The following is a 115343-nucleotide window of genomic DNA, read 5'->3' on the forward strand; positions in this document are numbered from 1 at the left end:
TCCGATGCCAGAGGTCTGGCATCGGATTTTCTAGGAAGCCCGGCTTTGACTCAAATGCTTAAGTGAACAGCATTACGAATCAGTCGGGGCTTTTTGTTAGCTGCTACGCAAGGCTGTTACTGAAACAGCGACTCGCTAGACAGGCCGTTTTTCTCCAGGATCTCCCGAAGACGCTTCAAGCCTTCAACCTGAATTTGTCTGACCCGTTCCCGGGTCAGGCCAATTTCCAGGCCTACGTCTTCGAGGGTGCTGCTCTCATGGCCTCGCAGGCCGAAGCGACGGACTACCACTTCGCGTTGCTTGTCGGTCAACTCAGAGAGCCATTGATCGATGCTCTGGGACAGGTCGTCATCCTGCAACAATTCGCATGGATCGGTGGGACGATCGTCGGTAAGGGTATCCAGCAGGGTTTTATCCGAATCCGGCCCCAGCGAGACGTCGACTGAGGAAACTCGCTCGTTCAGGCCGAGCATGCGCTTGACCTCGCCTACCGGTTTTTCCAGCAGGTTGGCGATTTCTTCAGGTGAGGGTTCATGGTCGAGTTTTTGCGTCAGCTCCCGTGCGGCCCGCAGGTACACGTTGAGCTCTTTGACCACATGGATCGGCAACCGGATGGTCCGGGTCTGATTCATGATCGCGCGCTCGATGGTTTGACGAATCCACCAGGTCGCGTAGGTCGAAAAGCGGAAACCACGTTCAGGATCAAACTTCTCCACCGCCCGGATCAACCCCAGGTTGCCCTCTTCGATCAGATCAAGCAGCGACAGACCACGATTGACGTAACGTCGGGCGATTTTCACCACCAGTCGCAAGTTACTTTCAATCATGCGCTTGCGCCCGGCCGGATCGCCACTTTGCGACAGGCGCGCAAAATGAACTTCTTCTTCGGGGGACAACAGCGGGGAAAAACCGATTTCATTGAGGTACAGCTGCGTGGCATCGAGCGCCCGCGTGTAGTCAATGTACTTGTGTTGCTTTAGCGAAGCGGAGTGTTTGGATTTGGCACGAACGGAAGGTGGAGCCGCCCCTTCATCATTCGACATCGAATCCGCACCGATGCCGGTCTCCATCAGGAGAACCTCATCGTCGATGTCAAACTCCGGCACTTCTTTACTGAGAGCCATTGTTATAGTCCTTTGGTGAGTTCGACCTCAAGCTCAAGCGGCGCCTTTATCCTTGGCAACGCTGGAGCCTGTCCCCTCTACGATGGAACAGGCTGGTAAGCGATCAACGACGTGGCAGGAATTGCAGCGGATCTACAGGTTTACCTTGACGGCGAATCTCAAAATGCAGTTTCACCCGGTCCGTACCCGTTGACCCCATTTCGGCAATTGTCTGTCCGACCTTGACCTGCTGCCCCTCCCGAACCAACAGCCTGCGGTTATGTCCGTAGGCACTGACGTAGGTTTCGCTGTGTTTGATGATCACTAATTCGCCGTAGCCCCTTAAGCCACTCCCGGCGTATACCACCGTCCCATCAGACGCAGCTAAAACAGGCTGTCCCAAATCCCCGGCGATATCAATTCCTTTATTCAAACTACCGTTTGAAGAGAATTTTCCAATTAAAATGCCATTAGATGGCCATCCCCAGCCGGTCGGGGCCGGACCGGCAGGAGGCATCGGAGCGGGTGCTGGCTTGTTGGCGACGGACGGTACGACCGCTGGCGCAGTGCTGGTCGAACCGTTTACCGGACGACGGATGACCGTGGTTTTACTCGAGGACGAAGGCGTTGAATTCGACGAACTGACCGTCGTCGTCGACGTTGAATCGCTGCGCCCGTCAAAGCGAATCGTCTGACCCGGATGGATCGTATAGGGCTCAGGAATGTTGTTGCGTGCCGCCAGGGCCTTGTAGTCCCAGCCGTAACGAAAGGCAATGGAAAACAGGGTGTCCTTGGGGCGGACAACATACTGCCCCGTCGTTACCGCCGGACGCTGGGCGACGGCATTGTTGCGATCGACCACGCGTACATTGCTGGATTTGTTGCTGGAACAACCGACCAGCAAGGTGCTCAAGACAAGGCCAGTCACCAGGCGCTGAAAGCTCGTTGTACCCATACGCTGCGCAATGACTGTGAGACTCACCCGCCGCTCCCTTTGTGGTGGCTGAAAATATGATTTGCCGTGGTCCGGCATGAAATGTCGCAAGTATAACGGGCCGTGCACGCTTTACCTTTAATGAAGCGAAATGGCTTCGCGCACACGTTTGCTGCTAGACAAAACAACCCGTTTAACCGATCGACGCCGCTGTAAGACAGAAGCAATCGAAGAGAATTCAGAGCGCTGAAACAAATGATCAGGCCAGTGGTCCGTTGAGCAACGGAACGAAGCGAACCGCTCCCAGAACACGCCTGGAAAAGCCCTGTTCTTCCCTGATGATCAGCATCAATTGTTGAACCTCGCCCGACCCGACCGGAATCACCAGACGCCCTCCCGGTGCCAATTGATCGAGCAGAGCCTGAGGCACATCGGTCGCCACGGCGGTCACGATAATACCGTTGTAGGGCGCCAGCGCCGGCCAGCCCTCCCAGCCATCGCCCCAGCGAAACACCACGTTGCGCAGGTTCAATTCGACCAGGCGCTCCTTGGCCCGGTCCTGCAGCACCTTGATGCGCTCGACGGAAAACACTCGCTCGACCAGTTGCGACAAAACGGCCGTCTGATAACCCGACCCCGTGCCGATTTCCAGCACCTTGTCCAGCGGACCTGCTTCCAGCAGCAGCTCGCTCATGCGCGCCACCATATAAGGCTGGGAAATGGTCTGGTTATGTCCAATCGGCAGCGCCGTGTCTTCATAAGCACGGTGCGCCAGCGCTTCGTCGACGAACAGGTGACGCGGTGTACGTCGAATGACTTCCAGCACCCTGGCGTTCGACAACCCCTCCTCATACAAACGCTGGATAAGGCGCTCACGGGTCCGTTGCGAGGTCATCCCGATGCCGCGACGCAGCATATCGTCGTGCTCACGAGACATCAGCGCAGCCCCTCCAGCCAGCCATCGAGACTTCTGAAGGCGTCATTGAAGGTGCGATCCAGTTGCAGCGGAGTGATGGACACATAGCCCTGCATGACCGCATGGAAATCAGTGCCCGGGCCACCGTCCTCGGCATCCCCGGCAGCCGCGATCCAGTATCCGGCCTTGCCTCGCGGATCGACCACTTGCATCGGTGCCGCCGCGCGAGCGCGATGGCCCAGACGGGTCAACTGGATGCCGCGTATGTGATCCAGCGGCAAATTCGGAATATTCACGTTCAATACCGTGCGCGGAGGAAGATCGAGTTCAGCATGGGCTTCGACCAGCTTGCGCGCAAAGTACGCCGCCGCAGGAAGGTTCTCAACTTGTCGTGAGACCAACGAAAAGGCGAATGAAGGACGTGCCAGGAAACGCCCTTCGAGCGCCGCCGCCACGGTTCCGGAATACAGGACATCGTCCCCCAGGTTGGCGCCCAGGTTGATCCCGGAAACCACCATGTCCGCTTCACGCTCCAGCAAGCCGTTCAGGCCCAAGTGCACACAATCGGTCGGTGTGCCGTTAACGCTGATAAAACCATTGGCCAGCGTCTGCGGGTGCAACGGACGATCGAGCGTCAGCGAGCTACTGGCGCCGCTTTTGTCCTGGTCCGGGGCGATAACCACGCATTCGGTGTAATCCGCCAGCGCAGCATAAAGCGCGGCGAGACCGGGTGCGGCTACCCCATCGTCGTTAGAAATCAGAATACGCATGGGTTGTCCGTCTGCCCCACCGGCACCAAATCAACGAGTTCGCGCACCAATACAGTGGCGAAGCATCCGGCCGGCAGGACGAATTCCAGTTGCAGAATGTCAGGCTCGGGATAATGCCACGTCAACCCGGCTATGGGCAGTCGCAGGACGCGACGTTCGTGGCTCATTCCGGCGTTAATCAACCAATCGCGAAGGTCGGCTTCGCGGGCGGCGATTGCCTGCTCCAATTCATGGACAGCGCCCGTGGTCGGCGAGTCACCTTCGCCCCACTGCGGACCGGTCGGATGCAGATCGAGAATCGCCAGACGCGGGTCGCTGCACTCGGCCTCACCGGCCGGAAAGAAGCTGCGGCTATCGGTGAATGCCAGCAAGTCACCCACTTGGGCACGCTGCCAGGTGCCATCGGCGACACGGGCGGCCAACACCTGGTTGAACAGAAAGCTACGGGCTGTGGAGAGCAGGCGCGACCTGACGTTGCGCTGCTCCGGCAAGGCCTTGCGCGCGGCCCAGGCGCGGGCATCGACCACATTGCCGCCGTCGTGCCCGAAGCGCTGGGCGCCGAAATAGTTGGGGATGCCTTGTTTGGCGATCAACTGTAGACGCTCTTCAACGGCCGCCTTGTCGCCGGCGAACTGCGTCAGGCGCAAAGTAAAGCCATTGGCCGAGTGGGCACCGCGTTGCAGCTTGCGCTTGTGCCGACTGGTCTTGAGGATTTTCAGCGTATCGTTTTCTGCCGCCGACAGATCCGGATCGGCCTTGCCCGGCAACTGCACGCTGAACCACTGTCGGGTCAGCGCCTGGCGATCCTTGAGCCCGGCGTAGCTGACGGTGCGCAACGGCACGCCAGCGGCCTTGGCAATGCGCCGCGCCGCTTCTTCAGTGTTCAGACCGCGCTTTTCCACCCAGATCCACAGGTGTTCACCGTCACCGCTCAGGGGAATATCAAGAACTTCGTCGACCTGAAAATCTTCCGCGATGGCTTTCAGGACTGCGGTGCCGAGGGCTTCACCATAGGCCCGCGGGCCGAGCAATTGCAGTTCGTTCATGCGCGCAGCAACAAGGCAACGGAGTGCACCGCAATGCCTTCTTCGCGACCGACAAAGCCAAGCTTTTCGGTAGTGGTAGCTTTAACGTTCACTTGATCCAACTCAACTTGAAGATCCGCGGCAATCAGTGCGCGCATCGATTCTATATGCGGGGCCATTTTTGGCGCTTGGGCGACGATGGTGTTATCGACGTTGCCGACTTTCCAGCCCTTGGCGTGGATCAATGCGACGACATGACGCAACAGCCCACGGCTGTCGGCGCCCTTGAATTGCGGGTCGGTGTCCGGGAAGTGCTTGCCGATGTCGCCCAGCGCAGCCGCGCCGAGCAAGGCATCGCTCAAGGCGTGCAGCAGGACATCACCGTCGGAGTGAGCAAGCAGCCCGAAGCCATGTGCAATACGCACGCCGCCCAGAGTGATGAAATCGCCTTCAGCGAAACGGTGCACATCATAGCCGTGGCCAATACGCATAAAAAAACGCCCCGAATTTTGTCAGGGCGTGATTCTACCTGCATTAGGCACCTAGAGCATGCGCGTGATGCCGCAAGTGATCATCGATGAAACTGGCGATGAAGAAATAGCTGTGGTCATAGCCGGGTTGCAGACGCAAGGTCAGCGGATGACCCGCCAGTTTGGTCGCCTGCTGCAAGGCTTCCGGCTTGAGCTGGGTGGCCAGAAAATCATCGCGATCTCCCTGGTCGACCAGCAGCGGCAGCTTCTCGTCGGCCCCGGCAATCAATGCACAGGCATCCCATTCGCGCCATTTCGAACGGTCTTCGCCGAGGTATCGGGAAAGTGCTTTCTGGCCCCAAGGGCAGTCCATCGGATTGTTGATCGGCGAAAACGCCGACACCGAGAGATAACGCCCCGGGTTGCGCAAGGCACAAACCAACGCACCGTGCCCGCCCATGGAGTGACCGCTGATGCCGCGTTTGTCGGACGCCGGGAAATGGGCTTCGACCAAAGCCGGCAATTCCTGCACGACGTAGTCATGCATCCGATAGTGACGCGACCAGGGTTCCTGCGTGGCATTCAGATAAAACCCGGCACCGAGACCGAAGTCCCAGGCGCCATCCGGATCACCCGGCACGTCCGGACCACGGGGACTGGTGTCCGGCGCGACGATGATCAACCCCAGCTCGGCCGCCATGCGCATGGCGCCGGCCTTCTGCATGAAGTTTTCGTCGGTGCAGGTCAGGCCGGATAACCAATAAAGCACGGGCAGCTTGCCGCCCAGCTCCGCTTGTGGTGGCAGGTATACGGCGAACACCATGTCGCAGCCGAGCACCTCGGAACGATGCCGGTAGCGTTTGTGCCAACCGCCGAAGCTTTTCTGGCAGGAAATATTTTCCAGGCTCATGACTGACCTCAGAAATGAATGACGGTGCGGATGCTTTTTCCTTCATGCATCAGATCGAAAGCCTTGTTGATATCTTCCAGACCCATGGTGTGGGTGATGAAGGTATCCAGCGGAATTTCGCCGGTTTCGGCCATTTCCACGTAGCTTGGCAACTCGGTACGGCCGCGCACGCCACCGAACGCCGAACCGCGCCAGACGCGACCGGTGACCAGCTGGAACGGACGGGTGGAAATTTCCTGACCGGCACCGGCCACACCGATGATGACCGACTCGCCCCAACCCTTGTGGCAGCACTCCAGTGCGGCACGCATCAATTGGACGTTGCCGATGCATTCGAACGAGAAGTCGACGCCACCATCGGTCATGTCGACGATGACTTCCTGGATCGGACGGTCGAAGTCTTTCGGGTTCACGCAGTCGGTTGCACCCAGCTGTTTGGCGATCTCGAATTTGGCCGGGTTGATGTCGATGGCGATGATACGAGCAGCCTTGGCTTTGACCGCGCCAATGACGGCAGAAAGACCGATACCGCCGAGGCCGAAAATGGCCACGGTGTCACCGGGTTTCACCTTGGCAGTGTTGAGGACTGCGCCGATGCCGGTGGTGACACCGCAACCCAGCAGGCAGACCTTTTCCAGTGGCGCTTCTTTAGCAATTTTGGCGACGGAGATTTCCGGCAGCACGGTGTACTCGGAGAAGGTCGAAGTGCCCATGTAGTGGAAAATCGTTTCGCCCTTGTAGGAAAAACGCGAAGTGCCATCTGGCATCAGGCCTTTGCCTTGGGTCGCGCGAATCGCCTGGCAGAGATTGGTTTTGCCCGACAGACAGAATTTGCACTGACGGCATTCAGGGGTGTACAGCGGGATCACATGGTCACCGACGGCAACGGAGGTCACGCCTTCGCCAATCGCCTCGACAATCGCACCACCTTCATGACCGAGGATCGACGGAAAGATACCTTCCGGGTCGGCACCGGACAGGGTGTAGGCATCGGTATGGCAAACACCGGACGCCACCACACGCAGCAGCACTTCACCGGCCTTGGGCATGGCGACATCGACTTCAACGATCTCCAGAGGTTTCTTGGCCTCGAAGGCAACGGCGGCGCGCGACTTGATCATGGTGATACTCCAGTGAATAAAAACGAGACAGGGAGTGTATTACAGCGCCTTACGGTGAATAATCCGGACAAAAGCAAAACATTATTGCTACACAGGGATAATCCAGGATGTCTGAGAATCGCTGGGAAGGTATCGACGAATTTGTCGCAGTCGCCGAATGCAGTCAGTTCACTGCCGCCGCCGAACGCTTGGGGGTTTCTTCCTCCCACGTCAGTCGACAAATCGTACGCCTGGAGGAGCGCCTGCAAACCCGCTTGCTCTACCGCAGCACTCGCCGGGTGACTCTGACTGAAGCCGGGCAGACCTTTTTGCAACACTGCCAGCGATTACAGGATGGTCGCGAAGAGGCGTTGCGCGCGGTTGGCGACTTGACCAGCGAACCCAAGGGCATGCTGCGCATGACCTGCGCCGTGGCCTACGGGGAACGCTTTATCGTGCCGCTGGTGACACGATTCATGGGGCTTTATCCGCAACTGCGGATCGACATCGAACTGAGCAACCGGCAACTCGATCTTGTGCATGAAGGCCTGGACCTGGCGATCCGGCTGGGTCGCTTGCAGGACTCGCGACTCGTCGCCACCCGCCTCGCGCCACGGCGCATGTTTCTTTGCGCGTCGCCTTCCTACCTTGAACGGTATGGTCGCCCCCACAGTTTGTCGGAATTGAGCCGTCATAACTGCCTGATCGGCAGCTCTGATCTCTGGCAACTGGAACAGAACGGTCGGGAATTTTCCCAGCGAGTCCAGGGAAACTGGCGTTGCAACAGTGGGCAAGCGGTGCTGGATGCGGCGCTACAGGGCGTAGGGTTATGCCAGCTGCCGGATTATTACGTGCTGGAGCACTTGAAAAGCGGTGCGTTGATTTCGCTATTGGAGGCGCATCAGCCGCCGAACACTGCCGTGTGGGCGCTTTATCCACAGCAACGGCATCTGTCGCCCAAGGTGCGCAAACTGGTCGATTATCTGAAGATAGGATTGGCCGAAAGACCCGAATATCGGGGTTAGGGTTGTCTAGCCTCGGTGAGCCCACCGTTGACGCAACCACTCCAAATCTTCGGGGCGCGTGACCTTGAGATTATCGGCGCGCCCTTCGATCAGGCGCGGCGCCATCCCCGCCCACTCCATGGCCGAAGCTTCGTCGGTAATGACCGCGTCGGCCACCAGACTGTCCGCCAGCGCGCGATGCAATGCGCCAAGTCGGAACATCTGCGGCGTATAGGCTTGCCAGATCACGCTGCGATCCACGGTTTCAATCACGCGCCCCTCCTTGTCGACCCGCTTCAAGGTATCCCGTGCCGGCACCGCCAGCAGTCCACCCACTGGATCATCCGCCAGGTCGCCCAGCAACTTGTCCAGATCATCGCGACTCAGATTGGGCCGTGCAGCATCGTGCACCAACACCCAATCCTCGTCATCCGCACCCAACGCATGCAAGTGCAGCAGCGCATTGAGTACCGATCCGGAACGTTCGGCGCCGCCATCAACGCGTTGAATGCGCCGATCGGAAGCACACGCCAGGTTCGGCCAATAAGGATCGTCAACCGCAAGACTGACCACCAATCCCTTAAGGGAAGGATGATCAAGGAAACAGCCAAGGCTGTGTTCGAGAATAGTGCGCCCGCCCAATTGCAAGTATTGCTTGGGACGGTCTGCGGCCATACGGGCACCGACGCCCGCGGCAGGAATCACGGCCCAGAAGGCCGGTAGAGACAAATTCATTGTGCTAACTGGTAAAGGGTTTCACCGTCCTTGACCATGCCCAGCTCATGGCGAGCCCGCTCTTCAACGGTCTCCATGCCCTTTTTCAACTCGCTGACTTCAGCGTCCATCACCCGATTGCGCTCCAGCAACGACTCGTTCTCAGCGTGCTGATCCGCGATCTGCTGAGTCAGTTCGGCCACTTGCGCCAGGCTGCCATTACCCACCCACAGGCGGTACTGCAGGCCAGCCAGCAGCAGGAGCAAGACGAGGAACAACCAATTGGGACTGCGCATCGAATATCAGGTATCCAGTGAAAAAAGACAGCCATACCAAAACATGAAGCTACTGATAGCACGAAGCCTGGATGAACCAGGCTTGTGCTTATAAGGCATCAGATTAGTGGTAAAAACGTCGCCGCAGCGATTTTTCCGACACAATCCGGTGTCTTTTTTACCATGTACTTACTCAGCCGCGGAATTCGCTGCGGCCGTTGTACTTGGCTTTGCCGTTCAACTGCTCTTCGATACGCAGCAGTTGGTTGTACTTGGAAACGCGATCGGAACGGCACAGGGAGCCGGTCTTGATCTGGCCAGCCGAGGTGCCCACAGCCAGGTCGGCAATGGTCGAATCTTCAGTTTCGCCGGAACGGTGCGAGATCACCGCGGTGTAACCAGCAGCCTTGGCCATCTGGATGGCTTCCAGGGTTTCGGTCAGGGTACCGATCTGGTTGAACTTGATCAGGATCGAGTTGGCGATCTTCTTGTCGATGCCTTCTTTCAGGATCTTGGTGTTGGTCACGAACAGGTCGTCGCCTACCAGCTGGGTCTTCTCGCCGATCTTGTCGGTGAGGATTTTCCAGCCAGCCCAGTCGGACTCGTCCAGACCGTCTTCGATGGAGATGATTGGGTAACGCTCGGTCAGACCCTTGAGGTAATCAGCGAAACCTTCAGCGGTGAAGACCTGGCCTTCGCCGGACAGGTTGTATTTACCGTCTTCGTAGAATTCGCTGGCCGCGCAGTCCAGGGCCAGGGTCACGTCGGTGCCCAGCTTGTAACCGGCATTGGCCACGGCTTCGGAGATCACTTTCAAAGCGTCTTCGTTGGAAGCCAGGTTAGGCGCGAAACCACCTTCGTCACCGACGGCAGTGCTCAGGCCACGGGCTTTCAGCACGGCTTTGAGGTGATGGAAAATCTCGGTGCCCATGCGCAGACCTTCCGAGAAAGTCTTGGCGCCAACTGGCTGAACCATGAATTCCTGGATGTCGACGTTGTTGTCGGCGTGTTCGCCACCGTTGATGATGTTCATCATCGGGACCGGCATCGAGTAAACACCCGGGGTACCGTTCAGGTTGGCGATGTGAGCGTACAGCGGCAGATCCTGATCCTGTGCGGCTGCCTTGGCCGCAGCCAGGGAAACGGCGAGGATCGCGTTGGCGCCCAGGGTTGCCTTGTTTTCAGTACCGTCGAGCTTGATCATCGCCAGATCCAGCGCTTTCTGGTCGCTTGGGTCAGTGCCTTTCAACAGGTCACGGATCGGACCGTTGATGTTGGCAACGGCCTTGAGTACGCCCTTGCCCAGGTAACGGCTCTTGTCGCCATCACGCAGCTCGAGCGCTTCACGCGAGCCAGTGGAAGCACCGGACGGCGCGCAGGCGCTGCCGATGATGCCGTTGTCGAGAAGCACATCCGCTTCCACGGTGGGATTGCCACGGGAGTCGAGAACTTCACGACCTTTGATGTCGACGATTTTAGCCATTGTTGTAAACACTCCAAAGTTGACGAAAACGACGCAGCTGTAGGAAATCTTTGATCGTCGGCAAGCGATGTGCAGCGGGCAGACTTGCAGACGATAAAGCTCAGACCCGAGGGCCTGAGCGTTAAATCGTGCGGTACTTTACCGGAGAATTGAGGATTACGCGGTTTCTACCGTCGGAAAACTCTTCACCAATTCGTCCAGCGCCTTGAGCTGGGCCAGGAATGGCTCCAGTTTATCCAGACGCAGGGCGCAAGGGCCGTCGCACTTGGCGTTGTCCGGGTCCGGGTGGGCTTCCAGGAACAGGCCCGCCAGGGACTGACTCATGCCGGCCTTGGCCAGATCGGTGACCTGGGCGCGACGACCGCCGGCGGAATCGGAGCGACCGCCCGGCATTTGCAGCGCGTGGGTCACGTCGAAGAACACCGGGTACTCGAACTGCTTCATGATGCCGAAGCCGAGCATGTCGACGACCAGGTTGTTGTAGCCGAAACTCGAACCACGCTCGCAGAGGATCAACTGATCGTTACCCGCTTCCACGCATTTGTTCAGGATGTGTTTCATTTCCTGAGGCGCAAGGAATTGGGCTTTCTTGATGTTGATCACGGCACCGGTCCTGGCCATCGCGACCACCAGGTCGGTCTGGCGCGACAGGAAGGCCGGCAGCTGAATGATGTCACAGACTTCAGCAACGACCGCAGCCTGATCCGGCTCGTGGACGTCGGTGATGACCGGCACGCCAAAGGCCTGCTTGATGTCCTGGAAAATCCGCATGCCCTCTTCCAGGCCGGGGCCTCGGTAAGAGGTCACGGAGGAGCGGTTGGCCTTGTCGAAACTGGCCTTGAACACGTAAGGGATACCGAGTTTCTCGGTAACCTTCACGTATTCTTCGCAGACCTGCATCGCCATGTCGCGGCTTTCCAGCACGTTCATGCCACCGAACAGCACCATTGGCTTGTCGTTGGCAATCTCGATGTCACCTACACGGATGATCTTCTGCGCCATAAGGTTCAAGCCTTCTTCTGGTGTTGAGCCAAAGCGGCCTTGACGAAACCACTGAACAACGGGTGACCGTCGCGAGGTGTCGAGGTGAACTCAGGGTGGAACTGGCAAGCGACGAACCATGGATGATCCGGTGCTTCAACCACCTCGACCAGCGCGCCATCACCGGAACGACCGGAGATTTTCAGGCCGGCTTCGATGATCTGCGGCAGCAGGTTGTTGTTCACTTCGTAGCGGTGACGGTGACGCTCGACGATCACGTCCTTGCCGTAGCAATCGTGAACCAGGGAACCCGGCTCCAGCAGGCAGTCTTGCGCACCGAGGCGCATGGTGCCACCCAGATCGGACGCTTCGGTACGGGTTTCGACGGCACCGGTGGCATCTTCCCACTCGGTGATCAGGCCCACGACCGGGTGACCACTGGCGCGATCGAATTCGGTGGAGTTGGCGTCTTTCCAGCCCATGACGTTACGAGCGAACTCGATCACGGCCACCTGCATGCCCAGGCAGATACCCAGGTATGGCACTTTGTTTTCGCGAGCGTATTGAACGGCAGTGATCTTGCCTTCCACGCCACGCAGGCCGAAACCACCAGGAACCAGGATGGCGTCGACACCTTCGAGCAGCGCGGTGCCCTGGTTTTCGATGTCTTCGGAATCGATGTAGCGCAGGTTGACCTTGGTACGGTTGCTGATGCCGGCATGACTCATCGCTTCGATCAGCGACTTGTAGGCGTCCAGCAGCTCCATGTACTTGCCGACCATGGCGATGGTGACTTCGTGCTCCGGGTTGAGCTTGGCGTCGACCACGGCGTCCCATTCGGACAGATCGGCGCCGCCGCATTGCAGGCCGAAACGCTCGACGACGAAATCGTCCAGACCCTGGGAGTGCAGAATGCCCGGGATCTTGTAGATGGTGTCGGCGTCTTCCAGCGCGATCACCGCACGTTCTTCAACGTTGGTGAATTGCGCGATCTTGCGACGGGAAGACACATCGATCGGATGATCGGAACGGCAAACCAGCACGTCAGGTTGCAGGCCGATGGAGCGCAGCTCCTTGACCGAGTGCTGGGTTGGCTTGGTTTTGGTTTCGCCGGCAGTGGCGATGTACGGCACCAGCGTCAGGTGCATCAGCATCGCGCGCTTGGCGCCGACTTCGAAACGCAACTGGCGGATGGCTTCGAGGAACGGTTGGGATTCGATGTCACCCACGGTGCCGCCAATCTCGACCATCGCCACGTCGGCATCGCCGGCGCCCTTGATGATGCGGCGCTTGATTTCGTCGGTGATGTGCGGGATGACCTGGATGGTCGCCCCCAGGTAGTCACCACGGCGCTCTTTGCGCAGCACGTGCTCGTAGACACGGCCGGTGGTGAAGTTGTTGTTCTGGGTCATGGTCGTGCGGATGAACCGCTCGTAGTGGCCCAGGTCCAGGTCGGTCTCGGCGCCGTCGTGGGTGACGAACACCTCACCGTGCTGGAACGGGCTCATGGTGCCCGGGTCGACGTTGATGTACGGGTCCAGCTTCAGCATGGTGACCTTAAGTCCCCGCGCCTCCAGGATGGCCGCCAATGATGCCGATGCAATGCCTTTCCCCAATGAAGAAACAACACCGCCCGTGACGAATATGTAGCGCGTCATGAAAAACCCTAGAAGTCTGCGTTAAAGCGGTCCGAGCCGCCGGGGAAAGCGAAGGAAGGCCGAAGCCCCCGATCACCTGCATTAATCACAGTGCACCTTTCAAAAAAACCGCCGCGTTGGGACAGACCGGAAGATGAAACACCGGTACGTTGCTCGCTACACATTTTTTGGAATCGCCCAGCAAAGACTGCTTGGTAATCGGCAACTCCTGCAATTCAGGCGAATCCACAGAAGTTGTATCAAGAAGGGAGCGTAGTCTACCGGAAAGCCCCTTTCATCTCAAACCTTGATCCTCGTCAGGCGGCTGCCAATGTAATTTCCAGCTTCCCGCCGCATCGCCATCGAGCCCCGGCAGGTTCGCCACCGCCAGCAATTGCTGACCTTTGAACAGCAGCGGCAATCTGCCGCGCACGAACAACGGTAAAGCGCTTTCGTTGAGCAAACGCTTCAGGTCGCGATGCCCTCGACCTGGCAATTCCATCACTTCTCCTCCTTCACGATAGCGGATATGCAGCGGACCCTCCGGGATTGTCCCGGTGATTTTCAGCACTCCATTTTCGGGCAAGGCCAAGGGAGACGCTGGCTCCAGCCATGCTCCGACAGCGGGACAAGCGCGCAACCAGTGGCCGCTCAGCCACCAGATGCGGCCGCCAGCCCGATGCAATTCGCCATCGGCCAAGCGCCAGACCGGACGGGCATCAGCCGCCGCATCGCGTAAATCTTGCCAACCCGACCAATGGTCGGTGTCCGGTAGTCCTGTGAGCGACTCGAGCCAATGGCCAAGCGCATTGCGTTGACGCGCCGCGGAGAGTTTCTGCAGTGATGCCAGCTCCAGCGATGGCAACTTGAGCCACTCGAAAGGACTGTCCGTGCTGGCGTCGAGCAGATCCATTTGTGCCAGGTCGTCGAGCAATCCCTGCGCTTCGCTCAGGTGCGCAGCGCTGCGGACCATGGTCGCGGTTGCCTGCGGCCACCGCGCGGTCAATGCGGGGAACACTTGATGACGCAGGTAGTTGCGCGAGAAATGTCGATCCTGGTTGGAAGGATCTTCGATCCAGCTCAATTGATGCTCGGCCGCATAGGCTTCCAGATCGGCGCGAGTCGCCTCCAGCAGGGGCCGTAACAGATAGCCGTTACCCAGCCGACGCTGGCGAGGCATTCCCGACAGACCTCGCACCCCGGCCCCACGCAACAAACGGAAAAGCAGGGTTTCGGCCTGATCATCACGATGCTGGCCGGTCAACAGAACGTCGTTGACCCCGGTAACCTCGACGAACGCGCCATAACGGGCATCCCGGGCCGCTCGCTCAAGACTGGCGCCGGGCTGCACTTGCACACGGACAACCTGCAACGGTACGTCCAGCGCCGCGCACATTGACCGACAATGGTCCGGCCAGGCTTCAGCGACAGCCTGAAGACCATGATGAACATGAATGGCACTTAATGGCGGCAGGGATTCGGTTTTCGCGAGTGTTGCGAGAAGGTGTAGCAGGACAGTGGAGTCAAGACCGCCGGAGAAAGCGATGCGCCAGGTTTTGGCGTTGCGCCAGGGGGCGAGATTCAGGAGAAGTCTGGTTGGCAGATCACTATTGGACTGGCTCATATCCTTCATTCACACAAATCAAATGTGGGAGCGAGCTTGCTCGCGATAGCGGTATAACAGACAACGGATTGGTTGAATGTTAAGCCTCATCGCGAGCTGGCTCGCTCCCACAGGTTAGAGCGAACAGCGCGGTCAGATCAGAGACCGTAGCTCATCAGACGCTCGTAACGACGGGCCAGCAGCGCCTTGTTGTCGAGCTTCTTCAGCATCGCCAGTTGCGAGCTCAGCTCGGCACGGATATTGGCAGCTGCCGCCGCTGGATCACGGTGCGCACCGCCCAAAGGCTCGCTGATCACTTTGTCCACGATGCCCAGGCCTTTCAGGCGCTCGGCAGTGATACCCATGGCTTCAGCAGCGTCCGGTGCTTTCTCGGCGGTTTTCCACAGAATCGAAGCGCAACCTTCCGGCGAGATCACCGCATAGGTCGAGTACTGCAGCATGTTCAACTGATCGCAAACGCCGATCGCCAAAGCACCACCGGAACCACCTTCGCCGATCACGGTGGCGATGATTGGGGTTTTCAGGCGGGCCATGACACGCAGGTTCCAGGCAATGGCTTCGCTCTGGTTGCGCTCTTCGGCGTCGATGCCAGGGTAAGCGCCCGGCGTGTCGATGAAGGTCAGGATCGGCATCTTGAAGCGTTCGGCCATTTCCATCAGGCGGCAGGCCTTGCGGTAGCCTTCCGGACGCGGCATGCCGAAGTTGCGGCGAACCTTCTCGCGCACTTCACGGCCTTTCTGGTGACCGATCACCATCACTGGCTGGTCATCCAGACGGGCGATACCGCCTACGATGGCGGCGTCGTCGGAGAAGTGGCGGTCGCCGTGCAACTCATCGAACTCGGTGAAGATGTGTTCGATGTAGTCCAGGGTGTAAGGGCGACGCGGGTGACGCGCCAGACGCGCGATCTGCCAGCTGGTCAGCTTGCCGAAGATGTCTTCGGTCAGGGTGCTGCTTTTATCCTGCAGGCGGGAGATCTCATCGCCGATATTCAGCGAATTGTCATTACCGACCAAGCGCAACTCTTCGATCTTGGCTTGCAGGTCGGCGATCGGCTGTTCGAAATCTAGAAAATTCGGGTTCATAGGCGTCCGTCTTGGGTCGACGTCCAAGAGAGCTTGGGCCGGCCGGTTGTCTATTCGCGCCCTACCTTAAGGGACAGGCGCGTTCAGGTCGAGATTAAAAATTCAGGTCAAGGCCAGGGCCATCCAACAGCCCTGACCGTCAACGGTATTGGAGGAAGACGTTGTCTCGCCCGAACTGGTCACGCAGGGCTTGAATCAACGCATCCGCCGGATCGATTCGCCAGCCTTCGCCGAACTGCAGCAAGGCTTTCGCATCGGGACTGGTGTAGTCCATGGTGATCGGGCACGCACCACGGTGACGCTTGAGCAGCTCACCCAGCCAGCGTAGCTGATCACCTTTCAAATCTTTCGCGTGCAACTTCAGGCGCAGGCTCTCAGCCAGGTTGGTACGCGCATCTTCCATGCTCATCACCCGCTTGACCCGCAACCGCAGGCCGCCGGAGAAATCATCGTTGCTGACTTCGCCTTCGACTACCACCATTGCATCAGTCTGCAACAGCGATTGCGCGGAATGGAACGCATCGGCAAACAACGACGCCTCGATCCGCCCGGAACGGTCGTCTAGGGTGATGAACCCCATCTTGTCGCCCTTTTTGTTCTTCATCACCCGCAGGGCGATGATCATGCCGGCGACCGTCTGGGTATCGCGCGCAGGCTTGAGATCGATGATGCGCTGACGGGCAAAACGGCGTATTTCCCCTTCGTACTCGTCGATCGGGTGACCGGTCAGGTACAGGCCCAGGGTATCTTTTTCCCCCTTCAGCCGCTCCTTGAGGGTCAGTTCCTTGGCTCTGCGATGGTTGGCGTAAACATCGGCATCTTCTTCGACGAACAGACCGCCAAACAGATCGGCATGGCCACTGTCGTGGGTACGGGCAGTCTGCTCGGCAGCCTTGATCGCCTCTTCCATCGCGGTCAGCAGGACGGCACGATTACGGTCGATATTGGCTTGATAAGCCTTCGGCTCATCGTGGAAGTACGGGCCAAGACGATCCAGCGCTCCGCTGCGGATCAAGCCGTCGAGGGTGCGTTTGTTGATGCGCTTGAGGTCGACCCGGGCGCAGAAATCGAACAGATCCTTGAACGGGCCGTCCTGACGCGCTTCGGTGATCGCTTCGACCGGCCCCTCGCCCACGCCCTTGATCGCGCCCAATCCGTAAATGATCCGGCCTTCGTCGTTCACCGTGAACTTGAACTCTGAGGTGTTCACATCCGGTGCGTCGAGGCGCAGCTTCATCGTGCGCACTTCCTCGATCAAGGTCACGACCTTGTCGGTGTTGTGCATATCCGCCGAAAGCACCGCCGCCATGAACGGCGCCGGGTAGTGCGCCTTGAGCCATGCCGTCTGGTACGAGACCAGCCCATAAGCCGCAGAATGGGATTTGTTGAAGCCGTAACCGGCGAACTTTTCCACCAGGTCGAAGATGTTACCGGCCAGGTCGGCATCGATATTGTTGGTGGCGCAACCTTCGATGAAGCCGCCACGCTGCTTGGCCATTTCTTCCGGCTTTTTCTTACCCATCGCCCGACGCAGCATGTCTGCACCGCCGAGGGTGTAGCCGGCCATGACCTGGGCAATCTGCATCACCTGTTCCTGATACAGGATGATGCCGTAAGTCGGCGCCAATACGGGCTTGAGGCCTTCGTACTGGTAATCCGAGTGCGGGTACGCCAGTTCGGCACGACCGTGTTTACGGTTGATGAAGTCGTCCACCATGCCCGATTGCAGCGGGCCGGGACGGAACAGGGCCACCAGTGCGATCAAGTCTTCCAGGCAGTCGGGCTTGAGCTTCTTGATCAGCTCTTTCATGCCGCGGGATTCGAGTTGGAACACCGCCGTGGTTTCGGCTTTTTGCAGCAGCGTGTACGTCGGCTTGTCGTCCAGCGGGATGAACGCAATGTCCAGCGGCGGCTCGTTGACCTTGGCGCGGTCGCGGTTGATGGTTTTCAGGGCCCAGTCGATGATCGTCAAGGTCCGCAGGCCGAGGAAGTCGAACTTCACCAGACCAGCGGCTTCAACGTCGTCCTTGTCGAACTGGGTCACCAGGCCATCGCCCGCTTCGTCGCAATAGATCGGCGAGAAATCGGTCAATTTGGTCGGAGCGATCACCACACCACCGGCGTGCTTGCCGACGTTACGCACCACACCTTCGAGCTTGCGGGCCATCTCCCAGATTTCGGCGGCTTCTTCATCGACCTTGATGAAGTCACGCAGGATTTCTTCCTGTTCGTAGGCCTTTTCCAGGGTCATGCCGACTTCGAACGGAATCATCTTCGACAGACGATCCGCCAGGCCGTAAGACTTGCCCTGCACCCGCGCCACGTCGCGCACCACGGCTTTTGCCGCCATGGAACCGAAGGTGATGATCTGGCTTACCGCGTTGCGGCCGTATTTTTCGGCCACATAGTCGATCACCCGATCGCGACCGTCCATGCAGAAGTCGACGTCGAAGTCGGGCATGGAGACCCGTTCCGGGTTAAGGAAACGTTCGAACAGAAGGTCATATTCCAGCGGGTCGAGATCGGTGATCTTCTGCACATAGGCCACCAGCGATCCGGCACCCGATCCACGGCCCGGCCCCACCGGCACACCGTTATTCTTGGCCCACTGGATAAAGTCCATCACGATCAGGAAGTAACCGGGGAATCCCATCTGGATGATGATATCCAGCTCGAAATTCAACCGGTCGACATAGACCTGACGCTTGGCCTCGTAGTCTTCAGTGGTGTCCTTGGGCAGCAGGACCGCGAGACGCTCCTCCAGGCCATCGAACGAGACTTTGCGGAAATACTCGTCGATGGTCATGCCATCGGGAATCGGGAAGTTGGGCAGGAAGTGCGTGCCCAGCTTGACTTCGATGTTGCAGCGTTTGGCGATCTCGACCGTGTTTTCCAGCGCTTCGGGAATATCGCTGAACAGCTCGGCCATTTCCTCGGCGCTTTTGAGGTACTGCTGATCGCTGTAATTCTTCGAACGCCGCGGATCGTCGAGGGCGCGGCCCTCACCGATGCAAACGCGGGTTTCGTGGGCGGCGAAATCTTCCTGCTTGATGAAGCGCACATCGTTGGTCGCCACCAGCGGCGCACCGATTTTCTCGGCCAGCGCCACGGCACCGTGCAGTTGCTCTTCGTCGTTGGGGCGATTGGTACGCTGGATTTCCAGATAGAAGCGGTCCGGAAACACCTCCATCCATTCACGCGCCAGGGTTTCGGCTTCGTCAGGGTTGCCACTGAGCATCGCCTGGCCGATCTCGCCTTCTTTCGCCGCCGACAGCATGATCAAGCCTGCGCTGGCTTCAGCGACCCACTCGCGCTCGATGATGATCGAACCGTTGCGCTGGCCGTCGATAAAGCCGCGGGAAATCAGCTCGGTGAGGTTGCGATAACCTTCGGCGTTCATCACCAGCAGGCTGATCCGGCTCAGCGGATTGTCCGGATCCTTGTTCGACAACCACAGGTCGGCGCCACAGATCGGCTTGATCCCGGCACCCATGGCGGCTTTATAGAACTTGACCAGGGAACACATGTTGTTCTGATCGGTGACCGCAACGGCAGGCATGTTCATGCCGACCAGGGTCTTGACCAGCGGCTTGATCCGCACCAGACCGTCGACCAGGGAATATTCAGTGTGCAGGCGTAGATGAACGAATGAAGCCGGCATAGTGATCCTGTCTAGAAACTAGAAACGTGAAGACAACAAGGCCCGGATTGTACCGGGCCTTGGCAAAAAAAATCAGCCTTGCCGCTAACTCTCGATCAGGCGTTCCCGTGCCTCATACGCCAGGCGCACCGGGGCAAACGAACGCCGATGGATCGGGGTCGGTCCCAGACGAGCGAGCGCTTCAAGATGGACTGGCGTCGGGTAACCTTTGTGCCCGCCAATGCCGTAGCCGGGATAAATCAACTCGAACGCAGCCATTTCACGGTCACGACTGACCTTGGCCAGAATCGATGCAGCCGCGATGGCTGGCACCTTGCCATCGCCCTGCACCACCGCTTCGGCGCGCATCGGCAATTTCGGGCAACGATTCCCGTCGATCATCGCCAGTTTCGGCTGGATGTGCAGCCCCGCTACCGCGCGCTGCATGGCCAGCATGGTGGCATGGAGGATGTTCAGTTCGTCGATCTCTTCGACTTCCGCGCGGGCGATGCACCAGCTCAGGGCTTTCTCGCAGATTTCATCGTAGAGTTTTTCGCGGCGAGCTTCGGTGAGCTTCTTGGAGTCATTCAAGCCGAGAATCGGACGGTTCGGATCGAGGATCACAGCCGCAGTCACCACGGCGCCACAGAGCGGGCCGCGACCGACCTCGTCGACACCGGCAACCAACTCTTCCACTTCAGCGACCAAGGTGAAATCCAGCCCCATCTGCATGCTTGTTTTACTCATTGTACTTGGCCGATCAGGTTCAGCACCGCATCCGCCGCCTGATTAGAGGCATCCAGACGCAAGGTACGGTGGATTTCGTCAAAACCGCGAGTTTGCTCTTCCCCACCCTCGATCAGCGGCGACAGGGTCTGGGCCAGCGCTTCGACCGTCGCATCGTCTTGCAGCAACTCGGGCACCAGCAGTCGCTGGGCCAGCAGGTTCGGCAAGGAGACGTAGGGGCTTTTCACCATCCGCTTGAGAATCCAGAACGTCAGCGGCGCCAAGCGATAAGCGACCACCATTGGGCGTTTGTACAACAGGGCTTCAAGCGTTGCCGTTCCGGACGCGATCAGCACTGCGTTACACGCGGCCAGGGCCAGGTGGGATTTGCCATCGAGCAAGGTCAGCGGCAGATCGCGGCCGACCAACAGCTCTTCAAGCTGCGCGCGACGCTGCGGGTTGGCACACGGCAAGACAAACCGCACGCCCGGACGCAGTGCCCGCAGGCGTTGGGCCGTGTCGAGAAACAATGCACCGAGACGGCCCACTTCGCCGCCGCGACTGCCGGGCATCAGCGCGACCAAGGGCCCGTCAGGCAATCCAAGCTCGGCCCGCGCTGCGGCACGGTCGGCCTCGAGCGGAATGGCATCGGCCAGGGTGTGCCCGACAAACCGCACTGGCACGCCCTTCTCTTCATAAAACTTTGCTTCGAACGGAAACAGCGTCAGCATCAGGTCGCAACCTTCACGAATCTTCAGCACACGCTTCTGTCGCCAAGCCCAGACCGACGGACTGACGTAATGCACGGTCTTGATCCCGGCCTGACGCAGCTTGAGTTCGATATTGAGATTGAAGTCCGGGGCATCGATTCCGATGAACACATCCGGCTTCGCGGCGATCAGGTCCGCGACCAGTTTCTTGCGTCGTGCCAGCAGTTCGCGCAATCGGCCAAGCACCTCCACCAGGCCCATGACCGACAGGCGCTCCATCGGGAAGTATGAGGTCAAGCCTTCAGCCTGCATCAGCGGACCACCGACACCGATGAACTCGATTGCCGGGTGTTGAGCCTTGAGCGCACGCATCAGGCCCGCGCCCAGAATGTCACCGGAAGCCTCACCCGCCACCAGCGCAATACGCAGATTGACCATGATTAGCGGGTGATGCCGCGAGTCGAAGACTGGATGGAGTCACGGAACACCGCAACTTCCGGGAATTGCTCCGAAGATTCGGCCAGTTCGGCGAGTGCTTGTTCAACCGTCAGGCCCTGGCGATAGACCACCTTGTAGGCACGACGCAGGGCGTGGATCGCTTCTTCGCTGAAACCGCGACGGCGCATGCCTTCGAAGTTCATGCTACGGGCTTCGGCCGGATTGCCGAACACCGTAACGAACGCGGGAACGTCCTTGCCGATGGCGGTACCCATGCCGGAAAAGCTGTGGGCACCAATGTGGCAATACTGGTGAACCAGGGTAAATCCGGACAGTATCGCCCAGTCTTCAACATGCACATGACCGGCAAGTGCGGTGTTGTTGACCAGAATGCAGTGGTTTCCGATGACGCTGTCGTGACCGATGTGGGCATATGCCATGATCAGGTTGTGATCGCCCAGGGTGGTTTCCGAACGATCCTGAATGGTTCCACGGTGAATGGTCACGCCTTCGCGAATGACATTGTGGTCACCGATCACCAGGCGAGTTTCTTCGCCCTTGTACTTCAGATCAGGCGTGTCTTCACCTACCGAGGAGAACTGATAGATGCGGTTGTGCTTACCGATTCGGGTTGGGCCCTTAAGAATCACGTGCGGCCCGATGACCGTCCCCTCGCCGATTTCCACACCTGCGCCGATGATCGACCACGGCCCGACCTCGACACCGTCAGCCAGGACGGCCGTCGGATCGATGATTGCGCGAGGGTCAATCAAACTCATAGTTTACGTTCCGCGCAGATGATTTCAGCTGAGCAGACTGGCTTGCCGTCGACCGAAGCCTGGCACTCGAACTTCCAGATCTGACGCTTGCAGCTGATGAACTTGGCTTCAAGAATCAACTGATCACCCGGCAACACCGGCTGGCGGAAGCGTAGCTTGTCGGAACCGACGAAGTAATAAAGGGTGCCATCGGCCGGTTTCACGTCGAGCATCTTGAAACCAAGGATCCCGGCAGCCTGAGCCATCGCTTCGATGATCAGCACGCCCGGCATGATCGGATGCGCCGGAAAGTGACCATTGAAGAAAGGTTCGTTGATGCTGACATTCTTGTAGGCGCGAATGCGCTTGCCTTCCACATCCAGATCCACGACCCGGTCCACCAGCAGGAACGGGTAACGGTGAGGCAGGTATTCGCGAATCTCGTTGATGTCCATCATTTCGGGGGGAAGCCTATGTAAAGATTGGGAGCGCGCGACTTACGCGCACTCCTCTAGCAAATCAAGGACACAGTCTAGCGGCTGCGCACATTTGATATGGAAATGGTATCAGCCATCTGAAGAAGCATTACCGTCAGGGGTCACTTCCCCTACTTGCTTTTCCAGCTGTCGCAGACGCCGTGCGATGTCATCGAGCTGACGGATACGGGCCGCGCTTTTGCGCCACTCGGCCGCAGGCTGCATTGCCGTACCGGAAGAATAGGAACCTGACTCGGTGATCGAGTGAGTCACCATGGTCATTCCGGTAATGAAAACGTTGTCGCAAATATCGATATGTCCCACCAGCCCTACGCCACCGGCGAGCATGCAATGCTTGCCGATTTTGGTGCTGCCGGAAATTCCCACGCACGCGGCCATGGCCGTGTGATCACCAATCTGGACGTTGTGGGCGATCTGAATCTGGTTGTCGAGCTTAACGCCGTTACCGATGATGGTATCGGCGAGCGCGCCGCGGTCGATGGCAGTATTCACACCAATTTCCACGTCGTCACCGACCAGAACGCCCCCGATCTGGGCAATTTTCTGCCAGATACCCTTTTCGTTGGCAAAACCAAAGCCTTCGCCACCGAGTACGGCACCCGACTGAATGACCACTCGTTTGCCGATGCGCACGTCGTGATACAGCGTGACGCGCGGAGCGAGCCAGCCACCTTCGCCAATGACGCTACGAGCACCGATGAAACAGTGCGCGCCAATGGTTGTCCCCGCGGCAACTTGCGCTCCGCTCTCGATGACTACGAAGGCTCCGATACTCGCCGCCGGATCGACCACCGCGTCCGCCGCAATGACTGCGGTCGGATGAATACCGGCGGCCGCCTTGGGCTTGGGATCGAACAGGTGCGAAATGCGCGCGTAGGCGGCGTATGGATCAGGCACCACCAGCACATTACCGGCAAACCCCTCAGCATCAGCGGCTTTCAGCAACAAGGCTGCAGCCTGGCTGCCTGCCAGGTATTTACGGTATTGGGGATTTGCGAGAAAGCTCAACTGAGTTGGGCCAGCCTCCTGCAAGGTGGCTAGCCCAGTAATTGCCTTCTCCGCGTCGCCACGTAACGTGGCACCGAGGAACTCGGCCAGTTGGCCGAGTTTGATAGTCGCAGTCATGGATTACTTCAGCTGATTCATGCGCTCGATAACCTGGCGCGTGATGTCGTACTGAGGTTTGACATCAATCACTGCGCCACGCTCGAAGACCAGGTCAAAAGCACCTTTCTTGATGACTTCTTCCACAGCGCTGTCCAGTTTCGGCTTGAGCTGCTTCAGCATTTCACGATCGGCAACGGCTTTGGCTTCGTTCAGTTCCTTGGACTGGAACTGGAAGTCACGAGCCTTTTGCTTGAATTCAAGCTCCAGACGCTCACGCTCGCCCTGCTGCATTTTGTCGCCACCGGCCATCAGACGATCCTGAATACCCTTGGCACTGCTTTCCAGTGTCTTGAGCTTGGTCAGTTGAGGACCGAATTTTTTCTCGGCATCCACGGCGTACTTCTTGGCCGCATCGGATTCCAGCAGGGCCATCTGATAGTTCAGAACGGCGATTTTCATGTCGGCGAATGCCGGGCCTGCTACCAGTACGGAAGCCAGGAGAACCAATTGAGTCAACTTACGCACGATGCACTCCTACAAAATCCATTGTCGTTATCTTGGGTCAGACGCTTAGAACGTCTGGCCGAGGGAGAATTGGAACACTTGAGTCTCGGCATTGCTGTCCGGCTTTTTAACTGGCATCGCTAACGCGAAGCTCAACGGACCAAGGGCGGTAACCCAAGTCACACCAACACCCACAGAACTGGCCATATTGCTCAGGCTGACGTCGTTACATTGAGTGTTGGACTTCGAGCCATCGGCATTGGTGCTCTGCTTGCAGGTCGAATCGAACACGTTACCCACATCCCAGAATACCGAGGTGCGCAACGAACGCTGGTCTTTCACGAACGGCAACGGGAACAGAACTTCTACACCACCCTGAATCAGGACGTTACCACCAAACGGCAATGGATCCTGGTCTGGATCGACTGCGGTTCCCGGGTTCACGCCCCGGCTCGGGGTACTGCGAGGCCCCAAAGTGCTGTCCTTGAAGCCACGAACCGAGTTGAAACCACCAGCATAGTAGTTTTCATAGAACGGCAAGCCATCAGTGGAACCGTAACCATCGCCATAACCCAGTTCGGTGTGCAGGCGCATGGTGTAGTTTTCAGACAACGGCTGGAACAATTGACCGCGGTAATCCAGTTTAAAGAACGACAAATCGCTGCCCGGTGTTGTCGCTTCCGCAGTCAGGCTTTGGGAATGACCACGGGTCGCCAGTACGCCTTTGTTCAATGTGGACTCGGACCAACCGGCCGAGGCCTTGAAGTTCAGGTACTGATCACCTTGCTGGTTAACGAAGTCGAAAATTTCGTCGACGGTGTAAAGACCCGTCTTGATCTTGTCTTGTTGCGCAGTCAATCCGAAGGTCAGACGCGACGTCTCGCTGATTGGATAACCGACGCTGACGCCCGCTCCCAGGCTGTCAACGGCGTAGCTGGCTACGTTGACATCAAGGTCTTTGTAGTCGGTGGTGCGATAGAAGGCGTTGTAACCCAGGCTCACACCATCAGCGGTCCAGTACGGGTCGACATAACCGAAGTTATAGCGACTTTGATATTGGCTGCGAGTCAAGCCGATGCTGACCTTGTTACCCGTACCCAGGAAGTTGTTCTGGGTGATCGAACCACCGAGGATCAGACCGGCACTCTGGGCAAAACCGACGCTGGCGGTAATCGAACCGGACGCTTGTTCTTCAACGCTGTAGTTCACATCCACCTGGTCATCGACGCCAGGTACGGCCGGCGTCTCAACGTTGACTTCCTTGAAGAAGCCCAGTCGCTCCAGACGTGTCTTGGATTGATCGATCAGGTAAGTCGACGCCCAACCGCCTTCCATCTGACGCATTTCACGGCGCAGCACTTCGTCCTCGGACTTGGTGTTGCCGCGGAAGTTGATGCGGTTGACGTAGGCACGCTTGCCCGGATCCACAGCGAAGGTGATGTCTACGGTGTGGTCTTCATCATGAGGCTGCGGCACGCCGTTGACGTTGGCGAAGGTGTAACCCTCGTTACCCAGACGACGGGTGATCAGCTCGGACGTAGTGGTCATCAGCTTGCGCGAGAACACCTGGCCTTTCTGCACCAGGAGCAGGGACTTGACCTGATCCTCTGGAACCTTCAGGTCGCCGCTCAACTTGACATCACGAACGGTGTACTTGTCGCCTTCGTTGATGTTGACGGTGATATAGACGTGCTTTTTGTCCGGAGTGATGGACACCTGGGTCGAAGCGATATCCATGTTGATATAGCCACGGTCCAGGTAGTAGGAACGCAGACGCTCCAGGTCACCGGACAGTTTTTCACGAGCATACTTGTCGTCGTTCTTGAAGAACGACAACCAGTTGGTTGTCTTGAGTTCGAACAGGTCGATCAGGTCTTCATCCGGGAAGACCGTGTTGCCCACCACGTTGATGTGCTGGATAGCGGCAACGGTGCCTTCGTTGATGTTGACCTTCAAACCGACGCGGTTGCGCGGTTGCGGTACCACTTCGGTGTCGACGGTGGCGGAGTAGCGACCCTGAGCGACGTACTGGCGCTGCAGCTCGTTACGTACACCTTCAAGGGTCGCGCGCTGGAAGATCTCGCCTTCGGCCAGACCGGACTGCTTGAGGCCCTTCATCAGGTCCTCAGTGGAAATCGCCTTGTTACCTTCGATCTCGATACTGGCGACCGACGGACGCTCGACTACAGTAATAACCAGGACGTTGCCATCGCGGCCCAGCTGGATATCTTGAAAGAAACCGGTTTTGAACAACGCACGAGTGGATTCCACCAGGCGATGATCATCCGCCTGTTCACCGACGTTCAACGGCAAAGCACCAAAGACGCTACCCGCGGAGACCCGCTGGAGGCCATTGACGCGAATATCAGAGATAGTGAAGGACTCGGCGTGAACTTCGGCGATCATCAATACGGTGAGAACCGCAGTTAGCAGCAGACGTTTCATGAAGTCCTTTCTTATTCCAACTGGCAATAAACAAACTGCCGCAAAATGCGGCAGATTCGCAATTCAGCGACGTTACAGACGACCCAGATCATTGACCAGAGCAAGCAACATCACTCCGATCACCAAACTGATACCGATCTGTATCCCCCAACCTTGCACCCGATCCGACAAGGGACGACCACGCGCCCACTCAATCAGATAAAACAACAAATGCCCCCCATCCAGCACAGGAATGGGCAGCAAATTCAGAACCCCCAAGCTAATACTCAGATAAGCAAGGAAATTCAGGAAATCAGCAACACCCGACTGGGCCGAAGCGCCCGCCACTTTAGCAATGGTTATCGGTCCACTCAAGTTTTTTACCGAGAGCTCGCCGAACAACATTTTCTTCAGCGAATCCAGGGTCAGCAGGCTCATGGTCCAAGTACGCCGTGCCCCCTCCCCAATCGCGGCCACCGGGCCGTAACTGACCTCCCGAATCATCTCCGGCGGCCAGTCGACAGGCTTGACCCCTGCCCCCAGGTAACCACTCGGAGCCTTCCTGTCGCCACGCGCAGCCAGTGTCACAGGGACGTCGATTCGAGTACCATCGCGCTCGACCCGCAGCATTATTTTGGTATCAGGACGCATACGGACGGTGTCGACCACTTGCTGCCAGTCATCCAGCGCCTTGCTGTCCAGCGCCAGCAGTCGGTCGCCGGTTTTCAGGCCAGCAGCCTGCGCCGGGCCCTTTGGATCAAGCTCAGCCAGGACCGGCGGCAACGCCGGACGCCAAGGACGGATACCCAGCGATCGAATCGGATCCGGCTCATCAGCCCCCTTGAGCCATTTATCAAGGGCCAGCTCACGCGGAGAATCGACTGTGGAGCCTTGTTCACGAACCAACACTTGCAGGGAACCGCTTTCCCCAAGTCGACGGACCAACTGCAAATTCACCGCAGCCCAACCGGAAGTCGGCTCACCGTCGATGGAAACAATTTCCTGACCCGGGCTCAAACCGGCCTTGGCGGCGATACTGCCAGACTCTACGGCCCCGATGACCGGGCGCACCTGCTCGCTGCCGAGCATGGCCAGCACCCAGAAAAACACCAGGGCCAACAGGAAGTTGGCAATCGGCCCAGCCGCTACGATGGCAATACGCTGACGGACGGATTTTCGATTGAAGGATTGGTCGAGTTGATCGACAGGCACTTCGCCTTCACGCTCGTCAAGCATCTTGACGTAGCCACCCAGCGGGATGGCAGCCAATACGAACTCAGTGCCTTTCTTGTCGTGCCAGCGTAGCAGTGGCATTCCGAAGCCTACGGAGAAGCGCAGCACTTTGACCCCACAGCGACGAGCGACCCAGAAATGGCCGAACTCGTGGAAGGTAACCAGCACGCCCAAAGCTACCAGGGTGCCGACAATCATATAGAGCGCGCTCATCTATTTTCTCCGCATTCCTATCCGGTGCCGCATGGGCCAACGCATTGCACACTTATCGCCCGTGACGACTCAACCATCGTTCAGCCAGCACACGCGCCTTCGCGTCTGCCGTGAACACTGCCGCGAGATCATCCACTGCTACCACAGGCTCGAGATTCAAGGTTTCCTCGATGATACTCGCGATTTCCGGGTAGCGAACCCGTCCGTCGAGAAAGGCCGCAACCGCGACCTCATTGGCCGCATTCAACATGGCCGGCGCACTGTTGCCTGCCTCGGCCGCCAGACGGGCCAGGCGCAGGCAAGGAAAACGCTCCTCATCGGGCGCCTGGAAGTCCAGACGCGCGATGGCAAACAGATCCAGCGGCGCCACACCCGAATCGATCCGTTCCGGCCAGGCGAGCGCATGGGCGATTGGCGTGCGCATGTCGGGATTACCCAATTGAGCCAACACTGAGCCATCGGTATAGTCGACCAGCGAATGAATGACGCTCTGTGGGTGAATCACCACTTCGACCTGGGAAGGCTTGGCATCGAACAGCCAGCAGGCCTCGATCAGTTCGAGCCCTTTATTCATCATGCTGGCCGAGTCGACCGAAATCTTGCGCCCCATGGACCAGTTCGGATGAGCACAGGCCTGCTCGGGGGTAACATGCGCCAGCTCAGCCATCGGCGTCTGCCGGAACGGGCCACCCGACGCCGTCAGCAGAATCCGCCGCACACCGACTGCCCCCAGGCCTCGAGCGAAATCCTGCGGCATGCACTGGAAAATCGCGTTGTGCTCACTATCGATCGGCAGTAACACCGAGCCACTTTTGCGCACAGCCTGCATGAACAACGCACCGGACATCACCAGTGCTTCCTTGTTGGCCAGGAGGATTTTTTTGCCGGCCTCGACTGCAGCCAAGGTCGGACGCAAACCCGCCGCGCCGACAATGGCCGCCATGACTGCATCGACTTCAGGGTCGGCGGCGACCTGACACAGACCTTCCTCACCCACCAAAACCCGGGTCGAAAGACCTGCCGCACGCAGATCATCCTGCAACACTCGAGCAGCCGCCGCTTCAGGCACTACAGCGAATCGCGGGGTATGACGCACGCACAGCGCCAGCAGCTCACTCAATCGTGTGAAGCCGCTCAGGGCGTAAGCTTGATAGCGCGCAGGATGACGAGCGATGACATCGAGGGTGCTCAGACCGATCGAACCCGTCGCCCCCAACACGGTAATCTGCTGTGGGCGGCTCACGGTGCAGCCATCCACAACAATACGGCAAATACAGGAATCGCGGCGGTCAGACTGTCGATCCGATCCAGTACACCGCCGTGCCCCGGCAGTAGATTACTGCTGTCCTTGATCCCCGACTGACGCTTGAACATGCTTTCGGTAAGGTCGCCCACGACTGAAATAAACACGATCAACGCCGCACCGATCAGGCCCTTGAACAGCTCGGCAACCGTCCAGTCACGGAAAAACCCAACCAGGACAGTGATGATCAGGCTCAGCGCCAAACCACCGTAAACGCCTTCCCAACTTTTGCCCGGGCTGACTAGCGGAGCCAGCTTGCGCTTGCCGAACGCCCGACCGGAAAAATACGCGCCGATATCAGCCCCCCAGACCAGCACCATCACCGCCATGATCAACCAGTTCCCCAGGGGCTCCTGCTTGATAAGGACCAGGCCTTGCCAGGCCGGCAGCAGAATCAGCAGTCCGATCACCAGCTTGCAGGCCGCACTGGCCCAGTGATCGCTGGAGCGTGGATACGTCAGCACCAGATAGGTCGCAATGCCCCACCAGAGCACCGAAGCCCCCAGTATCCAGGGCGCGAGCCCCGGCAACAGGTGCATGACAAACAGCATCAACGCGACGACTGCGGCGTAGGCAATGCGCATCGACTGCTCATTGAAACCCGCCAGGCGAGCCCACTCCCAACCACCCAGGGTCACTACCAACCCTATAAACAGCGCGAAGGCAGAGCCCTCGAGAAGGAAGAAACCGCACAGGGCAATCGGCAGCAGGATCAGCGCGGTGATGATTCGTTGTTTGAGCATTAAACCCGGGCTCCAGCCTCGACCTGCTCGCTCGTTTTACCGAAGCGACGCTGGCGAGATGCGAAATCGGCCAGCGCATTACGCATGGCGTCGTGTTTGAAGTCCGGCCAGAACAGGTCGGAGAAATACAATTCGGCATAGGCCAGCTGCCACAGCAAAAAATTGCTGATGCGGTGCTCGCCACCGGTACGGATGCACAAGTCCGGTAACGGCAGATCACCGGTAGCCAAACAGGTTTGCAACAATTCCGGGGTGATGTCTTCGGGCCTCAGGTGCCCCGCCTGAACTTCCCGAGCCAGGCGCTGCGCCGCCTGCGCGATATCCCACTGACCGCCGTAATTGGCGGCGATCTGCAGAACGAAGCGATTGGCGCCTGCGGTCATGGTCTCGGCTTCACGCATCGCAGCCTGAAGCTCCGGGTGGAAACGCGAACGGTCGCCAATGATGCGCAAGCTGATGTTGTTGTCGTTGAGGCGCTTGGCCTCACGACGCAATGCCTTGAAGAACAGATCCATCAAGGCACTGACCTCATCGGCCGGGCGCTGCCAGTTCTCACTGGAGAACGCGAACAAGGTCAATACCTCGACCCCCGCCTCGGCGCACACCTCGATGACCGCACGAACCGCATCCACGCCCGCTTTATGCCCGGCGATACCCGGCATAAAGCGTTTTTTCGCCCAGCGATTATTACCATCCATGATGATCGCGACATGGCGCGGCACCGCAGGCGGTGCAATCTGCTTGGTCTTTTCCATGAAAACGTGACCCTTATACGGCCATCAGGTCTTTTTCTTTCTGCGCCAAATCCGCATCGATTTTAGCCACGAACTTTTTGGTCAGATCGTCGATTTCGCCAGTGGCGCGACGCTCTTCGTCTTCACTGATTTCCTTTTCCTTGACCAGATCCTTGAGCTGGCTGTTCGCGTCACGACGGATATTGCGCACCGCAACACGGGCGTCTTCAGCAACATCACGAGCCTGCTTGGTGAAGCCCTTACGGGTTTCCTCAGTCAGGGCAGGCATGGAAATCAGCAGCAACTCACCGAGGTTGGTCGGATTGAGGTTCAGACCAGCGCTGCCGATCGCCTTGTCCACAGCACCCAGCATATTGCGCTCGAAGGCAACAACTTGCAGGGTGCGAGCGTCTTTGACAGTGATGTTCGCAACTTGCTTGATCGGCGTGTCGGAGCCGTAATACGGCACCATGACACCTTCCAGAATGCTTGGATGCGCCTGGCCGGTACGAATACGACCGAAGTTGTGCGCCAGCGATTCCACGGATTTCTGCATGCGCTCTTGAGCGTCTTTCTTGATTTCGTTGATCATTGTTGGCCTTCCTCGATCAGGGTCCCTTCAGCGCCACCGTGCACGATGTTCAGCAGGGCGCCGGGCTTGTTCATGTTAAATACGCGCAATGGCATCTTGTGGTCGCGGCACAGGCAAATGGCCGTCAGATCCATCACGCCCAGCTTGCGATCCAGTACTTCATCGTAGGTCAGATGATCGAACTTCTCGGCATGCGGGTCTTTGAATGGGTCAGCGGTGTAGACGCCATCGACCTTGGTCGCCTTGAGCACGACATCGGCATCGATTTCGATTGCACGCAGGCAGGCTGCCGAATCCGTGGTAAAGAACGGGTTGCCGGTGCCGGCTGCGAAAATCACGACGTCCTTGGAGTTCAGGTGGCGCATGGCTTTGCGGCGATCATAGTGATCGGTCACGCCAACCATGGAAATGGCCGACATCACAATGGCCGAGATATTGGCACGTTCGAGCGCATCGCGCATCGCCAAGGCGTTCATCACAGTGGCCAGCATGCCCATGTGGTCGCCCGTGACCCGATCCATGCCAGCCTTGCTCAGCGCCTCGCCGCGGAACAGGTTACCGCCGCCGATCACCAGACCGACCTGAACACCGATGCCGACCAGTTGGCCAACTTCCAGCGCCATGCGATCCAGAACTTTCGGATCGATCCCGAACTCTTCCGAGCCCATCAGGGCCTCGCCGCTAAGCTTGAGTAGAATGCGTTTATAGCGAGCCTGATAACCACTGCCCTGCTGAGCCATTGCGAATCTCTCCTGCGGCGTATTTTAAAAATTCTTTGCGAGCTGTTTTCAGCTGGCGTTCACTCTAGCTTGGCGCTGCTTCAGCGCCATCGGAACATGGCTTTGTAAGTCAGTTCCAAAAGGAAACCAATTAAAAATTGGTGCCCCATCTGAAAAGAGGCTGCGCGCGTGAGCGGGCAGCCTCTTCAGGGCGACAGTTAAAAAAAACCGTCTTATTGCTTGGAAGCAGCCGCAACCTGAGCAGCAACTTCTTCAGCGAAGTTGTCAACTGGCTTCTCGATGCCTTCGCCGACCTTGAAGTAGGTGAAGGAAACGATTTCTGCGCCAGCTTTCTTGGCCAGGGCACCAACGGTGACTTCCGGGTTCATGACGAAAGCTTGCTCGACCAGGCTGGCTTCGGCCAGGAACTTGGTGATACGGCCAGCGATCATCTTCTCGACGATTTCTGCTGGTTTGCCTTTCATCTTGTCTTCGTTCAGGGTCATGAAAACACCCTTCTCGCGCTCGATGGCCTCTGGCGAAACCTGCGATGGCAGCAGGAACTCAGGGTTGCTTGCCGCCACGTGCATGGCGATCTCTTTGGCCAGCTGTACATCGCCGCCCTTGAGAACAACAGCAACACCGATCTTGTTACCGTGCAGGTAGGTGCCGACAACGTCACCCTCTACGCGTACCAGACGACGGATGTTGACGTTTTCGCCAACTTTGGCAACCAGGGCTTCACGAGCCGATTCCTGAGCGGCGATCAGCGGAGCTGCGTCGGTCAGTTTTTCGTCGAAAGCTTTTTCTACGCTGGCAGCAACGAAGTTCTTGAAGTCGTCTTGCAGGGCCAGGAAGTCGGTCTGCGAGTTAACTTCCAGCAGTACGGCAGACTTGTCGTCAGCCTTGATGGCGATTGCGCCTTCAGCGGCAACGTTGCCCGCTTTCTTGGCAGCCTTGATGGCGCCCGAAGCACGCATGTCATCAATGGCTTTTTCGATGTCGCCGCCAGCCTTGGTCAAGGCCTTTTTGCAGTCCATCATGCCTTCGCCAGTACGCTCGCGCAGTTCTTTGACCAACGCTGCAGTAATCTCTGCCATTTCAAAATTCCTCTTGGATAGGTTATCAACCATTCCACCCGATCGAACGGGCGTTCAATTCTTCCCGAACCACCCTTGTTAGCTGCCGCACGTTACAGATGAAGCAGAGGGCGCCAACAAATGGTTTCCGAGGTGGCAAAAAGGGGGCCAAGCCCCCTTTTTGCTTACTGAGTCAACGCCAGGGGCGTTAATTACTCAGCTGCAGCTGCCGGAGTTTCTTCAACGAAAACTTCGGTGCCGCCAGCAACGTTGTTGCGACCACGGATAACAGCGTCAGCCATCGAACCCATGTACAGCTGGATAGCGCGGATTGCGTCATCGTTGCCTGGGATGATGTAGTCAACGCCTTCCGGGCTGCTGTTGGTATCGACTACGCCGATAACCGGGATGCCCAGCTTGTTGGCTTCGGTGATCGCGATGCGCTCGTGATCAACGTCGATAACGAACAGAGCGTCTGGCAGACCGCCCATGTCCTTGATACCACCCAGGGAACGATCCAGCTTTTCCAGGTCACGGGAGCGCATCAGCGCTTCTTTCTTGGTCAGCTTGGCGAAAGTACCGTCTTCGGCTTGTACTTCAAGGTCACGCAGACGCTTGATGGAAGCACGGATGGTTTTGAAGTTGGTCAGCATGCCGCCCAACCAGCGGTGATCGACGTACGGCGAACCGCAACGTGCTGCTTCTTCAGCAACGATCTTGCCAGCGGAACGCTTGGTGCCGACGAACAGAATCTTGTTTTTGCCCTGGGCCAGGCGCTCTACGAAAGTCAGAGCTTCGTTGAACATTGGCAGGGTTTTTTCAAGGTTGATGATGTGGATCTTGTTACGCGCGCCGAAAATGTATTTACCCATTTTCGGGTTCCAGTAACGGGTCTGGTGACCGAAGTGCACACCGGCCTTCAGCATATCGCGCATGTTGACTTGGGACATGATAGTTCCTTAATAAGTCGGGTTTGGCCTCCACGTATCCCAATGACCAACCAGCAGCATCAGCTGAAGGCACCCAGGTCATCGTGTCGACACGTGTGTGGATTTAGGCTTTTCGGGGCATCCCCGGAAAGCGGCGCATTTTATACCACAAGGGAGGAAAAAACGGAACCCGGATTCTGAAATCCTGGCAACCACACAGTTCCCGCCCTTGGAATCGGCCCACAATGCACCATTGTATGGAGAGAAGCGATTCACAGAGCGGCGGATTTGCCCCGATCGTCTGTTAGAATTGCGTTTTTCAGGGCTGCGAAGTTCGAATGCGCAACGCCCTTTTCGTTGAGAAAGCGCCATCGAGCGCAGAGAGAGCCTGTATGACCGTCACCCTCAAAACCCCCGAGGACATCGCAAAAATGCGCGTCGCCGGCAAACTGGCCGCCGATGTGCTGGAAATGATTGCCGAATACGTCAAGCCGGGTGTGACCACCGATCAACTGAACCAGATCTGCCACGACTATATTGTCAACGAGCAGAAAGCCATCCCTGCCCCGCTCAACTACAAGGGCTACCCGAAGTCGATTTGCACATCGATCAACCACGTGGTCTGCCACGGCATCCCGAACGACAAGCCGCTGAAGGATGGCGACACCCTTAACATCGACGTCACCGTCATCAAGGACGGCTACCACGGCGATACCAGCCGCATGTTCCACGTCGGCACCGTGCCAGTCTGGGCCGAGCGCCTGTCCCAAGTGACCCAGGAATGCATGTACAAGGCGATTGAAATCGTCAAACCCGGTTGCCGCCTCGGCGACATCGGTGAAATCATCCAGAAACACGCTGAAAAGAACGGTTTCTCGGTGGTTCGCGAATTCTGTGGTCACGGCATAGGTAAAGTTTTCCACGAAGAGCCACAGATCCTGCACTACGGCCGCGCGGGCACCGGCATGGAACTTCAGGCCGGCATGACCTTCACCATCGAGCCGATGATCAACCAGGGCAAGGCCGACACCAAGGTCCTGGGCGACGGCTGGACCGCGATCACCAAGGATCGCAAGCTGTCGGCACAGTGGGAACACACGCTGCTGGTAACCGAAACCGGTTACGAGATCTTCACCTTGCGCAGCGATGACACCATCCCGCGCGTTTCGGCCTGATCCGCCCCGCTCCATTCCCAGCCTTACAGAAAGGAAAGCCAATCGATGCCGCAGGTGGATCCAGAACTCTTCGATCGCGGCCAGTTCCAGGCTGAACTGGCCCTGAAGGCAAGCCCGATCGCGGCTTTCAAGAAGGCGATCCGCCAGGCCCGCGAGGTGCTCGACGGGCGCTTTCGCAGCGGCCGGGACATTCGCCGGTTAATCGAGGATCGTGCCTGGTTCGTCGATAACATCCTGCAAAAGGCCTGGGAACAGTTCGACTGGAGTGAAGACGCCGACATCGCGCTGGTTGCGGTCGGCGGCTATGGTCGGGGTGAATTGCACCCCTACTCCGACATCGATCTGCTGATCCTGCTGGACAGCGCCGATCATGAAATTTTCCGTGACTCCATCGAGCGTTTTCTGACGCTGCTGTGGGACATCGGCCTGGAAGTCGGTCAGAGCGTTCGCTCGGTCGACGAATGCGCCCAGGAGGCCCGCGCCGACCTGACGGTCATCACCAACCTGATGGAAAGCCGCACCATCGCCGGCCCCGAGCGCTTGCGCCAACGCATGCTGGACGTCACCAGCACTGCGCACATGTGGCCGAGCAAGGATTTCTTCCTGGCCAAGCGGGCCGAGCAGAAGGCCCGTCACCACAAGTACAACGACACCGAGTACAACCTGGAACCCAACGTCAAAGGCTCGCCTGGCGGCCTGCGGGATATTCAGACGATTCTGTGGGTGGCTCGTCGCGAGTACGGCACCCTGAACCTGCGCGCACTGGCCGGCGAAGGCTTCCTGGTAGAGAGCGAAAACGCCCTGCTGGCGTCTTCCCAGGAATTCCTGTGGAAAGTGCGTTACGCCCTGCACATGCTCGCCGGCCGCTCGGAAGACCGCCTGCTGTTCGATCACCAGCGCACCATTGCCAAGCTGCTGGGGTTCGAAGGCGACGATGCCAAGCAAGCCATCGAAAACTTCATGCAGCAGTATTACCGGGTGGTGATGAGCATTGCCCAGCTCAGCGACCTGATCATCCAGCACTTCGAGGAGGTCATCCTCGCACCGGACGATCAAGCGCCGCCGCAGCCGATCAACTCGCGATTCCAGCTCCACGATGGCTACATCGAGGCGCGCAACGACAACGTGTTCCGTCGCACCCCGTTTGCCATGCTGGAGATCTTCGTGCTGATGGCCCAGCAGCCGGAAATCAAGGGCGTGCGTGCCGACACCATTCGCCTGCTGCGCGAGAACCGGCACCTGATCGACGACGATTTCCGCAACGATATTCGCAACACCAGCCTGTTCATCGAATTGTTCAAGTGCAAGATCGGCATCCATCGCAACCTGCGACGGATGAACCGTTACGGCATCCTCGGGCGTTATCTGCCGGAATTCGGTTTCATCGTCGGGCAGATGCAGCACGACCTGTTTCACATCTATACGGTCGACGCACACACGCTGAACCTGATCAAGCACCTGCGTAAGTTGCAATACACACAGGTGTCGGAAAAATTCCCGCTGGCCAGCAAGCTCATGGGCAAACTGCCCAAACCCGAGCTGATCTACCTGGCTGGGCTGTACCACGACATCGGCAAGGGCCGGCATGGCGATCACTCGGATATCGGCGCCGTGGATGCCGAAGCTTTTTGCCAGCGCCACCAACTCCCCGTGTGGGACAGTCGCCTGATCGTCTGGCTGGTGCAGAACCATCTGGTGATGTCGACCACCGCCCAGCGCAAGGATTTGTCCGACCCGCAGGTGATCCACGATTTCGCACAGATCGTCGGTGACGAAACCCGCCTCGACTACCTGTACGTGCTGACCGTCGCCGACATCAACGCCACCAACCCGACGCTGTGGAACTCCTGGCGCGCCAGCCTCCTGCGCCAGCTCTACACGGAAACCAAGCGCGCCCTTCGTCGCGGCCTGGAAAACCCGGTCGATCGCGAGGAGCAGATCCGCCAGACCCAGAGCGCCGCCCTGGACATTCTGGTGCGCGGCGGCACCGATCCGGACGACGTCGAGCAGTTGTGGGCGCAATTGGGCGATGACTATTTCCTGCGCCACACCGCTGGCGACGTGGCCTGGCACAGTGATGCGATCCTCCAGCAGCCAGCCGATGGCGGGCCACTGGTGCTGATCAAGGAGACCACTCAGCGCGAGTTCGAGGGTGGCACGCAAATCTTCATCTATGCACCCGACCAGCACGACTTCTTCGCCGTGACCGTGGCCGCGATGGATCAGCTCAACCTGAACATCCACGACGCCCGGGTCATCACCTCCAGCAGCCAGTTCACCCTCGACACCTACATTGTGCTCGACGCGGATGGCGACTCGATCGGCGATAATCCGGCACGGGTCAAGGAGATCCGCGAAGGCCTGACCGAAGCCCTGCGAAACCCGGCCGACTACCCGACCATCATCCAGCGCCGGGTACCGCGCCAGCTCAAGCATTTTGCCTTCGCGCCGCAGGTCACGATCCATAACGATGCACAACGCCCGGTCACCGTGCTTGAACTGACCGCGCCCGACCGCCCCGGCCTGCTGGCGCGAATCGGTACGATCTTCCTGGAGTTCGACCTGTCGCTACAAAACGCCAAGATTGCGACCCTGGGCGAACGGGTGGAAGACGTCTTCTTCATTACCGACGCCAACAACCAGCCGTTATCCGACCCGCAACTGTGCAGCCGGTTACAGGATGCAATCGTCGAGCAGTTGAGCGTCACTCAGGAACCCGATATCAAACTGTCGCGCATCAGTATCTGACATGACAAATTTTCCCCTGTGGGAACGAGCCCGTTCTTTGTAGGAGCGGGCTTGCCAGCGATGGACTCAAGATCACCGCGTTTAGCCGGCAAGCACGCGTTATCGTTAACGACCATCGCTGACAAGCCAGTTCCCACAGGAAACAAGGGTTGTCCACACCCCGCACCGAACGAGATCTACCGATGAACAACGCTCTGACCCAGCTCCAGCCCTACCCTTTCGAAAAGCTCCGCGCCCTGCTCGGCAGCGTCACGCCAAACCCGGAAAAACGCGCCATCGCGCTGTCCATTGGCGAGCCGAAACACCGCTCGCCAAGCTTTGTCGCCGAAGCCCTGGCAAGCAATCTGGATCAGATGGCCGTGTACCCGACCACCCTCGGCATCCCGGCCCTGCGCGAAGCCATTGCGGCATGGTGCGAGCGTCGCTTCAACGTCCCGAACGGCTGGATTGACCCGGCGCGCAACGTGCTGCCGGTCAATGGCACCCGTGAAGCGCTGTTCGCCTTCACCCAGACCGTGGTCAACCGTGGCGACGATGCGCTGGTGGTCAGCCCGAACCCGTTCTATCAGATCTACGAAGGCGCGGCGTTCCTGGCCGGTGCCAAGCCGCATTACCTGCCATGCCTGGATGAAAACGGCTTCAACCCGGACTTCGATGCCGTTTCACCGGACATCTGGAAACGCTGCCAGATCCTGTTCCTGTGCTCGCCAGGCAACCCGACCGGCGCGCTGATCCCGGTCGACACCCTGAAAAAGCTGATCGCCCTGGCCGATGAATACGACTTCGTGATCGCTGCCGACGAGTGCTACAGCGAACTGTACTTCGACGAACAAACCCCGCCGCCCGGTTTGTTGAGTGCCTGCGTGAAACTGGGCCGCAAGGACTTCAAGCGTTGCGTGGTATTCCACAGCCTGTCCAAGCGCTCGAACCTGCCAGGCCTGCGTTCGGGTTTTGTCGCCGGTGATGCGGACATTCTCAAGGGCTTTCTGCTGTATCGCACCTACCACGGCTGCGCGATGCCGGTGCAAACCCAACTAGCCAGCGTCGCCGCGTGGAACGACGAAGTGCACGTGCGCGCCAACCGTGCGCTGTACCGCGAGAAGTATGATGCGGTGCTGGAAATCCTCAGCCCGGTCATGGACGTGCAGCGCCCGGATGGCGGTTTTTACTTGTGGCCGAATGTGGCCGGTGACGACGCTGCCTTCTGCCGCGACCTGTTCGAACAGGAGCACGTGACCGTGGTACCAGGTTCCTACCTGTCGCGGGATGTCGATGGCGTCAACCCGGGCGCAGGCCGTGTGCGCATGGCACTGGTCGCACCGCTGGCCGAATGCGTCGAAGCCGCGGAACGTATCCGCGACTTCATCCAGCGTCGTAAATAGCACGCGTCCCCTGTAGCGGCGAGCTTGCTCCTACAAGGGTTATTTGACCTGTCCGAGTTTCGCTTCACTCAGGTCCAGCTCACTCAACACCTCACGCAAGACGTCATCACCAATCTGGTGATGACGGCTGAGGCTATACAACTCCAGACGCTGCGCCCGCAGCGCTTTCAAGCGCAGACGCCGCTCCAGCAAATCCATCTGAAACGCCAGCGCCTGGGCTTCAGCCGAATCGTTGTATACCTCCAGTTGATGCCGATATTCGGACATGATCCGCGCCTTGAGCTCTGCCGATAAGGCGGATTCAGCGGCGTCATGAGGGTTGACCTCTTCGGCTTCGAGCGCATGAATAGCCGCCTCGGCGGTTTTGCGCCAGGCATCGCGCACTTCATTTCGACGCTTGTCGTCAGGGCTTTTTTCGATCCCGCGCAGCAGCAACGGCAAGGCAATGCAGGCCGCGATCAGCGATAACAGAATCACCCCGGCCGCGATGAAGATCAGCAGGTCACGCTCAGGAAACTCGCTGCGACCCATGAGCATCGGCACCGACAGCACACCCGCCAATGTCACCGCGCCGCGAACGCCACCGACGGTCAGCAACCAACAGGAACGCGCGCTGGGCACCCGGGTGATCTGATCCGCGCCGCGCCAGCGTCGCAGCAAAATGGACAGGCGCCAGATGCTCTGCACCCAGACAAACCGCAACACCAGCAGCACCAGGAAAATCGCGAGGACATCCAGGCAACGGTAAAGCAACGTTGGCCACAGTGATGTTTCGTGGCTGGCCACGGCTTTGATGATGTCCGGTAATTGCAGTCCCAACAGCAGGAAGATCAAGCCGTTGAAGGCAAACTCCAGCAAGGACCAGACGCTGCGATTGAGCAAGCGGGTATTGGTCTGGCGCGGAAGCAGGTCAAGCCAGCTCTGCATCATCCCCGCCGCCACCGCCGACAGAATGCCCGACACCCCCACCCGCTCGGCCAGCACGTAGGCGGCAAACGGCAGCAGCAACATGAAAACCACATGCGTGGCCGGATCATCCCAACCGCGGGCGACCATCCATGAGCGCAAGCGCCCCACCAGCCAGCTCAACGCCACGCCCGTGGCCAGGCCTCCAATTGCCACCAGCACGAAAGTGACACTGGCATTGGCCAGCGAGAACACGCCTGTCACGGCGGCCACCAAGGCAAACTTGAAGGTCACCAGACCCGACGCATCGTTCATCAGCGCCTCGCCCTGCAGCATGTGCATCAATGGCGTCGGCAAGCGGTTCTGGGAGATCGCCGACACCGCCACGGCATCGGTCGGCGACAGCACCGCCGCCAGTGCAAACGCCACGGCCAACGGAATGCTCGGCAATAACCAATGAATGAAATACCCCGCACCGACCACCGTGAACAACACCAGGCCCACCGCCAGCGTCAAAATCGGCCCGCGCAAGCGCCAGAACTCACGCTTGGGCATGCGCCAGCCATCGGAAAACAACAGCGGTGGCAGGAACAGAAACAGAAACAGCTCAGGATCAAGGGCGACGTGCAGCCCGAGTGTCGGCCAGGCGAGCAAGGCACCTGCGCCAATCTGCACCAAGGGCAACGGCAGTGGAATCATCCGTCCGATCAGGCGTGAAACGCCGACCAACATCAGCATGATCAGGACGGTGTAGGCGGTTTGCATAACGCAGGGTTCCCGGACAAACGACAGCATTGAAGTGCCATATTAGCCGCTTAGACTATGCACTGACCTTTGCACCAATGTCGCACGCGGTCCTGTAGGAACGAGCTCGCTCGCGAGGGTCGCCAACAATGACGCCACCAAACTGACACCCCGTGGTGTTCTCGAGTTCATCGCGAGCGGGCTCGCTCCTACTGGGTTTCATGCAGGTGATAAAGACAAACCCGACCACAGCCGACGCGAAACCGTCCGGTCATGGCATAATCCCGAACCTTTTATTTCCGGCACCTGTAAAGGGGGCGATTCCTTGACCGTTTCAAGTAAAACGTTGCACCTTTTCGGCATCAAAGCCTGCGACACCATGAAAAAGGCGCGCACCTGGCTTGATGAACACGCTGTCAGCTATGACTTCCATGATTACAAGGCGGTCGGTATCGACCGTGAACACCTGACCCAATGGTGCAACGAGCACGGCTGGGAAGTGGTGTTGAACCGTGCAGGCACGACCTTTCGCAAGCTCGACGACGAACGCAAAGCCGATCTCGACCAGTCGAAAGCCATCGAGCTGATGCTCGCACAACCTTCGATGATCAAGCGCCCGGTGCTCGATCTCGGTGACCGAACCCTGATTGGCTTCAAGCCAGATATCTACGCGGCAGCACTCAAGTAGGCAGCCCGTTCCAATTTGCTAGAGGTATCAACATGTCCACTACCCCGTTCAGCCTGGCCTTTGGTGTCGGCACTCAAAACCGTCAAGGCGCATGGCTGGAAGTGTTTTACGCGCAGCCATTGCTTAATCCGTCCGCCGAACTGATCGCTGCCATCGCCCCGGTTCTGGGCTACACCGAAGGTAACCAGGCCATCGCCTTCACCACCGCACAGGCTTCGCAACTGGCTGAAGCGGTCAAAGCTGTCGACGCTGCCCAGGCCGCCCTGCTGACCCGTCTGGCCGAGAGCCACAAGCCGCTGGTTGCGACCATCCTGGCCGAAGACGCTCAACTGACTTCCACGCCTGAGGCTTACCTCAAGCTGCACCTGCTGTCCCATCGCCTGGTCAAGCCGCACGGCCTGAACCTGGCCGGTGTGTTCCCGCTGCTGCCAAACGTGGCGTGGACCAGCCAGGGTGCGATCGACCTGGCCGAACTGGCCGAGCATCAACTGGAAGCCCGCCTGCGCGGCGAATTGCTCGAAGTGTTCTCGGTGGACAAGTTCCCGAAAATGACCGACTACGTCGTACCGGCCGGCGTGCGTATCGCTGACGCGGCACGTCTGCGCCTGGGCGCTTACGTTGGCGAAGGCACCACCGTGATGCACGAAGGTTTCGTCAACTTCAACGCCGGCACCGAAGGCCCGGGCATGATCGAAGGCCGTGTATCGGCTGGCGTGTTCGTTGGCAAAGGCTCTGACCTGGGCGGCGGTTGCTCGACCATGGGCACCCTGTCGGGCGGCGGTAACATTGTGATCAAGGTTGGCGAAGGCTGCCTGATCGGCGCCAACGCCGGTATCGGTATCCCGTTGGGCGACCGCAACACCGTTGAATCGGGCCTGTACGTGACCGCTGGCACCAAAGTGGCGCTGCTGGACGAGAAAAACCAGCTGGTCAAAGTGGTCAAGGCACGTGAACTGGCCGGTCAGCCTGACCTGCTGTTCCGTCGCAATTCGGAAACCGGTGCCGTGGAGTGCAAAACCCACAAATCGGCGATCGAACTGAACGAAGCGCTGCACGCTCATAACTAAGCGTCACACAAGTTCACCTGTAGGAGCGAGCCTGCTCGCGAAAAACGCAAGGGCAACGCGGTTATCCAGATAATGCGCGTTACCGTTCACGTTCATCGCGAGCAGGCTCGCTCCCACAGGTGTCTGGCGTACGCCCGCCCAAGTTCAACAGGGCTCAAAAGCATGATGATTCCCTCTCCCTGGCGCGCCGACTTTCCGGCCATCGCCGCGCTGCAACGGCAAGACCAGACCTATCTGGACAGCGCCGCCACCACGCAAAAACCTCAAGCCCTGCTCGATGCCCTCACGCATTACTACGCCAATGGCGCGGCCAACGTGCATCGGGCGCAACACCTGCCGGGCGCCCACGCCACCCAGGCCTTCGAGGACAGCCGCAGCAAAGTCGCCCAGTGGCTCAATGCCGGGAACTGCGGGCAAATTATCTTCACCCACGGCGCGACGTCTGCGCTGAATCTCCTGGCCTATGGCCTGGAACACCTATTCAACCCGGGCGATGAAATTGTCATCAGCGCCCTGGAGCATCACGCCAACCTGCTGCCGTGGCAGCAACTGGCAAAGCGTCGCGCATTGAAACTGGTGATCCTGCCGCTGAACGCCGACGGTCTGATCGACCTCGAAGCCGCGGCGCAATTGATCGGCCCGCGCACTCGCCTGTTGGCGGTCAGCCAGTTGTCCAACGTGCTCGGCGCCTGGCAACCATTGCCCGCACTGTTGGCGATGGCCAAGGCGCACAACGCCCTGACCGTGATCGACGGTGCCCAAGGCGTGGTCCATGGTCGACACGACGTCCAGGCACTGGGTTGCGACTTCTATGTGTTTTCCAGCCACAAGCTCTATGGCCCTGATGGCCTGGGCGTGCTGTTCGGGCGCAATGAAGCCCTGCAACAGCTTGCGCCATGGCAGTTCGGCGGCGAGATGGTGCTGGACGCCAACTACCACGACGCACGCTTTCGCCCTGCACCGCTGGGGTTTGAAGCAGGCACACCGCCGATTGCCAGTGTGATCGGTCTGGGCGCGACTCTGGATTACCTCGCCGGGCTCGATCAGAACGCCGTATCCGCCCATGAAGCGGCGCTGCATGACTATCTGCTCAAAGGCCTTGAGGCACGCAACGGCATCCGCCTGCTGGGCACGCCGCAAGTGGCATTGGCCAGTTTTACCGTCGAGGGTGTGCATAACTCTGATCTGGCCCACTTGCTGACCGAGCAAGGGATCGCCGTTCGCGCCGGTCATCACTGCGCCATGCCGTTGCTGAAAAGCCTTCAACTGGCCGGAGCGATTCGGGTGTCGCTGGGGTTATACAATGACTCTGAAGACCTTGAGCGCTTCTTTGAAGCCCTGGATCAGGCACTGGAGTTGCTGCGATGAGTTTGCCCGTCGATGCCGTGACCGCCCTGCACGCCTTTCAGAATGCCCCCGGTTGGGAACAACGGGCACGCCTGTTGATGCAATGGGGCGAACGCCTGCCAGCGTTGAGCGATGAGGATAAAGTCGACGCCAACCGCGTGCACGGCTGTGAAAGCCAGGTATGGCTGGTGGGCGCGCTGCACGACGGTCATTGGCAGTTCAGTGCCAACAGCGATGCGCGATTGATTCGCGGATTGGTGGCGCTGCTGCTGGCACGGGTCAACGGCTTGTCGGCGGTTGAGTTGCAACAGGTGGATTTGCCGGACTGGTTCAATCAGCTGGGGCTCGGTCGCCAGTTGTCCCAGTCCCGTAGCAATGGTTTGAACGCTGTTTTACAGCGGATGCGTGACTTGGCAGGTTAATAGCCATCGCGAGCAGGCTCGCTCCCACCAGGGATTTGTATTCGACGCCTATCCAATGTGGGTGCGAGCCTGCTCGCGATGAAGCCATCAGCAACAACCATCAAACCTCAGGTTTGACCCGATCCGCTGGCCGCCGTACCCCCGCCACAATCTTGTCCACCGCCTTGGTCGCTGCGACCATGCCGAACGTCGCCGTCACCATCATCACCGCGCCGAACCCGCCGGCGCAGTCGAGCTTCACGCCGTCGCCGACAAAACTCTTCTGCAGGCAAATGCTGCCGTCCGGTTTCGGGTAGCGCAGTTGCTCGGTGGAAAACACGCAGGGCACGCTGTAATGGCGGGTCACGGTGCGCGAGAAGCCGTAGTCGCGGCGCAGGGTCGAGCGCACTTTCGAAGCCAATGGGTCATTGAAGGTGCGGTTCAGGTCGCAGACCTGGATCAGTGTCGGATCAATCTGCCCGCCCGCGCCGCCGGTGGTGATGATCTGGATCTTGCGGCGCTTGCACCAGGCGATCAGCGCCGCCTTTGCATTGACGCTGTCGATGCAGTCGATCACGCAGTCGATGTTCGGCGTGATGTACTCGGCCATGGTCTCGCGGGTCACGAAATCCGCCACCGCGTGCACGGTGCAGTCCGGGTTGATCCCGCGCAGGCGCTCGGCCATCACTTCGACCTTGGGCTTGCCAACGGTGCTGTCCAGCGCATGCAACTGGCGATTGGCGTTGCTGACGCAGACGTCGTCCAGGTCGAACAGCGAAATCTCGCCCACGCCGCTACGCGCCATGGCTTCCGCCGCCCAGGAACCTACGCCACCGACGCCGACGATCGCCACATGGGCCGCGCGCAGGCGCTCAAGGCCTTCGATGCCATACAAACGGGCAATACCAGCAAACCGCGGATCTTCTGTACTCATGACCATTACCCCAAAAACCGGCGCGCATTATAGAGGGTGTCCGGCCTTCTAATAAGATTTAACTTTCAAGCTACAAGTGTAAGAACTTATGTGAAAGCACATTGCCCAATGTCGGGCATTTCCCTGTCCGATGTACGTTCAGCGATCTGCCGGTGTAGGATGCGCGCCCCTTGGCGGTAGCCAACCGTTCCTTCGTTCCACAGCCTTTGGAACCCGAAATAGCTATGTCATCGCGTAAATTTGGACTCAATCTGGTGGTGGTGCTCGCCATCGCTGCCTTGTTTACCGGCTTCTGGGCGCTGATCAATCGCCCGGTCACCGCTCCCAACTGGCCTGAACAGATTTCCGGCTTCTCCTATTCGCCGTTCCAGCAGGGCCAATTCCCACAGAAGGACCAGTACCCCACTGACGACCAGATGCGGCGTGATCTGGAGATCATGAGCAAGCTGACGGACAACATCCGTATTTACTCGGTCGACGGCACGCTGGAGGACATCCCCAAGCTCGCGGAAGAATTCGGCCTGCGGGTGACCCTGGGGATCTGGATCAGCCCGGACCAGGAGCGCAACGAGCGAGAAATCGCCCGGGCCATCGAACTGGCCAACACCTCGCGCAGCGTCGTGCGTGTGGTCGTAGGCAACGAGGCGATTTTCCGTAAGGAAATTACCGCACAGGAACTCAGCGTAATGCTGGACCGCGTTCGTGCCGCCGTGAAGGTGCCGGTCACCACGTCCGAGCAGTGGCATGTCTGGGAAGAACACCCCGAACTGGCCAAGCACGTCGACCTGATCGCCGCCCACGTTCTTCCTTATTGGGAATTTATCCCGGTGGACAAGGCCCAGCAGTTCGTTCTGGACCGCGCCCGCGACCTGAAAAAGCTGTTCCCGAAAAAGCCGCTGCTGCTGTCTGAAGTGGGCTGGCCGAGCAACGGCCGCATGCGTGGGGGCGCCGATGCGTCGCCGGCAGACCAGGCGATCTACTTGCGCAACCTGGTCAACAAACTCAACCGCCAGGGCTTCAACTACTTCGTGATCGAGGCCTTTGACCAGCCTTGGAAGGCCAGCGACGAAGGTTCGGTGGGTGCGTATTGGGGCGTGTTCAACGCCGCGCGCCAGCAGAAATTCAACTTCGAAGGCCCGGTCGTCGCCATTCCGCAATGGCGCGTACTGGCCATCGGCTCGGTGGTGCTGGCACTGCTGTCGCTGACCCTGCTGATGATTGACGGCTCGGCCCTGCGCCAACGCGGCCGTACCTTCCTGACGTTCATCGCGTTCCTCTGCGGTTCGGTGCTGGTGTGGATCGGTTATGACTACAGCCAGCAATACAGCACCTGGTTCAGCCTGACGGTGGGCTTCCTGCTCGCCCTCGGTGCGCTCGGGGTGTTCATCGTGCTGCTCACCGAGGCCCATGAACTGGCCGAGGCGGTGTGGATTCACAAGCGCCGCCGGGAATTCCTGCCGGTGGTCGGTGATTCGAGCTACCGCCCCAAAGTGTCGATTCACGTGCCGTGCTACAACGAGCCGCCCGAGATGGTCAAACAGACCCTCGACGCCCTGGCCAACCTCGACTATCCGGACTTCGAAGTCCTGATCATCGACAACAACACCAAGGACCCGGCGGTCTGGGAACCGGTGCGCGACTACTGCGAAACCCTCGGTCCGCGCTTCAAGTTCTTCCACGTCGCGCCTTTGGCCGGCTTCAAGGGCGGCGCGCTGAACTACCTGATTCCGCATACCGCCAAGGACGCCGAAGTCATCGCGGTCATCGACTCGGACTACTGCGTGCACCCGAACTGGCTCAAGCACATGGTGCCGCACTTCGCCGATCCGAAAATCGCCGTGGTGCAATCGCCGCAGGACTATCGCGACCAGAACGAAAGCACCTTCAAGAAGCTCTGCTACGCGGAATACAAAGGCTTCTTCCACATCGGCATGGTCACCCGCAACGACCGTGACGCGATCATCCAGCACGGCACCATGACCATGACCCGTCGCTCGGTGCTCGAAGAACTGGGCTGGGCCGACTGGTGCATCTGTGAGGACGCCGAGCTGGGTCTGCGGGTGTTCGAAAAAGGTTTGTCGGCGGCGTACTACCACGACAGTTACGGCAAGGGCCTGATGCCCGACACCTTTATCGACTTCAAGAAACAGCGGTTCCGCTGGGCCTACGGTGCCATTCAGATCATCAAGCGCCACACCGCCAGCCTGCTGCGCGGCAAGGACACCGAACTGACCCGCGGCCAGCGTTATCACTTCCTCGCGGGCTGGTTGCCGTGGGTGGCGGACGGCATGAACATCTTCTTCACCGTCGGTGCACTGCTGTGGTCGGCGGCGATGATCATCGTGCCGCAACGGGTCGATCCGCCGCTGCTGATCTTCGCCATCCCGCCTCTGGCACTGTTCGTGTTCAAGGTCGGCAAGATCATCTTCCTCTACCGCCGTGCGGTGGGCGTGAACCTGAAAGACGCGTTCTGCGCGGCCCTGGCCGGGCTGGCGTTGTCGCACACCATCGCCAAAGCGGTGCTGTACGGCTTCTTCACCAGCAGCATTCCGTTCTTCCGTACGCCGAAGAATGCCGATAACCACGGCTTCTGGGTGGCGATCTCGGAAGCGCGCGAAGAGGTGTTCATCATGCTGCTGCTATGGGGCGCGGCGCTGGGGATCTTCCTGGTCAACGGCATGCCGAGCAACGACATGCGCTTCTGGGTGACCATGTTGCTGGTGCAATCGCTGCCTTACCTCGCGGCGCTGATCATGGCGTTCCTGTCGTCGCTGCCAAAACCCGTGGCCGAGACGGCAACGGCACCTGCGGTCTAAATCTTCGCGGATGCACTAAACGGCGGCCTATGGTCGCCGTTTTGCTTTAAGATAACCGCCATTTTGCAGGGCTTGGCGCAATACGAATCCCACATTGGCCCTTGCCCATATTCAAGTTTTCCGGAGTTTTCACATGACGGCCCACGCCGACCTTTCGCCGACCCTTCAACTCGCCATCGACCTGATCCGCCGTCCATCCGTGACGCCGGTCGACGCCGATTGCCAGAAGCAGATGATGCAGCGCCTGGGCGATGCCGGTTTTGCGCTCGAGCCGATGCGCATCGAAGATGTGGATAACTTCTGGGCTACCCACGGTCAACACGACGGTCCCGTACTGTGCTTCGCCGGTCACACCGACGTCGTACCGACCGGCCCGGTGACCGCCTGGCAGATCGACCCGTTCAATGCAGTGATCGACGAACACGGCATGCTCTGTGGCCGTGGCGCGGCGGACATGAAGGGCAGCCTCGCCGCCATGACCGTGGCCGCCGAGCGTTTTGTCGCCGACTACCCGGATCACAAGGGCAAGGTCGCGTTCCTGATCACCAGTGACGAAGAAGGCCCGGCACACCATGGCACCAAAGCCGTGGTCGAGCGCCTCGCGGCGCGCAAGGAGCGTCTGGACTGGTGCATCGTCGGCGAGCCGTCGAGCACCACCCTGGTCGGTGACGTGGTCAAGAACGGCCGTCGCGGCTCCCTCGGCGCCAAGCTGACCGTACGCGGCCTGCAGGGCCACGTCGCCTATCCGCACCTGGCGAAGAACCCGATCCACCTCGCTGCCCCGGCCCTGGCCGAACTGGCCGCCGAGCACTGGGACCACGGCAACGACTTCTTCCCGCCGACCAGTTTCCAGATCTCCAACGTCAACTCCGGCACCGGTGCGACCAACGTCATCCCGGGCGATCTGGTCGCGGTGTTCAACTTCCGCTTCTCCACCGAATCCACCGTCGAAGGCCTGCAGAAGCGCGTGGCCGACATCCTCGACAAACACGGTCTGGACTGGCACATCGACTGGGCGCTGTCCGGCCTGCCATTCCTCACCGAACCGGGTGCGCTGCTCGACGCCGTTTCGTCCAGCATCAAGGACATCACCGGTCGCGAGACCAAGGCGTCCACCAGCGGCGGTACCTCCGACGGACGCTTCATCGCCACCATGGGCACGCAAGTGGTTGAGCTGGGGCCGGTCAACGCGACCATCCACCAGGTCAACGAGCGGGTGCTGGCGGCTGATCTCGACGTGCTGACCGAAATCTACTACCAGACCCTGATCAAGTTGCTCGCCTGATGCTGGCCTGCCCGATTTGCAGCGAACCGCTCAACGCGGTGGACAACGGCGTGGCCTGCCCCGCCGGGCATCGTTTCGACCGTGCACGCCAGGGTTACTTGAACCTGCTGCCGGTGCAGCACAAGAACAGCCGCGACCCTGGGGATAACCAGGCGATGGTCGAAGCCCGCCGCGACTTTCTGAACGCTGGCCATTACGCGCCGGTGGCCAGGCGCCTGGCGGAACTGGCGGCCGGGTATGCGCCGCAGCGCTGGCTGGACATCGGTTGTGGCGAGGGTTACTACACCGCGCAAATCGCCGATGCCTTGCCGGACGCCGACGGTTACGCGCTGGACATTTCCCGGGAAGCGGTCAAACGCGCCTGCAAACGCAATCCGCAGCTGACCTGGTTGATCGCCAGCATGGCCCGCGTCCCCCTGGCCTCTGGCAGTTGCCAGTTCCTGGCCAGCGTCTTCAGCCCGCTGGACTGGCAGGAAGCCAAACGCCTGCTCAGCCCTGGCGGCGGACTGATGAAAGTCGGACCGACCAGCGGCCACCTGATGGAATTGCGTGAGCGGCTGTATGACGAAGTCCGCGAATACATTGACGACAAGCATCTGGACCTGGTGCCTGAAGGCATGGCGCTGGCGCACAGTGAAACCCTGGAATTCCGGCTGACGCTAACCAGCGGCCAGGACCGCGCGAACCTGTTGGCCATGACACCCCATGGTTGGCGTGCCAGCGCTGAACGTCGGGCGGCGGTCATCGAACAGGCCGAGCCGTTCGAGGTCACCGTGTCGATGCGCTACGATTATTTCGTTCTTCAATAATTTTCAATTTTGGCCTTGGGCGATCCCCAAGGCCGGCTAAATCCGCGAATGGATTTTTCAGACCGCAGTGAGGACATCCATGCGCCAACCCGATATCGAGATTTACCTGAAAGACGCCGACGTCGACCACAAGGCCATCTCCGCCTGGCTCGGTGCCGCCTTGGGCCCGTGCACCGACTGGGTTCAGAAAGGCCAGACCTACAAGTGCAAGGCCGGCAATGTGCCGGTGACCTGGTTGCCGAAAGCCGTAGGAAAATGGAACAGCCTGTACCTGGAAAGCGACCAGACGCCGTGGGAAGACGACATCGCCTGCGCACGCGCCGCATTTGCCACGCTGAACGTCGAAGTGCGTTGCGCACCGGGGAGCTGGGTCGAGGAGGAAGGCGAGGAGACGGCCGATCGCTGGATTCGCATCAGTGCCGACGGTGAAGAAGAGATCACCTGGAAGACCGCTTAAAGCCTGAACACCGCACCTGTAGGAGCGAGCTAGCTCGCGATGGTCGTCAACGAAAACGCGCCAATTCCGGAAAGCGCGGCGTCCTTGAGATCTTCGCGAGCAGGCTCGCTCCCACGGTGTTTTTTCTGGTCCGATGAATGTGCTTACAACCCCACCACATCCTCAGCCTGCAAACCCTTCTGCCCTTCCACCACCGCATATTCAACCTGCTGGCCTTCGGTCAGCGAGCGATGCCCCTCACCACGAATGGCCCGGTAGTGCACGAACACGTCCACCCCGTCCGCGCGCTGGATAAAACCGTAGCCCTTCGCGTCGTTGAACCACTTCACGTTGCCGGTTTCACGTGTTGCCATCTGTTCATACTCCTCTTTTATTATTGATCGGGCTTTTCGCAGGAAAGCCTCGGGAACATTGCTTGCACTGATAGGTGCCACTGTATGGCCAGTGCGGGCTCGCCGAGTATATGTCAGGCGCCAAAACTCTCAAATGGAGTTTACTTATGCGCTTTTTTGCCGATTTTCAGCGAATCCGGCACACTGTCCCCCCCCGAGCAAACGCTTGGTTTTATTCACTCATGCAGAAGCCGTATGACCCGTTCCCCGCTCCGCCGTCTTGTGTTTGGCACCCTGCGCCGACTTTTGTACCTCTGGGTTCGCTCGGAGACGATCAACCAGTCGTCGTTTACCCTCGACCTCGACCGCAGTCGCCCGGTGTTCTACGTCCTGCAAAATCCTTCGCTGACCGACCTCGCGGTGGTCGACACCGAATGCACCAAGGCCGGCCTGCCGCGCCCGGTGCTGCCAGTTTCGGTGGGCAACCTGCTGGAGCCGGCCGCGTTCTTCTATTTGACGCCAGACCCCGACTGGATCGGCCGCCAGGACAAGCGCGGCGCGCCACCCACCTTGACTCGTCTGGTCAGTGCCCTGAGCCAGAACGCGGCCGAAGACGCGCAAATCATTCCGGTCAGCGTGTTCTGGGGCCAGTCGCCGGACAGCGAATCCAGTCCGTGGAAACTCTTGTTCGCCGACAGCTGGGCCGTCACCGGGCGCCTGCGTCGCTTGCTCAGCATCATCGTGCTGGGGCGCAAGACCCGCGTGCAGTTCTCCGCACCGATCCACCTGCGAGAACTGATCGACCACAACAAAGGCCACGAGCGCACCGTGCGCATGGCCCAGCGCATCCTGCGGGTGCACTTCCGCAACTTGAAAGCCGCCGTGATCGGCCCGGACATTTCCCACCGCCGCAATCTGGTCAAGGGCTTGCTCAACCAGCCACTGGTCAAACAGGCGGTCATCGAAGAGGCCGAGCGCGAAAACATTTCCCTGGAAAAAGCCAAGGCCCAGGCCCTGCGCTATGGCAACGAGATCGCCTCGGACTACACCTACACCGCGATCCGCTTCCTGGAAGTGGTACTGAGCTGGTTCTGGAACAAGATCTACGACGGCATCAAGGTCAATCACATCGAAGGTGTGCAGAAAGTCGCCCAGGGTCACGAAGTGATCTATGTGCCGTGCCACCGCAGCCACATCGACTACCTGCTGCTCTCCTATCTGCTGTTTCGCAACGGCCTGACCCCGCCGCACATCGCCGCCGGTATCAACCTCAACATGCCGGTCATCGGCGGCCTGCTGCGGCGTGGCGGCGCGTTTTTCATGCGCCGCACCTTCAAGGGCAACCCGCTCTACACCTCGGTGTTCAACGAATACCTGCACACCCTGTTCACCAAGGGTTTCCCGGTGGAGTACTTCGTCGAAGGCGGGCGCTCACGCACCGGTCGCATGCTGCAACCGAAAACCGGGATGCTCGCGATCACCTTGCGCAGCTTCCTGCGCTCGTCACGCATGCCCATCGTGTTCATACCCGTGTACATCGGATACGAACGCGTACTGGAAGGCCGGACCTACCTCGGGGAATTGCGCGGCGCGAGCAAGAAGAAAGAATCGATCTTCGATATTTTCAAAGTCATCGGCGCGCTCAAGCAGCGCTTCGGTCAGGTCGCGGTGAACTTCGGCGAGCCGATCAAACTGGCGCAATTCCTCGACAGCGAACAGCCGGGCTGGCGCAAGCAGGAACTCGGCCCTCAGTTCAAACCGGCCTGGCTCAACGAAACCACCAATCGTCTGGGCAACAAAGTCGCGCAGCACTTGAACGAAGCGGCGGCAATCAACCCGGTCAACCTGGTTGCCCTGGCCCTGCTGTCCACCAGCCGCCTGGCGCTGGATGATCGCGCCATGGCGCGGGTGCTCGACCTGTATCTGGCGCTGCTGCGTAAAGTCCCGTACTCACCGCACACCACGTTGCCGGAAGGCGACGGCCGCGCGCTGATCGAGCACGTCAAGGACATGGACTTGCTGTCCGAGCAGAGCGATGCCTTGGGCAAGATCCTGTATCTGGACGAGCAGAACGCTGTCCTGATGACCTACTACCGCAATAACGTGCTGCACATCTTCGCGCTGCCGGCCCTGCTGGCAAGCTTCTTCCAGAGCGCCTCGCGCATGAGTCGCGAACAGATCCTGCGCTACACCCGCGCGCTGTATCCGTACCTGCAAGCGGAGCTGTTCATTCGCTGGTCGCTGGACGAACTGGACGCGGTGATCGATCAATGGCTCGAGGCGTTCGTCGAGCAAGGGCTGCTGCGTTTCGAAAACGACGTGTACTTGCGCCCGGCACCGAGCTCACGGCATTTCGTGCTGCTGACACTGCTGTCCAAGAGCATCGCCCAAACCTTGCAGCGCTTCTACATGACCGTGTCCTTGCTGCTCAACAGCGGCCAGAACAGCATCAGCGCCGAAGAACTGGAAGACCTGTGCACAGTCATGGCCCAGCGCCTGTCGATCCTCCACGGCCTGAACGCCCCGGAGTTCTTCGACAAAAGCCTGTTCCGCCACTTCATCCAGACCCTGCTGGACCTCGACGTGCTCAAACGCGATGCAGCCGGCAAGCTGGGCTATCACGAACTGCTCGGCGAACTGGCTGAAGGTGCGGCCAAACGGGTGTTGCCGGCGGAAATTCGTCTGTCGATCCGTCAGGTGGCCTTGCATCGCAGTGAAGATGCAGCGGAGTTGGCAACGCCGAGCTGATCCTGATCGCAGAAGCAAGGAAGCTTCTCATCAATCCAGCTGCACTTTCGCTGTCGCGCGCAGGACTTTTCCTACATTGGATTGAGCACTGAAGGAATATGCTCTCGGTTCGTCATTTTCGACGAGTCAATGATAAGGAAATCAACATGAACAACGAAAACACCCTGAGCATCAGCGGCAACGTTCACTATCTGGAAAGGATTGCGCTTTTGCCGAACTCGACACTTTACGTCAGCCTGCAAGACGTTTCGCTGGCTGATGCTCCTGCCAAACAACTGGCCGCTCAAGTCATCCCCGATGCGCAAAGGGCAGGCTTGAACTTCAATCTTCAGTACAGCACCGCAGACGTCCTGCCTGGTCACACCTACGCAATCAGTGCACAAATCAAAACCGATGGCGAACTGGTCTTTACCACCACCGAGCATCACCCGGTAGAGCTGGGCGTCGACGGCGTGCAGCCTGTTGAAGTGCTGGTCCACAGGGTTTAACGCAGACCTACGGCAACAATTCTTCAAACCCTGAGCGTTAACGCCAGACTCCCCGTCAGGCGTCTGCAATACCTTGCCGGGCGATATCGCCGGCAATTTCCTTTAAATTGTCGTTGGCGCCGAGCTTCTTCAGGCGTCAACGACATGGATTCCAATCATGAAAAAACTTTCGCTTCTGGGACTGACAGCTCTGCTTGGAGCTTGCCAATCGATACAACCTGCCGCCAAGACCAGCCTGGACGGTGAAGTCTTCTACTTGCAACGCATCGCCCTGCCCGCTGACGCCACCTTGAGCGTGAGCCTGCAGGACGTGTCGCTGGCCGATGCGCCGGCTGCAGTCCTCGACGAACAGAAAGGCCAGATCAAAGGTCAGGTGCCGCTCCCCTTTCATCTGAGTTACGATCCGGCGCAGGTTAAACCGGGTCATCGCTATTCAGTCAGTGCGCGCATCGAAGTCGATGGCAAGTTACTGTTTATCACCACCGAAAATCACGCCGTGCAGCTCGATGGCAGCGATCCGCAACCTTTGAAAATCCGCGTCAACGCCGTCCGCTAACTCCCATTTTTGAAAGGAAGCTGCCATGCTCCGCCCCACTCTCCGCTTCGCAGGCCTGTGCGCTGGCTTGATGATCTGCGCCAACGCCATGGCACTGTCCCTCAGCGACCTGTCGCAAAAAGACGCCACCGGCGGCCTCAAGGATGCGCTGACCCAAGGCGCACAACTGGCCGTGAAACAACTGGGTACGCCGGGTGGTTTCAGTAACAACCCGGACGTGAAAATCGAACTGCCCGGCAAACTGGGCAAGGTCGCCAGCAAAATGAAGCAGTTCGGCATGGGTGATCAGGTCGATCAACTGGAAACCAGCATGAACAAAGCGGCGGAAACCGCCGTGGTCCAGGCCCAGCCGATCCTCGTGGATGCGGTGAAGAAAATGACCGTGGAAGACGCCAAGGGCATTCTCAGTGGCGGCAACGACTCAGCCACCCAGTACCTGAACAAAACCAGCCGCGAACAGATCCGCGCCAAGTTCCTGCCTATCGTCAAGCAAGCCACCGACCATGTCGGCCTGGCTCAACAGTACAACTCGTTCGCCGGCCAGGCCGCGACCATGGGCGTGATCGACACCAAGAATGCCAACATCGAAAGCTACGTCACCGAACAAGCGCTGAACGGCTTGTTCGAGATGATCGGCAAACAGGAAGAAACCATCCGCCAGAACCCGGCAGCCGCCGCGACCAGCCTGGCGAAGAAGGTGTTTGGTACGCTCTAAGCCGAAACACAAATCCTGTGGGAGCAGGAACATCCGAGGGAAATTGGTCGGCAGGCAGGCCGCCTTCGCACTATATCGAAGTGCGGAGGGCCGGGGTCTACATCGGCAACGACGATACCGGCAAGATCTACTCCATTCACCAGAGCCCCTGTAGGAGCGAGCCCGCTCGCGATGGTCGTCAACGATGACGCGGGCTGTCTGAATACCCGCGTTGCCCTGACGTTCATCGCGAGCAGGCTCGCTCCTACAGAGAGCACAGCGGCGTACACCCACCCGCTCCTCACCACTCATCAGGCCGAGCGTTAGCTCGCCTGCAGCTTTTGATCTTGATCCACCCGCCCCTTCGGGAGGCTGAGTGGAGGTGTTCATCCGGGGAGCGGCGCGCAGCGCCGTTCGACGCAGTCGAACACGCTGCATGTAGGTCGTCGCGAAGCAGACCGGAGGGCAGTGTCCCCGGATGGATACCGCAGCGAAGGAACGCCGAGCCTAAGCGAGGGGCCGGACGCCGGGCGTGAACGGAACAACCACCCCAAAGCCTGGTCGGCCCGAAGGCCGCCACGCCCAAGGATCAGACCGACTCCTTCCTGACCCGGAACCAGGCCGCATACAACGCCGGCAAAAACAGCAACGTCAGCGCCGTCGCCACGATCAACCCGCCCATGATCGCCACCGCCATTGGCCCGAAGAACACACTTCGTGACAGCGGAATCATCGCCAGCACCGCCGCCAGCGCGGTCAATACAATCGGCCGGAAGCGCCGCACCGTCGCCTCGATAATCGCCTGCCATGGCTTGAGACCGGCCGCGATGTCCTGCTCGATCTGATCCACCAGAATCACCGAGTTACGCATGATCATCCCTGACAACGCGATCGTCCCGAGCATCGCGACAAAACCGAACGGCTGACGGAACACCATCAGGAACAGCGTCACCCCGATCAACCCCAAGGGCGCTGTCAGAAACACCATCGCCGTGCGTGAGAAACTGCGCAGTTGCAGCATCAGCAACGTCAGCACGACCACGATGAACAGCGGTACGCCAGCCTTCACCGAGTTCTGCCCGCGTGCCGAGTCCTCCACCGTGCCCCCGACATCCAGCAAGTACCCGTCCGGCAACTCGGCGCGGATCGGTTCAAGGGTCGGCAAGATTTGCTGCACCAGGGTCGCCGGTTGTTCCTTGCCATAAATGTCGGCGCGAACCGTCACGTTGGGCAAGCGGTTACGGTGCCAGATCACGCCCTCCTCAAAGCCGTACTCCAACGTTGCGATCTGCGACAGGGCCACGCTACGCCCGTTATCGGTCGGCACCGCCAGGCTTGGCAGCAACGACAGTTCGCTGCGTTCACGCAAGGTGCCGCGCAGCAGGATTTCGATCAACTCGTTGTCTTCACGGTACTGGCTGACGCTGGAACCGGTCAGTGAACTTTGCAGGAACTTCGACAGGTTCGCCGTGCTCACGCCCAGTGCCCGCGCGCGGTCCTGATCAACGTTCAGGTACACGACTTTGCTCGGTTCTTCCCAGTCCAGGTGGACGTTGGCCACGTGCGGGTTTTCGCGAACCTTGGCCGCGACCTTGCGGGCCAGTGCACGGACCTCCTCGATGTGTTCGCCCGTCACCCGGAACTGCACCGGATAACCGACCGGCGGACCGTTTTCCAGGCGCGTGACCCGCGAGCGCAGGGCCGGGAATTGTTCGTTGAGGGTTTCGATCAGCCAGGTGCGCAGCGCTTCACGCTCCTCGATGGTCTTGGCCAGGACCACGAACTGGGCGAAGCTCGCTGCAGGAAGTTGCTGATCCAGCGGCAGGTAAAAACGCGGCGAGCCGGTGCCGATGTAGGCCACGTAGTTATCGATTCCGGCTTTGTCCTTGAGCAGCGCCTCGAGGCGCGTGACCTCCTTGGCCGTGTTGCTCAGGGAAGCGCCTTCGGCCAGTTTCAGGTCGACCATCAACTCCAGTCGGCCGGAAGCGGGAAAGAACTGCTGAGGCACAAAGCGGAACAGCACAATCGAGGCAATGAACAACAGCACGGTCAAGGCGATAACGGTTTTGCGCCAGCGCACACACCACTCCACCAGACGTCTGACACGCTGGTAGAACGGCGTGCCATAAGGATCGGGCTGACCCGTGCCGTGTTTGGCCGCGTGAATTTTCGCCAGGTCCGGCAGGAGTTTTTCCCCGAGATAAGGCACGAACACCACAGCGGCCACCCAGGAGGCGAGCAGTGCGATCGTCACCACCTGGAAAATCGACCGGGTGTATTCACCCGTGCCCGATTGCGCGGTGGCTATCGGCAAGAACCCGGCGGCAGTGATCAGCGTTCCGGTCAGCATCGGGAAGGCGGTACTGGTCCAGGCATAGCTGGCAGCTTTTATACGATCGAAGCCTTGCTCCATTTTGATCGCCATCATTTCCACGGCGATGATCGCGTCGTCCACCAACAAACCCAGCGCCAGCACCAGCGCGCCGAGGGAAATCTTGTGCAGGCCGATGCCCAGGTAATACATGCAAGCGAAGGTCATTGCCAACACCAGCGGGATCGCCAGGGCGACCACCATGCCCGTGCGCACGCCGAGGGAGAAAAAACTCACCAGCAGCACAATCGCCAACGCTTCCACCAGCACCTGGACGAACTCGCCGACGCCGGTTTTCACTGCCGCAGGCTGGTCGGACACCTTGCGCAGCTGCATGCCGACCGGGAGGTTTTTCTGGATGCGGGCGAACTCGACTTCCAAGGCCTTGCCCAGCACCAGAATGTCGCCGCCATCCTTCATGGCCACGGCCAGACCAAGGGCATCCTGCGCCATGAAGCGCATGCGCGGTGCGGGAGGATCGTTGAAGCCACGGCGTACGTCAGCCACATCGGAGATGCGGAAGGTGCGATCACCGACACGAATCGGAAAGTTCTTTATCTCATCGACTGTCTGAAAATTCCCCGACACCCGTAGCTGCAATCGTTCGCTGCTGGTTTCAAAGAAGCCGGCGGTGGATACCGCGTTCTGTTCTTCAAGCGCCTGTTGCACCGCCGCCAACGGCAAGCCAAGGGTGGCGAGTTTGACGTTGGAAAGCTCGATCCAGATTTTTTCGTCCTGCAACCCGAGCAGGTCGACCTTGCCCACATCCTTGACCCGCTGCAGCTGGATTTGAATACGGTCGGCGTAATCCTTGAGCACGGCGTAGTCGAAACCCTCGCCGGTCAGTGCATAGATATTGCCGAAGGTGGTACCGAACTCATCGTTGAAGAATGGCCCCTGGATGCCCGGTGGCAGAGTGTGGCGGATGTCGCTGACCTTCTTGCGTACCTGATACCAGAGGTCCGGGATTTCCACCGAGTGCATGGAATCACGCGCGATGAACGTCACCTGGGATTCACCCGGCCGGGAGAACGACACGATGCGTTCGTACTCGCCGGTTTCCATCAATTTTTTTTCGATGCGCTCGGTCACCTGGCGCGAGACTTCCTGCGCCGTAGCCCCCGGCCAGTTGGTGCGGATCACCATGGCTTTGAAGGTAAACGGCGGGTCTTCGCTTTGCCCAAGCTTGGTGTAGGACAGTGCGCCAACGATTGCCAGCAACAGCATCAGGAACAGTACGATCTGGCGGTTACGCAGCGCCCATTCGGAAAGATTGAAGCCCATCGGGGATTACTCCTTGTCCGCCAGATTGACCACGCGGTTGGAGCGATCCACCGGGCGCACGTGCTGCCCGTCGAGAAGCACATGGACACCAGCGGCCACGATCCAGTCACTGGCATTGAGCCCTTCGAGCACCGGGACGGTTTTCTCACCGAAGGCACCGACCCGCACCGGGGTCTTCTTCAACGTATTGTTGGCGCTGACCACCCAGACGTAGGTCACGCCGTTTTCCGCGGTCAACGCCGAAAGCGGCACGGACAGTGGAATCACCTCGGCGGTCTGCACGAACACCCTGGCGCTCTGGCCCAGTTCGGCGGGGACCTTGCCGCCCGTGAAAGCAATGCGAGCGGCAAAGGTGCGGGATTTTGGATCGGCGGCTGGCGACAGTTCGCGGATGTGCCCGGCGAAGCGTTGATCCGGTTGCGTCCACAGCTCCACAGAAACCGGCTGCCCGACCTTGAAGCGGCCGAAGCTCTGCTCCGGCAGGCTGATCAACACTTCACGCTCGCCATCGGTGGCCAGGGTAAACACCGTTTGCCCGGCGGCCACCACCTGCCCGACTTCGACGGCACGCTTGGCCACCACCCCGTCCTGCGGCGCACGCAGCACGGCATAGCTGGCCTGATTGGTCGAGACGTTGAACTCGGCTTTGATCTGCTTGAGGCGTGCTTCGCCGGATCGATAGAGGTTTTCGGCGTTGTCGTACTGCGAACGACTGACCAACTGACGGTCCATCAGGGTCTTGTAGCGATCGCGTTCGGAACGTACCAGGTTGAGGTTGGCTTCGGCGGCGGCGACCTGGGCGCGCGTGGCCTCCAGTTGCAGGCGAACGTCCTGGGGATCGAGCTCCGCCAGCGGTTGATCGGCCTTGACCCGCTGCCCCTCTTCGACCAGTCGTCGGCTGACTTTGCCGCCAATCCGGAACGCCAGGTCGGGCTCATAGCGGGCGCGGACTTCACCGGGATAGCTTTCCATCGCCTGGGCCGAAGGCTCTGGCTGAACCACCATGGCCGGCCTAATGCTCACTTGAGGCGCCTCTTCGTGACCGCACGCAGACAATAAAAACGCCAGACTGACTGGCAACGCGAGGGGCAAGGCATAGCGGAACATGGTGAAGGACCTTTCGCTAATGGTGCTTGGAATAATTATACTGACCGGTATGTTATTAATAGCAAACTGACCAGTCCAGTAATAAAAGCGAATATGCCGAACAATCTTTCAATACCCAACGGCCCAGGCCGCCCCAAGGATCTGGCCAAACGCCGGGCGATCCTCGATGCCGCGAAAACGCTGTTTTTGAGCAAGGGCTACGCCAGCACCAGCATGGACGCCGTGGCAACGGAGGCCGGCGTGTCGAAACTGACGGTCTACAGCCACTTCAACGACAAGGAAACACTGTTCTCCGCCGCCGTGATGGCCAAGTGCGAAGAGCAACTGCCTCCCCTGTTCTTTGAGTTGCCGGAAGGCGTGGCGGTGGAAACAGTGCTGCTGAATATCGCACGCGGGTTTCATCAGCTGATCAACAGTGACGAGTCGGTGAACCTGCACCGATTGATGATGGCCCTGGGCAGCCAGGACCCGAAGCTCTCGCAGATTTTCTTCGAGGCCGGGCCACAGCGCATGCTGCAGGGTATGGAGCGCCTGTTGATTCGGATCAACGACAGTGGCGTGCTGAGCATCGATAAACCGCACAACGCGGCCGAGCACTTTTTCTGCCTGCTCAAGGGTGCGGGGAATTTTCGTTTGCTGTATGGCTGCGGTGAACCGCCGGTTGGCGAGGCGGCGGAGAGCCATGTGCGGGAAGTGGTGGGGTTGTTTATGCGGGCTTATCGGCCTGACCCGGCCTGAAAGATTTGTCGTGTTCTGGCGGCCCCCATCGCGAGCAAGCTCGCTCCCACAGGGTTAGTGAAGAACCTGTGGGAGCGAGCCTGCTCGCGATGGGGGCAACTCGGTCTTAAGGCTTGAGCGCCTTCTTCGGATAAATGTCATACCGACTGGATTTGCCATCCAGCGCATGACTGGGCTTGGGCCCTTCAATGCACGGCGCCTTGCGCGGTCGCTTGACCACCACCCGATGGCTGGCCAGCGCCAACGCCGCCTCAAGCAGTGCCGGCGCGTCCGGGTCATCGCCCACCAGCGGCCGGAACAGGCGCATTTCCTTCTTCACCAACGCCGTTTTCTCACGATGCGGGAACATCGGGTCGAGGTAGATCACCTGCGGCGGCTCGCCCTCCCAGTTGCGCATCACATCGATGGAGTTGCCCTTGAGCAAATGCATGCGCGCCACGATCGGCGCCACATCGAAATCTTCCGCACCGCGGGCCAGGCCATCTTCAAGCAAGGCACCGATCAGCGGTTGACGCTCGATCAGGCTCATCTCGCACCCCAGGCTGGCCAGTACGAACGCATCCTTGCCCAACCCTGCCGTGGCATCCAATACGCGTGGACGCACGCCCTGAGCGATGCCAACGGCCTTGGCGATCATTTGCCCGCTGCCCCCCCCGTATAACCGACGGTGGGCCGCGCCGCCTTCGACGAAATCAACCCGCACAGGCCCCGGCGCATCCGCTCCCAGTTGTTGCAGCTGCAAACCCTGCTCGCCCACCTGCAAGGCAAACTCGCCATCGGCCACCTGCAATGGCAGGCCCAGGCGCTCGGCCCACTGCTCGGCTTGCGGCTCGAACGCCGCGTCCAGGGCCTCGACATGGATGCGGCAGGCCGCGGGTTGATCATTCATCAGAAAACACGCTCAAAAAATTAATGATCGGCAAAAACTGCCGATAACAAAACTATCGAGCATTTTGCCAGAGCTGAGCGTCGACCGAGAGAAATGTCAGACATTCAACCCACAATCACAGGTTTTATCTCGCCTTACGGCAATTACAACCTGCGAAATACCCAGGCACTGAGCGGTGTCAGTCACATCTGGCAGGATTTCTTTGCCCGTGCGCTGGCCGATCAGTCGGGTGAAGTGCTGCCGCAATCTCTCAACTTTCCACCGGTCGATCTCGAAAGCCCGGTTGAGCCCACCGTTGGCAGCGACTTGCTGGCGCACATCGTTTCCCAGCGCGAATGCGATGTGAAGGACAACGAAGTTCGTCCGCCGGAGCCGCTGTTCCTGCCGATCGCCGAATTCGAAATGGACCTGGCCGACAAGCCGTTCCCACCGTTCCCGCCGGAAGAAATCGCCGCCCAGCAGAAACAACAGGACTTCGAAAGCGGCTGGGTCCGCCCGATCGTGCTGACCGCCGGTCAACCTGAGCCAGAAGCCGGCCCGGCACCGCAGCCGCGTCCACTGCACCTGCCGATCGCCGAGTTCGAACTCGATCTGCTGGACAAGCCTTTCCCGCCCTTCTCCCCCGAAGAACTGATCGAACAGCAGAAGCAACTCGACTTCGATAACGGCTGGGCACGCCCGATCATCCTGCAGAACCTGCGTCTGGCCGCCTGACCCTCAGCTCCCTGCGCGGCTCAGTCCTTGAACAATGAATTGGCCTGCTGGAACGGCATGGAGCGCGACGTGAAGCCGAACGTGCCCGAATCGCGGATCTCCTGGGCGGCACGGAAGAACTCGCCATAAGCTGCCAATGCCAGCGCCGAACCGACGCTGATGCGTTTGACGCCCATCTCACTCAACTGCTCGACCGATAGCTTCAGGCCGCCGGACATCAACACGTTGACCGGTTTCGGCGCCACGGCGCGGACCACCGCCAATACGTCTTCAGCGCTGCGCAGGCCCGGCGCATAGAGCACGTCGGCACCGGCCTCGGCAAACGCCTGCAAGCGGCGAATGGTATCGGCCAGATCCGGATGGCCGTGCAGAAAGTTCTCGGCCCGCGCGGTCAGCGTGAACGGATAAGGCAAACTGCGGGCGGCGGCGACGGCCGCTTCGATGCGCGCCACGGCATGTTCGAAGCAGTAGATCGGGCCCTCTTCACGCCCGGTGGCGTCTTCAATCGAACCACCGACCGCCCCCACTTGCGCCGCCCGCACAATGCTCTTCGCGCATTCGGCCGGGCTGTCGGCAAAGCCGTTTTCCAGATCGACCGCCACCGGCAAATCGCTGGCCGCGACAATTGCCTGAACGTTCGACAGGGTTTCGTCGAGGGTCAGCCCGCCGTCGGGACGCGCCTTGGAAAAGGCATAACCGGCGCTGGTGGTCGCCAACGCCTCGAAACCCAGGCTGGCGAGCATTTTCGCCGAACCGGCGTCCCACGGATTGGGAATCACAAAGGCGCCTTTGCGCTCATGCAGGGCTTTGAAGGCTTGGGCTCGAAGGGTTTGCGCGTCCATTGGCAGGCTCCTGAAAAGGCGAACGAATCCGCTTCAGAGCAAGCCTAGTTGCTCGGCGGCGGGCTCTCTGTATAGCTCAGGCAGCGGCGGCAAGCCAGGCAGGCGCAGCATCAATCTGGCGTGGAAGCGCTGCGCCAGTTTCGCCGCCAGTACGTTGTCGGCGGTGTGCAGGAAGATGTAAGGCGTTCGCCCCTCCTCGATCCACAGGGCGATTTTCTCCACCCAGGGCAGCAGAAATGGATCGTTGGCCTCGAGCTGCGGATGGCCAATGAAACGCACCTGCGGACATTGCGTAAATGCCGCCGGACGGGGCGGGACCCGCGGCTTTTTCGATTGGGCGTGGAGCACCGAAGGGTCGGTCGATGTGCAGCTGAACAGCGCGCGCGGATCGAGACAAATGCGCTCGACGCCGCGATCCAGCAACAGGCGATTGAGCTCGCGTTCGCTATCACCCTTGGCGAAGAATTCGTCATGCCGCACTTCCACCGCCAACGGCCGCTCAAGGGCATCGATAAATCCCGCCAACTCGGGCAAGCGTTGCGGTGTAAAGCTCTTCGATAGCTGCAACCACAACGGCGATACTCGCGCGCCGAGCGGGCTGAGCAACTGCGTGAAGGTTTCGGCGGCGGTCAGTTGTTCACGCAGGTCACCGCCATGGCTGATGTCGCCGGGGAACTTGGCGGTGAAACGAAAATGTTCGGGCAGGGTTTCGGCCCAGCGCTGCACGGTGCTGGCAGCCGGGCTCGCGTAGAAGGTCGTATTGCCCTCCACGGCGTTGAACACTTGGGAATACAGACTCAGAAACTCGGCGGGTTTGGCGTCTGGCGGGTACAAATATTCGCGCCAGGCGTTTTCGCTCCAGGACGGGCAACCCAGGTAGTAAGGCAGCACCATCAGATGTACAGGTCGAGACCCAGCACTTCGCCATCCCAATCGACGAAACCGGCGGTGCTCAGGTAGCTGGCCAGGGCCATCGCCACACTTTTGCTCATGGCACGGTGGTAAATCATGTCCTGCTGACGGGCGGGGAGATTGCTCAACTTTTGCGCCGAGGCTTTGGCGGCTCGGGCGGCCAGCTGCTCTTCGGACGGAAACTCCAGCTCGCCGTCGATATCGACGGACTCGTCTTCCACCACAGGGCCTTTGCGAGGCTTGCGCTTGATGGGGTAGGACTGAGAAGAAAGGCCGTCTATACGCATAATTGTATGCTCGGTATCAGTAATGGCAGTTTAGTGGCGCATCGCCCACTTCGCAAACCGCCGAGTGATAACTAGAACACATAAAGAGCAAAAGGTTTAAAAGCGGGGGTTAGAAACTGACGATTGGCTGTGTTCTTGAAATCGCCATCGCGAGCAGGCTCGCTCCTACAAGGATTGATGTTGCTCACAAAGTGTATGAGCAAGACTGACGCCTGTGGGAGCGAGCCTGCTCGCGATGGGACCACCTCGATCCAGCCAGTTACCGCGCCTTCGGCGTCGCCACCTTGTCTCGCAGATAAACCGGCTGCGCCTCATCAGCCACTATCGCCTCGCCACGCGCCCAGGCAAATCGCGCCAGCGTCAGCAAGTCTTCGGCGTGGGGCAGCATGCCGGCGTCCTGACCGCTCAGGTGGACGCCGATGCGCTCGGCATAGCCCCATCCGGTGCCCGCGCCGAACCATTCGCCACTGGCGTCGGCCGGCAACGCTGCGACTTCCGGAGCCAATACCGCCTCAGCCCCGACCAGTCGCATCTCCCCCGCCGTTTCGCGGTAGCAGCCCCAATACACCTCGTCCATCCGCGCATCGATGGCCGCCGCGACCTGGCTGACGCCATGCTCGCGATACGCACGCTGGGCCAGTACGGCCAGGTTCGACACCGGCAACACCGGGCGATCCAGCGCGAACGCCAGGCCCTGCACCACACCGATGGCAATGCGCACGCCGGTAAACGCGCCCGGTCCACGCCCGAAAGCGATGGCGTCGACCGCTTGCAGCGTGGTCCCGGCATCGGCCAGCAACTGCTGGATCATGGGCAGCAGCTTCTGCGCATGCAGGCGCGGGATCACCTCGTAATGACTCGTGACTTTGCCGTCGTGCAGCAAGGCAACGGAGCAAGCTTCAGTCGCGGTGTCCAGGGCCAGCAAGGTGCTCATCGATGTATCCGTAAGAGAGGTCAGAAAAAAGTGCGTCAGTATAAACAACTACGGCCCGCAAGCGGGCCGTGGATGATGCAGCGGATCAGACTTTTCAGCTCAGGGCAGCCAGCACCTTGGCGGTGATCGCTTCAACCGAACCGACACCTTCGATATGACTGTACTTCGGCTTGCCATTGGCAGCCGAGAGCTTCTGGTAGAAGTCCACCAACGGCTTGGTCTGCGAATGGTAGACCGACAGGCGATGACGCACGGTTTCTTCGGTGTCGTCCTTGCGCTGTACCAGCTCTTCACCGGTGATGTCGTCTTTGCCGGCAGTTTTCGGCGGATTGTAGACGATGTGGTACACGCGACCGCTGGCCTCGTGAACACGGCGACCGGCGATGCGCTGAACGATTTCTTCGTCTTCAACGGCGATTTCAACCACCGCATCCAGCTCGACGCCAGCCGTCACCAGGGCTTCAGCCTGGGGAATGGTGCGCGGGAAACCGTCGAACAGGAAACCGTTGACGCAGTCGGACTGGGCAATGCGGTCCTTGACCAGTGCGATGATCAGGTCATCGGACACCAGGCCGCCAGCATCCATGATGCTCTTGGCTTTGATGCCCAGCTCGGTGCCGGCCTTGACCGCAGCGCGCAGCATGTCGCCGGTGGAGATTTGCGGAATACCGAATTTCTCGGTGATGAACTTAGCCTGAGTACCTTTACCGGCCCCGGGAGCTCCCAGCAGAATGACGCGCATCGATGTGCTCCTCAATTTTTTATATGGATAACGTCAGATTCGCCTCATGGGGCCAATCTCAAAAACAGGGTCGTGACCGCCCAAACGGCCAAAGGCTGATCAAGATACACAGCAGGCTGCGCCCACACAAGCCGCCAAAAGTCGGAGAAACCGCCGCCTCCTGCGACCTTTTGGCGCGGTTCCCCTAGTCGCAACCCCATCATTAACTGTCGCCTGGCCGCACTTACGCGCATGCCCGACTCCACGGCAAAAAACCTTAGCCTGTATTACGCAAACCGGCGGCAATCCCTGCCACGGACACCAGCAATGCCTGTTCTACCGGGCTGCCCTGCGCCACATCCTGTTGTCGCGAGCGTGCCAGCAACTCCGCCTGCAATAGATGAAGCGGGTCAAGGTAGGTATTGCGCAAGCGGATGAATTCAAGGGTGTCAGGGCTATGTGCCAGTAGCTGCGACTGTCCCGTCAGCCCCAGGACGATAGCGCATGCCTGCGACAATAGGTCGCGCAAGTGCGCACCCAATGGCAGCAATTGAGGTTCCACCAGGCGCTCATCGTAGGACCGGGCGATGTCCGCGTCGGCCTTGGCCAGGACCATTTCCAGCATATCGATGCGCGTACGGAAGAACGGCCACTGCTCGCGCATTTGCCCCAGCAGTTCACCTTCACCGCGCTCCAGGGCCTTGCTCAATGCCGCTTCCCAACCGAGCCAGGCCGGCAGCATCAGGCGCGTCTGGGTCCAGCCGAAGATCCACGGGATCGCCCGCAGGCTCTCGATACCGCCGGCCCGGCGCTTGGCTGGACGGCTGCCCAGCGGCAAGCGTCCAAGCTCCTGTTCCGGAGTGGACTGGCGGAAATACTCGACGAACTGCGGATTTTCCCGCACCACGGCGCGATAAGCGCTGACACCGTCCGCCGCCAATTCGTCCATCAAATGCCGCCACTCGGGCGTCGGTGGCGGTGGCGGCAACAAGGTCGCCTCGAGCACCGCCGCCAGGTACAGATTGAGGTTTTGTTCGGCGATGTCCGGCAGACCGAATTTGAATCGAATCATTTCCCCCTGCTCGGTGGTGCGGAAACGTCCCGCGACCGAACCCGGCGGCTGGGACAGAATCGCCGCGTGCGCCGGGCCGCCACCACGGCCCACGGTGCCGCCGCGACCGTGGAACAACAGCAACTCCACTTGCTGCTCGCGGCAGATATCCACCAACCGTTCCTGCGCCCGATATTGCGCCCAGGCCGCCGCCGTGGTGCCGGCATCCTTGGCGGAGTCGGAATAGCCGATCATCACTTCCTGCGGCCCTTGCAGGCGCGAGCGATAGCCCGGCAGCAGCAACAGTTTCTCGATCACCGGCCCGGCGTTGTCCAGGTCAGCGAGGGTTTCGAACAACGGCACCACGCGCATCGGCCGCAACACGCCAGACTCTTTGAGCAGCAGTTGCACAGCGAGCACATCGGATGCGGCACCGGCCATCGAGATCACGTACGAGCCGAGGGAGGCCCCCGGCGCCGCGGCGATCTCCCGACAGGTCGCCAGCACTTCGGCGGTGTCGGCGGACGGTTTGTAGTGAGGCGGCAACAAGGGTCGACGGTTGTTCAGTTCACGCATCAGGAAGGCAATGCGTTCTTCTTCGCTCCAGTCTTCGTAGCGACCCAGACCCAGGTAATCGGTGATTTCGGTCATGGCCGCACTGTGCCGCGACGAGTCCTGGCGCACATCGAGACGCACCAGGAACAGGCCGAAGGTGACCGCCCGGCGCAAGCAATCGAGCAACGGACCATCGGCGATCACGCCCATGCCGCATTGATGCAGCGAGTGGTAGCACAACTCCAGCGGATCAAGCAGTTCCCGATTGTTCTGCAGGACATCGGCCGGTGCCGGCACGGGTGTCGTCAACGCGGAGTGAGCCCAGTTACGCGTCGCACGCAGGCGATCGCGCAGTTGCTTGAGTACCGCGCGATAGGGTTCGGCACTGTCGCCGGCCTTGGCTTTCAACTCATCACTGGCCTGCTGCATCGAAAGCTCGGCGGCGAGCTGATCAACGTCGCGCAGGTACAAATCCGCTGCCATCCAGCGCGCCAGCAGCAACACTTCGCGAGTGACGGTGGCCGTCACGTTCGGGTTGCCGTCGCGGTCGCCGCCCATCCACGAGGCAAAGCGAATCGGCGCGGCTTCCAGGGGCAAACGCAGGCCCGTGGCGGCATGCAGGGCCTGATCGGCCTTGCGCAGGTAATTGGGGATGGCTTGCCACAGCGAATGCTCGATCACCGCGAAGCCCCATTTGGCTTCATCGACCGGTGTCGGACGTGTACGGCGGATCTCTTCGGTGTGCCACGCCTCGGCGATCAGACGCTGCAATGTCGATTTGATCTGCTCGCGCTCGGCGCCAGTCAGGTCACGATGGTCCAGGGCCGCCAGTTGCGCGGCGATGGCATCGTACTTCTGGATCAATGTGCGACGCGCGACTTCGGTCGGGTGTGCCGTAAGGACCAGCTCGATTTCCAGCCGGCCCAATTGCCGGGCCAGGGACTCGGCGCCATGACCTTCGGCGCGCAGGCGGGCAAGCAGTTCCGGCAGCACACGCGCTTCGAACGGTGCCGGCCTGGATTCTTCGCGGCGGTGAATCAGCTGATATTGCTCGGCGATGTTGGCCAGGTTGAGGAACTGATTGAACGCCCGCGCCACCGGCAGCAACTCGTCCTCGGTCAGCTGGTTGAGGCTGGCGCTCAGCTCGGCGTCCATGGAACCGCGGCGATCGGCCTTGGCCCCCTTGCGGATCTGCTCGATCTTGTCGAGGAAGCCGTCCCCGTATTGGTCACGAATGGTGTTGCCCAACAGCTCACCCAACAGGTGAACATCCTCGCGCAAGCGTGCATCAATATCGGTCATCAGCAGTTCTCCAGCGAACAATCCGGGCGGCCATGAGCGTAAAGAGTGCCGCTCCAGAGCGCTTCTTACAAGCAAGACGACGAAGGGACTTTAAACCTTGAGCGTAAAAGCTAGTCTGAATGATGAGCCGTACTGCGGCTGTCACCGGCCAAAGCCGGACACTCACCCGGCCTGCCACGAGCAGGAGCGCAATGAGGTCATTATGAAAATCCGCGAACTGGCCCAGCATTGGGAAGAAAATGCCAAGGGTCGCCTGACCCAGACGGGCTACACGATTCATCTGGACGTGGAAGCCGCCGCACGCCTGGCGGCCATTACCGAGATGTACCCCAAACGACAACCCGAGGAGCTGCTCGGTGAACTGATCGGCGCCGCTTTGGAAGAACTGGAAAAGAGCTTTCCCTATGTGAAGGGCTCGACCGTGGTGGCCACTGACGAAGAAGGTGATCCACTGTACGAGGACATCGGCCCGACCCCTCGTTTTCTCGCCTTGTCCCGTCGTCATTTGCATGACTTGTCAGCAGGCAACGACAAGCAAAAACACTGATTTTCCCTACGAATGATCCCCCTGTAGGAGCGAGCAGGCTCGCTCCTACAAATGCCAGCCCCCACGCCTGATTAATTTCTCTGAACTTTTGAAAAACGCCTCGGGTCAACCCAGTAACCACGCCTGGGACGGCCGTATCAAATCCCCTCGAAACCGTAAGTCGCGGCTCCTTTGCCCAGGATGGATTTTTTAGTTGTTCAGGAGTTAGTCCAATGGAGTTGAAGATCATGAAAACCGCTACTGGCAAATCCTCATCCACCCCTCTGCATGGCCTGAAAATGGCAGCCCTCGCCCTCGGCGGCAGTCTCGTACTGGCCGGTTGCGCCGGTAACCCGCCCACCGAACAATTCGCCGTCACCGAGTCAGCGATCAATAACGCTGTCAGCGCGGGCGGCCCTGAATTCGCGGCGGTGGAAATGAAGTCGGCGCAAGACAAGCTCAAACAAGCCGAAATCGCCATGCACGACAAGAAATACGAGCAAGCGAGAACCCTGGCCGAGCAAGCCGAATGGGACGCTCGCGTGGCGGAACGCAAAGCCCAGGCGATGAAAGCCGAACAAGCGGTGAAGGACTCTCGCCAAGGGGTTCAGGAACTGCGTCAGGAAAGCCAGCGCACCGTTCAGTAACAGCGCGGCACGACGTATTTCTTACTCGACTAAAAGGACGAAACCATGATTTCCAAATGCATGAATGCCAAACAATTGATGATCCCTGCCCTGCTGGCCGCCAGTGTTGCCCTGGCGGCGTGCTCCACACCGCCCAACGCCAACCTCGAACAGGCCCGCACCAACTATTCCGGCCTGCAAGCCAACCCGCAGGCGAGCAAAGTCGCGGCGCTGGAAACCAAGGACGCCAGCGATTATCTGGACATGGCCGACAAGGCCTATCTGGACAAGGAAGACCCGGCCAAAGTCGATCAACTGGCCTATCTGACCAACCAGCGTGTGGAAGTGGCGAAACAGACCATCGCCCTGCGCACTGCGGAAGCCAACCTTAAAAACGCTTCTGCGCAACGTGCCCAGGCCCGCCTGGATGCGCGTGACCAGCAGATCAAGCAATTGCAGGACAGCCTCAACGCCAGGCAAACCGATCGCGGCACGCTGGTGACCTTCGGTGACGTGCTGTTTGCCACCGACAAGGCCGAGCTGAAATCCAATGGCCTGATGAACATCAACAAACTGGCGCAGTACCTCCAGGAAAACCCCGACCGCAAGGTCATCGTCGAAGGCTACACCGACAGCACCGGTACGGCATCGCACAACCAGTCGCTGTCGGAACGACGCGCCAGCTCCGTGCGCATGGCGCTGGTGAAAATGGGCGTCGACCCGACCCGCATCGTCGCCCAGGGTTATGGCAAGGAATACCCGGTGGCGGATAACACCAGCGTATCGGGACGGGCACAGAATCGTCGGGTGGAAGTGACGATTTCCAACGATAACCAACCGGTGATTCCACGTTCGGCGGTGAGTGCCAACACCCAGTAAAAACCACTGTGGGAGCGAGCCTGCTCGCGATGACGCCTGGACATTCAACATCGGTGTTGACTGTCACGCCGCCATCGCGAGCAGGCCCGCTCCCACATTTATTTTCTGTTCAGGGTTGCAGCTTCTGCGGCGTTTCCTGGCCCATGCAACGCACGGCTTTTTTCTTGCTGTCGATCAGCACCCCGGTCAGGCCTTTCTGCTCGGTGTCGAACAGCACCAGCACGCCATCGATGCATTGCGCAACCTGGGCGGCCGGTTCCAGGGAGACTTTGTAGTCCTCACCCGGCACGGTCTTGAGCATGGTGAATTCGTTGAGCAGCAACGCATCCTCAGGCTTGGCGAAGTGCAGGTAGCCGTACCACCACAGGGCACCCACAGTGCCGAGGATGCTGCAAATACCGGTGATGATCAGCGGGATGGCGTTACGTTCTTCACTCATTGCGGGCTCTCTGGTGGTTCATCTTCAGAATGTTCGGGTGCCGGGTAATTGGGGATCTCACCCAGGCGGCGCAGACCATTGAAATGCTGCGGGTCGTCGAGAAAACGCAGCATGACTTTGCGCCAGACCGGATCGGCGAATGTCTGCACGTGACCGCCGCGGGTCAGTTGCAGCACGCGCGGCGGCGGCGCAGCTTGATACAGACGGATGCCGTTGGAAAGAGGCACGATCGGATCGTCGATGCTGTGGTAGATCAATTTCGGCACGCCATTGAGCTGCGCCATGGAGCTGATCGCGCTGTCACCGTCCGGCACCAGCCAGGACAGCGGCACCTGAAACGCCCAGGTCAGCCATGACTGGCTCAGGGCAAACTGACCGACACTGCGATAACTGGCGGGCACGCCGTCGAGCACAATCGCCTTGAGTTGTTTCTGCCGCTCGGGGTGTTGCACGAGATAATGAACCGCCATCGAACCGCCGAGGCTCTGACCGAGGAGGATCAGCGGCTTGCCCTTGACCTCCGGGGCCTGGTCCAGCCAGGCGAATGCCGCGTCGATATCCTGATAGATCGCCGGCAGGCTCGGCTCGCCTTCGGACAGGCCATAACCGCGATAGTCCACCAGCAACACTTGGTAACCCTTTTCCGGCAACCAATAGCTGCCACCCAGATGCATGGGCAGGTTTCCGCCATTGCCGTGCAGGTGCAACACCGTGCCCTTGACCTCGACGCCCTGCTTGGCCGGCAACCACCAGGCGTGCAGGCGCAGGCCGTCGGCAGTGGTCAGGGTGACGTCGCGGTATTCGAGCCTGGCTTTTTCCGGGGTGAACAACTGACCGGGTTCGGGGTAGAACAGCAGCGAACTGCAACCGTTCAAGGCCAGAAGAAAGCAGATAACGCCGAGGATTCTCATCCGTTGAAACCTCGCAAAAAAAGAAGAAGGCCGAACCCTGTGGGAGCGAGCCTGATCGCGATGGCGGTGCATCAGGCAACATTAATGTTGAATGTAAAACCGCTATCGCGAGCAGGCTCGCTCCCACAATGGTCCATGGCTTACCGCTACAGGATGTTGGAGTAATCCGCCTCGATCCGGTCCAGGCTCAGGTGATTGAGGAAGTTGGAGAAGCACATCCACGCCGACAAAGCATTCATGTCGCGGAACTGCTCCGGCAAGTACTTGGGCGGTACCACCAGCCCTTCATCCACCAACTGCCGCAGGGTGCGCATGTCTTCCAGCGTGGTCTTGCCGCAAAACAGCAGCGGTATCTGCTCCAGTTTGCCTTTGCGCACGGCCAACTGAATGTAGTTGTAAATCATGATGAAGCCCTTGAGGTAGGACAAGTCTTTGGTAAATGGCAGACCTGTCGGCACCGAGCCTCGGAAAACGCGACTGGTGTTGCTGTAGCTTTCCGCCATTTCAAAACCCTGCTCGCGGAAAAACTCGAACACCTGCAGGAAGTCGGCACCCTCCTCCACCATGTGAATGGCGCGGGTACGGTTGGTCAGCTTGCGCAGGCGACTCGGATAGGAGGCGAAGGTGATGATTTCCATCAGGATCGCCAGGCCTTCCTGAGTCACCGTCGAGGAGGGCGGGCCCTTGGCCAGGAAGGTGCAGATCGGCTGGTTCAGGCCATTGAGCGTGGTGCCGACGTGCACCAGCCCTTCGTGAACTTCCAGGGCGCGCACATCGCGCTGGTTGAACATCGCGTCGGCGCGGATCTTGATGTAGTCGGCACCGGCCGCCGCATCGGCGACGATCCCGTCGGACTCGAACACCCGAATGGTCTCCTCGGCCTCGCCGAACACCTTGTTCAAGCGATGCTGCAGCATTTCCACCGCATCCTTGGCCGTCAGCGTCTTCGGTTCATCCTTGAGGTCGCCACGGCCGTCGATGTTGTTCAGGTAATCGGAGAGCATCAGCCCCAGGTCGGACAGCGTCGGGTCGCCGGCGTGGAACGCGTCGGACGCGGCACCGTACAACTCCTGGGAAATCAGGCCGAAATCCTCGGTGCCGCGCGCTTCGAGCATGCGCACCACCATCCTGTATTCCTTGCACATGCGCCGCATGATCTGACCGACCGGGTTGAACTGGCCGAGCTGGCGGGTGATGTCGCGCTCGATGTTCTGGAACTCCAGCTTCACTTTGCTGGAGTCGAAGGACAGCGGCCGGTTCAGGTAATAGTCGCGGTCCACCGCTGGCAATTCCTTGCCCTTGGCCTTGAGGAAACGCTGGCGAATGTTGTCGTCCCACTTGACTGCATCGAGGACGCGGATCGGCGTCTGCGCCAGCACAATGCGATCGGACAAAATGCGTATCGACTGCTGGTATTCGTCCACCCGAAACTCCTGTTGAAAGCGTTATGTGGGTTTATTTGGCCTTGGCCTGGCGCTGATAACGCACCACCTCGACGAACACATCGGAATTGGCCGGGTCATCGAGGTAGGCGGACACCTGGCCCATGTTGCTGTTGATCAACACGCCATCGCCTTCGACCGTTTGAAAGCCATCGCCGCTCAGGACCTTTTGCTGCAATGCCTGGTTGATCTGCTCGAGATCGAGGTTGTAGACCACCAGTTCATGTTTGTCGGTCAGTTCGAAGCCGGCAATCGTGAAATGCCCGCCGAACTGCGCAGGCACTTTCGCCGACAGATACCAGCGACTGCCATGTCGCGACACCGTGAAAGGATAGGCTTCGCGCTCCTTGGGCTTGGCGCGAAAGTAGCTGACCGCCTGATACTGATTATCACCGACGCGCGTCAACTCCAGATTCAGCGGCTCACCCCAGGCGTTGGTGCTGGTCCATTTGCCGAGCAATCCTTTGGGCGCGGGCTCGTTCGTGGGCAGCGGCTCCTTGAAGGTCACCAGGCAGCCACTGAGCAGCAGGAACGACAGGGCGATCACTGCGACATGCCAGGCTTTCATTCAACACTCCCTATGAACGGACGCCTACAGGAACTAAACCGACGCCAATACCAAATGCATGTAGCGCGTCAGGATGCCGAGCATTTCCTCTTCGGCCACCGGTTCGGCGTCGTTGAGCAGGCCCTGATATTCCATCCGTCCGATTATAGCCGTCAACACTTTGGCATCCTGTTGCGGCTCACGGGAACCCAATACCTGAAACAGCTGGCAGGAGCCCTGCAGGAGAATCTGCTGGTGCGAGCGCACCAACTCGGCCAGGCGCGGGTTCAGCAGCGCTTCCTGGCGGAACGCCTGCTCGGCCATCAGATGTTCGCGACGGGTGACCAGTTGCCGGTGCACATAATCCGTCATCAGCCGTGCGATATCGTCCGCCAGCCTGGAACGGGCCTGCGGGCTGCCATCGCCGCTGTCGACCATTTCGCGCAGCAGGCCTTCGTTATTCACCCACAACTTGGCCATGTAGGCCGCGCTGCGCTCCACGTATTGGGCGAAGGTATCGGTGAGCAGGTCATCAATATCCTTGAAGTAGTAGGTGGTCGCCGACAACGGCACATTGGCCTCGGCGGCCACGGCGCGGTGGCGCACGGCCCGCACGCCATCGCGCACGACAATGCGCATCGCCGCATCAAGAATGTCCTGTCGACGCTGCTCGCTGCCCTGCCGGCTGGCCTTGCGGCCCTGGTACTGAACACTTTCAGCGACCGCAGTGGCGATACCCGCTGCACCTTCTTGAGCCATTGCACGATTCACGACAGGTCTTTCCTCTCAAATGAAAGCAACAAACTGATACGTTTGTACCAGACAGGCAATAAAAAACCGCCTGAAGAGGCGGTTTTTTAGTTAAAACACTTACGCTTGCGGCCGCATGTGCGGGAACAGGATCACGTCGCGGATCGACGGGGAGTTGGTCAGCAGCATCACCAGACGGTCGATGCCGATACCTTCACCCGCCGTTGGCGGCATGCCGTATTCCAGCGCGCGAACGAAGTCGGCGTCGAAGTGCATGGCTTCGTCGTCGCCGGCGTCCTTGTCGGCCACCTGCGCCATGAAGCGTTCGGCCTGGTCTTCCGCGTCGTTCAACTCGGAGTAGGCGTTGGCGATTTCACGGCCACCGATGAACAGCTCGAAACGGTCGGTGACGTTCGGGTTCTCGTCGTTACGACGAGCCAGCGGCGACACTTCGAACGGGTACTGGGTGATGAAGTGTGGCTGTTCCAGCTTGTGCTCGACCAGCTCTTCGAAAATCATCACCTGCAGCTTGCCCAGACCTTCGAAGCCCAGCACCTTGGCGCCGGCCTTCTTGGCAATGTCACGGGCCTTGTCGATGTCGTTCAGGTCGTCAGCGGTCAGCTCGGGGTTGTACTTGAGGATCGAGTCGAACACCGACAGGCGCACGAACGGCTCGCCGAAGTGGAACACCTTGTCGCCGTACGGCACGTCGGTGCTGCCCAGAACCAGCTGCGCCAGTTCACGGAACAGTTCTTCGGTCAGGTCCATGTTGTCTTCGTAGTCGGCGTAAGCCTGGTAGAACTCCAACATGGTGAATTCAGGGTTGTGACGAGTCGAAACGCCTTCGTTACGGAAGTTGCGGTTGATCTCGAACACTTTTTCAAAACCACCAACCACCAGACGCTTGAGATACAGCTCAGGCGCAATACGCAGGAACATTTCCATGTCCAGGGCGTTGTGGTGGGTTTCGAACGGCTTGGCTGCCGCGCCGCCCGGAATGGTTTGCAGCATCGGCGTTTCCACTTCCAGGAAGTCACGCTTCATCAGGAAGCTGCGGATGTGGGCGATGACTTGCGAACGCACGCGGAAGGTCTGGCGCACGTCTTCGTTGACGATCAGGTCAACGTAACGCTGACGGTAGCGTTGCTCGGTGTCGGTCAGGCCGTGGTGCTTGTCCGGCAGCGGGCGCAGGGATTTGGTCAGCAGGCGCACGCTGGTCATTTCGACGTACAGGTCGCCCTTGCCGGAACGGGCCAGGGTACCTTCGGCGGCAATGATGTCGCCCATGTCCCAGGTTTTCACCGAGGCCAGGGTTTCTTCGGACAGGGTCTTGCGGTTGACGTAGACCTGGATGCGCCCGGTCATGTCCTGGATCACCATGAACGAGCCACGGTTGAGCATGATACGACCGGCAACCTTGACCGGAATCGCAGCCTCTGCCAGCTCTTCCTTGGTCTTGTCCGCGTACTCTTTCTGCAAGGCATCACAGTAGTTTTCGCGGCGGAAGTCATTCGGGAAGGCATTGCCCTTGGCGCGCTCGGCAGCCAGCTTTTCCTTGCGCAGGGCGATCAGGGAGTTTTCTTCCTGTTGCAGGGCTTGCGGGTCGAGTTCTAGGTCGCTCATGTCTTTAGATATTCCATCACGGGTTCGTTGCCCCCGGCCTGCGGCCGGGGATCGCCAGCAGGCTGGCTCCTACAGGGATCGCGTTGAATCAGCCGATCCTGTGTTACGTCTTTTACAGCCCGGATTTCAGGCTGGCTTCCAGGTATTCGTCGATGTCGCCATCGAGCACCTTGTCGCAGTCGCTGCGTTCGATGTTGGTGCGCAGATCCTTGATCCGCGAGGCATCCAGCACATACGAACGAATCTGGTGACCCCAGCCGATATCGGACTTGGTGTCTTCCAGGGCCTGGGAGGCCGCGTTGCGTTTCTGCATTTCCTGCTCGTACAACTTGGCCCGCAGCATTTTCATGGCGGTGTCCTTGTTGGCGTGCTGGGAACGTTCGTTCTGGCAGCTGACCACGGTGTTGGTCGGTACGTGGGTGATCCGTACGGCCGAATCGGTGGTGTTTACGTGCTGACCACCGGCACCGGAGGAACGATAGGTATCGATCCGCAGGTCCGCCGGGTTGATCTCGATTTCCACCTTGTCATCGATCTCCGGGGAAACGAACACCGCAGAGAACGATGTGTGACGACGGTTGCCGGAGTCGAACGGGCTCTTGCGCACCAGACGGTGTACGCCGATCTCGGTACGCAGCCAGCCAAAGGCGTATTCGCCCTTGATGTGCACGGTAGCGCCCTTGATCCCGGCGACTTCACCGGCGGACAACTCCATGATGGTCGCGTCGAAACCGCGTTTGTCGGCCCAGCGCAGGTACATGCGCAGCAGAATGTTGGCCCAGTCCTGGGCTTCGGTACCGCCGGAGCCGGCCTGGATGTCCAGGTAGGCGTTGTTCGGGTCCATTTCGTGGCTGAACATGCGGCGGAATTCAAGCTTGGCGAGGTTTTCCTCGAGACGGGCCAGCTCGGCGACAACATCGCCGACCGCGCCTTCGTCGTTTTCTTCGACGGCCATGTCCAGCAGGTCGCGGCAATCGGCCAGACCAGCGTTCAGTTCGTCCAGGGTTTCGACGATCTGAGCCAGCGCAGAGCGCTCGCGGCCCAGCTCCTGGGCGTATTCAGGTTTGTTCCAGACATTCGGATCTTCAAGCTCGCGATTGACCTCGGTCAGACGCTCATGCTTTTGATCGTAGTCAAAGATACCCCCGAATGGTTTCGGAGCGCTCGGACAGGTCCTTGATGGTGTTCAGGATCGGGTTGATTTCCATGGCGGGCAGCACTCGTTGGCGAACTTTTGAAAGCCGGCGAGTATAACGTAATCAAGCCGTCACCGCAGCCCGCCTGGCGGACGGAATACCGTCCAATTCCGTTTCGACGACTTCAAAGGGAGGAAAACCCCAAACGAAAAGTCCCACACAACAAAAACACATTTCCCACGCAAGAAACCGAGCCGCCCTGCATTAATCCCGCATTTACTCATCCACAGTCCCGCCCTTCTAAACCAGCACAAGGGATGTGTGATGTTCAGCCCTGCCGACCCCGCCTCTTTTATCCAGGACAAACAGGAATTCAATCAGGATTTGCAAGTCCTTGAGTCCACCGGCAAGGAAGCCATCCGACGACCTTTGCGCCTTGATCTGAAAGGGCTCTGCGAACGTCCTCATCTGAACCTTGAACGTAGCACCCACTGCACGCAGGTTAAGTCATGAAGCGCCTGGGAAGGTTGTCCGACGGCCCTTGCTGCGAGCCCGACAGGCTGATCGTCCAGGTGATCGGCACCGGCCATTCCAAAGACCAGCGCCTGGTACTCTTCGACCGGTCCGGCGTTGAACCGCTGCAGGCCCTGACCGATGAGGTGGAGCGCGAAACGGAGCGTTTATTCAGCGTCCACTGCGAGCTGTTTGCGTGGAACTGGTACACCCGGTACGAGCATCAGTTATGGCTGGAAATCGCCACGACCCATGGGGCGCCCATTCGTCTGCCGTTGCTGGAGGACGTACGGATCACCCCGCGCCAGCTGGATGCGCAGTGGAACCAGATCGTCCCCGTCGTGCCTTTCGTCGCGCTGCCCGGTACGCGCAGCCGCCACGACCTCGGCACGCCGGTCCTGTGCCGCAGCGGCTTTGTCTATGTGTTTTACCGCGGGCGCCTGTGGCGTGAACTGGAAGTGCGGCAGGACGGCGAATGCACGACTTACCACGACATTGACGTGCCGATGTTTCGCGAAGGCCAGGATCTGTGCGACGACTACCGCCTGGCCAGGGGTGTCGCACTCAGCGACATCTGGCTGCCCGCCACCTGGAACCGGCAACCGGTCGACGCGGTGCAGCTGTGTTTCAGCGAGATCCAGCTCAGTGCTGCCCGCGTCAAGCGCCTGGAGGAGGACCCGGTGTTACGCGCCCGGCGTTGCCAGAGCCCCACGTTGCCGTGCGACAGTCAGACGTTCGAACGGCTTTTCGACCAGCAGCCCGATGGCCAGGCGATGCTCGAGGCTTTCGGTCGCTTCAATGCGTGGGATGCCCAGGCGTCCGACAGCGCGACGAAAGCCAGCGTCACCTGGCGCAACCTGGCCGAACGCGCTTTTCCGCTCAGCCTGATCGCCCCGCAACGGGCACGCCAGAGCGGGTTCGAATATGGGCTGGAGCATCCGGGACGTTACCTGTGCGACCTGTCCGGGCAATTTGCCGCGCAACGCAAATTCGAAGCCAGGCGCTGCCTGGCTCAGTGGGAGCAGGGCGCCACACCTGATGTGCCTGCCACGTTCGAAAGCAGCGCCTGGGCCGACTGCCTCGCCACGCTGTTGCAGCGCTTGCAAGGAAAGACCCCGCCAGACGATGAAGCGGATCTGTGGCAACCCCAGCCCACCGTCGTCGATGTGCTGGAGGGCGCCCGCCAACGGCGCGTGTGCGGCGTGCTGCTGGAGGACCCGCGCTACCGTTTGCGGCACCTGCTGTCGCAGATCCGCCAGCAACAGCAATTGCTGGCGCTGTATGCCGAGCGCGCCAGCCTTTATCCCCATCACGCCAGCGCGGTGATGGTCCAGCAACTGATCGTGCCGGCCAGCCTCGGCGGCCAGAAGAACCCGCTGCACGCCTGTTTCGACAAAGTGAAGGAGGCCGGGCGCCGCGACATCAACCGCTTCACCGCCAGCGCCGAGCGCGCCTTGATCTGGCAACAACTGAACATGGCGCAGGCGCTGCTGGCCGAGTGCCTGCAGCAACCGGTCACGCAGCAAACCCTGGCCGATCATTTGAGCCAGGACGGCTTTGACTACCTCGCCGCGCTGTTTGCCGTGAGCCAGACGTTCGCGGCCCTGGCCACGGTGCCCGCGCAACTCGATCCCCTGGCCAGCAACGGCGACGTCACCAACGCGCTGACCGGTGTGAGCCTCTACAGTCCACGGGCCAGCGTCGGCCAGACCCTGCTCAACGACATCGCCCACGACCCGGCGCACCCGCTGCACCTGATGCTCTGGCCCGCCGTCGATGAAGCGGCGCTGGCCGCGCCCTATGTGCCACCCACCCAGACAACCCTCAACGAGGGCGATGGTCATTTACGCGCCGATGACCTCGCCACATTCGAAAGCCACCCGGGGCCCTATTACCCGCAGGTCGACCACCTCGACGGCCACTTGCTCAAAGACCTGCTGGCCAGCGGCAGCCTGAACAGCACCCTCACCGGCCAATCGAAAGCGGCCGCCGGTAGCCTGATCGGCATCTACGAAAACCTCGCGGGCGCCCTGGAAACCGCCAGCAGCGCGGTGAACAAACGGCCCGGGCCACACACCGGCCAGGCCATGCCCGCCAGCACCTATCTGCACGGCCTCGGCGTGGGGCTGTTGCGCAGCCTGATGCCCAAGACCTTTGGTGACGCGCACTTCATCCAGCGGCGTGACGCCGACCCGCAGCATTACTACGTTTTTGGCCTGACCGATGTGCCGTCCGGCGATCAGCGGCCACACCGGGTGATGGGTCAGTACCTGGATGCCCAGGGCCGACCGCTGAAGGTGCGCGACGACGTACTCGACACCCCGTACGCCCTTCGCGAAACCCATCACACACTGCTGGCGATCCCGCTGAAGCATCCGACGGCGAACAATCTCAGCGTACTGAATCAGCGGATCAACGCGGTTTACAAAGCCGATGTGGAAGCGCGGGCGACGGGCGATGCGTACGTGAAAAGTCCGTTGCAGCGGGGCGTGGATGAGCATGTCGCGTCGGCTAACAGCCGGGTTCATCGCGTGCTGGGCTCGTTGCCGTTTGCGGCGGGGGTTTTGATGTTGGAGGTTTGGAATGTGAGGGTGGAGTGGGAGGCGGCGGAGCAGGTGAGGCGGGAAAAGGGGGTGTTTCGATCTCGCCTATCTATGATCGGGGCTGGCCTTGATCTAGCTATAGCGCTGGAGATGTTGACGGTAAAACTGACCACTACCCAGTCTGTTTTAGCGGCTAGTCGCAAGGTGATTTTCACTATTTCAGATGACACCGCGAAATTAATCTTCCGTCGTTTCGAAAAGCACTTGGTCAGAAAAATAACTGTCCGTCTCATAGCCCAAATAACGACTGGGACTGTTTTCGCCATTATCAGTTTTTATGACACCTGGTACGCCCGACGGTGGGGGGACGATGCCAGTTGGGGGTATCTGATGATGGCTACGGGCGGCTCCATCAGCGCTCTCAGTAACTTGATCGTCAGTAGCGTGACCTTTCTCGGTCTAGGGCCAGGTGGTTGGGCAGCACTGATATTGATCCTGATCGGCGCCGGACTGGCCTGGTGGCTGAGCGACAAGCCCATCGAAGAATGGCTGATCAATGGCCCGTTCGGCACGCAAGTTCATTCAGGTAATGCGCACCTGTTGGATCCGCAGCATGGTTTCTATTATCTGATCAGTTTGTTTGCCGACATTCGCATCAACATAGGCCCCAACCCTGAATTCGTCCCCAATGCCAAACTCGACTTCCGCGCCAGGACGCCTTTTCAGGTGATCTCGTCCAATACCTGCATTCGCATTGAAAGTAACTTGCCAGGCTTAATTGCAAACCTCGGCACCCTGAACATCAATGCCCACTGCCGGCTCAATACCTTCGAACTCAAAGGTGGTCGCCTCAAAAGTGAAACCATGCCGTTCACCAAATTGATCGATAGCCGCCTCGTTCCACCCAATGCCCAACGGCTGCTACCGCAGGGGCTGGAACTGTTTTTCAAAACTCCAGCGAGCTACGCCTTCGACCCGGTCACAGGCTCATCCGGCATCGCCCATCAATGGCAAGTCCGGGCTCAGTGTGTACTGGAGCAACACCATCAACGCTGGCACTTTCCTGCGCCACCACCGAAGGATGGTACGCCGTTTGTTGCCACTCATATAAAACCCGACTTCGGCAGCGAGGGTGCACTTTACTGGGCAGACGAAGTGACAAATAGATCGCGGAATACTGATTCATGAGCAATACCTCGTATTACGCCAAGACTGCCTATGGGTCGACTGAAGTGCCCCAGCAAGAGCAATCAGCTGAACGTCCTTGGATCATGCGTTTTGCCAAGGTTAGATTACCTTGGGGTAATGCTGATGAAGTAACCCCCGTCAGTTTTGTGGAGGATTACTCGCCACGAGATCTTCGAAATCAGGAGCAACTGAAGAGAGAACGTGAGGAGAAAATAGCCAAAGGCACTTATGTTCCGAGCCCATTCGAGCATATTGATTTTCATATTAGGGATAATCACGAAAGTTTTAGATATGCACTCCTTCCTGCGGGCTCACACTTCTTGCTATACATGAAAACGTTCGGAAAAGTTATTTTCTTCCTGCTTTCCATTGTCAGTGCTCCTATATTTTTTTTGGATGTTGCAACCGGGAAAATGCCTGCATGGGAATCAATAAAAAGTTGGTTTTTTGATTTTTTTTCCTTGATTCTCGGCCTACCACTTCTCTCCTGGGCCATCGGTTCATTCGTCATCAAGCGCTTCCCCAACCTCTGGATAAAACCCTCCCGAGGCCCCATTTGGGAACTTAACCGCCGCACCGGCCTGGTCACGGTCTTCGACTACAAAAACAACGGTGAATACAAAAAGAACGGCACCATCGGTGAACTCACCGCGCCGTTCTACGAGTTTGACGCCTACATCGCCACATCCCCGGACAGTCAGGGCATGCCGTTGAACGTGCTTTACCTTGCCCATCGCTACCGCAACATCATGATCAACTTCGGCGCGCTGCTGTGCCCCGGTCCCGACGTTCAACCGCCTTGCGCCCTCTGGGATTTCATCCAGAACTACATGAACGTCAGCCGCCCGTTGCCGGACTTGCCCCAGTACGAGGAATACCGCCACCTCGACCCCACCACCGCCGAATACGACCGCCTCACCGGCCGCAACCCGCGTTACTGGATCGACATGGATGATGCAACGTTCAAGCAAATCGTGAATGACATGCACCAACGCGTCGAGGATATCGATACGTTCGAGCGGCCGAACTTGATGGCGGGATACGTGACCTATGTCGATTGAGCGACAAAAAATGTGCGTGTGCTGGCGGAAGGCACCAACCCTCAATTCATCCCTGATGCCAAACATGACTTCGGCGCCAGGACGCCTTTTACGCTGGCATTTTCCTGCGCCACCACCGAAGGATGGGACGCCGTTTGTTGCCACTCATATAAAACCCGACTTCGGCAGCGAGGGTGCACTTTACTGGGCAGATGAAGTGACACATACATCACGAGACACTAACAAATGACCCCGGAATCTTATTACGCCAAGACGGCTTATGGGTCGAGCGAGGTGCCCGAGCAAGAGCCATCCAATGAACGACCATGGATCATGCGGTTTGCCAAGGTCAGACTACCTTGGGGAAACACCGATGAAGTAACGCCCGTCAGTTTTGTGGAGGATTACTCGCCACGAGATCTTCGAAATCAGGAGCAACTGAAGAGAGAGCGTGAAGAGAAAATAGCCAAAGGCACTTATGCTCCGAGCCCATTCGAGCATATTGATTTTCATATGAGGGATAATCACGAAAGCTTTAGGTATGCACTTCTTCCTGCGAGCTCCAACTTTTGGATTTATATGGTGGGAGTAGGGCGCATTTTATTTCTAATTTTTCTTACGCTTTCATTTTTTATATTGACGGCCGAGTTTATAGATACCAAAAAAACATTGAGCGATATCATTGCTGATTACAGTGTAACTCTTGTTGTTTTACTCGGGTTTCCTTTACTGTGTTGGATGGCTGGGGCTGTGGTAATTAAATTTTTCCAAAACCTCTGGATAAAACCCTCCCGAGGCCCCATCTGGGAACTCAATCGCCGCACCGGCCTGGTCACGGTCTTCGACTACAAAAACAACGGTGAATACAAAAAGAACGGCACCATCGGTGAACTCACCGCGCCGTTCTACGAGTTTGATGCCTACATCGCCACGTCCCCGGACAGTCAGGGCATGCCGTTGAACGTGCTTTACCTTGCCCATCGCTACCGCAACATCATGATCAACTTCGGCGCGCTGCTATGCCCCGGCCCCGACGTCCAACCGCCCTGCGCCCTGTGGGATTTCATCCAGAACTACATGAACGTCAGCCGCCCGTTGCCGGACCTGCCGCAATACGAAGAATACCGCCAGCTCGACCCCACCACCGCCGAATACGACCGCCTCACCGGCCGCAATCCGCGTTACTGGATCGACATGGACGATGCGACGTTCAAGCAGATCGTCAGCGAAATGCACCAACGCGTCGATGAAATCGATACGTTCGAGCGGCCGAACTTGATGGCGGGATACGTGAACTATGTCGATTGAGCGACAAAAAATATGCGTGTGCTGGGGCAAGCCTCCTCGTTAAAGTCCCCCCCTCGCCCACCGGGGGTATGTCGGACTGAAAAACGCCGGGCTCACCCGATCCCCACCTGATTGCGCCCATTATTCTTCGCCAGATACAGCCCCTTGTCCGCTGCCGAGATCAATTCGCGGCAATTGCTGCCTGCTATCGGGGTGATGGTCGACAGGCCGATGCTGATGGTCAGGCTTGAGCCTTCACTCGGGGAAATGTGCGGGATCTTCAGGGCTTGCACGGTCATGCGCAGTTTTTCCGCCACCAGCCGTGCACCGCCCGGTGAGGTGTTGGGCAGGACCAGGGCGAATTCTTCGCCGCCGTAACGGGCCGGCAGGTCCGAAGGCCGGGCACTGGCATCGCGGATCGCCGTGGCCACCTTGCGCAAGACCTCGTCGCCTTCCAGGTGGCCGAAGGTGTCATTGAAGGTCTTGAAGTAATCCACGTCGATCATCAGCAGTGACAATTGGCTCTGCTCGCGCAGGGAGCGGCGCCATTCAAGCTCGATGTATTCATCGAAATGCCGACGGTTCGACAGACCGGTCAGGCCGTCGGAGTTCATCAGGCGTTGCAGCACCAGGTTGGTGTCGAGCAACTGCTGCTGACTGACGCGCAGGGCACGATAGGCCGCGTCCCGTTGCAACAGGGTCATGTAGGAACGCGAGTGATAGCGAATGCGCGCGACCAGCTCGATGTTGTCCGGTAGCTTGACCAGATAATCGTTGGCCCCGGCCGCGAACGCAGCGCTCTTGATCAACGGGTCTTCCTTGGTCGACAGGACGATGATCGGGATGTCCTTGGTCGCCGGATGATTGCGGTATTCGCGCACCAGACTCAGGCCGTCCAGACCGGGCATGACCAGGTCCTGAAGGATCACGGTCGGCTTGATGCGAACCGCATGGGCAACGGCCTGGTGCGGGTCGGCGCAGAAATGGAAGTCGATGTTTTCTTCATTCGACAACCCGCGCCGCACCGCCTCGCCGATCATCGCCTGATCATCCACCAACAACACCATGGCGGCGTTTTCGTCAGTCTTGAAGTCGTCGAGCTGTAAATCATTCATCTGCGTTCACCTGAATACTGCTTGGGCCAGGATTGCTGCGAAAAGTCGTCATTTGGGGAAAATCTCCAGCAATCGTGGCGCTATCTTTTCCAGCGGACGGATTTCCACAGCGGCGTCGATGGCCGCGGCCGCCTTCGGCATGCCATACACCGCGCTGCTTTGTTGGTCCTGAGCGATGGTCAAGTAGCCCTGTTGGCGCATGAGTTTAAGCCCCTGTGCACCATCACGCCCCATGCCGGTGAGCAACACCCCCACCGCATCGCCGTTCCAGTAGTTGGCCACACTCTCGAAAAACACATCGATAGAAGGCCGATAGATTTCGTTGACCGGCTCGGCGGTGTAAGCCAGCGTGCCGTTTTTCAACAAACGAATATGGTGATTGGTGCCGGCCAGCAGCACCGTGCCGCTTTGCGGCGTATCGCCTTCCATGGCCAGGCGCACCTTGAGCCCACTGGCGCTGCCGAGCCATTCGGCCATGCCGGCGGCGAACACCTGGTCGACGTGTTGCACCAGCACGATGGCGGCAGGAAAATCCTTCGGCAGGCCTTTGAGCAAGACTTCCAGCGCCGCCGGACCGCCCGCTGAAGAGCCGATGGCGATCAGGCGCTTGGCCGAGGCAGAACTGCGCGCCGGACTTGGCGCCGGACGTTCCCGAGCGCGTTTATCGCCGATCAGCCAGCCGATGTTCATGATCTTGCGCAACAAGGGCGCCGCCGCTTCCTGGGCGTTGCCGGCACCAAGGGCCGGAGTATCGACCACATCCAGAGCTCCATGGCCCATGGCTTCGAACACCCGGTGCACGTTCTGCTGGCGATCCACGGTCACGATGACAATGGCACACGGCGTCTCGGCCATGATCCGGCGGGTGGCTTCCACCCCGTCCATCACCGGCATGATCAGGTCCATCAAAATCAGATCCGGCGTCTGCCCGGCAGCCTTTTGCACAGCCTCCTCGCCGTTGCCGGCCACCCAGATCACCTGGTGCGCCGGCTCGAAGGCCAGCGCCCGGCGCAGCGCTTCCACGGCCATGGGCATGTCGTTGACGATGGCGATTTTCATGCCCGCGCTCCTCCTATGAGCTCAACCACTGCATCGAGCAGGGCGTCGTCATGAAAACTGGCTTTGGCTAGATAATAGTCGGCTCCAGCGTCCAGTCCACGGCGACGATCCTCTTCACGATCCTTGTAGGACACCACCATCACCGGCAGCGATTGCAATCGATTGTCCCGGCGCAACAAAGTCACCAGCTCGATGCCGTCCATGCGCGGCATGTCAATGTCGGTAATCAGCAGATCGAAATCCTCTGAACGCAGCGCATTCCAGCCGTCCATGCCGTCGACCGCCACGGCCACGTCATAGCCCCGATTAAGCAACAGTTTGCGCTGCAGCTCACGCACGGTCAGGGAGTCGTCGACCACCAGAATCCGCTTGCGGGCCACCTCGACGGCCTGGTCGCCGTGTCGGGCAATGCGCTCCAGGCGCCCGGTATTGAGCAGTTTATCCACCGAGCGCAGCATGTCCTCGACGTCGACGATCAGCACCACCGATCCGTCGTCGAGCAAAGCCCCGGCAGAAATGTCCTGGACCTTGCCCAGACGCTCATCCAGCGGCAACACCACCAGGGTCCGCTCGCCGATAAAGCGCTCGACCGCCACGCCGTAGATCGTATCGCGCTCGCGGATCACCACCACCTTCAGGGTCGGTTGGTGGCCTTGATTGACCGGACGCTGCAACAGCTGACTGGCCGCCACCAGGCCGACATGCCGGCCCTCGTACCAAAAATGCTGACGCCCCTCGACCTGCACGATGTCCGCCGCCTCCAGATCGCACATGTGTTCGATGTGGGCCAGGGGAAAGGCATAGGCCTCGCCGCCCACTTCCACCACCAGGCTGCGCACCACCGACAGGGTCAGCGGCACCTCGAGATGGAAGCGACTGCCCTCGCCCGCCGTCTGCTCCAGCACCACTGCGCCACGCAACTGGCGGACCATATGCTGCACCGCGTCCAGACCGACACCGCGTCCGGAGACTTCAGTGACCGTGTCGCGCAGGCTGAAACCCGGCAGGAACAGGAAGGTCAGCAGTTCCTCTTCGCTGAGTTGGGCAGCGGTTTGCGCCGGGGATAACTGGCGCTCGATGATGCTGCTGCGGACCCTCTCAAGGTCGACGCCGTTGCCGTCATCGCTCAGTTCCAGCACCAGCAAGCCCGCCTGATGGGATGCGCGCAACCGGATCAGGCCCTCTGCCGGTTTGCCCGCCAACAGCCGTTGCTCAGGGGTTTCGATACCGTGATCGACCGCATTGCGCAGCAGGTGCGTCAGCGGCGCTTCGAGTTTTTCCAACACGTCGCGGTCAACCTGGGTCTTCTCACCCTCGATTTCCAGGCGCACCTGTTTTCCGAGACTGCGACCGAGGTCGCGGACCATCCGCACCTGACCGCTCAAGACATCGGCGAACGGACGCATGCGACAGGCCAGCGCGGTGTCGTACAACACCTGCGCGCGTTGACTGGCCTGCCAGACAAACTCATCCAGCTCGGCGTTTTTTTCCACCAGCAATTGCTGGGACTCCGCCAACAGTCGCCGTGCATCTTCGAGAGCTTCCTGGGCCTCGAGGCTCAGGGCGTGCTCCTTGAGGTGGACATTGAGGTTTTCCAGAGCGCGCAGGCCATTGTTCTGCATGCGCTTGAGACGCTGCATGGTGGCCAGGTGCGGTTTGAGGCGCAGGGTTTCCACCAGGGATTTGCTCGACAGGTCGAGCAGGCTGTTCAGGCGTTCGGCCGTGACCCGCAGCACCCGCTCACCGTTCTCGGTGGTGCGCCGGGTCTTTTTCGGCGCATCGGGCAGCGGCTCGACGACAGGCGCCGGCTCTTCGGGCCAGGCCAGCGGCGGTTCGAGCTGGAGTTCCGCCATCAACGGTGCGGCGGGTGCCGCGACCGGGACGGCAGCCGCAGCCGGATCTAGCAGGGCCCCCATCAAGGCAACATAGGCCTCGATATCTTCCGGCAGCGGAGCATTGTTCGGCGTCGCGATGCGCATCAGCAAATCGGTGCCTTGCAGCAACGCGTCGATGTGTTCGGGTCGCAGCAGCAGGCGGCCTTCCTGGGCGCTGACCAGGCAATCTTCCATGACGTGGGCAACGCTGACGCCTGCATCCACGCCGACAATACGTGCCGCCCCCTTGAGCGAGTGTGCCGCACGCATGCACGATTCGAGTTGATCGGCCTGGGTGGGATTGCGCTCCAGGGCCAGCAGCCCCGCACTCAGCACTTGGGTCTGGGCCTCGGCTTCCAGGCTGAACAGTTCCAGCAAAGAGGTGTCGCGCATCTGCTCGGGGGTCATGTGAGGCTCCGGGTCACGGCGGACAATAGCTGCTCTTCATCCAGCCAACGCAAGCTGCGACCTTTGAATTGCAACACGCCTCGAGTGTATTTGGCACTGGCCTGAGTGCCGGAGCGCGAGGCGGCATCGAGGATCTGCTCGTCGATGGCATGAATGCCGTCCACTTCATCCACCGGCACCACCACCGGCCCGCCATGGGCGGCGATGATCAACATGCGCGGCATGACCCGTGTGCCGGAGGCGACGTTGCTGATGCCATCGAGCCCCAACAACTCGACCAGCGAGAGGCACGCCACCAGCGCACCGCGCACGTTCGCCACGCCGAGCAAGGCGCCGGAGCGCTGGTGCGGCAACGAGTGAATCGCTTGCAACGGCGCGACTTCCACCAAACTGCGGGTGGCCAGGCCCAACCACTCTTCGCCGAGGCGGAACATCAATAGCGAGCGGGTTTTCACCTCACTCTCCACGGCGCTGGACACCTGTTCGCGGTCATCCTGCTGCAGCGCATAACGATCCAGCAGGCGCGTGGCGGCGGTCGAATACACGGCGCAATTGCGGCAATGAATGTGTTCGCTCAGCAGCGGGCAGGACTTGTCGCCATGAATACCGATGCGGTTCCAGCAATCATCGATGGCCTGGGCATCTTCATGGGTGACGCTAAAGGTGTCGGAGGCGATCATCGTTTACGCTCACGGTCAGCGGTGCGCTCGCTGCGGGCGGCGCGCTCCTGCAATCGTCTGGCCCCCACGGTGTCGCCCTGGGATTGCAGCAAGGCTGCCAGCTGCAACAACGCGGCGGGATGTTGCGGTTCGAGGTACAACGCCTTGCGATAAAAGCCCTGGGCTTCCAGGACATTGCCCGCCACATCGCTGAGCAACCCGAGCCAGTAAAACACCTGGGCCACCGGCTCATGGTTGCGCAGGTAACTTTCGCACGCGGCACGGGCTTCGGCACTCTTGCCTTCGTTGGCCAGCGAGGCGATGTTCGCCAACAGCGTGGCCACATCGACGCCGGCTTTTTTTGCCACAGGGGTGGCTGGCGCGACAGGCGCGAACGGGCGCCTGTGCATGGGGGCGGGCACCACGTTGCGCACCGGTCGCGGCACGGGCAATGGCGCAGGCAATGATGCCGGAACAAAGGCCGGTGCCGGTTCAGGTTCCAAAGCCTTGTGACGACTGAAGGCAAAGGACTGTGGAATGCCGATGGAGCGCATGCCGAAACGCCCCAGCAGGCTACCTTCGGCCGGGCCGATAAACAGCACACCGTCGACGTGGGTCAGACGTTTGAGGACTTCGAACACCTGCTGTTGCGTTGCCTGATCGAAATAGATCAGCAGGTTGCGGCAGAACACGAAGTCGTAAGGAGGCTCGTTGGCGAGCAACGCCGGATCAAGCACGTTGCCGACCTGCAGGCGCACCTGGTCCAGCACCCGGTCACTGAGGCGAAAAACGTCGTTCTGCGCCGTGAAATGCCGGTCGCGGAAGGCGATATCCTGACCGCGAAACGAATTCTTGCCATACAGCGCACACCGGGCCTTTTCCACCGACAGCGGGCTGACGTCCATGCCTTCGACCTTGAACTGGTGCGGCTGGAACCCGGCGTCCAGCAGCGCCATGGCAATCGAGTACGGCTCTTCGCCGGTTGAGCATGGCAGGCTGAGAATCCGCAGGGCCCGCAGATTGTTGATCTCGGCCAGACGTTTGCTCGCCAGTTTCGCCAGGGTGGCAAAGGATTCCGGGTAACGGAAAAACCAGGTTTCAGGAACGATCACCGCTTCGATCAGCGCCTGCTGTTCATCTCGGGAATCCTGCAGGATTCGCCAGTATTCGTCGGCGGTCAACGCATTGGACGCGGTGCTGCGCTGGCGCACGGCACGCTCGATGATGGCCGGCCCCACGGAGGTCACGTCAAGGCCGATGTGTTCCTTGAGGAAATCGAAAAAACGCTGATCGCCGCTCATGGCCGCTCCTCTGGCAACGCCAGGTCCAGCGGCGGCGACGGAAACAGCAGCGCGCGCACCTGATCGTCCAGCAAGTCGGCGACCCGCACCCATTGCAGCAAACCTTGCGCATCTTCCCGCACAGGCCCCAGGTAAGGGGCCTGGCGATTGTCGAGGCCGTAGGGCTGAAAATCCGTCGGGTTGCATCGCAAGGTGTCGGTGGCCTGCTCCAGAATCAAGCCGAGCAATTTCGTCTCTGCGCCTTCATCCGCGCGGTAATGAACCAGCACCAGCCGGGTGCTGGTTCGAGCCTGGGCAGGCGTGCCAAACGTCAGGGCGCACAGGTCGATCACCGGCACCACCGCGCCACGATAGGCGAAAACCCCGGCGACCCAGTGCGGCGCATGGGCAATCGGCTTCAAGGGCTGGCGCGCCAGCACCTCCGCGACTTCGGTGGCTTGCAAGGCATAGCGCTCGCTGCCAATGCGGAATACCAGAAACAACGCATGCAACGCCTGCTTCACGGCAGTGCGTTTGGCCGTGAGTTCGCTCATCAGACTTTGAATCGCGAGACGCCGCTACGCAGCCCTACGGCCACCTGACTCAGCTCGTCGATGGCGAAACTGGCCTGGCGCAGGGATTCAACGGTCTGACTGCTGGCATCGCCCAATTGCACCAGGGCGTGGTTGATCTGCTCGGCGCCGGTGGCCTGGGCCTGCATGCCCTCATTGACCATCAACACGCGCGGCGCCAGTGCCTGAACCTGATGGATGATTTGCGACAGCTGCTCGCCGACCTGCTGCACTTCGGACATGCCGCGGCGCACTTCCTCGGAGAATTTGTCCATGCCCATCACACCGGCCGATACCGCCGACTGAATCTCGCGCACCATCTGCTCGATGTCATAGGTGGCGACAGCGGTCTGGTCCGCCAGACGCCGTACCTCGGTGGCCACCACGGCGAAACCGCGACCGTATTCCCCGGCCTTCTCGGCTTCGATCGCCGCGTTGAGCGACAGCAGGTTGGTCTGGTCGGCGACCTTGACGATAGTGACCACCACCTGATTGATGTTGCCGGCCTTCTCGTTGAGGATCGCCAGTTTGGCGTTGACCAGATCGGCCGCGCCCATCACCGAATGCATGGTTTCCTCCATGCGCGCCAGCCCCTGCTGCCCGGAACCGGCGGCCACCGAGGCCTGATCGGCAGCGCTGGAGACCTCGGTCATGGTGCGCACCAGGTCACGGGACGTGGCGGCGATTTCACGGGAGGTCGCGCCGATTTCGGTGGTGGTGGCAGCGGTTTCGGTGGCGGTGGCCTGTTGTTGCTTGGACGTGGCGGCGATCTCGGTGACTGACGTGGTGACCTGCACCGACGAGCGCTGGGCCTGGGACACCAGCGAGGTCAGTTCGCTCATCATGTCGTTGAAGCCGGTTTCCACCGCGCCGAATTCGTCCTTGCGCTCCAGGTTCAGGCGATTGCTGAGGTCACCGGTGCGCATCACTTCAAGGATACTGACGATGCGGTTCATCGGCGCCATGATCGCGCGCATCAACAGCAGACCGCAGAGGCCGGCCGCCAGTATGGCGACCAGCAGAGAGAGGCCCATGCTGATTTTTGCCGTGACCACCGCGTCATCGATGGCCGCCATGTCCTTGTCCGCCACCGCCTTGTTTTCGCTGATGATGTCATTGAGCTTCATGCGGCCTGCCGTCCAGGCCGGGGTCAGTTGCTCGTTGAACAACTTGATGGCTTCAGCTTCCTGGTTGCGCTTGTGCAAATCGAGGACGGCGGCATGGATTCGGTTGAACTCTTCGTGCCTTTGCTCAAAGGCCGCAAATTCAATTTTGTCTTCCTCCGTGGTGACGGTGCCGCGATAGTTGGCTAGCTGCTCCTGCAGGCGCGTCTCGAAAACCTTGAAATCGGCGGCATCTTCGGCGCTGACGCCCTGCCCTTCTTTCAGTCCGAGCATTTCCTGTGTCTGAAGGTAGGTGTCGACCCAGGCGCTGCGAATCATCGAGCTGAAATAGACCCCGGGCAAAGCGTCATCACGCACGCTGGCTTCGCTTTCCTCGATTTTCAGCAATCGTGAATAAGAGGTGACGACCATCAACAGCATGATGGCGATAATTACCGCAAAACTCGCCAAAATGCGTTGGCGCAACGTCCAGTTCTTCACAATCAGTCCTCAGGGGCCATTTTCAAATGCTGGGGGAGTATAGCCGAGGGCGGTGTTTCATTTATAAGACGCTTGTGCACCACCTCACATCTCGCCATAAAAGGCAGGACTCGCTCTGGACCGGGACTTTCCGCCATTGCTCAGGAAACTGACCAGTGGCGTTTCGGAAGAAAGAGGCCGTGATTCGGCCATGAGTGAAGTCGTCGTTGCCGAATGGGCTTCGCCAGCATGCCCGCGCCTACAGGTCCGGGGAAAACCTCAACTGCCCCCAACCGCGTCAATTCTGCAGGCGCTGGCTTGCCAGCGAATACTTGTGGAAGGTCTAGATCGAAGCCTGACGAACCTGTTTCTCCAATTCCACCTTCAACCCCGGCTCAAGCTTGAGCTGTCGCGCCAGTTCATCGAGATAGGACTTCTCCATGAAGCTCTCCTCATCCACCAGCATCACACTGGCGATGTACATCTCGGCGGCCATTTCCGGGGTGCTGGCGGCGCGGGCGACATCGGCCGGGTCCAGGGGTTTGTTGAGTTCGGCGTGCAACCAGTGCGCAAGCGCCTGATCGTTATCCAGCCGGGTGAACTCACCTTCGATCAACTCGCGTTCGCGCTCGTCGATATGACCGTCGGCCTTGGCCGCCGCCACCAGGGCCGTGAGAATCGCCTGGCTGTGTTGCTCGACTTGCGCCGTCGGTAAACGGTCGAGGGTTTGCGGCTCACGCTTCGGTGCCGTGCCCTGCCCCGCCTGCCAGTTGCCATATGCCTTGTAAGCCAGTACCCCCAGCGCCGCGAGACCACCGTACACCGCCACCTTGCCTCCGACTTTGCGGGCTTTCTTGCTACCCAGCAGCAACCCCATGGCGCCTGCGGCCAGCGCACCGCCGCCAGCGCCCGAAAGCAGCCCGCCCAAGCCACCGGAAGCCTTGTTCTGCGCGCCGCCCCCCTTGTTCTGCAACAAGTCCTGGCCAGATTTGAGTAGCTGATCGAGCAATCCACGGGTATTCATTTTCCGCCTCCATAAAAGGTGTAACCGGATTTGAGGCCCCAGCCTAGTTCGAAAGTGCCCGACGACTGCCAGGCAGAGTGCTTCCAGATGTTGCTCTGCTGCTTCCACTGACCGCTTGAAGCATGCAGCCAGTTTCGGTTTTTTAGATATACACTCGGACAAATCGATAAAAACCGCTCACCGGGTACGTTTCCCATGATGACCTTGCGTCAGATCCGCCATTTCATCGCCGTGGCCGAGACCGGCTCGATCTCCGCCGCCGCACAAGCCGCCTTCATTTCCCAGTCCACCCTGACCCTGGCCATCCAGCAGTTGGAGGAGGAAATCGGCGTCAGCCTGTTCAGCCGTCACGCCAAAGGCATGACCCTGACCCACCAGGGCCATCAATTCCTGCGCCAGGCACACCTGATCCTGGCCACTGTGGACAACGCCAAACGCAGCCTGCAACAAAGCACCGACCAGGTCGCCGGGCAGTTGATCATCGGGGTGACCAGCCTGGTGGCCGGCTATTACCTGGCGGACTTGCTCACCCGCTTCCAGCGCGCCTACCCCAACGTCGAAATCCGCGTGATGGAAGACGAGCGCCCGTACATCGAACATTTGCTGGTCAGCGGCGAGATCGATGTCGGCGTACTGATTCTGTCCAACCTCGAAGACCGCCACGCCCTGCAAACCGAGGTGCTGACCCATTCGCCCCATCGGCTCTGGCTACCGGCCCAGCACCCGCTGCTGGAACACGACAGCATTAACCTGGCCGATGTCGCACGCGAGCCGTTGATTCAACTGAACGTCGATGAAATGGACCGCAATGCCCAACGCATGTGGTCGGCCGCCTCGCTGCAACCGCGCATCACCTTGCGCAGCGCCTCGACCGAAGCCGTGCGAAGCCTGGTGGCCGCGGGCCTGGGCGTATCCATTCAGCCTGACATGACCTACCGCCCGTGGTCGCTGGAAGGCGACATCATCGAAGCGCGGCCGATTGCCGACCTCAGCCAGACCCTCGACGTCGGCCTGGCGTGGCGACGGGGTACGGCGCGCCCGGCGCTGGTGGACCCGTTCCTGACCGTCGCCCGCGAGCAACCCCACGGTGGACGCAAGCCATCTATTTAATCGAACGCCACCTTCAGTATTTAGTATTTGTCGACCTCGGGTCCGCGCACTAGTCTTGCTTCATCTATAAGACGGCCGGCCCCAGTCACAGGGAGCAGCATGGCCACACAAGAAAAGAGAATCCGAAAAATGGCTGGCGCGCAGACCCCGTTGTTTACCGCCTTGTTGATCGATGGCGAATTGGTCGCGGGCCAGGGCGTTGTCGAGCCGATTCTCAACCCGGCCACAGGCGAAGTCCTGACGCAGATCGCCGAAGCCAGCACCGAACAAGTCGAAGCCGCCATCCTCGCCGCCCACCGCGCCTTCGCCAGTTGGTCGCGGACCACTCCGCAGCAGCGCTCGAACCTGTTGCTGGACATCGCCAACGCCATTGAAAAAAACGCCGACCTGCTCGCCCGCCTCGAATCCCTGAACTGCGGCAAGCCGTTGCACCTGGCCCGCCAGGATGACTTGAGCGCGACGGTGGACGTGTTCCGTTTCTTCGCCGGTGCCGTGCGCTGCCAGACCGGACAACTCAGCGGCGAATACCTGCCGGGCTACACCAGCATGGTACGGCGCGATCCCATCGGGGTCGTGGCGTCCATTGCGCCGTGGAACTACCCGATCATGATGGCCGCCTGGAAAATCGCCCCGGCCCTGGCCGCCGGCAACACGCTGGTGTTCAAACCGTCCGAACACACGCCGCTGTCGATCCTGGCCCTGGCGCCTGCGCTGGCCGAGATTCTGCCGCGCGGCGTGATCAACATCATCTGCGGTGGCGGTGAAGGCGTTGGCAGCCATTTGGTCAGCCACCCGAAAGTGCGCATGGTGTCGCTGACCGGCGATATCGTCACCGGGCAAAAAATCCTCCAGGCCGCGGCAAAAACCCTCAAGCGTACCCACCTCGAACTCGGTGGCAAGGCGCCGGTGATCGTCTGCAACGATGCCGACATTCAGGCGGTGGTCGACGGTGTGCGCGCCTACGGCTACTACAACGCAGGCCAGGACTGCACCGCCGCCTGCCGGATTTACGCGCAGAAGGGGATTCACGATCGCTTGGTGGCCGAACTCGGCGCGGCGGTCAGCAGCCTGCGCTTTGCCGGCAAACGCGATGCCGACAACGAACTCGGCCCGCTGATCAGCACTCGCCAACGCGACCGCGTGGCCAGTTTCGTCGAACGCGCCCTCAGTCAACCGCACATCGAACGGGTGACCGGTGCCGCCGTGCATTCCGGCGCCGGCTTCTATTACCAGCCGACCCTGCTGTCCGGTTGCAAACAGGGCGACGAAATCGTTCAGCGCGAAGTGTTCGGGCCGGTGGTCACCGTGACCCGCTTCGATGAGCTGGAGCAAGCGGTGGATTGGGCCAACGATTCGGAATACGGCCTGGCGTCGTCGGTCTGGACCCAGAACCTCGACAAGGCGATGCAGGTCGCCGCGCGATTGCAGTACGGCTGCACCTGGATCAACAGCCATTTCATGCTGGTCAGCGAGATGCCCCATGGTGGCCTGAAGCGCTCCGGCTACGGCAAGGACCTGTCCAGCGATTCGCTCCAGGACTACAGCGTGGTGCGGCACATCATGGCCCGGCATGGCCGGGAGTTTTGAGCCACACGCTGCACCTCAGGTGCAGGCCTGCGTTTTCTTGCGGCTTGACGCTTGAAACTTGCAGCTACGCTAACAACAACAATTAGCAGTACGCATTACCGAACCAACTGCCCCGACCATAATTTGAAAAAGAGGGATTTCCCATGTTCGTGCACAAGACCGCACTGCTCAGTGCAATCACCACCGCGCTGCTGGCCAGTGCCAGTGTCCAGGCCGCAGAGCCGCTGAAAGCTGTCGGGGCCGGCGAAGGCCAATTGGATATCGTGGCCTGGCCTGGCTACATCGAACGTGGCGAAAGCGACAAAGCCTACGACTGGGTGACGGGTTTCGAGAAGGAAACCGGCTGCAAGGTCAACGTGAAGACCGCCGCGACCTCCGACGAGATGGTCAGCCTGATGGCCAAGGGTGGTTACGACCTGGTCACCGCGTCCGGCGATGCCTCGCTGCGCCTGATCGTCGGCAAGCGTGTTCAGCCGATCAACACCTCGTTGATCCCGAACTGGAAGAACATCGACCCGCGCCTGAAAGATGCGCCGTGGTACGTGGTCAACAAGCAGACCTACGGCACCCCGTATCAGTGGGGTCCGAACGTACTGATGTACAACACCAACGTGTTCAAGACCGCGCCTGACAGCTGGGGCGTGTTGTTCAATGCGCAAAATCTGCCGGACGGCAAACCGAACAAGGGCCGCGTGCAGGCCTATGACGGCCCGATCTACATCGCCGACGCGGCGCTGTACCTGAAAAGCGCCCAACCGGAACTGGGCATCCAGAACCCCTACGAACTGACCGAAGCGCAATACAAGGCGGTGCTCGATCTGTTGCGCGCCCAGCAGCCGCTGATCCACCGCTACTGGCACGACACCACCGTACAAATGAGCGACTTCAAAAACGAAGGCGTGGTCGCGTCCGGTGCCTGGCCGTATCAGGTCAACGGTCTGGTGAACGAGAAACAACCGATCGCTTCGACTATCCCTAAAGAAGGCGCCACCGGTTGGGCCGACACCACCATGATGCATACCGAGGCCAAACACCCGAACTGCGCCTACAAGTGGATGGACTGGTCGCTGCAACCGAAAGTACAGGGTGACGTGGCGGCATGGTTCGGTTCGCTGCCAGCAGTGCCTGCGGCGTGCAAGGAGAGCGAACTGCTCGGCGCCGAAGGCTGCAAAACCAACGGTTTCGACCAGTTCGACAAGATCGACTTCTGGAAAACCCCGCAGGCTGAAGGCGGCAAATTCGTGCCGTACAGCCGCTGGACCCAGGACTACATCGCGATCATGGGCGGCCGCTGACACACACCACCCTGTGGGAGCGAGCCTGCTCGCGATGAGGCCGGTACAGTCAACATCGCTGTTGCCTGAAACACCGCCATCGCGAGCAGGCTCGCTCCCACACTTGATCATCGCCGTTGCCACTACCGCATTCGGCTTGCAGATAAAAGATTCAGATTTTTCAGAAGTCCAGGCAGGGCCGCTGCGACGGCCCGCGCCTTTTTGGAGCACCGCACCATGACGCTTGCAGTCCAGTTCACCAACGTTTCCCGTCAGTTCGGCGAAGTGAAAGCCGTTGACCGGGTTTCCATCGACATCCAGGACGGCGAGTTTTTCTCCATGCTGGGGCCTTCCGGCTCGGGCAAAACCACCTGTCTGCGCCTGATCGCCGGTTTCGAACAACCGAGCGCGGGCTCTATCCGGATTCATGGCGAGGAAGCCGCCGGGCTCCCGCCGTACCAGCGTGACGTGAACACCGTGTTCCAGGATTACGCGCTGTTCCCGCACATGAACGTTCGCGACAACGTCGCCTACGGCTTGAAGGTCAAAGGCGTCGGCAAGGCCGAACGCCTCAAACGCGCCGAAGAAGCCCTCGACATGGTCGCCCTCGGCGGCTATGGCGAGCGCAAACCGGTGCAGCTCTCCGGTGGCCAGCGCCAGCGCGTGGCCCTGGCCCGCGCCCTGGTCAACCGTCCGCGCGTGCTGCTGCTGGACGAACCCCTCGGCGCGCTGGACCTCAAGCTGCGCGAGCAAATGCAAGGCGAACTGAAGAAACTGCAACGCCAGCTCGGCATCACCTTCATCTTCGTCACCCACGACCAGACCGAAGCGCTGTCCATGTCCGATCGCGTCGCTGTGTTCAACAAGGGTCGCATCGAACAAGTCGACAGCCCGCGCAATCTCTACATGAAACCGGCGACCACTTTCGTCGCCGAATTCGTCGGCACCTCCAACGTGATTCGCGGCGACCTGGCGAAACAGTTGAGCGGCAATCCACAACCGTTTTCGATTCGCCCGGAACACGTGCGTTTCGCCGAAGGGCCGCTGGCCGCACACGAGATCGAAGTCAGCGGCTTGCTGCACGACATCCAGTACCAGGGCAGCGCCACCCGCTATGAACTGAAGCTGGAAAACGGCCAGACCCTGAACATCAGCCAGGCCAACAATCAGTGGCTGGACGTCAGCGCCCAGCACCAGACCGGGCAACGCATCAGCGCACGCTGGGCACGCGAAGCCATGGTCCCGCTGTTCGACACCGTTGCAGGCGGGGTGTGACATGAACACCTTGGCCCTCTCTCAAACCCCGTCGGGCGGCTCGCCGTTGCGCAGGTTTTCCAACCTGCTGTATCGCCGGCCGAACCTGTACCTGTCGCTGCTGCTGGTGCCGCCGCTGCTGTGGTTCGGCGCGATCTACCTGGGCTCGTTGCTGACCTTGCTGTGGCAGGGTTTCTACACCTTCGATGACTTCACCATGGCGGTCACGCCGGAACTGACCCTGGCGAACTTCGCCGCGCTGTTCCAGCCATCGAACTTCGACATCATCCTGCGCACCCTGAGCATGGCCATCGTGGTGTCGATCGCCAGCGCCATCGTTGCGTTTCCGATCGCCTACTACATGGCGCGCTACACCACCGGCAAGACCAAGGCGTTTTTCTACATCGCGGTGATGATGCCGATGTGGGCCAGCTACATCGTCAAGGCCTATGCCTGGACGTTGCTGCTGGCCAAGGGCGGCGTGGCGCAGTGGTTCGTGCAGCACCTGGGCCTGGAACCGGTTCTGCAGTTCGTGCTGGGCATTCCCGGCGTGGGCGGCAGCACCTTGTCGACCTCGCACCTGGGGCGCTTCATGGTGTTCGTCTATATCTGGCTGCCGTTCATGATCCTGCCGATCCAGGCGTCGCTGGAACGCCTGCCGCCGTCGCTGCTGCAAGCGTCCGCCGACCTCGGCGCCAAGCCGCGCCAGACGTTCATGCAAGTGATTCTGCCGCTGTCGATTCCGGGCATCGCCGCCGGCTCCATCTTCACCTTCTCGCTGACCCTCGGTGACTTCATCGTGCCGCAACTGGTCGGCCCGCCGGGTTACTTCGTCGGCAGCATGGTGTACGCGCAACAAGGCGCGATCGGCAACATGCCGATGGCGGCGGCCTTCACCCTGGTGCCGATCGTGCTGATCGCCATTTACCTGTCCATCGTCAAACGTCTGGGGGCCTTCGATGCACTCTGAAAAGGCTTCAATAGGGCTGAAAATCGCGGCCTGGGGCGGGTTGGTGTTCTTGCACTTCCCGATCCTGATCATCTTCCTATACGCCTTCAACACCGAAGACGCGGCGTTCAGCTTTCCGCCCAAGGGTTTCACCCTGAAGTGGATAGGCGTGGCGTTCTCACGCCCTGACGTACTGGAGGCCATCAAGCTGTCGCTGCAGATCGCCTCGATTGCCACGCTGATCGCCATGGTCCTCGGCACGCTGGCCTCGGCGGCACTGTACCGCCGGGATTTCTTCGGCAAGCAAGGCATCTCGCTGATGCTGATCCTGCCGATCGCCCTGCCCGGGATCATCACCGGTATCGCGCTGCTGGCGACCTTCAAGACGCTGGGCATCGAGCCGGGGATGTTCACCATCATCGTTGGTCACGCGACCTTCTGTGTGGTGATCGTCTACAACAACGTCATCGCCCGCTTGCGTCGCACCTCGCACAGCTTGATCGAGGCCTCGATGGACCTCGGTGCCGACGGCTGGCAGACCTTCCGCTACATCGTCCTGCCGAACCTCGGCTCGGCGTTGCTGGCCGGCGGCATGCTCGCCTTCGCGCTGTCGTTCGACGAAATCATCGTCACCACCTTCACCGCCGGCCATGAACGCACCCTGCCGCTGTGGCTGCTCAACCAGCTCAGCCGCCCTCGGGACGTACCGGTGACCAACGTCGTCGCGATGCTGGTGATGATAGTGACCATGCTGCCCATCCTCGGTGCCTATTACCTGACCCGTGGCGGTGAAAGCGTGGCGGGCAGTGGCGGTAAGTAAATATCTCATCGACAACGACTACCCCCTGTGGGAGCGAGCCTGCTCGCGAAGACGCCATCACGTTGAGCATTGATGCTGGCTGACGCACCGCTTTCGCGAGCAGGCTCGCTCCCACAGGGGCCGGTTTCAAAACAAGAACTGCTTTGAAGAGGACAAACCATGCAAACCCAACTCTTGATCAACGGCCAGCTCGTCAATGGCGAAGGCCCTGCCCAACCCGTGTTCAACCCGTCGCTGGGCCGCGTGCTGGTGGAAATCAACGAAGCCAGCGAAGCCCAGGTCGATGCCGCCGTGCGCGCCGCCGATGCCGCGTTTGACAGCTGGTCGCAAACCCCGCCGAAAGAGCGCTCGTTGCTGCTGCTCAAACTGGCTGACGCCATCGAAGCCCATGGCGAAGAGCTGGCCAAACTGGAATCGGACAACTGCGGCAAGCCTTACAGCGCTGCGCTGAACGACGAGATTCCGGCGATTGCCGACGTGTTCCGTTTCTTCGCCGGCGCCAGCCGCTGCATGAGCGGTTCGGCCGGGGGCGAATACCTGCCGGGCCACACCTCGATGATCCGCCGCGACCCGGTGGGCGTGATCGCCTCCATCGCGCCGTGGAACTACCCGCTGATGATGGTCGCCTGGAAAATCGCACCGGCCCTCGCCGCCGGCAACACCGTGGTGCTCAAGCCATCGGAACAAACGCCGCTGACCGCATTGCGCCTGGCACAACTGGCGTCGGACATTTTCCCGGCCGGCGTACTCAACCTGGTGTTCGGTCGCGGGCCTACGGTCGGTAGCCCACTGGTCACCCACCCGAAAGTGCGCATGGTGTCGCTGACCGGCTCGATCGCCACCGGCTCGAACATCATTTCCAGCACCGCCGACAGCGTCAAACGCATGCACATGGAACTGGGCGGCAAGGCCCCGGTGATCATTTTCGACGACGCCGATATCGACGCCGCGGTGGAAGGCATTCGCACCTTCGGCTTCTACAACGCCGGGCAAGACTGCACCGCGGCCTGCCGCATCTATGCGCAGGAAGGCATCTACGACAAGTTTGTCGAGAAGCTCGGCGCGGCCGTCAGCAGCATCAAGTACGGCTTGCAGGATGATCCATCGACCGAGCTCGGTCCATTGATCACCGCGCAGCACCGCGACCGCGTGGCCGGGTTCGTCGAGCGCGCCGTGGCGCAGCCGCACATCCGCTTGATCACGGGCGGCAAAGCCGTGGACGGCAATGGTTTCTTCTTCGAACCGACGGTGCTGGCCGATGCCCGGCAGGACGACGAAATCGTCCGTCGCGAAGTGTTCGGGCCGGTGGTGTCGGTGACCAAGTTCACCGATGAAGCGCAGGTATTGGGCTGGGCCAACGATTCGGACTACGGCCTGGCATCGTCGGTGTGGACCGCCGACGTCGGTCGCGCCCATCGCCTGTCGGCGCGCCTGCAGTACGGCTGCACCTGGGTCAACACCCACTTCATGCTGGTCAGCGAAATGCCTCACGGCGGCCAGAAACTGTCCGGCTATGGCAAGGACATGTCCATGTATGGCCTTGAGGATTACACCGTCGTGCGCCATGTGATGTTCAAGCACTAAAAGCATCGCCAGCAGGCTGGCTCCCACAGTTTGGAATGCGTTTCCCTGTGGGAGCCAGCCTGCTGGCGATTGTGTCACTCCGGCTTCAAGGTAGAAACCGGCACTAAGCACCACCAGGCTCCACACCAAAGAAGTCAAAACAATAACCACCGATCCGGGCTGAGCCGCCATGGCCCCGCCACGGCTTCGGACATCCGAAATCTGCCGATTTTCCGGAGCAAACACTATGAGTACATCACCCGAACTCTCTGCCGGCGTTGTCGATAGCGACGCCGAGCAGCTACGTAAACTGGGTTATACGTCCAACTTCAACCGCAGCATGAGCCTGTGGGAAAACTTCGCCCTGGGCTTCACTTATCTTTCCCCGGTCGTCGGGGTTTATACCCTCTTCGGCCTGTGCCTCGCCGCCGGCGGCCCACCGATGTTCTGGGCCTACCTGCTGGTCGGTTGCGGCCAGTTGCTGGTGTGTCTGATCTTCGGTGAAGTGGTGTCGCAGTTCCCGATTTCCGGTGGCGTGTACCCCTGGGCCCGTCGTTTGGTGGGCAAGCGCTGGGCGTGGATGGTCGGCTGGATCTACTCCATCGCCCTGTGTGTGACCATCGCTGCCGTTGCCGTGGGTGCAGGTCCCTACCTGGCCGCCATGATGGGCTTTGAACCGAACAACAACACCAACATCGTCATCGCCCTGTTCCTGACGCTGTTCGCCACGCTGATCAACCTCAGCGGCACCAAAACGCTGGCGCGCATCGCCATGTTCGGCTTCCTCTGCGAACTGATCGGCGCAGTGATCGTCGGTGTCTACCTGTTGGTGTTCGAACGCCATCAGCCGCTCAGCGTGCTGTTCGACACCTTCGACATCAGCGTCGATGGCTCGTACCTGCCCGCCTTCCTCACCGCGTCGCTGGCGGGGATGTTCCTGTACTACGGCTTCGAGGCCTGCGGCGACGTCGCCGAAGAAACGCCGAACCCGAGCAAGAAAATCCCGGTGGCCATGCGCATGACCATCTACATCGGTGGCATCGCCGCGATGTTCGCCTGCCTGGCGCTGATCCTCGCCGTGCCAGACATGCAAGCAGTGATCAACGGCACCGACAAGGACCCGGTCACCACCATCCTCAACAACGCCTTCGGCCCCGTGGGTTCGAAAGTGGTGATGGGTGTGGTCATGATTTCCTTCATCTCCTGCGTCATCAGCCTGCAAGCGGCGGCGAGCCGTCTGCTGTATTCCTATGCCCGTGACGAGATGGTGATCGGTAGCCGACTGCTGAAGAAGATTTCTCCTACGACCCAGGTTCCGGTTGCCGCACTGTTCGTGTCCGGTGTCCTGCCGGCCCTGATCATCATCCTCGGCTTCTTCCTGCAGGACGCCGTCGCCACCATCGTCAGCTTCGCCGCCATCGGCATCTACCTGGCGTTCCAGATGATCGTGCTCGCGGCACTGTTTGCTCGCCTCAAAGGCTGGAAACCGAGCGGCAAATTCACCCTCGGTGCCTGGGGCTGGCTGGTGAACATCGGCGCACTGACCTATGGCATTGGCGCCATCGTCAACATGGCCTGGCCCCGTACCCCGGATGCGGCGTGGTACATCAACTACGCCATGGTCCTGAGCACCGCCATCGTCATTGGCCTGGGCCTGCTGTACATGTGGATCGCCAAGCCGTACGACCACGGTACCGCGCCTGCCGGGGATGCCTGGAAGGTGGGTCGGTAACCGTATTTGCCCCTCGATCGAAAACCAACCTGTGGCGAAGGAGCTTGCTCCCTCGCCACAGGTCAAGTGTTCGTCCTTAACTGAACGGCATGAGCCCTGAAGGCGGTTCTGCTCTTACAGATGCGACCTTCATGAAAAACCCGCGATTCCTACATCACGCGTCGCCAGAGTAGACTTGGCGCCGCGAGCGCCTGACCGATAGGCTTTGTCCCGTCGCTGCACAATCAGCGACCCGGAGTCGAAGCCGGAACATATCTACATGGCGCATCCGCGCCCCCATACGAGCTGGGGCATTTTTTTGCCTTTCAGTTTCGCGTTATGGCGGGCCGTGTGGCGCGGGCCTCTCGGCTTCCATGTTGATCGAGAATGTTCCGACTTCGAACGCCGCACGGTCCGCCACCCCAATCTGTCGAAGGATTCGTGGCGGCTCCTTTTCAACATGGAGTCGAACAATGCACAAACACGCGTCAAATCCGTCTGACACTTATCCCAGCTTCATTCCTACCGTCTTCACCCGCCACAACCGTTTCCTCCACGCCTTCATCCAGGACCATCAAGCCTGGTTCTGCGTTCAGGACCTTGGCCGCCTGATGGGTCAACCATTGAACGAACGCCTCATCCAGAAGCTGGACCCCGATCAGCGTCGCAGCGTTTGTTTGCTCAAGGACGGCAAGGTCGTCGATGCATTGATGGTCAGCGAATCGGGCATGTATGCATTGCTGGTTCACCATTTCATCCCGGAAAACCGCTACCTCAGGCAATGGTTGAGCAACGAAGTCGTGCCCCTGTTGCGCAATGCGCAGGCATCGTCTTCGGAAAACCTGCCAAGCCTGAGCGCCTTGAATTGGGCCGGAGTTTCGGTGCCTCTGCTGCACTACCAACATCACGCCTGGATCAAGTGGCGGGACATGCCTGAGTTGATGCAAGTACAACGACCGTTCCCTATAGCCGGAACCCGCTGAATCGATTCGATTGGCAAAAGGGCGAACTTCATAGTCCGCCCCTTTGAATTTCTTACCTAAAACCTCGAAACACTACGCATCGCATCCACCAGATACCTCATCGCAATCCGGTCGCTCTCCGACAATTCGCGATAGCGCTCCACCAGTTTCATCTCTTCGGAATTGAGCCGGCGCCTTCGTCGCCCGCTGCCCAGGCACGGAAAGATTCCCAGTAGTTCGGTGATGCCTTGTACTTTCGACATGGACGATGTCCTTCTCTACGTCAAAGAAAACTTCAGAAACCGCATCGCCCTACCCTTTTCAGCAGCCTTCTCGTGCCGACTGAATCGCACCGGCCCGAAGGGCATAAACCGGTCATGCCCACAGAATAGAAATAATCCGGACGCTGAAAAGCGGTTTTTAGAGTAATTAGTCGAAAAAAGCAGAAATGCCCTCTAAATCAGACGGCACTGTCGGAAATGTTTCCCGACATGTCTTGTTTCATTGCCGCGCCAGCGTCGTGCCATCAATCAATTTTGCTCCGCCATCGAACGGTTTAAGCTATTCGGCATCTGTTTAAAGTCCGTTGTGTTTGGCCGAAGGCATGTCCGAACCCTTATTTCTGATCCAGCACGTGCCAGGAACGGCGCGGGATTGTTCACGACAGGTTGTATTTATGCACCGCAGGAATTTGCTCAAAGCCTCCATGGCCATCGCTGCCTACACCGGTCTGTCCGCCACCGGCCTGCTTGCCGCCCGCGCCTGGGCCGCCACCGGGGCTGCCGATGGTGAAGCCCAGGCCTTCGATTTCGAGTCGCTGAAAGTGCAGGCCAAGCAACTGGCCAGCCATCGCTATCAGGACACCAAGCAAGTGTTGCCACCGACCCTGGCGACCATGACCCCGCAGAATTTCAACGCGATCCGCTACGACGGCAATCATTCGCTGTGGAATGAATTGAACGGTCAGCTGGATGTGCAGTTTTTCCACGTCGGCATGGGATTCAAGCAGCCGGTGCGCATGTACAGCGTCGACCCGAAAACCCGCATGGCCCGTGAAGTGCATTTCCGCCCGTCGCTGTTCAACTACGAGAACACCACGGTCGATACCAAGCAACTGACCGGCGACCTGGGTTTCTCCGGCTTCAAGCTGTTCAAGGCGCCGGAGCTGGACAAGCACGACGTGGTGTCGTTCCTGGGCGCCAGTTACTTCCGCGCGGTGGACGCAACTGGCCAGTACGGTTTGTCGGCCCGCGGTCTGGCGATCGATACCTACGCCAAAAAGCGTGAAGAATTCCCTGACTTCACCAAGTTCTGGTTCGAGACGCCGGACAAGGACAGCACCCGCTTCGTGGTCTATGCCCTGCTCGACTCGCCGAGCGCCACCGGTGCCTACCGCTTTGACATCGACTGCCAGGCCGAGCGCGTGGTGATGGAGGTCGATGCCAACGTCAATGCACGGACCGCCATCGAACAACTGGGCATTGCACCGATGACCAGCATGTTCAGCTGCGGCACCCACGAACGCCGCATGTGCGACACCATTCACCCGCAGATCCACGACTCCGATCGCCTGGCGATGTGGCGCGGCAACGGCGAGTGGATCTGCCGCCCGCTGAACAACCCGGCCACCCTGCAATTCAACGCCTTCGCCGACAAGGATCCGAAGGGTTTCGGCCTGGTGCAGACCGATCACGAGTTCGCCAGTTATCAGGACACCGTCGACTGGTACAGCCGCCGGCCGAGCCTGTGGGTCGAACCGACCACCGCGTGGGGTGAAGGCTCCATCGATCTGCTGGAAATTCCTACGACCGGTGAGACGCTCGACAACATCGTCGCGTTCTGGACCCCGAAAAAACCGGTGGCGCCCGGTGATTCGCTGAACTACGGCTACAAGCTCTACTGGAGCGCCCTGCCGCCGGTGGGCACACCACTGGCGCGGGTCAACGCAACACGTTCGGGCATGGGTGGTTTCACCGAAGGCTGGGCACCGGGTGAGCATTACCCGGAAGTTTGGGCCCGGCGTTTCGCGGTGGACTTCACCGGTGGCGGCCTGGACCGCTTGCCGGAAGGCGCGGGCATCGAGCCGGTGGTGACCTGCTCGAATGGCCAGGTCAAGGACTTCAACGTGCTGGTGCTCGATGAGATCAAGGGCTACCGCATCACGTTCGACTGGTACCCGACCAACGACAGCGTGGATCCCGTGGAACTGCGCCTGTTCATCCGCACCCATGACCGCACGTTGAGTGAAACCTGGTTATACCAGTACTTCCCGCCAGCGCCGGACAAGCGCAAATACACCTGATGACGGGTTGCGCCCTCTCACCATTCGGTTTTCCGAACGCGACCTGCCGGTCGGTTCGGTTAACCGGATTATTCAACGCTGAAAAACGCGGAAAATAAATTTAATCTCCTTATAAATCAACTACTTAACTCATTCAGCCTGGCCTGGCATGAGTCATGCTCTACACTTCTTCGACGAATGCCTGCGGTGCCAACACTTCAGGAGCTCAGGCATCCGCAGCACAAAAAGGGCCGATCAACTGGCTCCATAAAAAAAACAATGTCGAGGAAAATTTGATGCGCATCGTTCCCCATATCCTGGGCGCAGCCATTGCTGCCGCTCTGATCAGCACGCCAGTTTTCGCCGCCGAACTCACCGGCACCCTGAAGAAGATCAAAGAGTCCGGTGTGATCACCCTCGGGCATCGTGACGCTTCCATTCCGTTTTCCTACATTGCAGACGCTTCCGGCAAACCGGTCGGCTACTCCCACGATATTCAGCTGAAAATCGTCGAAGCCATCAAAAAAGACCTGGACCTGCCTAACCTGCAAGTCAAATACAACCTGGTCACTTCGCAAACCCGTATCCCGCTGGTGCAGAACGGCACCGTGGACCTGGAGTGCGGTTCCACCACCAACAACGTCGAGCGTCAGCAGCAAGTTGACTTCTCCGTTGGCATCTTCGAAATCGGTACTCGTCTGCTGACCAAGAAAGGCTCGGCGTACAAGGACTTCGATGACCTCAAAGGCAAGAACGTCGTGACCACCGCCGGTACCACGTCCGAGCGCATCCTCAAGTCGATGAACGCCGACAAGCAAATGGGCATGAACGTCATCTCCGCCAAAGACCACGGCGAATCCTTCCAGATGCTGGAATCGGGCCGTGCCGTGGCGTTCATGATGGACGACGCACTGCTGGCCGGTGAGGCCGCCAAGGCCAAGAAGGCGGAAGACTGGGCCGTGACCGGTACTCCACAGTCCTACGAAATCTACGGCTGCATGGTGCGCAAGGGCGACGAGCCGTTCAAGAAAGCCGTGGATGACGCCATCAAGGCCACCTACGCTTCGGGCGAGATCAACACGATCTACGACAAATGGTTCATGCAGCCAATCCCGCCTAAAGGCCTGAACCTGAACTTCCCGATGAGCGACGAGCTCAAGGCCCTGATCGCCCATCCGACCGACAAAGCGGCTGACGACAAGAAATCCTGATTTCTGACTAACCTTATCTCCTGAGAGGGCCGCGGCCCTTTCGGGAGGTTGTCATTCCCTGCTGGCATTTCTGGAAACACTCGAACCGGTGGCTGTCGAGCCGATCGTGTGTGCCTGATCGAACTGACCTGTGTGTCACCCGATCGGGCGGGAACGGAGCTTTCCCCAGGCGGGTACTTGTACATCGATCGAATCCGAGGGGAGACCCTAATGAATTACAACTGGGACTGGGGCGTGTTCTTCAAGTCCACCGGCGTGGGCAGCGAGACTTATCTCGACTGGTACATCGCCGGTCTGGGCTGGACCATCGCCATCGCCATCGTGGCCTGGATCATCGCCCTGACACTGGGCTCGATCCTGGGTGTCATGCGTACCGTGCCGAACCGCATCGTATCGGGCATCGCCACCTGCTACGTCGAGCTCTTCCGTAACGTGCCGCTGCTGGTTCAGCTGTTCATCTGGTACTTCCTGGTGCCGGACCTGCTGCCGCAGAACCTGCAAGACTGGTACAAGCAGGACCTGAACCCGACGACCTCGGCCTTCCTCAGCGTCGTCGTCTGCCTGGGCCTGTTCACCACCGCTCGCGTCTGCGAACAAGTGCGCACCGGCATCCAGGCCCTGCCCAAAGGCCAGGAATCCGCGGCTCGCGCCATGGGCTTCAAGCTGCCGCAGATCTACTGGAACGTGCTGCTGCCGCAGGCTTACCGGATCATCATTCCGCCGCTCACCTCGGAATTCCTGAACGTCTTCAAGAACACCTCCGTGGCCTCGTTGATCGGCCTGATGGAGCTGCTGGCGCAGACCAAACAGACCGCCGAGTTCTCCGCCAACCTGTTCGAAGCCTTCACCCTGGCAACGCTCATTTACTTCACCCTGAACATGAGCCTGATGTTGCTGATGCGTCTGGTCGAGAAGAAAGTCGCCGTACCGGGCCTGATCTCCGTGGGGGGTAAATAATGGAACTCGACTTCTCGGGCATCATCCCGTCCCTGCCGGGCTTGTGGAACGGCATGATCATGACCCTGCAACTGATGGCGCTGGGCGTCATCGGCGGGATCATCCTCGGCACCCTCCTGGCGCTGTGCCGTCTGTCCCACAGCAAACTGCTGTCGAACCTGGCCGGTGCCTACGTCAACTACTTCCGCTCGATCCCGCTGCTGCTGGTGATCACCTGGTTCTACCTGGCGGTGCCGTTCGTGCTGCGCTGGATCACCGGCGAAGACACCCCGATCGGCGCGTTCGCCTCGTGCATCGTGGCCTTCATGATGTTCGAAGCGGCGTACTTCTGCGAAATCGTCCGGGCCGGCGTGCAGTCGATTCCCAAGGGCCAGATGGGCGCTGCCCAGGCGCTGGGCATGACCTATGGCCAGATGATGCGCCTGATCATCCTGCCGCAGGCGTTCCGCAAGATGACCCCGCTGTTGCTGCAGCAGAGCATCATCCTGTTCCAGGACACGTCGCTGGTTTATGCGGTGGGCCTGGTGGACTTCCTCAATGCCTCGCGCGCCAGTGGCGACATCATTGGCCGTTCCAATGAGTTCCTGATCTTCGCAGGTCTCGTGTACTTCATCATCAGCTTTGCCGCCTCGCAGCTGGTCAAGCGTCTGCAAAAAAGGTTTGCCGTATGATCTCTATCAAGAATGTCAACAAGTGGTATGGCGACTTCCAGGTACTGACTGACTGCAGCACCGAGGTCAAAAAAGGCGAAGTGATCGTGGTGTGCGGGCCGTCCGGCTCGGGCAAATCGACCCTGATCAAATGCGTCAACGCCCTGGAACCGTTCCAGAAAGGTGACATCGTGGTCGACGGCACGTCCATCGCCGACCCGAAGACCAACCTGCCGAAACTGCGTTCCCGCGTGGGCATGGTGTTCCAGCACTTCGAGCTGTTCCCGCACCTGACCATCACCGAAAACCTGACCATTGCGCAGATCAAGGTACTGGGCCGCAGCAAGGAAGAAGCCACCAAGAAAGGCCTGCAACTGCTTGAGCGCGTCGGTCTCTCGGCCCACGCCCACAAGCACCCTGGCCAACTGTCCGGTGGTCAGCAGCAGCGCGTGGCGATTGCCCGGGCGCTGGCGATGGACCCGATCGTCATGCTGTTCGACGAACCGACCTCGGCGCTGGACCCGGAAATGGTCAACGAAGTGCTCGACGTGATGGTGCAACTGGCCCATGAAGGCATGACCATGATGTGCGTGACCCACGAAATGGGCTTCGCCCGCAAGGTCGCCGACCGGGTGATCTTCATGGACGCCGGCAAGATCATCGAAGACTGCAAGAAAGAAGAGTTCTTCGGCGACATCAACCACCGTGCCGAGCGTACGCAGCACTTCCTGAACAAGATTCTGCAGCACTAAAACCCACGCTCGCCCCGCCATCTGTAGGGGCGAGCCTGCTCGCGATGAATTCAAAGACACCGCGTACATTCAGAATGAACGCGTCATCGTTGACGACCATCGCGAGCAGGCTCGCTCATACAGTGTTCAGGCAAGCGCTGGTTGACCCAAGGCATCTGTGATGAAATGCGACCCCACCCCCTATCGCGCCCCGCCGCCATCACTCGCCGTGAAACCCCGTCTGATTCGTCATTTGTTCCTGCCGCCACTGATCATCGCGCTGATGATCGGATTGGGCTACGTCGGCTTCTGGATCAGTGAGCACTACGGCATCCGCAGCCTGGGCGAGAACGGCCAGCGTCAGCTGGAGTTGCACGCCCGCGCCGTCGAGAGCGAAATCAGCAAATACACCTACCTGCCCAGCCTGCTGGAACTCGAATCCAGTGTTTCGCAGTTGCTGGCCGACCCGACCCCGGAGCACCGGCAAACGGTCAATGATTACCTTGAAGGCCTGAACCGGCGCAGCCGCAGTCGGGCCATCTATGTGATGGACACCACCGGTCGGGTCATGGCCACCAGCAATTGGCGCGATGTCGACAGTTACCTGGGGGAGGACCTGTCCTTCCGGGCCTATTTCCAGAACGCCGTACGCGGCCAGCCGGGGCGGTTCTACGGCATCGGCAGCACCAACGGCGAACCCGGCTACTACCTGGCCCATGGCCTGGAAGAACACGGCAAGATCATTGGCGTCGCCGTGGTCAAGGTTCGCCTCGAAGCCATGGAAGAGCGCTGGCAACGGGCGCGCCTGGAAGCCTTCGTCAGCGACGAGAACGGCATCATCATTCTGTCCAGCGATCCGGCGCGGCGGCTCAAATCCGTGGTGCCGCTGAGTGACGAGACCAAGGAAAAACTGGCCCGCAGCCTGCAGTACTACTGGTTCCCATTGAACGAACTGCAACCCCTGGCCCGGGAAACCCTGTCCGAAGGCGTGGAAAAACTGACCTTTCCCGCCAACAGCGAACTGGACACCGACGAAGAAAACATCAGCTATCTGGCCCAGACCCGGCCATTAAGCGATACCCCATGGAATTTCACCCTGCTGACGCCACTGCAGGATCTGCGTCGCGAAGCGATCAATCAGGGCATTCTGGTGGCGGTGGCCTTCGCCCTCGTGGCGTTCCTGCTGATCGCCTGGAACGAACGGCGCAAGGTGATTTCCACACGCCTCGCCGCCCGCGAGGCCCTGCAGGAAGCCAACAGTCAACTGGAGCGTCGGATTACCGAACGCACCGTCGACCTGCGTGCCAGCAACGAACGGCTCAAGGGGCAGATCCGTGAACGGCGTCACGCCGAAGAGACCTTGCGCCGCGCCCAGGATGAACTGGTGCAGGCCGGGAAACTCGCCGCCATCGGCCAGATGTCCACCAGCATCGCCCACGAATTGAACCAGCCGCTGGCGGCGCTGCGCACCCTGTCCGGCAACACCGTACGCTTTCTGGAGCGTGGTCAGCTGGATGTGGCCAGCACCAACCTCAAGACCATCAATGAACTGATCGACCGCATGGGGCGGATCACCGCGAGCCTGCGCGCCTTCGCCCGACGCGGTGACGACAAGGGCCAGGCGTGCCTCGGCAAAGCCGTGGAAGCCGCCTTGCAGTTGCTCGGCAGTCGCGTGGAAAACGCCCATTTGCAACTGCACCGGCATTTCGACGACGTACAACTGCAGATCGACCAGACCCGCCTGGAGCAGATCCTGGTCAACCTGATCGGCAACGCCCTCGATGCCATGCAGGCGCAACCGCAACCCGAGTTGTGGCTCGAGGGTGAAGTGTTCGAGGGCAAGTATCGACTGCGCGTCAGGGACAACGGCCATGGCATCGACGCCGAAGCGCGCAAGCACCTGTTCGAACCCTTCTTCACCACCAAACCCGGCGAGCAGGGGCTGGGCCTGGGCCTGACGCTTTCCGCGAGCCTGGCCGCCGCCACCGGCGGCCACCTGGGCGTCGAACACCCCGCCAGCGGTGGTACCGCTTTCGTCCTCGGTTTACCGTTGGTAAGCCCCACTCCCGCCGAGCCCATATGAACAACGACCTTAGTGTGCTGATCGTCGAAGACGACCCCCATGTGCTGCTCGGCTGCCAGCAGGCGCTGACCCTGGAAGACATTCCCTGTATCGGCGTAGGCAGCGCCGAAGAAGCCCTGGAGCGGGTCGGCGACAACTTTGCCGGCATCGTCATCAGCGACATTCGCCTGCCGGGCATCGATGGCCTGGAACTGTTGAACCGGCTCAAGGCCCGCGACCGCAGCCTGCCTGTGGTGCTGATCACCGGTCATGGCGACATCTCCATGGCTGTCGGCGCGATGCAGAAAGGCGCCTACGACTTCATGGAAAAACCCTTTTCCCCGGAGCGCCTGGTGGACGTGGCCCGCCGCGCCCTGGAACAACGCAGCCTGGCGCGAGAGGTGACGTCGTTGCGTCGGCAACTGGCCGAACGCGATTCCCTCGAAGGCCGGATCATCGGTCGCTCGCCGGCCATGCAGAATCTGCGCGAATTGATCGCCAACGTCGCCGACACCTCGGCCAACGTGCTGATCGAAGGCGAAACCGGCACCGGCAAGGAACTGGTTGCCCGTTGCCTGCATGATTTCAGCCGCCGACACAGCAAACAGTTCGTCGCCTTGAACTGCGGCGGCCTGCCGGAAAACCTGTTCGAAAGTGAAATCTTCGGTCACGAAGCCAACGCCTTCACCGGCGCGGGCAAGCGGCGCATCGGCAAGATCGAGCACGCCGACGGCGGCACGCTGTTCCTCGACGAAGTGGAAAGCATGCCCCTGCCCTTGCAGATCAAACTGCTGCGGGTGTTGCAGGAGCGCACCCTCGAACGACTCGGTTCGAACCAGAGCGTGGCGGTCGATTGCCGGGTGATCGCCGCGACCAAGTCCGACCTCGACGAGTCGAGCAAGGCCGGCGAATTTCGCAGCGACCTGTATTACCGCCTCAACGTGGTCACCCTGGAACTGCCGCCCTTGCGCGAACGTCGCGAAGACATCCTGCAATTGTTCGAGCATTTCCTTCAGCAGTCGTCCCTGCGCTTTGACCGTGCCGCGCCGGAACTGGATAACCAGACCCTGTCGAACCTGATGAGCCACGACTGGCCGGGCAACGTGCGCGAACTGCGCAACGTCGCCGAACGCTTTGCCCTGGGTCTGCCTGCCTTCAAGAAACCCGGCGCCAGCGCCGGCAATCAGGGCCTGGCCTTTGCCGAAGCGGTGGAAGCCTTCGAACGCAACCTGCTCAGCGATGCCTTGCAACGCAGCGGCGGCAACCTGACCCAGGCCAGCCAGGAACTGGGCATGGCCAAGACCACCCTGTTCGACAAAGTGAAGAAGTACGGGTTGAGCCACTGATGGATTTGAGGCTCAAGGCAACACTGGCGCGGCGGTGACGAAGCTGATGGCGACGACCGTGCTGGTTCGCCTTCACACCTGCCCTCCTGTGGGAGTGAGCCTTGCTCGCGATGAATATGCAGGCGATGGGTTTTTCCAGGCAGCCTGCGTCATCGTTAACGTCCATCGCGAGCAGGCTCGCTCCTAC

The 115343-nt window shown here is 59.9% G+C and carries 100 protein-coding genes; 41 read left to right on the plus strand and 59 right to left on the minus strand.

Annotated elements, in window-relative coordinates; all coding sequences use genetic code 11:
- Positions 1-116: 116 nt before the first annotated feature.
- The 8 genes from rpoS to JQF37_RS22855 form a co-directional block, all read right to left on the minus strand.
- Positions 117-1124, minus strand: a complete 1008-nt coding sequence (gene rpoS / locus JQF37_RS22820; RefSeq protein ID WP_130209716.1) for an RNA polymerase sigma factor RpoS — start codon at positions 1122-1124, stop codon at positions 117-119.
- A gap of 103 nt (positions 1125-1227) precedes the next feature.
- On the minus strand, positions 1228-2085 hold the full coding sequence (locus JQF37_RS22825) for a peptidoglycan DD-metalloendopeptidase family protein (RefSeq protein ID WP_130209714.1): 858 nt from the start codon (positions 2083-2085) through the stop codon (positions 1228-1230).
- Between the two features lie 211 nt (positions 2086-2296).
- Positions 2297-2932 (minus strand): protein-L-isoaspartate(D-aspartate) O-methyltransferase, encoded by a 636-nt coding sequence (locus JQF37_RS22830; protein ID WP_189340456.1) that lies wholly within the window; start codon positions 2930-2932, stop codon positions 2297-2299.
- Between the two features lie 41 nt (positions 2933-2973).
- Entirely contained in the window at positions 2974-3723 is a 750-nt protein-coding gene (surE, locus tag JQF37_RS22835) for a 5'/3'-nucleotidase SurE (RefSeq protein ID WP_130209710.1), read from the minus strand.
- A complete protein-coding gene (gene truD, locus JQF37_RS22840; RefSeq protein ID WP_130209708.1) occupies positions 3711-4769 on the minus strand; it encodes a tRNA pseudouridine(13) synthase TruD in 1059 nt (352 codons plus the stop codon). Before truD ends, surE begins: the two co-directional genes overlap by 13 nt.
- Positions 4766-5239, minus strand: coding sequence for a 2-C-methyl-D-erythritol 2,4-cyclodiphosphate synthase (ispF, locus tag JQF37_RS22845; RefSeq protein ID WP_090316982.1), 474 nt, complete (start codon positions 5237-5239; stop codon positions 4766-4768). The genes truD and ispF overlap by 4 nt, the downstream gene beginning before the upstream one ends.
- A gap of 43 nt (positions 5240-5282) precedes the next feature.
- The gene (gene fghA / locus JQF37_RS22850) at positions 5283-6128 is read right to left on the minus strand and encodes an S-formylglutathione hydrolase (RefSeq protein ID WP_130209706.1); all 846 of its coding nucleotides are present in this window, start codon (positions 6126-6128) and stop codon (positions 5283-5285) included.
- 8 nt (positions 6129-6136) lie between these two features.
- Complete coding sequence (locus JQF37_RS22855) at positions 6137-7249, minus strand: S-(hydroxymethyl)glutathione dehydrogenase/class III alcohol dehydrogenase (RefSeq protein WP_047526341.1); 1113 nt, start codon at positions 7247-7249, stop codon at positions 6137-6139.
- Between the two features lie 107 nt (positions 7250-7356).
- Between JQF37_RS22855 and JQF37_RS22860 the strand changes: the two genes are divergently transcribed.
- Positions 7357-8253 carry a LysR substrate-binding domain-containing protein gene (locus tag JQF37_RS22860; protein ID WP_130209704.1) on the plus strand — a complete coding sequence of 299 codons (897 nt, stop codon included), beginning with the start codon at positions 7357-7359 and terminating at the stop codon, positions 8251-8253.
- A 6-nt stretch (positions 8254-8259) separates the two neighbouring features.
- Here JQF37_RS22860 and ispD read toward each other — a convergent pair whose 3' ends face one another.
- From ispD to rpsB, 23 genes are all read right to left on the minus strand, one after another.
- Positions 8260-8967 carry a 2-C-methyl-D-erythritol 4-phosphate cytidylyltransferase gene (gene ispD / locus JQF37_RS22865; protein WP_130209702.1) on the minus strand — a complete coding sequence of 236 codons (708 nt, stop codon included), beginning with the start codon at positions 8965-8967 and terminating at the stop codon, positions 8260-8262.
- Positions 8964-9242 carry a cell division protein FtsB gene (gene ftsB / locus JQF37_RS22870; RefSeq protein WP_047526337.1) on the minus strand — a complete coding sequence of 93 codons (279 nt, stop codon included), beginning with the start codon at positions 9240-9242 and terminating at the stop codon, positions 8964-8966. The genes ispD and ftsB overlap by 4 nt, the downstream gene beginning before the upstream one ends.
- 172 nt (positions 9243-9414) lie before the next feature.
- Positions 9415-10704, minus strand: coding sequence for a phosphopyruvate hydratase (gene eno / locus JQF37_RS22875; protein ID WP_090316970.1), 1290 nt, complete (start codon positions 10702-10704; stop codon positions 9415-9417).
- A 156-nt stretch (positions 10705-10860) separates the two neighbouring features.
- Positions 10861-11706 (minus strand): 3-deoxy-8-phosphooctulonate synthase, encoded by an 846-nt coding sequence (gene kdsA, locus JQF37_RS22880; protein WP_103403603.1) that lies wholly within the window; start codon positions 11704-11706, stop codon positions 10861-10863.
- Positions 11707-11711: 5 nt separating this feature from the next.
- Entirely contained in the window at positions 11712-13343 is a 1632-nt protein-coding gene (locus tag JQF37_RS22885; protein ID WP_130209700.1) for a CTP synthase, read from the minus strand.
- Positions 13344-13617: 274 nt separating this feature from the next.
- Positions 13618-14946, minus strand: a complete 1329-nt coding sequence (gene tilS, locus JQF37_RS22890) for a tRNA lysidine(34) synthetase TilS (protein WP_130209698.1) — start codon at positions 14944-14946, stop codon at positions 13618-13620.
- Positions 14947-15083: 137 nt separating this feature from the next.
- A complete protein-coding gene (locus tag JQF37_RS22895) occupies positions 15084-16031 on the minus strand; it encodes an acetyl-CoA carboxylase carboxyltransferase subunit alpha (RefSeq protein WP_130209696.1) in 948 nt (315 codons plus the stop codon).
- Positions 16032-16170: 139 nt separating this feature from the next.
- The gene (gene dnaE / locus JQF37_RS22900; protein ID WP_130209694.1) at positions 16171-19692 is read right to left on the minus strand and encodes a DNA polymerase III subunit alpha; all 3522 of its coding nucleotides are present in this window, start codon (positions 19690-19692) and stop codon (positions 16171-16173) included.
- Between the two features lie 84 nt (positions 19693-19776).
- A complete protein-coding gene (gene rnhB, locus JQF37_RS22905; protein ID WP_047526329.1) occupies positions 19777-20403 on the minus strand; it encodes a ribonuclease HII in 627 nt (208 codons plus the stop codon).
- 11 nt (positions 20404-20414) lie between these two features.
- Positions 20415-21548, minus strand: coding sequence for a lipid-A-disaccharide synthase (lpxB, locus tag JQF37_RS22910; RefSeq protein WP_189340454.1), 1134 nt, complete (start codon positions 21546-21548; stop codon positions 20415-20417).
- On the minus strand, positions 21548-22324 hold the full coding sequence (gene lpxA, locus JQF37_RS22915; protein ID WP_130209690.1) for an acyl-ACP--UDP-N-acetylglucosamine O-acyltransferase: 777 nt from the start codon (positions 22322-22324) through the stop codon (positions 21548-21550). Before lpxA ends, lpxB begins: the two co-directional genes overlap by 1 nt.
- Positions 22321-22761: a 3-hydroxyacyl-ACP dehydratase FabZ gene (fabZ, locus tag JQF37_RS22920; protein ID WP_007940511.1), complete on the minus strand. Its 441-nt coding sequence runs from the start codon at positions 22759-22761 to the stop codon at positions 22321-22323. The genes lpxA and fabZ overlap by 4 nt, the downstream gene beginning before the upstream one ends.
- Positions 22762-22869: 108 nt before the next feature.
- On the minus strand, positions 22870-23925 hold the full coding sequence (lpxD, locus tag JQF37_RS22925) for a UDP-3-O-(3-hydroxymyristoyl)glucosamine N-acyltransferase (protein ID WP_130209688.1): 1056 nt from the start codon (positions 23923-23925) through the stop codon (positions 22870-22872).
- Positions 23926-23928: 3 nt separating this feature from the next.
- Positions 23929-24432 (minus strand): OmpH family outer membrane protein, encoded by a 504-nt coding sequence (locus JQF37_RS22930; protein ID WP_007990260.1) that lies wholly within the window; start codon positions 24430-24432, stop codon positions 23929-23931.
- Positions 24433-24477: 45 nt separating this feature from the next.
- On the minus strand, positions 24478-26856 hold the full coding sequence (bamA, locus tag JQF37_RS22935; RefSeq protein ID WP_130209686.1) for an outer membrane protein assembly factor BamA: 2379 nt from the start codon (positions 26854-26856) through the stop codon (positions 24478-24480).
- Between the two features lie 72 nt (positions 26857-26928).
- The gene (rseP, locus tag JQF37_RS22940; RefSeq protein WP_130209684.1) at positions 26929-28281 is read right to left on the minus strand and encodes a sigma E protease regulator RseP; all 1353 of its coding nucleotides are present in this window, start codon (positions 28279-28281) and stop codon (positions 26929-26931) included.
- 52 nt (positions 28282-28333) lie between these two features.
- A complete protein-coding gene (gene ispC / locus JQF37_RS22945; protein ID WP_130209682.1) occupies positions 28334-29524 on the minus strand; it encodes a 1-deoxy-D-xylulose-5-phosphate reductoisomerase in 1191 nt (396 codons plus the stop codon).
- Complete coding sequence (locus tag JQF37_RS22950; RefSeq protein ID WP_130209680.1) at positions 29521-30327, minus strand: phosphatidate cytidylyltransferase; 807 nt, start codon at positions 30325-30327, stop codon at positions 29521-29523. Before JQF37_RS22950 ends, ispC begins: the two co-directional genes overlap by 4 nt.
- Positions 30327-31082, minus strand: a complete 756-nt coding sequence (uppS, locus tag JQF37_RS22955) for a polyprenyl diphosphate synthase (RefSeq protein WP_130209678.1) — start codon at positions 31080-31082, stop codon at positions 30327-30329. Before uppS ends, JQF37_RS22950 begins: the two co-directional genes overlap by 1 nt.
- Before the next feature lie 13 nt (positions 31083-31095).
- On the minus strand, positions 31096-31653 hold the full coding sequence (gene frr / locus JQF37_RS22960; protein ID WP_008000041.1) for a ribosome recycling factor: 558 nt from the start codon (positions 31651-31653) through the stop codon (positions 31096-31098).
- Positions 31650-32393 carry a UMP kinase gene (gene pyrH, locus JQF37_RS22965; protein ID WP_003222124.1) on the minus strand — a complete coding sequence of 248 codons (744 nt, stop codon included), beginning with the start codon at positions 32391-32393 and terminating at the stop codon, positions 31650-31652. The genes frr and pyrH overlap by 4 nt, the downstream gene beginning before the upstream one ends.
- Before the next feature lie 212 nt (positions 32394-32605).
- Entirely contained in the window at positions 32606-33472 is an 867-nt protein-coding gene (gene tsf / locus JQF37_RS22970; protein ID WP_204149765.1) for a translation elongation factor Ts, read from the minus strand.
- Between the two features lie 191 nt (positions 33473-33663).
- The gene (rpsB, locus tag JQF37_RS22975) at positions 33664-34401 is read right to left on the minus strand and encodes a 30S ribosomal protein S2 (RefSeq protein ID WP_130209674.1); all 738 of its coding nucleotides are present in this window, start codon (positions 34399-34401) and stop codon (positions 33664-33666) included.
- A 371-nt stretch (positions 34402-34772) separates the two neighbouring features.
- On the opposite strand from rpsB, the gene map reads away from it, so the two are divergent.
- The 3 genes from map to dapC all read left to right on the plus strand — a co-directional run bounded on the left by map (position 34773) and on the right by dapC (position 39685).
- Entirely contained in the window at positions 34773-35555 is a 783-nt protein-coding gene (map, locus tag JQF37_RS22980; RefSeq protein ID WP_047526297.1) for a type I methionyl aminopeptidase, read from the plus strand.
- A 45-nt stretch (positions 35556-35600) separates the two neighbouring features.
- Positions 35601-38303: a [protein-PII] uridylyltransferase gene (locus JQF37_RS22985; protein ID WP_130209672.1), complete on the plus strand. Its 2703-nt coding sequence runs from the start codon at positions 35601-35603 to the stop codon at positions 38301-38303.
- Between the two features lie 182 nt (positions 38304-38485).
- The gene (gene dapC, locus JQF37_RS22990) at positions 38486-39685 is read left to right on the plus strand and encodes a succinyldiaminopimelate transaminase (RefSeq protein ID WP_130209670.1); all 1200 of its coding nucleotides are present in this window, start codon (positions 38486-38488) and stop codon (positions 39683-39685) included.
- Positions 39686-39724: 39 nt separating this feature from the next.
- Here dapC and JQF37_RS22995 read toward each other — a convergent pair whose 3' ends face one another.
- Positions 39725-41356 (minus strand): Na+/H+ antiporter, encoded by a 1632-nt coding sequence (locus JQF37_RS22995; protein ID WP_130209668.1) that lies wholly within the window; start codon positions 41354-41356, stop codon positions 39725-39727.
- Between the two features lie 304 nt (positions 41357-41660).
- On the opposite strand from JQF37_RS22995, the gene JQF37_RS23000 reads away from it, so the two are divergent.
- The 4 genes from JQF37_RS23000 to JQF37_RS23015 all read left to right on the plus strand — a co-directional run bounded on the left by JQF37_RS23000 (position 41661) and on the right by JQF37_RS23015 (position 44859).
- Positions 41661-42023 (plus strand): ArsC family reductase, encoded by a 363-nt coding sequence (locus tag JQF37_RS23000; RefSeq protein WP_008057297.1) that lies wholly within the window; start codon positions 41661-41663, stop codon positions 42021-42023.
- A 32-nt stretch (positions 42024-42055) separates the two neighbouring features.
- Complete coding sequence (gene dapD, locus JQF37_RS23005; RefSeq protein WP_130209666.1) at positions 42056-43090, plus strand: 2,3,4,5-tetrahydropyridine-2,6-dicarboxylate N-succinyltransferase; 1035 nt, start codon at positions 42056-42058, stop codon at positions 43088-43090.
- 162 nt (positions 43091-43252) lie between these two features.
- Positions 43253-44458 (plus strand): cysteine desulfurase, encoded by a 1206-nt coding sequence (locus JQF37_RS23010; protein ID WP_130209664.1) that lies wholly within the window; start codon positions 43253-43255, stop codon positions 44456-44458.
- Positions 44455-44859 carry a SufE family protein gene (locus tag JQF37_RS23015; protein ID WP_130209662.1) on the plus strand — a complete coding sequence of 135 codons (405 nt, stop codon included), beginning with the start codon at positions 44455-44457 and terminating at the stop codon, positions 44857-44859. The genes JQF37_RS23010 and JQF37_RS23015 overlap by 4 nt, the downstream gene beginning before the upstream one ends.
- 100 nt (positions 44860-44959) lie before the next feature.
- On the opposite strand, the gene tcdA is transcribed toward JQF37_RS23015, so the two are convergent.
- The gene (gene tcdA / locus JQF37_RS23020; protein WP_189340452.1) at positions 44960-45772 is read right to left on the minus strand and encodes a tRNA cyclic N6-threonylcarbamoyladenosine(37) synthase TcdA; all 813 of its coding nucleotides are present in this window, start codon (positions 45770-45772) and stop codon (positions 44960-44962) included.
- 224 nt (positions 45773-45996) lie between these two features.
- On the opposite strand from tcdA, the gene JQF37_RS23025 reads away from it, so the two are divergent.
- The 4 genes from JQF37_RS23025 to JQF37_RS23040 all read left to right on the plus strand — a co-directional run bounded on the left by JQF37_RS23025 (position 45997) and on the right by JQF37_RS23040 (position 51139).
- Positions 45997-48588 carry a glycosyltransferase gene (locus JQF37_RS23025; protein ID WP_130209658.1) on the plus strand — a complete coding sequence of 864 codons (2592 nt, stop codon included), beginning with the start codon at positions 45997-45999 and terminating at the stop codon, positions 48586-48588.
- A gap of 133 nt (positions 48589-48721) precedes the next feature.
- Positions 48722-49873 (plus strand): succinyl-diaminopimelate desuccinylase, encoded by a 1152-nt coding sequence (gene dapE, locus JQF37_RS23030; RefSeq protein WP_130209656.1) that lies wholly within the window; start codon positions 48722-48724, stop codon positions 49871-49873.
- Complete coding sequence (locus tag JQF37_RS23035) at positions 49873-50682, plus strand: putative RNA methyltransferase (protein WP_130209654.1); 810 nt, start codon at positions 49873-49875, stop codon at positions 50680-50682. The genes dapE and JQF37_RS23035 overlap by 1 nt, the downstream gene beginning before the upstream one ends.
- A 79-nt stretch (positions 50683-50761) precedes the next feature.
- Complete coding sequence (locus JQF37_RS23040) at positions 50762-51139, plus strand: hypothetical protein (protein ID WP_130209652.1); 378 nt, start codon at positions 50762-50764, stop codon at positions 51137-51139.
- A 143-nt stretch (positions 51140-51282) separates the two neighbouring features.
- Here JQF37_RS23040 and JQF37_RS23045 read toward each other — a convergent pair whose 3' ends face one another.
- Positions 51283-51492, minus strand: a complete 210-nt coding sequence (locus JQF37_RS23045; protein WP_019647794.1) for a cold-shock protein — start codon at positions 51490-51492, stop codon at positions 51283-51285.
- Positions 51493-51726: 234 nt separating this feature from the next.
- Here JQF37_RS23045 and plsB point away from each other — a divergent pair, with 234 nt between their 5' ends.
- The 4 genes from plsB to JQF37_RS23065 all read left to right on the plus strand — a co-directional run bounded on the left by plsB (position 51727) and on the right by JQF37_RS23065 (position 55978).
- The gene (plsB, locus tag JQF37_RS23050; protein ID WP_130209650.1) at positions 51727-54219 is read left to right on the plus strand and encodes a glycerol-3-phosphate 1-O-acyltransferase PlsB; all 2493 of its coding nucleotides are present in this window, start codon (positions 51727-51729) and stop codon (positions 54217-54219) included.
- Positions 54220-54365: 146 nt separating this feature from the next.
- On the plus strand, positions 54366-54707 hold the full coding sequence (locus JQF37_RS23055) for a YbaY family lipoprotein (RefSeq protein ID WP_130209648.1): 342 nt from the start codon (positions 54366-54368) through the stop codon (positions 54705-54707).
- A 157-nt stretch (positions 54708-54864) separates the two neighbouring features.
- Positions 54865-55263, plus strand: coding sequence for a YbaY family lipoprotein (locus JQF37_RS23060; RefSeq protein WP_130209646.1), 399 nt, complete (start codon positions 54865-54867; stop codon positions 55261-55263).
- Positions 55264-55288: 25 nt separating this feature from the next.
- Positions 55289-55978, plus strand: coding sequence for a DUF4197 domain-containing protein (locus JQF37_RS23065; protein WP_130209644.1), 690 nt, complete (start codon positions 55289-55291; stop codon positions 55976-55978).
- A 568-nt stretch (positions 55979-56546) separates the two neighbouring features.
- On the opposite strand, the gene JQF37_RS23070 is transcribed toward JQF37_RS23065, so the two are convergent.
- Together JQF37_RS23070 and JQF37_RS23075 are read right to left on the minus strand one after the other, a co-directional pair.
- Positions 56547-59612: an efflux RND transporter permease subunit gene (locus tag JQF37_RS23070; RefSeq protein WP_130209642.1), complete on the minus strand. Its 3066-nt coding sequence runs from the start codon at positions 59610-59612 to the stop codon at positions 56547-56549.
- A gap of 6 nt (positions 59613-59618) precedes the next feature.
- Complete coding sequence (locus JQF37_RS23075; protein ID WP_130209640.1) at positions 59619-60719, minus strand: efflux RND transporter periplasmic adaptor subunit; 1101 nt, start codon at positions 60717-60719, stop codon at positions 59619-59621.
- A 93-nt stretch (positions 60720-60812) separates the two neighbouring features.
- Between JQF37_RS23075 and JQF37_RS23080 the strand changes: the two genes are divergently transcribed.
- Complete coding sequence (locus tag JQF37_RS23080) at positions 60813-61457, plus strand: TetR/AcrR family transcriptional regulator (RefSeq protein ID WP_130209638.1); 645 nt, start codon at positions 60813-60815, stop codon at positions 61455-61457.
- 106 nt (positions 61458-61563) lie between these two features.
- Here the strand turns inward: JQF37_RS23080 and JQF37_RS23085 are convergent, their stop codons facing one another.
- Positions 61564-62346 carry a class I SAM-dependent methyltransferase gene (locus tag JQF37_RS23085; RefSeq protein ID WP_130209636.1) on the minus strand — a complete coding sequence of 261 codons (783 nt, stop codon included), beginning with the start codon at positions 62344-62346 and terminating at the stop codon, positions 61564-61566.
- 93 nt (positions 62347-62439) lie between these two features.
- Here JQF37_RS23085 and JQF37_RS23090 point away from each other — a divergent pair, with 93 nt between their 5' ends.
- Positions 62440-63060, plus strand: coding sequence for an energy transducer TonB (locus JQF37_RS23090; RefSeq protein ID WP_130209634.1), 621 nt, complete (start codon positions 62440-62442; stop codon positions 63058-63060).
- Between the two features lie 20 nt (positions 63061-63080).
- Here the strand turns inward: JQF37_RS23090 and JQF37_RS23095 are convergent, their stop codons facing one another.
- The 6 genes from JQF37_RS23095 to ppc all read right to left on the minus strand — a co-directional run bounded on the left by JQF37_RS23095 (position 63081) and on the right by ppc (position 69664).
- Complete coding sequence (locus JQF37_RS23095; protein WP_130209632.1) at positions 63081-63902, minus strand: isocitrate lyase/phosphoenolpyruvate mutase family protein; 822 nt, start codon at positions 63900-63902, stop codon at positions 63081-63083.
- Positions 63903-63935: 33 nt separating this feature from the next.
- Positions 63936-64796, minus strand: coding sequence for a DUF72 domain-containing protein (locus tag JQF37_RS23100; RefSeq protein WP_130209630.1), 861 nt, complete (start codon positions 64794-64796; stop codon positions 63936-63938).
- Entirely contained in the window at positions 64796-65101 is a 306-nt protein-coding gene (locus JQF37_RS23105) for a hypothetical protein (protein ID WP_130209628.1), read from the minus strand. The genes JQF37_RS23100 and JQF37_RS23105 overlap by 1 nt, the downstream gene beginning before the upstream one ends.
- Positions 65102-65360: 259 nt before the next feature.
- Positions 65361-66035, minus strand: a complete 675-nt coding sequence (gene tsaB, locus JQF37_RS23110) for a tRNA (adenosine(37)-N6)-threonylcarbamoyltransferase complex dimerization subunit type 1 TsaB (protein ID WP_103403629.1) — start codon at positions 66033-66035, stop codon at positions 65361-65363.
- Positions 66036-66129: 94 nt separating this feature from the next.
- Positions 66130-66777 (minus strand): adenylate kinase, encoded by a 648-nt coding sequence (gene adk, locus JQF37_RS23115; RefSeq protein ID WP_130209626.1) that lies wholly within the window; start codon positions 66775-66777, stop codon positions 66130-66132.
- A 256-nt stretch (positions 66778-67033) separates the two neighbouring features.
- Entirely contained in the window at positions 67034-69664 is a 2631-nt protein-coding gene (gene ppc / locus JQF37_RS23120; protein ID WP_130209624.1) for a phosphoenolpyruvate carboxylase, read from the minus strand.
- A gap of 202 nt (positions 69665-69866) precedes the next feature.
- Between ppc and JQF37_RS23125 the strand changes: the two genes are divergently transcribed.
- The 3 genes from JQF37_RS23125 (at position 69867) to JQF37_RS23135 (ending at position 71695) form a co-directional block, all read left to right on the plus strand.
- Positions 69867-70211 carry a pilin assembly protein gene (locus JQF37_RS23125; RefSeq protein ID WP_130209622.1) on the plus strand — a complete coding sequence of 115 codons (345 nt, stop codon included), beginning with the start codon at positions 69867-69869 and terminating at the stop codon, positions 70209-70211.
- Between the two features lie 212 nt (positions 70212-70423).
- Complete coding sequence (locus JQF37_RS23130; RefSeq protein WP_130209620.1) at positions 70424-70837, plus strand: DUF4398 domain-containing protein; 414 nt, start codon at positions 70424-70426, stop codon at positions 70835-70837.
- Positions 70838-70897: 60 nt separating this feature from the next.
- Positions 70898-71695, plus strand: a complete 798-nt coding sequence (locus tag JQF37_RS23135) for an OmpA family protein (RefSeq protein ID WP_130209720.1) — start codon at positions 70898-70900, stop codon at positions 71693-71695.
- A 109-nt stretch (positions 71696-71804) separates the two neighbouring features.
- Here JQF37_RS23135 and JQF37_RS23140 read toward each other — a convergent pair whose 3' ends face one another.
- The 7 genes from JQF37_RS23140 to prfB form a co-directional block, all read right to left on the minus strand.
- Complete coding sequence (locus JQF37_RS23140) at positions 71805-72134, minus strand: hypothetical protein (protein ID WP_047526246.1); 330 nt, start codon at positions 72132-72134, stop codon at positions 71805-71807.
- Positions 72131-73045, minus strand: coding sequence for an alpha/beta hydrolase (locus JQF37_RS23145; RefSeq protein ID WP_130209618.1), 915 nt, complete (start codon positions 73043-73045; stop codon positions 72131-72133). Before JQF37_RS23145 ends, JQF37_RS23140 begins: the two co-directional genes overlap by 4 nt.
- Before the next feature lie 146 nt (positions 73046-73191).
- Complete coding sequence (locus JQF37_RS23150; protein ID WP_130209616.1) at positions 73192-74469, minus strand: flavohemoglobin expression-modulating QEGLA motif protein; 1278 nt, start codon at positions 74467-74469, stop codon at positions 73192-73194.
- A 31-nt stretch (positions 74470-74500) separates the two neighbouring features.
- Complete coding sequence (locus tag JQF37_RS23155; protein WP_130209614.1) at positions 74501-75055, minus strand: hypothetical protein; 555 nt, start codon at positions 75053-75055, stop codon at positions 74501-74503.
- Between the two features lie 33 nt (positions 75056-75088).
- Complete coding sequence (locus tag JQF37_RS23160; RefSeq protein ID WP_189340450.1) at positions 75089-75805, minus strand: TetR family transcriptional regulator; 717 nt, start codon at positions 75803-75805, stop codon at positions 75089-75091.
- Positions 75806-75904: 99 nt separating this feature from the next.
- Positions 75905-77407 carry a lysine--tRNA ligase gene (lysS, locus tag JQF37_RS23165; RefSeq protein ID WP_130211069.1) on the minus strand — a complete coding sequence of 501 codons (1503 nt, stop codon included), beginning with the start codon at positions 77405-77407 and terminating at the stop codon, positions 75905-75907.
- Between the two features lie 112 nt (positions 77408-77519).
- Positions 77520-78615, minus strand: a protein-coding gene (gene prfB / locus JQF37_RS23170) for a peptide chain release factor 2 (RefSeq protein ID WP_103403637.1) whose coding sequence is annotated in 2 segments (ribosomal slippage) — positions 77520-78542 and positions 78544-78615 — 1095 coding nt in all. Because the reading frame shifts where the segments join, the coding sequence is not laid out codon by codon here.
- Positions 78616-78867: 252 nt separating this feature from the next.
- Between prfB and JQF37_RS23175 the strand changes: the two genes are divergently transcribed.
- The 4 genes from JQF37_RS23175 to JQF37_RS23190 all read left to right on the plus strand — a co-directional run bounded on the left by JQF37_RS23175 (position 78868) and on the right by JQF37_RS23190 (position 85135).
- Positions 78868-79056 (plus strand): hypothetical protein, encoded by a 189-nt coding sequence (locus JQF37_RS23175; RefSeq protein WP_130211068.1) that lies wholly within the window; start codon positions 78868-78870, stop codon positions 79054-79056.
- Positions 79053-82787 carry a hypothetical protein gene (locus JQF37_RS23180; protein WP_130211067.1) on the plus strand — a complete coding sequence of 1245 codons (3735 nt, stop codon included), beginning with the start codon at positions 79053-79055 and terminating at the stop codon, positions 82785-82787. The genes JQF37_RS23175 and JQF37_RS23180 overlap by 4 nt, the downstream gene beginning before the upstream one ends.
- A complete protein-coding gene (locus JQF37_RS23185) occupies positions 82784-83848 on the plus strand; it encodes a hypothetical protein (RefSeq protein ID WP_223272728.1) in 1065 nt (354 codons plus the stop codon). The genes JQF37_RS23180 and JQF37_RS23185 overlap by 4 nt, the downstream gene beginning before the upstream one ends.
- Before the next feature lie 225 nt (positions 83849-84073).
- Positions 84074-85135 (plus strand): hypothetical protein, encoded by a 1062-nt coding sequence (locus tag JQF37_RS23190; protein ID WP_223272727.1) that lies wholly within the window; start codon positions 84074-84076, stop codon positions 85133-85135.
- Positions 85136-85227: 92 nt separating this feature from the next.
- Here JQF37_RS23190 and JQF37_RS23195 read toward each other — a convergent pair whose 3' ends face one another.
- The 8 genes from JQF37_RS23195 to JQF37_RS23230 all read right to left on the minus strand — a co-directional run bounded on the left by JQF37_RS23195 (position 85228) and on the right by JQF37_RS23230 (position 94688).
- The gene (locus JQF37_RS23195; protein ID WP_204149766.1) at positions 85228-86229 is read right to left on the minus strand and encodes a PleD family two-component system response regulator; all 1002 of its coding nucleotides are present in this window, start codon (positions 86227-86229) and stop codon (positions 85228-85230) included.
- A 48-nt stretch (positions 86230-86277) separates the two neighbouring features.
- Positions 86278-87288 carry a chemotaxis response regulator protein-glutamate methylesterase gene (locus JQF37_RS23200; RefSeq protein WP_130211065.1) on the minus strand — a complete coding sequence of 337 codons (1011 nt, stop codon included), beginning with the start codon at positions 87286-87288 and terminating at the stop codon, positions 86278-86280.
- Entirely contained in the window at positions 87285-89570 is a 2286-nt protein-coding gene (locus tag JQF37_RS23205) for a hybrid sensor histidine kinase/response regulator (RefSeq protein WP_130211064.1), read from the minus strand. The genes JQF37_RS23200 and JQF37_RS23205 overlap by 4 nt, the downstream gene beginning before the upstream one ends.
- Positions 89567-90250, minus strand: a complete 684-nt coding sequence (locus JQF37_RS23210; protein WP_130211063.1) for a chemotaxis protein CheW — start codon at positions 90248-90250, stop codon at positions 89567-89569. Before JQF37_RS23210 ends, JQF37_RS23205 begins: the two co-directional genes overlap by 4 nt.
- Positions 90247-91530, minus strand: coding sequence for a protein-glutamate O-methyltransferase CheR (locus tag JQF37_RS23215; protein WP_130211062.1), 1284 nt, complete (start codon positions 91528-91530; stop codon positions 90247-90249). The genes JQF37_RS23210 and JQF37_RS23215 overlap by 4 nt, the downstream gene beginning before the upstream one ends.
- Positions 91527-92063: a chemotaxis protein CheW gene (locus tag JQF37_RS23220; protein ID WP_130211061.1), complete on the minus strand. Its 537-nt coding sequence runs from the start codon at positions 92061-92063 to the stop codon at positions 91527-91529. The genes JQF37_RS23215 and JQF37_RS23220 overlap by 4 nt, the downstream gene beginning before the upstream one ends.
- Positions 92063-93685: a methyl-accepting chemotaxis protein gene (locus tag JQF37_RS23225; protein WP_130211060.1), complete on the minus strand. Its 1623-nt coding sequence runs from the start codon at positions 93683-93685 to the stop codon at positions 92063-92065. Before JQF37_RS23225 ends, JQF37_RS23220 begins: the two co-directional genes overlap by 1 nt.
- Positions 93686-94007: 322 nt before the next feature.
- Positions 94008-94688: a tellurite resistance TerB family protein gene (locus JQF37_RS23230; protein ID WP_130211059.1), complete on the minus strand. Its 681-nt coding sequence runs from the start codon at positions 94686-94688 to the stop codon at positions 94008-94010.
- A 195-nt stretch (positions 94689-94883) separates the two neighbouring features.
- Here JQF37_RS23230 and JQF37_RS23235 point away from each other — a divergent pair, with 195 nt between their 5' ends.
- The 9 genes from JQF37_RS23235 to JQF37_RS23275 all read left to right on the plus strand — a co-directional run bounded on the left by JQF37_RS23235 (position 94884) and on the right by JQF37_RS23275 (position 105939).
- The gene (locus JQF37_RS23235; protein WP_130211058.1) at positions 94884-95798 is read left to right on the plus strand and encodes a LysR family transcriptional regulator; all 915 of its coding nucleotides are present in this window, start codon (positions 94884-94886) and stop codon (positions 95796-95798) included.
- Positions 95799-95897: 99 nt separating this feature from the next.
- A complete protein-coding gene (locus JQF37_RS23240) occupies positions 95898-97385 on the plus strand; it encodes a gamma-aminobutyraldehyde dehydrogenase (RefSeq protein ID WP_130211057.1) in 1488 nt (495 codons plus the stop codon).
- Between the two features lie 143 nt (positions 97386-97528).
- Entirely contained in the window at positions 97529-98680 is a 1152-nt protein-coding gene (gene ydcS / locus JQF37_RS23245; protein WP_130211056.1) for a putative ABC transporter substrate-binding protein YdcS, read from the plus strand.
- Between the two features lie 216 nt (positions 98681-98896).
- Positions 98897-99934: an ABC transporter ATP-binding protein gene (locus tag JQF37_RS23250; protein WP_130211055.1), complete on the plus strand. Its 1038-nt coding sequence runs from the start codon at positions 98897-98899 to the stop codon at positions 99932-99934.
- A gap of 1 nt (position 99935) precedes the next feature.
- Positions 99936-100883: an ABC transporter permease gene (locus JQF37_RS23255; protein WP_130211054.1), complete on the plus strand. Its 948-nt coding sequence runs from the start codon at positions 99936-99938 to the stop codon at positions 100881-100883.
- Positions 100873-101682 (plus strand): ABC transporter permease, encoded by an 810-nt coding sequence (locus tag JQF37_RS23260; RefSeq protein ID WP_090467391.1) that lies wholly within the window; start codon positions 100873-100875, stop codon positions 101680-101682. Before JQF37_RS23255 ends, JQF37_RS23260 begins: the two co-directional genes overlap by 11 nt.
- Before the next feature lie 159 nt (positions 101683-101841).
- Complete coding sequence (locus JQF37_RS23265) at positions 101842-103266, plus strand: gamma-aminobutyraldehyde dehydrogenase (protein ID WP_130211053.1); 1425 nt, start codon at positions 101842-101844, stop codon at positions 103264-103266.
- Between the two features lie 226 nt (positions 103267-103492).
- Positions 103493-104977: an amino acid permease gene (locus JQF37_RS23270; protein WP_130211052.1), complete on the plus strand. Its 1485-nt coding sequence runs from the start codon at positions 103493-103495 to the stop codon at positions 104975-104977.
- Between the two features lie 452 nt (positions 104978-105429).
- Entirely contained in the window at positions 105430-105939 is a 510-nt protein-coding gene (locus JQF37_RS23275) for a Bro-N domain-containing protein (RefSeq protein ID WP_130211051.1), read from the plus strand.
- A 56-nt stretch (positions 105940-105995) separates the two neighbouring features.
- Here the strand turns inward: JQF37_RS23275 and JQF37_RS23280 are convergent, their stop codons facing one another.
- Entirely contained in the window at positions 105996-106181 is a 186-nt protein-coding gene (locus tag JQF37_RS23280; RefSeq protein WP_047538299.1) for a hypothetical protein, read from the minus strand.
- A gap of 413 nt (positions 106182-106594) precedes the next feature.
- On the opposite strand from JQF37_RS23280, the gene JQF37_RS23285 reads away from it, so the two are divergent.
- From JQF37_RS23285 to JQF37_RS23315, 7 genes are all read left to right on the plus strand, one after another.
- On the plus strand, positions 106595-108220 hold the full coding sequence (locus tag JQF37_RS23285; protein ID WP_130211050.1) for a glucan biosynthesis protein D: 1626 nt from the start codon (positions 106595-106597) through the stop codon (positions 108218-108220).
- A gap of 275 nt (positions 108221-108495) precedes the next feature.
- On the plus strand, positions 108496-109410 hold the full coding sequence (locus JQF37_RS23290) for a glutamate/aspartate ABC transporter substrate-binding protein (protein WP_130211049.1): 915 nt from the start codon (positions 108496-108498) through the stop codon (positions 109408-109410).
- A 210-nt stretch (positions 109411-109620) separates the two neighbouring features.
- Entirely contained in the window at positions 109621-110367 is a 747-nt protein-coding gene (locus JQF37_RS23295) for an amino acid ABC transporter permease (RefSeq protein ID WP_047538290.1), read from the plus strand.
- Positions 110367-111038 carry an ABC transporter permease subunit gene (locus tag JQF37_RS23300; RefSeq protein WP_090316762.1) on the plus strand — a complete coding sequence of 224 codons (672 nt, stop codon included), beginning with the start codon at positions 110367-110369 and terminating at the stop codon, positions 111036-111038. Before JQF37_RS23295 ends, JQF37_RS23300 begins: the two co-directional genes overlap by 1 nt.
- The gene (locus JQF37_RS23305; RefSeq protein WP_090316758.1) at positions 111035-111769 is read left to right on the plus strand and encodes an amino acid ABC transporter ATP-binding protein; all 735 of its coding nucleotides are present in this window, start codon (positions 111035-111037) and stop codon (positions 111767-111769) included. The genes JQF37_RS23300 and JQF37_RS23305 overlap by 4 nt, the downstream gene beginning before the upstream one ends.
- A gap of 160 nt (positions 111770-111929) precedes the next feature.
- Complete coding sequence (locus JQF37_RS23310; protein WP_130211048.1) at positions 111930-113831, plus strand: sensor histidine kinase; 1902 nt, start codon at positions 111930-111932, stop codon at positions 113829-113831.
- Entirely contained in the window at positions 113828-115156 is a 1329-nt protein-coding gene (locus JQF37_RS23315) for a sigma-54 dependent transcriptional regulator (protein WP_130211047.1), read from the plus strand. Before JQF37_RS23310 ends, JQF37_RS23315 begins: the two co-directional genes overlap by 4 nt.
- Positions 115157-115343 lie beyond the last annotated feature (187 nt).

The organism is Pseudomonas sp. MIL9, assembly GCF_016887925.1.
Taxonomy (GTDB): domain Bacteria; phylum Pseudomonadota; class Gammaproteobacteria; order Pseudomonadales; family Pseudomonadaceae; genus Aquipseudomonas; species Aquipseudomonas mohnii.

Coding starts and splice junctions, on each gene's coding strand:
- fabZ (WP_007940511.1), bottom strand. CDS start 22,761: ATGATGGACATCAACGAGATTCGCGAATACCTGCCTCACCGTTACCCG.
- JQF37_RS23145 (WP_130209618.1), bottom strand. CDS start 73,045: ATGAGAATCCTCGGCGTTATCTGCTTTCTTCTGGCCTTGAACGGTTGC.
- JQF37_RS23265 (WP_130211053.1), top strand. CDS start 101,842: ATGCAAACCCAACTCTTGATCAACGGCCAGCTCGTCAATGGCGAAGGC.
- truD (WP_130209708.1), bottom strand. CDS start 4,769: ATGAACGAACTGCAATTGCTCGGCCCGCGGGCCTATGGTGAAGCCCTC.
- rseP (WP_130209684.1), bottom strand. CDS start 28,281: ATGAGCGCGCTCTATATGATTGTCGGCACCCTGGTAGCTTTGGGCGTG.
- rpoS (WP_130209716.1), bottom strand. CDS start 1,124: ATGGCTCTCAGTAAAGAAGTGCCGGAGTTTGACATCGACGATGAGGTT.
- JQF37_RS23060 (WP_130209646.1), top strand. CDS start 54,865: ATGAAAAAACTTTCGCTTCTGGGACTGACAGCTCTGCTTGGAGCTTGC.
- JQF37_RS23055 (WP_130209648.1), top strand. CDS start 54,366: ATGAACAACGAAAACACCCTGAGCATCAGCGGCAACGTTCACTATCTG.
- JQF37_RS22885 (WP_130209700.1), bottom strand. CDS start 13,343: ATGACGCGCTACATATTCGTCACGGGCGGTGTTGTTTCTTCATTGGGG.
- surE (WP_130209710.1), bottom strand. CDS start 3,723: ATGCGTATTCTGATTTCTAACGACGATGGGGTAGCCGCACCCGGTCTC.
- dapC (WP_130209670.1), top strand. CDS start 38,486: ATGAACAACGCTCTGACCCAGCTCCAGCCCTACCCTTTCGAAAAGCTC.
- JQF37_RS23280 (WP_047538299.1), bottom strand. CDS start 106,181: ATGTCGAAAGTACAAGGCATCACCGAACTACTGGGAATCTTTCCGTGC.
- bamA (WP_130209686.1), bottom strand. CDS start 26,856: ATGAAACGTCTGCTGCTAACTGCGGTTCTCACCGTATTGATGATCGCC.
- fghA (WP_130209706.1), bottom strand. CDS start 6,128: ATGAGCCTGGAAAATATTTCCTGCCAGAAAAGCTTCGGCGGTTGGCAC.
- lysS (WP_130211069.1), bottom strand. CDS start 77,407: ATGAGCGACCTAGAACTCGACCCGCAAGCCCTGCAACAGGAAGAAAAC.
- lpxA (WP_130209690.1), bottom strand. CDS start 22,324: ATGAGTTTGATTGACCCTCGCGCAATCATCGATCCGACGGCCGTCCTG.
- JQF37_RS23220 (WP_130211061.1), bottom strand. CDS start 92,063: ATGAGCGAACTCACGGCCAAACGCACTGCCGTGAAGCAGGCGTTGCAT.
- JQF37_RS23250 (WP_130211055.1), top strand. CDS start 98,897: ATGACGCTTGCAGTCCAGTTCACCAACGTTTCCCGTCAGTTCGGCGAA.
- JQF37_RS23045 (WP_019647794.1), bottom strand. CDS start 51,492: ATGGCAACACGTGAAACCGGCAACGTGAAGTGGTTCAACGACGCGAAG.
- ftsB (WP_047526337.1), bottom strand. CDS start 9,242: ATGCGCAGTCCCAATTGGTTGTTCCTCGTCTTGCTCCTGCTGCTGGCT.
- adk (WP_130209626.1), bottom strand. CDS start 66,777: ATGCGCGTCATTCTGCTGGGAGCTCCCGGGGCCGGTAAAGGTACTCAG.
- pyrH (WP_003222124.1), bottom strand. CDS start 32,393: ATGGCTCAGCAGGGCAGTGGTTATCAGGCTCGCTATAAACGCATTCTA.
- frr (WP_008000041.1), bottom strand. CDS start 31,653: ATGATCAACGAAATCAAGAAAGACGCTCAAGAGCGCATGCAGAAATCC.
- JQF37_RS23205 (WP_130211064.1), bottom strand. CDS start 89,570: ATGACCCCCGAGCAGATGCGCGACACCTCTTTGCTGGAACTGTTCAGC.
- rnhB (WP_047526329.1), bottom strand. CDS start 20,403: ATGCAGATGGGGCTGGATTTCACCTTGGTCGCTGAAGTGGAAGAGTTG.
- JQF37_RS23100 (WP_130209630.1), bottom strand. CDS start 64,796: ATGGTGCTGCCTTACTACCTGGGTTGCCCGTCCTGGAGCGAAAACGCC.
- JQF37_RS23195 (WP_204149766.1), bottom strand. CDS start 86,229: ATGAATGATTTACAGCTCGACGACTTCAAGACTGACGAAAACGCCGCC.
- ydcS (WP_130211056.1), top strand. CDS start 97,529: ATGTTCGTGCACAAGACCGCACTGCTCAGTGCAATCACCACCGCGCTG.
- JQF37_RS23185 (WP_223272728.1), top strand. CDS start 82,784: ATGAGCAATACCTCGTATTACGCCAAGACTGCCTATGGGTCGACTGAA.
- JQF37_RS23235 (WP_130211058.1), top strand. CDS start 94,884: ATGATGACCTTGCGTCAGATCCGCCATTTCATCGCCGTGGCCGAGACC.
- JQF37_RS23035 (WP_130209654.1), top strand. CDS start 49,873: ATGCTGGCCTGCCCGATTTGCAGCGAACCGCTCAACGCGGTGGACAAC.
- ispF (WP_090316982.1), bottom strand. CDS start 5,239: ATGCGTATTGGCCACGGCTATGATGTGCACCGTTTCGCTGAAGGCGAT.
- JQF37_RS23270 (WP_130211052.1), top strand. CDS start 103,493: ATGAGTACATCACCCGAACTCTCTGCCGGCGTTGTCGATAGCGACGCC.
- kdsA (WP_103403603.1), bottom strand. CDS start 11,706: ATGGCGCAGAAGATCATCCGTGTAGGTGACATCGAGATTGCCAACGAC.
- JQF37_RS23215 (WP_130211062.1), bottom strand. CDS start 91,530: ATGAGCGGCGATCAGCGTTTTTTCGATTTCCTCAAGGAACACATCGGC.
- JQF37_RS23285 (WP_130211050.1), top strand. CDS start 106,595: ATGCACCGCAGGAATTTGCTCAAAGCCTCCATGGCCATCGCTGCCTAC.
- tilS (WP_130209698.1), bottom strand. CDS start 14,946: ATGAGCCAGTCCAATAGTGATCTGCCAACCAGACTTCTCCTGAATCTC.
- eno (WP_090316970.1), bottom strand. CDS start 10,704: ATGGCTAAAATCGTCGACATCAAAGGTCGTGAAGTTCTCGACTCCCGT.
- JQF37_RS23210 (WP_130211063.1), bottom strand. CDS start 90,250: ATGATCGCCTCCGACACCTTTAGCGTCACCCATGAAGATGCCCAGGCC.
- JQF37_RS23300 (WP_090316762.1), top strand. CDS start 110,367: ATGGAACTCGACTTCTCGGGCATCATCCCGTCCCTGCCGGGCTTGTGG.
- JQF37_RS23070 (WP_130209642.1), bottom strand. CDS start 59,612: ATGGGCTTCAATCTTTCCGAATGGGCGCTGCGTAACCGCCAGATCGTA.
- JQF37_RS22985 (WP_130209672.1), top strand. CDS start 35,601: ATGCCGCAGGTGGATCCAGAACTCTTCGATCGCGGCCAGTTCCAGGCT.
- JQF37_RS23095 (WP_130209632.1), bottom strand. CDS start 63,902: ATGGACGCGCAAACCCTTCGAGCCCAAGCCTTCAAAGCCCTGCATGAG.
- map (WP_047526297.1), top strand. CDS start 34,773: ATGACCGTCACCCTCAAAACCCCCGAGGACATCGCAAAAATGCGCGTC.
- ppc (WP_130209624.1), bottom strand. CDS start 69,664: ATGACCGATATTGATGCACGCTTGCGCGAGGATGTTCACCTGTTGGGT.
- JQF37_RS23315 (WP_130211047.1), top strand. CDS start 113,828: ATGAACAACGACCTTAGTGTGCTGATCGTCGAAGACGACCCCCATGTG.
- JQF37_RS23065 (WP_130209644.1), top strand. CDS start 55,289: ATGCTCCGCCCCACTCTCCGCTTCGCAGGCCTGTGCGCTGGCTTGATG.
- JQF37_RS23255 (WP_130211054.1), top strand. CDS start 99,936: ATGAACACCTTGGCCCTCTCTCAAACCCCGTCGGGCGGCTCGCCGTTG.
- JQF37_RS23105 (WP_130209628.1), bottom strand. CDS start 65,101: ATGCGTATAGACGGCCTTTCTTCTCAGTCCTACCCCATCAAGCGCAAG.
- JQF37_RS22855 (WP_047526341.1), bottom strand. CDS start 7,249: ATGATCAAGTCGCGCGCCGCCGTTGCCTTCGAGGCCAAGAAACCTCTG.
- JQF37_RS22895 (WP_130209696.1), bottom strand. CDS start 16,031: ATGAACCCGAATTTTCTAGATTTCGAACAGCCGATCGCCGACCTGCAA.
- JQF37_RS23085 (WP_130209636.1), bottom strand. CDS start 62,346: ATGAATGATCAACCCGCGGCCTGCCGCATCCATGTCGAGGCCCTGGAC.
- JQF37_RS22860 (WP_130209704.1), top strand. CDS start 7,357: ATGTCTGAGAATCGCTGGGAAGGTATCGACGAATTTGTCGCAGTCGCC.
- JQF37_RS23260 (WP_090467391.1), top strand. CDS start 100,873: ATGCACTCTGAAAAGGCTTCAATAGGGCTGAAAATCGCGGCCTGGGGC.
- JQF37_RS23310 (WP_130211048.1), top strand. CDS start 111,930: ATGAAATGCGACCCCACCCCCTATCGCGCCCCGCCGCCATCACTCGCC.
- rpsB (WP_130209674.1), bottom strand. CDS start 34,401: ATGTCCCAAGTCAACATGCGCGATATGCTGAAGGCCGGTGTGCACTTC.
- JQF37_RS23040 (WP_130209652.1), top strand. CDS start 50,762: ATGCGCCAACCCGATATCGAGATTTACCTGAAAGACGCCGACGTCGAC.
- JQF37_RS23190 (WP_223272727.1), top strand. CDS start 84,074: ATGACCCCGGAATCTTATTACGCCAAGACGGCTTATGGGTCGAGCGAG.
- dapE (WP_130209656.1), top strand. CDS start 48,722: ATGACGGCCCACGCCGACCTTTCGCCGACCCTTCAACTCGCCATCGAC.
- tsf (WP_204149765.1), bottom strand. CDS start 33,472: ATGGCAGAGATTACTGCAGCGTTGGTCAAAGAACTGCGCGAGCGTACT.
- plsB (WP_130209650.1), top strand. CDS start 51,727: ATGACCCGTTCCCCGCTCCGCCGTCTTGTGTTTGGCACCCTGCGCCGA.
- JQF37_RS23295 (WP_047538290.1), top strand. CDS start 109,621: ATGAATTACAACTGGGACTGGGGCGTGTTCTTCAAGTCCACCGGCGTG.
- JQF37_RS23075 (WP_130209640.1), bottom strand. CDS start 60,719: ATGTTCCGCTATGCCTTGCCCCTCGCGTTGCCAGTCAGTCTGGCGTTT.
- JQF37_RS22950 (WP_130209680.1), bottom strand. CDS start 30,327: ATGCTCAAACAACGAATCATCACCGCGCTGATCCTGCTGCCGATTGCC.
- tcdA (WP_189340452.1), bottom strand. CDS start 45,772: ATGAGTACAGAAGATCCGCGGTTTGCTGGTATTGCCCGTTTGTATGGC.
- ispD (WP_130209702.1), bottom strand. CDS start 8,967: ATGAATTTGTCTCTACCGGCCTTCTGGGCCGTGATTCCTGCCGCGGGC.
- JQF37_RS23275 (WP_130211051.1), top strand. CDS start 105,430: ATGCACAAACACGCGTCAAATCCGTCTGACACTTATCCCAGCTTCATT.
- JQF37_RS22995 (WP_130209668.1), bottom strand. CDS start 41,356: ATGCAAACCGCCTACACCGTCCTGATCATGCTGATGTTGGTCGGCGTT.
- JQF37_RS23305 (WP_090316758.1), top strand. CDS start 111,035: ATGATCTCTATCAAGAATGTCAACAAGTGGTATGGCGACTTCCAGGTA.
- lpxD (WP_130209688.1), bottom strand. CDS start 23,925: ATGACTGCGACTATCAAACTCGGCCAACTGGCCGAGTTCCTCGGTGCC.
- tsaB (WP_103403629.1), bottom strand. CDS start 66,035: ATGAGCACCTTGCTGGCCCTGGACACCGCGACTGAAGCTTGCTCCGTT.
- JQF37_RS23010 (WP_130209664.1), top strand. CDS start 43,253: ATGATGATTCCCTCTCCCTGGCGCGCCGACTTTCCGGCCATCGCCGCG.
- JQF37_RS23135 (WP_130209720.1), top strand. CDS start 70,898: ATGAATGCCAAACAATTGATGATCCCTGCCCTGCTGGCCGCCAGTGTT.
- JQF37_RS23125 (WP_130209622.1), top strand. CDS start 69,867: ATGAAAATCCGCGAACTGGCCCAGCATTGGGAAGAAAATGCCAAGGGT.
- JQF37_RS23015 (WP_130209662.1), top strand. CDS start 44,455: ATGAGTTTGCCCGTCGATGCCGTGACCGCCCTGCACGCCTTTCAGAAT.
- dnaE (WP_130209694.1), bottom strand. CDS start 19,692: ATGCCGGCTTCATTCGTTCATCTACGCCTGCACACTGAATATTCCCTG.
- JQF37_RS23130 (WP_130209620.1), top strand. CDS start 70,424: ATGGAGTTGAAGATCATGAAAACCGCTACTGGCAAATCCTCATCCACC.
- JQF37_RS23175 (WP_130211068.1), top strand. CDS start 78,868: ATGTTCAGCCCTGCCGACCCCGCCTCTTTTATCCAGGACAAACAGGAA.
- uppS (WP_130209678.1), bottom strand. CDS start 31,082: ATGGAAAAGACCAAGCAGATTGCACCGCCTGCGGTGCCGCGCCATGTC.
- JQF37_RS23155 (WP_130209614.1), bottom strand. CDS start 75,055: ATGAAAGCCTGGCATGTCGCAGTGATCGCCCTGTCGTTCCTGCTGCTC.
- JQF37_RS23230 (WP_130211059.1), bottom strand. CDS start 94,688: ATGAATACCCGTGGATTGCTCGATCAGCTACTCAAATCTGGCCAGGAC.
- JQF37_RS23180 (WP_130211067.1), top strand. CDS start 79,053: ATGAAGCGCCTGGGAAGGTTGTCCGACGGCCCTTGCTGCGAGCCCGAC.
- JQF37_RS23140 (WP_047526246.1), bottom strand. CDS start 72,134: ATGAGTGAAGAACGTAACGCCATCCCGCTGATCATCACCGGTATTTGC.
- JQF37_RS23090 (WP_130209634.1), top strand. CDS start 62,440: ATGTCAGACATTCAACCCACAATCACAGGTTTTATCTCGCCTTACGGC.
- JQF37_RS23080 (WP_130209638.1), top strand. CDS start 60,813: ATGCCGAACAATCTTTCAATACCCAACGGCCCAGGCCGCCCCAAGGAT.
- JQF37_RS23025 (WP_130209658.1), top strand. CDS start 45,997: ATGTCATCGCGTAAATTTGGACTCAATCTGGTGGTGGTGCTCGCCATC.
- JQF37_RS23200 (WP_130211065.1), bottom strand. CDS start 87,288: ATGAAAATCGCCATCGTCAACGACATGCCCATGGCCGTGGAAGCGCTG.
- dapD (WP_130209666.1), top strand. CDS start 42,056: ATGTCCACTACCCCGTTCAGCCTGGCCTTTGGTGTCGGCACTCAAAAC.
- JQF37_RS23240 (WP_130211057.1), top strand. CDS start 95,898: ATGGCCACACAAGAAAAGAGAATCCGAAAAATGGCTGGCGCGCAGACC.
- JQF37_RS22830 (WP_189340456.1), bottom strand. CDS start 2,932: ATGACCTCGCAACGGACCCGTGAGCGCCTTATCCAGCGTTTGTATGAG.
- JQF37_RS23290 (WP_130211049.1), top strand. CDS start 108,496: ATGCGCATCGTTCCCCATATCCTGGGCGCAGCCATTGCTGCCGCTCTG.